This is a genomic window from Catenuloplanes sp. NPDC051500, assembly GCF_044454585.1.
GTDB lineage: Bacteria > Actinomycetota > Actinomycetes > Mycobacteriales > Micromonosporaceae > Catenuloplanes.
Genome location: NZ_JBITDX010000005.1, coordinates 243,020 through 331,468, shown reverse-complemented (window position 1 = coordinate 331,468; position 88,449 = coordinate 243,020). Strand labels below are relative to the sequence as shown.

Sequence of the window (88,449 nt, the reverse complement as noted above, 5' to 3'; positions counted from 1 at the left end):
TGGGGGGGGGGGGGGCGGGTGTGGTTCCGGGCATGGGGGGGGGCCCCCCCCCCTTGTGGGGTCTTAATTATACCCCCCCCCCCCCCCCCCGGGGGCCCCCCCCCCCCCCCGCTTCTGTATGGGTCTTCTAGGTCGCGTCGAAGTCGAACGTGGCCGGCTTGTTGGCCGGAGTGGCGGCGGCCGGGGCGGCAGGCGCGGCCGCGGGAGCCGGAGTGGACGCCGGACGGCGCGGGTCGACGGCGGTGGCGACGTCCTTGAACTCGTCGTTGATGCCGGACACGTCGCGCTTCACGGAGTCGACCAGGCCCTGGATCGGGTTGCGCAGCGCGGCCTCGTCCTCCTCGCTGAGCAGATGCTTGCGAATGAAGGCCTTCGGGTGCAGGTCCTCGAGCTGGATGTCGGTGCCGAGCTCGCGGCTGAGGTCGCTCGTCGCGTCCCGCGCCATGGTGCGCAGATTGCGGATCAGGCGCAGACCGTCCTGGATGACCTGCGGCAGGCGGTCACCGAAGATCAGCAGGGCGAGCAGAATCAGCGCCCCGATTTCCCACCAGTTGAGGTTCTCGAACACAGTGCCCCTCCTACGACCATCCTTGGCAAGAGTACGCACGTGCCGGGGACATTGGCAGGGGCCCGGCAGATCGTTACTGGGCGTCTGCGGCCAAGGTCACCGATGCGGTCCGGACCGTCGAACCGCGACGGTACTCCACCGTGACGACCGAGCCGGGCGCGTACTTACGGACCAGCGCTACCAGGTCGATCGCGTCGGTCAGCGGGTGGTTGTCCAGCCGGGTGACCACGTCGCCGGCGAGCAGGCCCGCGGCGGAGGCCGGGCCGTTCGCCTGCACGGTGCCAAGCCGCACGCCGCCGGTCAGCCCGTTCGGCGCGTTGCCGACTTCGGCGCCGATCACGGTCCGGCGCGCCTTGCCGGTCGCGATGATCTCCTGGCTGACGCGTTTCGCCTGGTTGATCGGGATGGCGAAGGCGATGCCGATGTTGCCGGCCATCTCCTGGTTCCCGGCCACCGACTTGATCACCGCGTTCACGCCGACCACCCGCCCGGCCGCGTCGACAAGCGGGCCGCCGGAGTTGCCCTGGTTGACTGCCGCGTCGGTCTGGATGGCCGCGTAGTAGCGCACCTGGCCGCTCTGGTCCGACTGGATCGGGCGGTCGAGCGCGCTGACGATGCCCTGCGTGACAGTGCCGCTCAGCGCCAGCGGCGAGCCGAACGCAAGCAGCGGGTCACCGACCGCCACCGAGTCGGAGTCGCCCAACTCGACCGGGACCAGGCCGTCCCGGTCCACGCGCAGCACCGCGAGGTCCGACTCCGGGTCCTGGCCGACAAGTGTGGCAGGCGTCGCGGAGCCGTCCGCGAAGACCACTGACATCGCGTTCCCGGCCGCGCCCTCCACCACGTGATGGTTGGTGATCAGATAGCCGTCCTGGCTGACCACGAAGCCGGACCCGATGCCGCCCTGCGGGCCGCCGATCCGGACCGTGACCACGCTTGGGCTCACCCGTTCCGCCACGCCGGCCAGCGACTCGGGCGGGCGCACCGCGGCGGACGGCGCGGGGAACCCGCCGGGCGACGCGCTGTAGCCGCCGGTGCCACGCAGCACGAACGTGGCGCCGAGCGCGCCGCCGACCACGCCGGCCAGCAGCGCGCTGACCAGGCTGAGCAGCACGACGGGACGCCACACCCGGTCACGGGGCGCGTCCGGGTCGGTGACCGGCTCGGGGTCGCCGTCGGTGGCCGGCTCGGCGGGCAGCACGACAGCAGCAGGCGTATACGGGTTCCGCCAGGGGTCGGACATGGCGTCGGACCACCACGCGGAACCGGGCGGGGCCGTCGTGCCGTGTGCGCCCGGCTGGGGCGGAATCCCGCCGTAGGTCACGTTCGTGTGCCTCCGCATCTCGCCGGAATTCGCGCCGGCGTCACCCGTCCAGGATTACACGGATCCCGCCAGGCTCCACCCTTCCACATCCGCGAAAGCGGGGGCCTGCGGATCGGCCGGCGACGCCCGTCACAGCGGACCCGGTGGAGGCCGGTCCCGCGAGCGGCAGACATCAGCGGGAATGAGTGTCACACGGCCGGCGACCGGGGCTCGTCATGCCTGCCGGAGGTCCCCGCCTTACGCTCATACGCACGCGGGCCTTAGGAGGTGCGTCATCGCCACGGTCGCCAGATCGGCTGACACCCCCGGTGGGCAGGCCATGCAGTTCAGCGAGGGGTACGTCCCGGAGGACCTGATCCTGCAGACCGCGCGCAGCCTGGCGCACGAGGTCGGGCTCGGCGCGGTCACGCCCGGGGCCGGGGCCGCGCTGCGCCTGCTCGCCGCCGCCGGGAACGCCAAGGCGGTGGTGGAGATCGGCACCGGCATCGGGGTCAGCGGACTCTGGCTGCTGCGTGGCATGCGCCGCGACGGCGTGCTGACCACGATCGACGTGGAGAGCGAGTACCAGCGGATCGCCCGGCGGATCTTCGTGGAGAGCGGCTTCCCGTCCGGCCGGACCCGGATCATCACCGGCCGGGCGCTTGACGTGCTGCCCCGGCTCGCGGACGGCGTCTACGACCTGGTGTTCGTGGACGCCGACGTGGCCGAGTACGCGGCCTGCACGTCCGCGGCGCTGCGGCTGCTCCGGCCGGGCGGTGTGCTGGCGGTCCACAACGCGCTGGCCGGCGGGCGGATCGGCGACCCGGCCGCCCGCGACCTGGCCACCATCACGATCCGCGAGCTGGTCAAGGCGGTCCGGGAATCGGAGGACTGGGTGCCCGCGCTGCTCCCGGTCGGCGCGGGCCTGCTCTCCGCCGTCAAGCGAGCGTCGTGAGGTAACGCACAAGCGTGCGCACACCCCAGCCGGTCGCGCCCTTGGCCAGCACCCCGTCCACCCCGTCCGACCAGGACGGCGGGGACATGTCCAGGTGCACCCAGCGGTCCCGGAGGTCGCCGGTGAACTCGCGCAGGTACAGCGCGGCCGAGATCGTCCCGACCGCGGTCGGCGCGCTGTAGAGGTCCGCGATGTCGCTGCGCAGGCCGTCCGCGTACTCGTCGGCGAGCGGCATCCGCCAGGTGCGCTCACCCGCCGCCTCGGCCGCGTCCGCGATCGCCTTCGCAAGCGCGTCGTCCGGGCTGAACAGTGCGGCCATCGTCTTGCCCAGCGCCACAGCTGCCGCGCCGGTAAGCGTGGCGAGGTCGATCAGCTGGTCGGGCGCGAGCCGGTCCACCGCGTACGCCATCGCGTCCGCAAGCACCAGCCGCCCCTCGGCGTCGCTGTTCGTGGTCTCGCTTGTCAGGCCGCCGTAGTGGCGGATCACGTCGCCGGGGCGGAACGCGGAGCCGCTCACCATGTTCTCGGCGAGCGGGGCCAGCGCGGTCACCCTGACCGGCAGCCGCAGCGCCGCCGCCGCGTGCACCGCCATGATCACGGCCGCGGCGCCGCCCATGTCCTTGCGCATCAGCTTCATGAACGGGACCGGCTTGATCGAGATGCCGCCGGTGTCGAACGTGATGCCCTTGCCGACCAGCACGACGTGCGTGGTCGCGCCCTCCGGGCTCCACGCCGCCTCGACCAGCCGCGGCCCGTTCACCGAGCCGCCGCCGACCGCGAGCACGCCGCCGAAGCCCTGCTCGCGCAGCCACGCCTCGTCGCGGACCGTGATCTCCGCGCGGCCGCCGACGCCGTCCAGGCCGGGCTTGCCACCAGCGGAGGCCATCTCGCCCGCCAGCCAGGCCGGGCTCTTCACCGACGACGGCGTGTTGGTCCAGTCGCGGGCCAGGCTCGTCGCGGCCGCCACCACCGAAGCAGTGGTCAGCTCCGCGGCGAAGTCGCCACCCGCCGCAAGCGCGATCTCGGCCGGCTCCGGGCCCGCCTCGTCGAACCCGGCCGGCACGGTGAACCGGTAGGCGCCGAGGTGCAGGCCCTCCGCCAGGCCGCGCACCGCATCGCCTGTCACACCAGCCGGCAGCAGCACTGTCGCGGCCGGTGCCTTGCCCAGCGCGCGGGTCACCGCCGCCCCGGCCGCACGCCAGCCCGCCTCGTCCGCGTCACCGATCCCCACGAAAATCAATGTCCCGGGGGTACGGGATGGCCGCGGCAGAACCGCAGTGGTCCCCGCCGCACCGGTCGCCTCGGACTCGGCCAGGAACGCGGTCGCCTCCGCGCTCACCTCGGCCGGAAGCGCGGTGCCGACCTCCACCAGCTCGGCGGCGGGACCATCCTCGGCGGGCTCGGCCACCGGGCGGACCGGCAGCACCACCACGCCGGTCAGATCCGGCTCGGAGACCAGGCGGACGTTCGGCATGCTCTTCTCACATTCCACGCGTCATGCGGTCGACCACCGCGATCAACAGTGGTCGTGGCAGCAAAGACCCGCCGGTACGGGATCCCGTACCGGCGGGTGCGAAAACAATCAGCCGGCGGCGGCCTTCAGCGCGTCGCCGAGCGCATTTGCCTCGTCCGGGGTCATCTCGACGACGAGCCGCCCACCACCCTCCAGTGGAACCCGCATGACGATCCCCCGGCCTTCCTTGGTGACCTCCAGCGGACCGTCGCCCGTCCGCGGCTTCATCGCCGCCATGTTGTCTCCCCTCAGACCTACACCAGGGTCAATGGGTTGCCCCACAGCCACTTCCCATCACCGCCGGCACGCACAGCCCGCGCCGGCGACGGCCCGGCTGACCGGACGGCCCATTGCCCGTCCCGCGTCACCCGTTTGCGGGCTGGTTTCCCATCTGACCGGCCCAGCCCGCGCTGCCGACCAACGATTTTCCCTGATGAACGCCTCAAGACCCAAACCGAGGCTGCAGACTTATGACAGTCTCTAGCTTATACGTTTTTTGGCTGTCACAATGTGCGGTCATGCAGGCACGGTCTGCCCTCTTCGACCTCTATGGGGACCATCTCCGCGCCCGAGGTGGACGCGCCCCCATCGCCGCCCTGGTCAGACTGCTCGCTCCCCTCGAGATCGCCGCGCCCGCCGTGCGTACCGCCGTGTCACGCATGGTGCGGCAGGGTTGGCTGCATCCGCTCCGGCTCGCCTCCGGCCCCGGGTACCTGCTGACCCCGAAAGCCGTGCGCCGCCTGGACGACGCCGCGGTCCGGATCTACCGCACCAACCGCCCCGCGTGGGACGGGCACTTCGACTTGATCATCTTACGGCTTCCGGTCCACCGGCGGGACCGGCAGCGGCTCGCCGACACGCTCACCTACCTTGGTTACGGCGCACTCGACGAGCAGACCTGGGTGGCGCCCCGCCCAGGAGAGGACGTGGATCGCCTGATCACCGAGGCCGGCGTGAGCTACGAGCGGTTCAGTTCCACGCACAGCGGCGGCACCGCCGGGGCCAGCTCGCTCGTGCGCCGGGCCTGGGACCTGGGCGAGATAGGCAGGGCCTACGAACGGTTCGTCACCGACCTGACGCCTGTGGTCTCCGGGGTGACCTCGCGAAGCGACGACCTGGAGGCGTACGCGGCCCGGTTCCAACTCGTCCACTCCTGGCGCCAGTTCCTGTTCCGCGACCCGCAACTGCCACCGTCGCTGCTCCCGGACGGGTGGCCCGGAACGTCCGCTGCCACCTTCTTCGACCGACACGCGTCCCGGCTACGCCCCGCGGCAGACCGGTACGTCGAGCATTGTCTTGCGCAGTCCGGACGCGGCCCGGCTTGACCCCGGCCCGCACGCTGGACCCGCTCCATCCACCACAGAAAGGCCCGCGCATCGTGACCGAACCGTTGCTGATCGAGCGCTCCGAAGGCGTCCTCACCCTCGTCCTGAACCGTCCCGAGTCGATGAACTCACTGGACGTGGCACTGAAGGAGGCGCTGCGGGACACCCTCCAGGAGATCGAGACGGACCGGAGCGTCCGCGCCGTCGTGCTCACCGGCGCCGGCCGGGCCTTCTGCGTCGGCCAGGACCTGCGGGAGCACGTCGCCACGCTTGACACCCGCGGCGCCGACCCGCTCTCCACGGTCCGCGCCCACTACAACCCGATCGCCCAGCGCCTGGCGAACCTGCCCAAGCCCGTGATCGCCGCCGTCCGCGGTACCGCCGCCGGCGCCGGCGCCTCCCTGGCGATGCTTGCCGACTTCCGGATCGGCGGCCCCGCCACCACCTTCCTGATGGCCTTCGCGAACGTCGGCCTGGCCGGCGACACCGGCATCTCCTGGTCGCTCCCGCGCATCGTCGGCCACGCCAAGGCCGTCGAGCTGCTGCTCCTCGCCGAGCCGCTGCCCGCCGCCGAGGCGTACAAACTCGGCATGCTCACCCGCCTGACCGACACCGACGACCAGGTCCTGCCGGTCGCCCAGGAACTGGCCGCACGACTCGCCGCCGGCCCGACCGTCGCCTACGCCGCGATCAAACGCGAACTCTCCGTGGGTACGGCCGGCACGCTCTCGGACGCGCTCGCCGCCGAGGCCCAGGCCCAGGCGATCACCGGCGGTACGACCGACCATCGCAACGCCACCACCGCCTTCGTCAACAAAGAGAAGCCAATCTTCGAAGGCCGCTAGCCCTCTCCCGCCGCCTGACTCACTCCGCCTGGCTCAGTCCGCCTGGCTCAGTCCGCTGAGCACGCCACTGAAGCGGCCCGCTGAGCACACCCCCACCGAGCGCCCAGCCACCAGGCGAACTGACGTCGGGTGCGCTGGGCCGCCTCTTCCGGTGGCCAGCGGCAGAAGCCAACGCCGGCGGCCCTCAGCGCGGCGGCAACGCCAGCTGCCAACGCGCTAGTGGCCAACGCCGACAGCCAACGCGGGCGGCCAACGCCGGCAGCGAACGCGGGCGTCACGCCCCCTGGCCGTTCAGCGCGGCCACGCGGATGGAGACGTCCTCGGTCGGCTGAGCGACGGCCTTGGGCGGTTCAGGCTGCCAGGCGCCCTCCTGCCGGAGCCTGCCAGTTGTCTTCCTGCCGGGACGCTGGGGCACGCCTGCCGGCCGGGTTGGCGTCCGCCTTATCGCCAGGGCGGCGGCCGGCCGGCCGATCAAATCATGATCAAGTAAAGGAATCCGTCCGGCCCCCGAGTCTCTCTCCGGCCGCCTTTGCTCTGCTTACATGGGGGCAAATTTGCGCAGCACCAGCACCCAGGCGCGGCTCCAGACACGTCGGCCGCCAATAGGTAAGCAGAGCAAAGCCTGGGGAAACGGGGGCCACGAGCCCTGGTTTTATGATCTTGATTGAGACCACGACTGAGCTTCGGCTCAGCATCCGAGAGGCTGGGCAGACGGCCGCGGACGCGGGACGGACGGCAGCGAACTCAGACTCTTCGGCATAGGCCCAAAACGGTGGACACAGGCCCAGGGCGTCGGGCGTCGAGCCCAGAAACGGCCGCCGGGGCCGGAGATAGGCCGGCTCAGGGCCGATGGGCCCGGCCTTCGGGCGGGGGGCGCCGCCGGTTCGGGGAGGGTCAGTCCTCGTCCTCTTCCTCGGGGTCGAGGTTGGTCTCCTCGCCGAGGACGAAGGCCTGCATCGCCAGTTCGTCGCCGGCCGGGGAGACGAAGGCGGGGAGTTCGGCCGGGCCGAGGTCACGCACGTAGGACCAGAAGAGGCGGACGGCCTCGGCCTGGGTGGTGGCCTCGATCGGGAGGTCGACGCTGACCAGCCAGGTACGACGGTCGAGCGGCGGGCCGAAGCGGCCGACCAGGGAGGCGAACTCGTCCGGGGTGAGCCGGGTGGCCGGGCCCTCGATGCTCAGCGCGCCGGCGGGCTGCGGGTGGTCGAAGGCGCGGCGGGAGTAGACGACCTGGCGGGCGTGCGCGCCGGCGGCCGGCAGTCCGCCGATGTGGCCGACGGCGACCGCGCGGGGCTTCGGCTCGTCGGTGAGAAGCACGACCTCGTCGCCGAGCTCCGGGTGTGCGGACGCGGGAGTCTCGGCGAGCACGTCGGTGAGTTCCACGAAGTCGTGGTGGTAGAGCCGCTCCTGCTTCAGCCGCTCGTCCGGAAGCACAATCGCCCATTGCTGCACCATGGGCCCATCTCATCACGGCCCCGTGCGGCGGGAGCCGAGACCCCGGGGACACGGGGCGGGCGTCACCACGAGACGTGCGGGAGGCCTACAGCTCGACGTGGCAGCCGCGGAGGTGATCGTTGACCATGCCGGTCGCCTGCATCAACGCGTACGCGGTGGTGGGGCCGACGAAGCGGAAGCCGCGCTTCTTCAGCTCCATCGCCATCGCCGTCGACTCGGGGGTGATCGCCGGCACCTCGGCGAACGTGGCGGGGCGCGGGCGCGGCGGCGGGGCGAACGACCAGAGCAACGCGGAGAGGCCGTCCGGCAGGTCGAGGGCGGCGCGCGCGTTCGCCAGGGCGGCCTCGACCTTCAGGCGGTTGCGGACGATGCCGGCGTCGGCCATCAGGCGCGCCTCGTCGGCGGGGCCGAACTCGGCGACGCGTGCGATCGAGAAGCCGGCGAACGCGGTGCGGAACGCGGGACGCTTACGCAGGATGGTCAGCCAGGACAGCCCGGACTGGAACGCCTCAAGCGTCAGACGCTCGTAGAGCGCGTCGTCGCCGCGGACCGGACGGCCCCACTCGCCGTCGTGGTAGACGGCGTAATCGGGCGTGCTGGCGCCCCACATGCAGCGGGCGAGGCCGTCCTCGCCCACGACCAGGTCAGACATCCGGCAACCATAAGCGGGGGGTACGACAGGGACTCAGGGGAGGCGGCCGCTCTCGACCATCGTGGCGAACCGCTTCAGCGCCTGGGTGAGGCTGACCTTGGAGCCGGGCCAGAGCAGTGGCCAGGCGATCTTGCCGGCGGCGCCTGCGGGCAGGTGGAACCACTCGTGCCAGACCACCTGGGTGCTGCCGTTCTCCATCGGGGTGCAGCGCAGCACGCCTGGGCCCCGGAGCAGCCTGCCGCAGTGGACCACCCGGACCTCGTAGGGCGCGTCCACCCGGACGACGCGCATCTCGTCCTTGAGGACGGCGGGGCCGATCGCGGTGACGGCCTCGACCAGGCTGCCCTCGCCGCCGTCGCCCTCGACCACGCGGACCTTGGTGAACGGGATCCACTCGCCCTGCTTGGTCCAGGCGGTGAACGCGGCGAAGACCGTGGCGGCGGGCGCTTTGACGATCACGGTCGCGGTCACTTCACCGGTGCCGGGGGTGGCGGCCTCCCGGAGGTTTTCGGCCGGGTCGGGCTGGGTCATGCCTTCACCGTAGAGTCGGTCGCCACCGGCTCGTCGGCCTTTGCGTCAACCTCGGGCTCTGAGGGCGTACCGTCGGATTTGTCGTTGTTTTCGGATGGTGACACAGAAGGCACAGGCGACACAGCGGACTCGGGCGCGGCCGGGGCCAACGCCTCCTCCCGCGCCTTGCGGAGCGCGTCCGCGTCCTCGAGACGGCCGTCACGCAATGCGGACACCTCGGCCTCGAGCACGCCGATCAGCTCCTCCTTGTACCCGATGTCGTAGGCGGCACGGCGGAGCGCCTGGTCCACCTGGGCCATCCGGTATCCCCGCAGCGCGGTGTCGAATCGGACGTCGGCGATGTCGGCCTCCAGCAGCGGGCGGCTGCCGGGCAGCGGCACGGCACGCCCGTCCGGCTCCGCCGTCGACAACGCGGGATCGCCGCCGCTGACCAGGACCGTGACTCCGAAGATGATCGCCGCGACGACGAGCGCCGTGATGAGAGTGATGAACAGACCCATAGCGGCGATCGTGGCACGACGAACTGATCATGGCGAGACCGCCACCCCGTGCGTCAACTCCAGCGGAGGACGTTCTTGCGCCAGGCGTAGAGGATGCCAAGTGCCAGAACGGCGACAAAAACGGCCATTTCCACCACCGTGGCGGCGCCGAAACCGGGCCGGTCGAAGACCACCGCCCACGGAAACAGGAAGACGCTCTCCACCGCGAAGAGCACGTAGAGGTACGCGTAGACGTAGTAGCGGATCTGCGCCTGCGCCCAGTCGCCGCCGACCGGGTCGAGACCGCACTCGTACGGCTCGCGTTTGCCGAACGGATCGGCCGGCGCGGACGGGCGGAGCAGCCTGTTCGCCCCGAACGCGGCCACGAAGAAGAGCAAGCCGGCAAGCAGCAGCAGGCCGAGCGTGGCGTAGGAGCCCAGATATCCCTCCACGCCCGCCGAGCCTAATCGCTCGGCGGCCGGCGCACACGCACCAGCTCGGTGCCGAAGCCGGTCACGTCGCGGGCCGCCCGGCCGGGCACGGTGCATACCGGTCGATGGCCTGCTCGGCGGCACCCAGGGCCGGCGGATTCACTCACCTCGACATCGGAGGGGTTTCCGCCCTCGTCAACGCAGTTGCCGCCACGCTGGGTCATCGCCGCGACAGCCGATCGTCGCGGAAGCGACGTAGGCTCTGGTGTGGTGTGGCCTCGCCCACATCGGCTCCTGAAAGTCCGGACCCACACGGTCCGGGGCTTTGCGCGATCGAAGGGCTTTGCGGCGATCGAAGGGTGGGTCAATGAGCAAGCAGGTGCGCCGGCTGGATCGGGTGGTCATCCGCTTCGCGGGAGACTCCGGTGACGGCATGCAGCTCACCGGAGACCGGTTCACGTCGGAGACGGCGCAGCTGGGCAACGACATCTCCACGCTCCCCAACTTCCCCGCCGAGATCAGGGCGCCGGCCGGCACGCTGCCGGGCGTCTCAAGCTTCCAGGTCCACTTCGCCGACTACGACATCCTGACCCCGGGCGACGCACCTGACGTGCTTGTCGCGATGAACCCCGCCGCCCTGAAAGCGAACCTGGCGGACCTGCCCGCCGGCGCCGAGATCATCGTCAACACGGACGAGTTCAGCACACGCAGCCTTACCAAGGTGGGGTACGCGGCGAATCCGCTTGACGACGGCTCGCTCGGCCGGTTCGCGGTGCATCCGGTGGCACTCACCTCGATGACAGTGGCCGCGCTGGCCGGCACCGGCGTGTCGAAGAAGGACGCCGAACGGGCCAAGAACATGTTCGCGCTCGGGCTGCTCAGCTGGATGTACTCCCGGCCGTTCGAGTCCACGCTGCGGTTCCTGGAGCGCAAGTTCGCCGCCCGGCCGGAGCTGGTCGCGGCGAACCAGGCCGCGTTCCGCGCCGGGTGGAACTTCGGCGAGACGACCGAGGACTTCGCGGTGCGGTACGAGATCGGTCCCGCGCCGATGGCCGCCGGGACGTACCGCAACATCACCGGCAATGCGGCGCTCGCGCTCGGCCTGGTGGCCGCGGGCGTACGGGCGAAACTGCCGGTGTTCCTCGGGGCGTACCCGATCACCCCGGCGTCGGACATCCTGCACGAGCTGTCCAAGCACAAGCGGTTCGGCATCACCACCATGCAGGCCGAGGACGAGATCGCGGCGATCGGCGCCGCGCTGGGCGCCTCCTACGGCGGCGCGCTCGGCGTCACCACCACAAGCGGTCCCGGCGTGGCCCTCAAGGGCGAGACGATCTCGCTGGCAGTGGCCCTGGAGCTGCCGCTGGTCATCGTGGACGTACAGCGGGCCGGCCCGTCGACAGGCATGCCGACCAAGACCGAGCAGGCCGACCTGAACATGGCGCTGTTCGGCCGGCACGGCGAGGCACCGGTCGCGGTGGTCGCGCCGCAGTCCCCGTCGGACTGCTTCCACGCCGCGATCGAGGCGGCCCGGATCGCGCTCACCTACCGGACGCCGGTGATCCTGCTGTCCGACAACTACGTGGCGAACGGGTCGGAGCCGTGGCTGCTGCCGTCCGTCGAGTCGCTGCCGGACCTGACCGTGGAGTTCGCCTCCGCGGCCAACGCGCCGGACGGCCGCTTCCTGCCGTACCTGCGGGATCCGGAGACGATGGCCCGGCCGTGGGCGGTCCCGGGCACGCCCGGCCTGGAGCACCGGATCGGCGGGCTGGAGAAGGCGGACAAGACCGGCGACATCTCGTACGACCCGGCCAACCACGACCTGATGGTGCGGACCCGGGCGCAGCGCATCGAGTCCATCCCGGTGCCGGACCTGAACGTCGACGACCCGGACGGCGACGCCCGCGTGCTCGTACTGGGCTGGGGCTCGACGTACGGGCCGATCGGGGCGGCCTGCCGGGCACTGCGGCAGCGCGGCCTGACGATCGCGCAGGCGCACCTGCGGCACCTGCATCCGATGCCTGCCGACCTGGGCGACGTCCTCGCCCGCTACGACCGCGTGGTCATCCCGGAGATGAACCTGGGGCAGCTGCACCACGTGATCCGCGGCCGGTTCCTGATCGACGCGATCCCGTTCAACAAGGTCAACGGCCTTCCGTTCACGGCCGGCGAGCTGGAGTCCATGCTGGAGGACGTGGTGAAGAATGGTTGAGCTGCTCAAACTCACCGCGAAAGACTTCAAGTCCGACCAGGAGGTCCGCTGGTGCCCCGGCTGCGGTGACTACGCGATCCTCGCCGCCGTGCAGGGCTTCATGCCGGAGCTGAACATCCCGCGCGAGCGGATCGTCTTCATCTCCGGCATCGGCTGCTCGTCCCGCTTCCCGTACTACATGAACACGTACGGCCTGCACTCGATCCACGGCCGCGCCCCCGCGATCGCGACCGGCCTGGCCGCCAGCCGCCCCGACCTGTCCATCTGGGTGGTGACCGGCGACGGCGACGCGCTCTCCATCGGCGGCAACCACCTGATCCACGCACTGCGCCGCAACGTCAACGTGAAGATCCTGCTCTTCAACAACCGGATCTACGGGCTGACCAAGGGCCAGTACTCGCCGACCTCCGAGCTCGGCAAGATCACCAAGTCGACGCCTGTCGGCTCCGCGGACGCACCGTTCAACCCGCTGTCGCTGGCACTCGGCGCGGAGGCCGGCTTCGTGGCCCGCACCATCGACTCGGACCGCAAGCACCTGCAGTCAGTGCTCCGGGCCGCCGCCGCGCACCGGGGCTCCGCCTTCGTGGAGATCTACCAGAACTGCAACATCTTCAACGACGGAGCCTTCGAAACCCTCAAGGATGCAGGTACGCGTGACGACTACCTGATCCGGCTTGAGCACGGGCAGCCGATCACGTTCGGCGACTCGTGCGTGACCCACCCGCCCGGCGGCTTCGGCCTCTCGGTGCGGCCCACCGCATCCGCGGACCCCGGCGAGATCGTGGTGCACGATCAGACCGTGACGGATCCGGCGTACGCGTTCGCGCTGTCCCGCCTGCCCGCCCTCGACCTGCGGAACACCCCGATCGGCGTATTCCGTGCCGTCACCCGGCCGACCTACGACGAGGTGCTCCAGCAGCAGGTGGCGGACGCGCGGGCCGCATCCACCGGCACCCCTGAGGAGCAGCTGGCCGGGCTGCTGCACGCCGGCGACACCTGGACGATCTGACGCGTGTGGGGCCTCCTCGGAGGCCCCACACGTCGATCACCGCTCAGGCCGCGTTGGCTTCGGCCTTCAGCCCTTGCGCCTTCAACGTCGCCGCCTCGTCCAGATCGGACTGCTTGACCGCGGACACCGACCCGAAGACCGACACGGCCTGGTAGTAGACCCACGCCAGGCTCTGGCAGGCCGGGCGGGTCGCGGACGAGTAGGTGGCGCACTTGCGCTTCAGGTCCTCGTAGAACGCGGAGTCGAGCCGGCTCTTGTTCGCGGAGAACGTGCCGGCCGCCTTGTAGTTCCGGTACCCGAAGTCGTGCCGGTAACAGGAGAGCGTGAAGTCGAACCCGAGCGGATTGTCCGGGCTCGACGAGCAGTAGTCGGTCGACCAGTCGAACCCGTACTCGGCCCAGGCGCCCTGATTCTGCCGCGCCGAGTTCCAGGTGTTGAAGCTGGCCGCGCTGGTCTGCGTGAAGCTCGCCAGTGTCGCGGCCTTCTGCTGCGGCGTCACGGCCGCCGCGGCGGGACTCGCGATCGCCAGCACGGCCAGCAGCGCCACCAGGACGGTGCCGGCCCTCGTGAGGATGGGGAATCGAGCCGAGAGCGGAGGGAACATGGGGGCTCCTGAGCGGTAGGCCCGCGGGGTGACGCGGGGCGTCCGGCATCTCCGCCCCGGCAGCCCACCGGCTGGTTACCGGCGAGTCACCCAAGCGGGTCCTCAGTCTGCGCGAATCGTCTGACTTCAATAGAAGTGCCGGACTGAATTTTTCGCAGAGGCCGTGAAAACAACCGTCGATCCCCGCCCTCCGACGCTCTTTCCTGCCACCACCCTCACCCCCACTCACCGCCACCAGCCCTCCTGAACCGAACCCATGAAATCACTCAGAGTAATTTCACGCCCACCCCAAACCAGCCCTCTCCTTCCAGCCTTTGCTCTGCTTACATGCCCTGCGCTGGCGCGAAGGAGTCGATGCCGGGGTCCGTTTTGGATGGATTCGCCGCTAGGTAAGCAGAGCAAAGGTTGGCGGGAGGTGGCGCCTGAGGCGGGGAATAGATGGCGAAGCACCGCGAAGTACGGGAAATGCAGAATTCGGACACGTCAAGCGTTCGAGTCGTCACGCTCTGCAATGCCGAGTGATCGAGGTCGCGCTGGAGTCGCCGGGGACATGCACGGTGGTGGGGCGCTGGGGGCCGCGGTGAGCGCGTGGCAGGCCGTTAGGAGGCCCCAGGGGTGCGGGAGCAGCGGCGGGGCCGGCTCCGGAGCGACGTGCGGAGCGCCAGCGGAGCCCGGCGCGGAGGTTTGCCCGCGGGAGCGTGCGGGCCGGGCCACCGCGGGTGTGGGAAGAGGACGTTGATTGTGGGTTTCAGGGGCGGCGGCCGGGGGGCAGCTCGATGGTGCGGGTGTCGAGGGTGAGGAGGCGGCCGGCGTCGAGGAAGCGGCCGTCGGAGCTGAGGTCGGGGTGTTCGATGGCGAGGGCTGCGGCGGCGGCCTCGGGGAGGGAGAGGTCGTTGCCCTCGGCGTAGGCGCGGTCGAAGGCGGTGTCGCCGATGACGGCGCGGACGAACTGCTGGTGTTCGGTCCAGTAGTTGGCGAAGATGCCGGGCGTGCTGCGCAGTGAGGAGCGCATGGCGGCGGTGGCGCCGAAGAGGCGGGCGGCGTTGACCGGGTCGCCGCCCATGGCGCAGCGGACGGCCATCGCGTTGATCGTGTCGGTGGCGCGGCGGTGGAAGCCGTGGCCCATCCGGGAGCGGAGCGCGACGACCAGGTGTTCGTGGGCGGCGACCAGATCGCCGCGGCCGAGCGCGATCATGCCGAGGAGCATGTCGACGCCGCGGCGGCCGCGTTCGAGCGGGCGGCCGGCCTCGACGTTGCGGGCGGCGCCGAGCAGTTCGGCGGCCTCGTCGAGCGCGCCACGGCGCCAGAGCAGCTCGGCGAGGCTGTAGATGGCGTAGAGCGCGTCGCCGGGCACACCGTTGGCGGTGGCCCACTCGATGATCTCGCAGACCTGGCGCTCGGCCTCGGCGTACTGGCCCTGGAAGATCAGCGGGCCGCCGCGGGTGGAGAGCACCCGGACGAGCAGGCCGGGGTCGCCGGAGCGGCGGGCGTGCAGTTCGGCCCGCTGGGCGAAGCGCTGCTCCTCCGCGGACTCGCCGTCGGCACCGGCGTGCAGGGAGTGCATGTGGTAGGCCAGGGCGAGTTCGGCGTCGGGGATGTGCTCGCCGGTCTCGGCCATCCTGCCGTACATCCGGAACAGCCAGAGGCGGCCCTCACGGGCGAGTCCGCGCTCGCGCCACCACTGGTCGAGACCCTGGGCCAGGTGCAGGCCGGAGCGGGCGCTGCCGCCGGTGGAGGTCCAGCGCAGCGCGGCGCGGACCTCGTCGGCGAGCGGGTCGAGCGCGTAGAGCGACAGCGTGATCGGCAGGCCGGCCTGGTCGAGGTGGGCGCGCTGGAGGGCCTGCATGGACCAGTCGACGTGCTGGTCGCGGGCGAAGTTCTCCTCGCCGGCGTCGGCCAGGCGGCGGGCGCCGTAGGCCTTGATCGGGTCGAGGATGCGGTAGAGCGTGCCGGACGCGTGCGGCTCGACCTGGACCATCGACTTGTCGACGAGCACGGCAAGCGGGTCGAGCGGGTCGTCCTTGAGCACCCACTCGACGGTGGGCAGGTCGACCGGGCCGGCGAAGACGGACAGCCAGCGCAGCAGGCGGGCGGCGCGCGGGCCGAGCGTCCGGTACGACCAGGTGACCGTGGCCTGCATGGTCTGGTTGCGGGAGGCGGCGGACGCGGCGCGGGCCGCCGGGCCGATCGCGACCGTGGCGTCGGTGTCGCCGGAGCCGGCGTCGAGCACTCCGAGCAGGTCGTCGAGGCGTTCCGCGAGCTGGCTTGCGGAGAGGAGGCGCAGGCGGGCGGCAGCCAGTTCGATCGCGAGCGGCAGGCCGTTGAGGCGTCCGGCCACGCGGGCCAGGTGGGTGACCTCGGCAGGGCTGGGGGCGCGGCCGCCGCGGGCCAGGGACGTGCGGTCCATCAGCAGCGCGACCGCGTCGGAGGGGGCGCCGCCGGGGCCCGGCTGCACGGACAGCGGCGGTATCCGCCAGACGACCTCGCCGGCCACCCGGAACGGCTCCCTGCTGGTGGCCAGCACCTTCGCCCCGGTGCCGCCGGTCAGCAGCGAGGCGATCACCTCGGCGGCCGCGGCGAGCTGGGCGTCGCCGGTGTCCAGGACGAGCAGCATGCGGCGGCCGGCGGCGGACTCGACGAGCGTGTCGAGGATCGGGCGGCCCGGTTCGGGGCGCAGGCCGAGCACGGCCGCGACCGCGAACGCGACCAGCCCGGAGTCGGTGACCGGGGCGACGTCGACGTACCAGACGCCGTCCGGGAAGCGCTCGACCAGGCCGCCGGCGGTCTCCACCGCGAGCCGGCTCTTGCCCGCGCCGCCCGGGCCGACCACCGTGACCAGGCGATGCGTTTCGATGAGCGTGGCCAGTTCGATGCACTCCGCGCCGCGGCCGACGAACGTGGTCGCCTGGTGCGGCAGGTTGTGCGCGGCCGCCTCGGTGCGCGGGCGCGGGAAGTCGGTCTCCAGGCCGGGCGCGGCCAGCTGGAACAGGCGCTCGCGCCCGTCGAAGCCGCGCAGCCGGTGCAGGCCCAGGTCGACCATGGCGGTGTCGTGCGGTATCGCCGCGGCGAGGCGGGCGGTCGCGGCCGAGCAGAGCACCTGGCCGCCGTGCGCGGCCGCGGCGACCCGGGCCGCGCGGTGCACCTCGGGGCTCGCGTACTCCCGGCCGATCGGCGTGGCGTAGCCGCTGTGCAGGCCCATCCGCACCTTGGGCGCGACGCCGCCGGGGGCGGGCCAGTGGTGTGCCGCAAGTGCGCGCTGGGCCGTCAGGCAGGCGGTGACCGCGTCGGACGCGTCGGCGAACGCGACGAAGAAGGAGTCACCCTCGGTGAACAGCTCGATGCCGTTGTGTGCCGTGATGATCTCGCGAAGCAGCCGCCGATGCTCTTCGAGCACCGGGCGATATCCGCCGCCGAGCATCTGGGCCAACCGGGTTGAACCCTCGATGTCGGTGAACAAGAACGTCACCAGGCCGCTTGGCAGGTGATCCATTGCCGGCACGCGTGGAACCTCCGCCCCCTGGAAGTCGCGAATCATGCTGCCGTACCTGTCGGACCAGGTACATCCTCGAAACGGATGGCCCCGGCTCCCCCAAGGTAGTAGCCGCGGGTGAGGTCAACGAGCCGCCGTTTCGGCCGCACCGGGGTCATCCGGGCGACTACGGCTGGGCTAACGAGAACGACCGGGGCCGGTTGTGGCACGACAGGTCAGAGCTCACACCCATCCGGATGATCATCCGAAAGGCCCATCCGCACGTGTTTGAACCTCCGTTGATTACGGTTATATAGGCCCTTTATAGCCCTAACCGCAACCGCAGGCCCCACCGCAGCAGCCGCCGCCCCCGGACCGCACCGGAGCAGCCCCGCCGCGTCCGGTGACCGCGACGGTGGAGAGCAATTTCACCGTGTCGTCGTGCCCGTCCGGACACGCCGCAGGCGCGCCGGCCTCGGTCATCGGCCGGTTGACCTCGAAGGTTGCGCCGCAGGCACGGCAGCGGAAGTCGTAGCGTGGCATGAGGAGAGGGTACGGCGGCGCGCGCCGGTTCCGGCAGCCACGCGGACATGGGTAATGTTCGGACCGTGATGGACGGGGACGGCCGGCCGGAGTCAGTGATGCCGAATATGGACAGTCCGAGCAAGGAACCATCATCCTCAGCAGAGGCTACATCTGCGGCAAATCCGACAAATCCGGATAAGCGCACCGGTCCCGGACCTCGGTCCTGGGGCGTCGCAAGCGACTCGATAGAGCAACCGGAACCTTCCCCCGAAAAAGCCCCAAAACACAGCAAATCCCTTGAGGGTACGACCGGCGGCGCGGCACGGGTTTCGCGCGAGGGAGACGCCGCCCGGCGCGGGAGCGGCACCTCGGTGATCGAGGTCGACTCACCCGACAGCGGGATGAACGAGGGCGTACCCGGCGTCCGGAAGGCGGCAGGTCCGGCCGGCGCGGCGCAGCCCTCGACTCCGGCCGGCACGGGCAGGGCCTCCGAGCCGGAGGTGGGCGCCAAGACCGGCATGCCCGCGCCGGTGGTGGCCGCCGGGACCGGCGTGCCGACACCGGTCGTCGGTGCCACGTCAGATGTGCCCGCGCCGGCAGCAGGCCCGGCGGCACCGGAGGTGGGCACCCACGCCGGCGTACCCGGACCCGTCGGGGCGCACGCGGCGGCGAAGCCTGACAGGCCCGTGGAACCGGCCCTGAAAGCTGACGAGGCCGGGTCCGGAACGACCGCGGCGACGACGAAGCCCCCGATCTCGGACAACGCCCGCACGCCCGGCGACCTGGCCGCCACCAAAACCGACCTGCCCCCGGTCAAGGACGCCGGAAAGGCCGGCGACGGCGCTCCAGCCGTCAGCGCCGCCTACGGCCTGGCCCGGCTCACCCGCCGCCGGCTACGCCCGCCCGGCACCCCCCGCCACGCGGCCGTCCCGCTCAACCCGATGCTGCGCCGCCTCCCCGCCGTACACGGGATGGCGCAGCGCTCGCTCGACGGTGCCGCCGCCTGGCGTCGCAGCCGGTGGGGCCGCCTGACCCTGCCCGGACTGCTGCTGCTCGTGCTGCTCGTCGCCGCGGGCGCCACCGGTGGCTACCTGGTCCCGGCCGTCGCCGGCTCCAGGACGGCCGCGCAGCCGCCGCCCAGCACCGAGCCCACCCCCGGCCCGATCGACCCGACCGCGGCCGCGCCCGGCCCGGAGTTCCCGGTGCCGCCGCTGGTAACAGGCCTGCCGACGCTGCCGGGGGATCCGGCCGGGGGCGTCACACCGACCGCGCCGGTGGCGGGCGTACGTCCCGCGGACGCGCTCGCCGGCTGGGCACAGCAGGTGAGCGCGAAGTCAGGCATCCCGCCGGTGGCGATGCAGGCCTACGGGTACGCGGAGTGGGTGGTCGGCCAGCGCCTGCCGAACTGCCACCTGAACTGGACGACGCTTGCCGCGATCGGCAAGGTCGAGTCCAACCACGGCCGGGCGAACGGCGCGACGCTGCTCCCGGACGGCGAGTCGAACCCGCCGATCCAGGGACTGCCGCTGGACGGCCAGGGCGACCGCAAGCTGATCCCGGACACGGAGCAGGGGCGGCTGGACGGCGACACCACCTACGACCGGGCGATCGGCTCGATGCAGTTCATCCCGACGACCTGGGCGATCTGGAAGGCCGACGCGGACAACGACGGTGTCAGCGACCCGAACGACATCGATGATGCGGCGCTCGCGGCCGGTAACTATCTGTGTGCGAACGGGAAGGACCTGGCGACCACGGAAGATTGGTGGAACGCGATCCTGACCTACAACAACGTGGAGCCCTACGCGCAGTCGGTGTACGAGGCGGCGAACGACTTCGGCATCCGTAGTCGCACGTAGAGTGACGACATACGCACATTGGAGGAGCGGAGGCTTCCGTGCGGCGGGCGATCACGGCAAGCTGTAGGCGTGACAGTGCGCGAGTGGGACCCCCGGACGGCGCCGGACAGCGAGCTCCAGTCCCTGCTGGAGACGCTTAACGCGGTGCTCGCGGCCGACCTTCCGGACGACCCGCCGTGGCGGAACGACCATCTCCGGCCCTACCTGACCGAGACCATGCCGAGCGAGCGCCGCGTCTCCTGGGTCTCCCAGGAGACTGACGGCAGCCTGTCCGGCATGGTCAACGTGCTGCTCCTGGGCGGCATCGGCGTGCTCGAGGTGCTCGTCCACCCGGGCATGCGCCGGACCGGCCTGGCCCGCCGCCTGGTCGCCACGGCCGTCCGCCGCCTGTTCGCCGAGGGCTTCTCCTCGGTCGGCGTGGAGGTGGTCGGCGACACCCCGGCGATCGCGTTCTTCGAGTCGCTCGGCTTCGAGCGGGAGTACGTCGAGACCCGCAGCGTGCTCCGGCTGTCCACGATGGACTGGCTTGCGCTCGGCGAGATGGCGCGCGGCATCGCGGCCGGCTACCGCGTGGAGTACTTTCCGGGCGGCCCGCCGGACGACATGCTTGAGGCGTACGCGATGGCCAAGGCGGAGCTGCGCGACAACGACAGCGGCGACCTGGAACTGCGCCCCAGCTCGTACGATGCCCGCCGCCTGCGGGAGAGCCTGAACACGCTGCACCGCCGCGGCATGACGCCGCACATCGTGCTGGCCGTGCACGAGAAGTCCGGCGCGGTCGCGGGCCTGACCGAGGTGGTCGTCCCGGCGCAGCACCCGACGCGCGCGGACCAGTACGACACGATCGTCGTGCAGGACCACCGGGGGTACGGCATCGACCGGGCGATCAAGGCGCGCATGCTGTTCGAGCTGCGGTCGGCCGAACCACGCCTGACCGAGGTGCAGACGTGGAACGCACAGTCCAACGAGTCCATGCTCAAGGTCAATGCGGAGCTCGGTTTCCAGCCCGACCGCGAGTGGTGCGAATACGGGGCCGATGTGGGCGAACTGGTGCATCGCCTGGAGGGCATCTGACCTGCGAATCCAAGAATTAACAGGGAGTATCACCAATCGATGGACGCCTGCCGGTGCCACGCCTTAACGTGCGTTGGTTCTGATCGTCCCGCCCTGGAGGATTCATGCGCCCTCGACTCTGGCGCGCCACACTGGCCGGTACGGTCACCGCCGTCGCGGCGGTAGGCCTCGTACCCGGTGTGGCGACCGCCGCGCCGCCCGACCTGCTCATCTCGGAATACCTCGAAGGCAGCAGCAACAACAAGGCCGTCGAGATCTACAACGGTACGGGCGCGGCGGTGGATCTCTCCGCATACTCGCTCCGGTTCTACTTCAACGGCGCGACCTCGTTCACAAGCGTGCCGCTGACCGGCTCGGTCGTGGACGGGGACGTGTTCGTGCTAGCCCACGCGTCCGCCAACGCGGCGATCCTGGCCGCCGCAGACCAGACGTCGAGCGCGAGCTTCTACAACGGCGACGACGCGATCGTGCTGGCCAAGGGCACCACAGTGGTCGACTCGCTGGGCCAGGCCGGCGTGGACCCGGGCACCGAGTGGGGCGCCGGCCTGACCAGCACGGCCGACAACACGCTGCGCCGGCTCCCGTCCGTGACCGCGGGCGACACCACGATCGACGACGCGTTCGACCCGGCGGCACAGTGGGCCGGCTTCGCCACGGACACCGTGGACGGGCTGGGGTTCCACGTGGCCGACGGCGGCGGGCCGGTGGACGTACCCCCGGTGCTGTCCTGTGCTCCGATCTCGACCGTGGTCGGCACGGCCGGCAGCGGCACGGTCACCGCGGCCGACGCGGACGACGTGATCACGGACCTGGCCGTCGCCTCCGCCACGCCGGGTATCTCCCGCACCGCGTTCACGCCGGCGACCGCGGTGGGCGGCACCGCGTCCGCCACGATCGGCGTGACCGCGGACGTACCGGCCGGCACCTACCCGGTCACGGTCACCGCGACCGACGCCGAGGGCGGCGCCACGACCTGCACGGTGAGTGTGACGGTCGCCGAGGTGCTGACCGTGGGTGAGGTGCAGGGCGCCACGCCGGACTCCGGCAACGCGCGCGACCACCGCTCGCCGCTGGCCCCGGCCTCCGGGAACGGCAGCAGCGCGAGCTACCACGTCGTGCAGGGCGTGATCACGCAGCTCGCCCAGGCCCGGACCGCGGCCGGCGCCACCACCTACGGCTTCTTCCTGCAGAGCCGGCTGGGCGCGACCGACGACGACCCGGACAGCGCGGACGGGATCTTCGTCTTCATGAGCACGTTCACCTCGCTCGTCGGCGGCTACGTGCCGGTGCCCGGCGACGAGGTCGTGCTGCGCGCCCGCGTCTCCGAGTACTACAACTACACGCAGCTCAGCGGCGCCTCGCTGGTCCGCACGGTCGCGTCCGGCCTGCAGGTGGACACCGTGGTGGCCACGACCGACGCGCGCCCGCCTGCGGACCTGGCCGTCGCGGACCGCTACTGGGAGCGGCACGAGGGCGAGCGCATGCGCGTCCGGTCCGGGTCCAGGACTGTCAGCGGACGCAACGTGTTTCCGTCGACGGCCGACTCCGAGGTGTGGCTGCTCGACCGGGACGACCCGATCCTCGCGCGCAACGACCAGTACGCGCGCCGGGTCTTCCGGGACGCGCACCCGCTTGACGACGTGCCCGCCGAGCTGTTCGACAACGGCAACGGCAGCCGCATCCTGATCGCGAGCATGGGCGTGAAGGCGGCCGCGAACGACAGCACCGCGCTGCTTCCCGGCGCCACGACGTTCGACACGCTCACCCGCGACGCCGTCGGGGGCCTCTACTACACGTTCGAGAAGTACGCCGTGCAGGCCGAGGCCGCCTCGTTCTCGGCCGGCGCCGACCCGTCGAGGAACAACCCGCCGAAGCCCGCCGACCGCGGTGCCGAGCTGGCGATCTCGTCGTACAACGTGGAGAACCTCTACGACTTCCGCGACGACCCGTTCGACGGCTGCGACTTCACCGGCAACACCGGCTGTGCGGGCGTGTCACCGCCGTTCGACTACGTGCCGGCCAGCCAGGCGGAGTACGACACCCAGCTCGCCAACCTCGCCGACCAGATCACCAAGGACCTGCACTCGCCGGACCTGATCCTTGTCGAGGAGGCCGAGGACCAGGACATCTGCACGGTGGCCGCCGGTCAACTGGTCTGCGGCACGACGAACAACGCGGACGGCGCCCCGGACACGCTCCAGGAGCTGGCGCTTACCGTCTCCAGGGCCGGCGGCCCCGCCTATGCCACCGCCTACGACCGGAACGGCGCGGACGCGCGCGGCATCACCGCCGCGTTCCTCTACCGCACGGACCGGCTGTCGCTGGCCCCTGCTGCCGCGGGCGACCCGGTGCTCGGCGCGTCCCCCGCTGTCAGGTACCGCAGCGCGGGCCTGGCGACCAACACGGACGTGCAGAACCCGAAGACGCTCAACGCCGTGCTTCCCGCGGACGTGGACACGACCACCGGCATCGACGGCACGAACGTCTTCACCCGCGCCCCGCAGGTCGGCAGGTTCACCGTCAGGGCCGCGCCCGGCTCGTCCGACACGTACACACTGTGGGCCGTGGCGAACCACTACTCGTCAGGTCCCGACTCCCGGGTGGGCCAGCGCCGGGAACAGGCCGCCTACGGTGCCGCGATCGTGGACGCGATCGAGGCCTCGGACGCCCAAGCCAAGGTCATCTACGGCGGTGACCTGAACGTGTTCCCGCGCCCCGACGATCCGATCGCCACCGCCGCGAACCCGGTCCCGTCCGACCAGCTCGGCCCGCTCTACGAGTCCGGCCTGCACAACCTCTACGACGACCTGCTGGCCGACGCGCCTTCGTCCGCCTACTCGTACTCGTACGAGGGCCAGACCCAGACGCTTGACCATCTGTTCGTGAACGACGCGCTCTACGCCGACCTGATCGAGATGCGCGCCGCCCACATCAACGCGGACTGGTCCGCCGAGGACGAGGCGAACGGCTCCCGGGGCAGCAGCGACCACGACCCGCAGGTCGCCCGCTTCCACACCCGCCCGTCGCTGACGGTCGCGGACGCCCAGATCGCCGAGGGCAACAGCAGCACCCGCCCGCTGACGTTCACGGTGTCGCTGTCCCGCGCCACCAACAAGCCGGTCGTCGTCTGCGCCACCACGCTGGGCATCACCGCCTCGGCCGGATCGGACTACAGCCCTCTGATCCGGTGCGCCACCATCGCCGCCGGCCAGACCAGCACCACCTTCCCGGTGTCGGTCAACGGCGACCGCAAGAAGGAGTCCGACGAGAAGCTCACGCTGCTCGTCGCCGGCATCCCCGGCCTCCGCCAGGCCGACCCGATCGCGATCGGCACCATCCTCAACGACGACTGACATCACCGAACAACGCGTACGCACGAGGCCCGTCACCCACCCTGGTGGCGGGCCTCTCCACATCACCGTCCTCCACCCAGACCGTGCACAACGGCGGCGGCGGATCATTGCGGTACTTCGCCACCCGCACCTCCCACTGACTTCGCCTGCGCTGCCGTTCCCTCAGCTCACGGGACCGGTGAAACGTCTCCGGCGGCCGTGCCAGCCCGTACTGGTCCCCCCACCAGTCCCCCGCCCGCGGATCAAGGATCGTCGACAGATGTGCCGGATACCGCCGCTCGGCACCGTCATACGTCTCATCCCAGACGCTCATCGGCTGCACGATGTGCCCCTCCGGATCGACCACCACCAGATGCAGCCCTGCCACCGCCAGAATCCGCTGCAGCAACGCCACGCTCGGCGCCAGCCCTTCCGTCTCCACCCTCGCCACCGCCGCCGGCGACACCTCCGCCTCCCGCGCCAGATCCCGCTGACTCATGTCCGACATCCGCCGCGCCCGCCGCACCAACCCCGCAATCGGAAACCCCTCCACCACCCCGCCCACCACGCCGCCGTACCCCGCCGCCCGCCGCTTCCTCTTGGCCTTCTCCCTCGTCATGCCCAGCACCTTCCCCCTCACCCCCACCTCCCCGCCACCCCTCCCATCCACCCTCCGTCACTCTCAGTAACACCCCTCACCCGCCCCCTCTCCCCCACCCCACCCACCTTTGCTCTGCTTACCTCGGCTGCGCTTCGCACAAAAGCCGCGGTACGGACGGGTCGCCGTAGGCGCTCGACCAGGTAAGCAGAGCAAAGGTTGGCGGGAGGGTAGGTGGGGGCGAGAAGGTGCGATTACTCGTAGTCACGAAAGCGGTTTAATCGGTCGCGATAAATGGGCGCACGAACGGTCACACAAGGAGTGTGGGAACGGAGACGGCGGGCGAGCGGCACTGGCGGGAGCAGCGCAGGCCACGATCATGAGAGGCCACCGCCGGCTGGAGGCACCGCCGGCTGGAGGCACCGCCGGCTGGAGGCACCGCCGGCTGGAGGCACCGCCGGCTGGAGGCACCGCCGGCTAAGAGCTCTATCCAGGGGACGTCGGCTCGGGCTCAGCGCGGCGACAACGGGGTTTCGGAGCAGCGCCGGTAGCAGAGGTCTCCGACGACAGACATTGCCGACGAAGGACTTCGCCGACGGCGGCGCCGGTGAGTCGGCGGTGGAACGGGGCGTCCGGAGAGCCGTTGATCGGCTGGTCGAGGGCGGATGCGGTGCCGACGGGAGAGGCGCGGCAGCGTTTGGTGGGGCGATCGCCAGGGCTGCCGGGAAGCCACAGCAGAACAGCGGCGAGGCCGTGCGTGGGAAGGCGGGCGAATCGCGGGGACGCCCGGGTTGACGTTTCGAGGCGCGGCGGGATGCGGAGCAGTGTCAGGCTGCACGGGCGGTGCGGGCGTCGGGCGGTGACAGACGGTGGGAGGGGCGAGGGCTCGCCGGGAAGCGCTGGGTGCCTGGTCGGTGGAGGTGCGGGCGCGTGGCGTACCCAGGCGTCGTGAAGTGATGTGGTGGGGGTGTGGTGCCGGCTGTGGGCGGGGCGGCAGGGAGGGAGGGTGCACGAATGTGGGGACGGGGTGGGTGGGGATTGTCCCCACATTCGGGGGGTCAGTAGCGGTGGCGGAGGAGGGTGGCGGCCTCGACGGCCCAGTAGGTAAGGATCATCTGGGCGCCGGCGCGGTGGATCGAGGTGAGGGTTTCGAGGATTGCGGCCTCGCGGTTGATCCAGCCGTTGGCGGCGGCGGCTTCGACGATCGCGTACTCGCCGCTGATCTGGTAGGCGGCCACCGGCACGTCCACCGCGTCCGAGACCCGGGTGAGCACGTCGAGGTAGGGCAGCGCGGGCTTGACCATGACCATGTCGGCGCCCTCGGCCACGTCCAGCGCGACCTCGCGCAGCGACTCGCGCAGGTTGGCGGGGTTCTGCTGGTAGGTGCGGCGGTCGCCCTCGAGGGCGGACTCGACGGCCTCGCGGAACGGGCCGTAGAAGGACGACGCGTACTTCACGGCGTAGGCGAGAATCGCGCGGTCGGAGTAGCCGGCGGCGTCCAAGGCCTTACGGATCACGCCGACCTGGCCGTCCATCATCCCGGACGGGGCGAGCACGCCAGCGCCGGCGGCGGCCTGGGCCACGGCCAGCTCCGCGTACGCCGCCAGGGTGGCGTCGTTGTCCACCGTGCCGTCCGCGGCCAGCAGACCGCAGTGGCCGTGCGAGGTGAACTCGTCGAGGCAGACGTCGCTCATGATGACGGTGGCGTCGCCGACCTCGGAGTACACGTCGCGCAGTGCCACGTTGAGTACGCCGTCCGGGTCGATGCCCGCGGAGCCGGTCTCGTCCCGGGTCTCCGGCACGCCGAAGAGCATCACGCCGCCGACGCCCGCCTGTACGGCCTCGACAACTGCCTTGCGCAGCGAGTCGCGGGAGTGCTGGACCACGCCGGGCATCGAGGTGATCGGCCGCGGCGCGGTGAGACCCTCCTTGACGAACATCGGCAGGATCAGCTGGGCCGGCGCCACCCGGGTCTCCTCGACCATCCGGCGCAGGGCCGGGGTACGACGGAGACGCCGGGGGCGGACGTCGGGGAACGACATGGTCTCTCAGCCTTCCTTGGCGTCGAGTGTCAGCGGAAACGGAGTGCGGTCGGGCCCTGCACCTTCGAGCCGCGGCGCTGCTTGGCCGGCATCGCGGCCAGCTTCTCGCGCAGTTCGACGGCGTACCCGGCGAGCGCCTCCACCAGGTCCGGGACCGAGGCGTGCGGCGGCTGGACGTCGACCCGCAGGCCGAACTCCGTCGCGGTCTCCGCGGTCTTCGGGCCGATCACCGCGACCACGGTGCGCTGGTGCGGCTTTCCGGCGATGCCGACCAGGTTACGGACGGTGGAGGACGAGGTGAAGAGCACCGCGTCGAAGCCGCCGGACTTGATCGCGTCGCGGATGTCGGCGGGCGGCGGGGCGGCCCGGACGGTCCGGTACGCGGTCACGTCGTCGACCTCCCAGCCGCGCTCGACAAGTCCGGCGGCGAGCGTCTCGGTCGCGATGTCGGCGCGCGGGAGCAGCACCCGGCCCACCGGGTCGAGGATCTCGTCGTGCGGGGAGAACTCGGCCAGCAGGCCCTCGGAGGACTGCTCGCCGGCGGGGATCATCTCGGGCTGGATGCCGAACGCGCGCACCGCTTCGGCCGTGGCCTCGCCGATGCAGGCGATCTTGACACCGCCGAAGTGGCGGGCGTCCAGGCCGTGCTCGCCGAACTTCTCCCAGACCGCGCGGACCGCGTTCACCGAGGTGAAGACGACCCAGGCGTACCGGCCGTCGACCAGGCCCTTGATCGCGCGCTCCATCTGGGCGGGCGTGCGCGGCGGCTCGACCGCGATGGTCGGCACCTCGCACGGGATCGCGCCGTAGGCCCGCAGCCGCGCGCTCATCACGCCGGCCTGCTCCTTGGTACGCGGGACGAGCACCTTCCAGCCGTACAGCGGGCGGTTCTCCCACCAGCTCAGCTTGTCGCGCTCGGCGACGCCGGTGCCGAGCGTGAGCACCACCCGGCCGGTGAAGCCGAGCGCTGCCGCGACGAAAGAGTCGACGGACGAGGTGGTGGTGTGCTGGGTGTCGCCGGTGCCGTCGCCGGTCACGCCGACAGGTGTGGTGCCGTCGACGCCGCCGGCGAGCAGGCCGTCCCGGACCGCCGCGAGGTCTCCCGCGTCGACGGCGAGCGAGATCGAGCCGCGGCCGAGCGCGGCGGCGAGCGCCTCGAAGTCAAGCGTGGCGACGTCGTCGATGTCGCCGGTGGTGCGCACGCCGGGCAGCGGAACGCCGGCGTAGGTGGCGACGCCGGCCGCCTGGCCGATGCCGGGAACGACCTCGAAGTGCGCGGCGGTACGCGCGACCGCCTGCACCGCCTCGACCACGGTGTCGTGGCCGAACGGGTCGCCGGCGACCAGGTGCACGGCGTGCAGTCCGGAGCGGGCGGCGGAGAGCAGCACCTTCGCCACGTCCCCGGGGGCGCCTTCGGCGGGCGTGAACTGGGCGTCCTCGCCGGCCTGCGCCTTCAATGCCTCGATGAGCGTTTCCGGCAGGCCCCGGTCGTAGATCACCTGGTCCGCGTCGACGACGGCGTCGTGCGCACGACGGGTCAGCAGGCCTGGATCGCCGGGGCCGGCCCCGACGAACGCGATGTGGCCTACGGCTTTACGGGTGCGGGTCATTGCGTGCTCCCAGTTACATGTGCTTCCGCGGTCCGCGGTGAGGCATTCGGAGTCGTGCCATTCGGGGGCTGGGCAGGGTTCCGGGGCTCGGCCCCGGACGGGCTCAGCGGGGCGGCCGACCAGAGCCCGGCGGCGCCCGCGTCCAGCAGGTCGGCGGCGAGCGCCTTGCCGATCTCGACGGCGTCGGCCGGGCGGCCGGTTCGGGACAGCCGCACGTCGTGTGTGCCGTCCGTGGCGATCACGGCGCCGCGCAGGTAGATCTCGTCGCCGTCGTCGCCCTCCGCGAGTTCCGCGTACGCGCCGACCGGTGCGCTGCAGCCGGCTTCGAGCGTGGCGAGCAGCGACCGCTCGGCCGCGACCACCGCCCGGGTGGCCGGGTCGTCGAGCGCGGTGAGCAGGTCGACCATCTCGGCGTCGTCGGCCCGGCACTCGACGGCGAGCGCGCCCTGTGCGGGTGCGGGCAGCATCAGCATCGGGTCGAGCGTCTCGGCGATCTCGCCGGTGCGGCCGAGCCGGGCCAGGCCGGCCCGGGCCAGCACGACCGCGTCCAGGTCCGCGTGCGGGCCGACCACCCGGGAGATCCGGGTGTCGATGTTGCCGCGGATCGGGACCACGTCGAACTGCAGGCCGAGCGCGTTGAGCTGGGCGATGCGGCGCAGCGCGCCGGTGCCGATCCGGGCTCCGGGGGGAAGCTCGGTCAGCCGGAGGCCGCCGCGGGCGATCAGCGCGTCGCGCGGGTCCTCACGGGGTGGCACGGCCGCGATGTGCAGCCCGGGTGCCGGCGCGGTCGGCAGGTCCTTGTAGCTGTGCACCGCGAAGTCGATGTCCTTGGCCGACAGCGCGTCGCGCAGCGCGGAGACGAACACGCCGACGCCGAGCGTCTGCACCGGCGCGGCGGAGGTGTCCCCGCTGGTCACGATGCGGATCAGTTCGACCGGGCGGCCGGTGGCCTCGGTGAGCGCGTCGGCGACGCGCTGGGACTGGGCGAGCGCGAGCGCGCTGCCCCGGGTGCCCAGGCGCAGGGGGGCCTGCCGGGCGCTCGCGGGCGTGCCGGACCCGGCGCTCTGGCGCTGGGAGATGGTCACGCTTCCCCTCCGATCTCGGGTACGGCGTCGGCGTGGGTCGCCTGCGGGATGTCCAGGTCGAAGAGTTCGCGCAGCAGCGCCGCGTACTGGTCTCCGCCGGGGGTCTGCGCGAGCTGCCGGACCCGGACCGTCGGCGAGTGCAGCAGTTGCTGGACGACGCGGTGCATCGTCCGGGCGACGTCCGCCCGCTGGTCGTCGGTGAATTCCGGGCGGCGCTGGTTGAGGCGGCGCAGCTCCGCGGTGAGCACGTCGTCCGCGCGGCCGCGCAGGGCCGCGACGGTAGGCGCCACGTCCTTGCCGCGCAGCCAGCCGAGGAAGCTCTCCACCTCGCTCGCGACGATGTTCCCGACCGCGATCGTGTCCGCGGAGGCGGGGTGGTCGCGCCGGGCTTCGGCGAGCCGGTCGATGTCGAGGACGACCACGCCGGGCAGGTCGGCCGCGTCCGGTGCGACGTCGCGGGGGAGCGCGAGGTCGAGCACGACGAGCGGGTCCCGGCCGGCCCGGGCGGTGGACACCTCGGCGAGCAGTTCGCGGGTGAGTACCGGCGACGGGGAGGCGGTGGCGGTGACGACGAGGTCGGCGTCGCGCAGTGCGGCGGTGATGTCCGGGTAGTCGACGGACCGTGCGCCGTACGCCTCGGCCAGCCGTGCGGCCCGTTGCGCGTTGCGGTTGGTGACGTGAAGCGTGCCGACGCCGGCCCGGCTGAGCGTGGCGACGGAGAGCGCGCCCATCGCGCCCGCGCCGATGACGAGCGCGGGGCGGCCGTCCAGCCCGCCGGGCAGGTGCTCGGCGGCGACCTCGAGCGCGGCGGTGACCACGCTCTGGCCGGCCCGGTCGATGCCGGTCTCCGAGTGCGCGCGCTTGCCGACCCGCAGGCCCTGCTGCATCAGCTCGTGGAGCAGGCGGCCGGCCGTGTCCGCCTCGGTGGCCGAGTGGTAGGCGTCGCGCAGTTGGCCGAGGATCTGCGGCTCGCCGATGACCATGGAGTCGAGGCCGGCCGCGACCTTGAAGGTGTGCTCCACGGCGTCGCCGTCGAAGTGCACGTAGAGGTGGCTGGCCAGCTCGGTGGGGACGTCGAAGCCGGCGTGCCCGGCCAGGACGGTGCAGATGTCGCCGAGGCCGCCGTGGAACCCGGAGACCGCCGCGTAGATCTCGACCCGGTTGCAGGTGGAGAGCACGACGGCCTCGCCCACGTACGGCTGGGCGAGGAGCCGCTGGAGCATGCCGGGCAGGTCCGCGGGCGCGATCACGAGCCGCTCCAGCACCGAGACCGGGCTGGTGCGGTACGAGGCGCCGACGACGAGGAGTTTCACGATCCGACCGCCTCCGCAGCGTCGGTGGAATGGTGTGAACCCGTCCCGGTCAGGCCGCCGGGCAGGGCGGTGAGTGCGGCCACGCCGGCCGCGCTCGACTTCCGGTGCTGGTGGAAGGAGAGGATCTGCAGCTCGATGGCGAGGTCCACCTTCCGGACGTCGACGCCCACCGGCACGCTGAGCACGCAGGGGGCGAAGTTGAGGATGCCGGTGACCCCGGCGGCGACCAGCAGGTCAGCTACGCTCTGGGCGCCGTCGGCGGGGGTGGCGATGACGCCGATCGCGATCGGGTCCTCCGCGGCGACAAGCGGGAGTTCGTCGAGGTGCCGGACGACCAGGCCGTGGATGCGCTGGCCGACGAGTTCCGCGTCGACATCGAAGAGCGCGGCGATGCGGAAGCCCCGGCTGGCGAACCCGGCGTATCCGGCGAGGGCGTGGCCGAGGTTGCCGAGTCCGACAAGGACGACGGAGCGGCGCTGGTTGAGGCCGAGCACGTACTCGATCTGGTCGACGAGCAGTGCCACGTCGTAGCCGACGCCGCGGGTGCCGTACGACCCGAGGTGGGAGAGGTCCTTGCGGAGCTTGGCCGAGTTGACGCCGGCCGCGGCGGCGAGTTCCTCGCTGGAGACGGTCTCGTGCCCTGCTTCGGCCAGGTTGTGCAGCGCGCGCAGGTATTCCGGCAGCCGGGCGACCGTGGCCTCGGGGAGGTCCGGCAGCGCGGGGACGGCGCCGTTGTGCCCGGGCGTGCCCGGCGGGGGGTGCTGGCTCATGTGACTCCGTGCCGACGTCGCGATCCTCGACCGATCCCGCGGATCAGTCGTTGTGGAAGCCCCTCGACACCCGCCGTTACCGGCTGCCCTGACGGGGCGTGTAGAGCTAACAATGTAGGCGCTTGTGAAGGCGTGCACAAATCGCGATCTTGACCCAAGCAGTGGACAACCGGCCGCCGTCCATGCTAACGAATTCATCGGGCTTCGTCGGTTCACCGAAGCCCTCCGTCTCCACCGAGGCGTGCCGTGCGATCGGCCCCTCGCGCTCCCACACATCAGTATGCGCCAAATGGCTTTTATGCTGCAAATAACGCGTAAGCGCACCATGGGACGGTAGGGAGAGCCCTACTACGAAGAGGCTGGCGCACGGGATCGGATACGTTCCCGTGGAGGGCATAGCGTTTTCGTCATGACCACGCTCCCCGCCGAATCGGAGACCGCGTCCCCGACCCCGATGCGGCAATTGCTGATCGATTCCGGATACGTCCTGATCGGTCTCCCCCTCGGGCTGATCGGCTTCATCCTGACTCTCGTCACCGTCACGCTCGGTGTCGGACTGGCGGTCACGGTGATCGGGCTGCCGATCATCGCGGGCGGCCTGCTGATCGCACGCGGACTTGCGGACCTGGAACGGCTGCGGCTGCCGGGCGTGCTTCATTCGTCCTATCTCCGGCCGTCGTACCGGCGGGCCAAGGAGGGCGGCGGGCTGTGGCACAAGGTGTTCGCCCCGATCCTTGACGCCCAGTCCTGGCTCGACTTCGCGCATGCACTGCTGATGCTGCCCATCTCGATCATCTCGTTCGCGTTCACCGTGGTCTGGTGGGCCGGCTCGCTCGCCGGCATGTCGTACTGGATGTGGGACTGGACGCTGCCCTACGAGTCGGACAACACCGACCTGCCCGAACTGCTCGGGCTGCCGGACAGCAGCGGCTCCCGGATCGCGGTCTACACCGCGCTCGGCATCTTCTTCGTGGCCACGCTGCCGCTCGTGGTCCGCGGCGCCGCGCTGCTGCGCGCGAACACCAGCAGGGCACTGCTCAACAGCGTGGCCGAGATCCAGACCCGGATCACCACGCTGGAGGGGCAGCGGCGGGCCGCGGTCTCCGCGGAGGCGCACGCGCTGCGCCGGCTGGAGCGTGACATCCACGACGGCCCGCAGCAGCGCCTGGTCCGGCTCGCCATGGACCTGGGCCGCGCGCAGCAGCAGATGGAGACGGACCCGGCAGCGGCGAAGGCCACGCTCGACGAGGCGCTTACGCACACCGTGGACACGCTCAACGAGTTGCGCGCACTGTCCCGCGGGATCGCGCCGCCGGTGCTCGCGGACCGCGGGCTGCCGAGCGCACTTGCGGCGCTTGCCGGGCGCTCATCCGTACCCGTGGAGCTGGCGGTTGATTCTGAATTGGGTACGCCCGGCGGGCGGCTGGACCCGGCGGTGGAGAACGCGGCCTACTTCGTGACGGCCGAGGCGCTGACAAACGTGAACAAGCACAGCAACGCCACCGAATGCTGGCTTACCGTGGCGCATGCGGCCGGCCGGGTGGGCATCTCGGTGCTCGACAACGGCGCCGGCGGCGCGCATGTGGCAAAGGGGCACGGGCTGGCCGGGCTGGCCGACCGGGTGCAGGCCGCCGGCGGCACGCTTCGCATCGACAGCCCGATGGGCGGCCCGACGGAGCTGCGGGTCGACCTGCCGTGCTAGACACGGATCCATGCGGGTCGTGATCGCCGAAGATGCGGTGCTGTTGCGGGAAGGTCTCATCCGGCTGCTGTCGGAGCACGGGCACGAGGTGGTCGCGGCCGTGGACAACGGCCCGGCGCTTGTCGAGGCGGTCGTCGCGCACCGGCCGGACGTCTCGATCGTCGACGTGCGGATGCCGCCGTCGCACACTGACGAAGGGCTGCGGGCCGCCGTCCAGGCCCGGTCGCTGGTGCCGGGCACGCCGATCCTGGTGCTGTCCCAGTACGTCGAGGTCTCCTACGCGGACGATCTGCTGGCGGACCGGGTCGGCGCGATCGGCTACCTGCTCAAGGACCGGGTGGCAGCGATCGCGGACTTCCTGGACGGGGTCGGCCGGGTCGCGAACGGCGGCACCGTGCTGGACCCGGAGGTGGTCGCCCAGCTGTTCGCGCGCCGCCGCCGGGACGACCCGCTGCGCGGGCTGACGCCGCGGGAGCGGGAGGTGCTCGGGCTGATGGCCGAGGGCCGGTCGAACACCGCGATCGCCCGGAAGCTTGTGGTGAGCGACGGCGCTGTCGAGAAGCACGTGCGCAACATCTTCACCAAGCTGCAGCTGCCGCCGGACGAGGAGCAGCACCGCCGGGTGCTGGCGGTGCTGACGTACCTCGGCGGCTAGACCTCTAGAGCGTTTTGGCGATCCGCACGGCCTCGGAGAGTGTGTCCGCGACCGGGAGGCCTGACGCGCGGAGCCGCTCCGGGTCGGTGAAGCCGCCGGTGTAGAGCACCACGGCGCCGCCGACCGAGTGTGCGGCGTCCGCGTCGTCGAGCGAGTCGCCGATCAGCACCGTGTCCGCACCGTCCACGCCGAGTTCGGCCAGGTGGCGGGCGAGGTAGGTGGCCTTGAGGTCGCCGCCGACAGTGCCGGGCAGGCCGTCGACGCGGCGGAAGTGCGCGGTCAGGCCGTACCGCTCGATGGCCGGGACCAGCTCGCAGTGGAACCACATGGATAGCAGCGACTGGTCAGCGCCCCAGTCGCGCATCGCGTCCGCCGCGTCCTCGGCAAGCGCGACTGAGGTCAGGCCGTCCCGGTACGCGTCGTGGAAGATGCCGTCGAGCACGCCGAACTCGTCGGTGTCGACGGCCCGGCCCAGCACTGTCGCGTAGTACTCAGCGATCGGGCGGCGGAAGGTGCGACGGTGCTCGTCCGGCGTGACCGCGGGGCCGGCGACGCTTGCGAACGCCGCATTGGTCGCCGCGACGACAAGTTGCAGATCGTTGAGGAGCGTGCCGTTCCAGTCCCAGACGAGGTGTGTGCGAGTGCCCATCGAGGCACTGTAACGGTCAGCGGGGCTGTGCCAGATCGGCCAGAAGGCGCTGTTCCTCGACCCGCCAGTAGCCGTGCTCCCGGCCGTCAAGCAGGATGACGGGGACCCGTTCGCCGTACTCCCGCTCCAGCTCAGGGTCGCTCTCGACGTCGATCACCAGGTACCGGTCGCCGGTCGCGGCGACCACCCGGTCGATCGACTCCCGGGCGGTGTCGCACAGGTGGCAACCGGTACGGGTGATGAGCGTCAGTCTGGGTTCCGAGTCGGCCTTCACGACGGAAGAGTAAGCGCCTGGCGTGACCCCCGGTGGACACCGACGACGGCGTGTCGCCGTGCAAGTGCGCTTGGGCGTGTCGGGGAATCGCCCCAGGTAAGCGCCTAGTCACCACACGTATCGTTTCGCATGACGCACACGGTGTGCGACACCAAAGTGCGGTTTCCGCGAAATACTCCAGCTCTATGTAACGGACTCCACACGTGTGGGTGAGGCAGGCCCTATCATCTCAAAGGGTCGACTCACCCCTTTTGTTATGAGTTGACACCCCTCACCCCGAGGAGGCCGTTGTGCCCGATCTTGCACCGCAACTGCACCTCACGGGTGCCTGTCCGCTCCTGGCTCGCCGACCCCCCTTACCCGCCGGATGCGCCGACATGCCCTCAGTAAGAGGCTGCGCGGAGGAGGCCCAGTGACGTACGCGAACGGGTTTGTCTTTTCGGCGCAACACGCGCTCAACGACGGCCTCCACCAGCTCCGTGACTCAGTTAAGGAAATGACCGTCCTGATTCGCGCGGAAAGCAGCGGCAGCGAACGCACCCGTAACCGCCCGCCGAACCAGGCGCCCAACCAGGCCCCGCCCCGCACCGGCGCGCCCACCAACGGCGCCCGGGTCGGTGCGAAGGTCAAGCCGGCCCCGCCGGAGCAGCGCACCACCGACACCGCGCCGCTCCCGGTCACCGGCGGCGCGCCCACCCCGCCGGAGGCCCCGCAGCGCCCGGCCCGGCCGGACCCGTCCGACGCGGCCGCCGAGGTGTGGGGGCTGGTCGAGCGGGCCCAGGCCGGCGAGTCTGCGGCGTTCGGGCTGATCTACGACAGGTATGTGGACACCGTCTTCCGCTTCATCTACTTCCGGGTCGGCAACCGGCAGCTCGCCGAGGACCTGACGTCGGACACGTTCCTGCGCGCGCTCAAGCGGATCGGCAGCTTCACCTGGCAGGGCCGCGACCTCGGCGCCTGGCTCGTCACCATCGCCCGCAACCTGGTCGCCGACCACTTCAAGTCCGGCCGGTACCGGCTTGAGGTGACCACCGGCGACGTGCTCGACGCGGACCGCGAGGACCGCGGGCCGGAGGGCAGCCCGGAAGCGGCTGTCGTCGACCACATCACCAACGTGGCACTGCTCACCGCCGTCAAGCAGCTCAACCCGGAGCAGCAGGAGTGCATCGTGCTCCGCTTCCTCCAGGGGTTCTCGGTGGCGGAGACCGCGCAGGCGATGGGGAAGAACGAGGGTGCGATCAAGGCGCTGCAGTACCGGGCGGTCCGCACCCTGGCCCGGCTCCTGCCGGACGGCTTCCAACCGTGACCCGTTCCCTCGGAGCCGTCCCGTAACCGGGCGTGCCCGTTGCCCGTTTGTACCGATGCGACCCATGGTGGTTCTGGCATTTTCCCGCATCGCGGTCGCCCTGGCCGGCACCTTCGCCGTCCGGGTTCCCGCGACGACTGAAGGGGGGTGCCCCGGTGAGAAACGTCATCTTCGATCGTCGCCGTGCCGAACGCTTCGCCCAGCTCCTGGACGAAGCGAACGGAGGTCCCCGCCACCACGGCCGCTCACGTACGGACGACCAGCTCGCTGAGCTGGTGGCGCTCGGCCACGGGCTCAACGGCGTCACGCCGGGCGCCGAGATCGACGCCGATTTCCGGACCGGGCTCCGGGCCATGCTGGTGGCGACCGCCGAACGCGAGGGCATCGGCCACGAGGCCGAGGCCGCCGACGCGCGTACCCCGGTGGCACGTCTGCTGCAGGCCGGTACCGCGGCGGACGCGGCCGGACGCCGGCTGCGTGCCCGCGGCGCCGTCGTGGTCGGCGTGATCGCCGGCGCGGTCGCGCTGTCCGGCATGTCCGCCGCCAGCTCGGACGCGAATCCGGGCGACGCGCTGTACAGCGTCAAGCGGCAGACCGAGAAGGCCCAGCTGGCGCTCGCCGGGTCGGACGAGGACAAGGGACGGCTCTTCCTCGAGTTCGCGTCCGTCCGGCTGCGCGAGGCGCACGCCGTCACCGGCGACACCGGCGGGTTCGCGGACGTGCTCCGCGACATGGACGCGGACACCCGCGAGGGCATGAAGCTGCTCTCCGGCGCCGCGACCAGGGAACGCAGCGGCGCGCCGCTGGAGCCGGTCGACCCGTTCGTCATCGGCCAGCGGCGCCAGATCGGCGGCTTCCTCGACACGCTCTCCGGTGCGAACCGGGACCGCGCGCTCGACTCACTGATCCTGCTCGACTCCGTTGACAAGCGCTCCCGCGCGGTGGTCAACGGGCTGGCCTGCCCGGCACGCGAGGCGCTGCCGCAGACCGACGCGCTCGGCCCGCTGCCGAACGTGTGCGGTGGCGAGGAGGACGACCCGGTCGGCTCGGCCGTGCGCGGCGGCAACAACGCGCGGGCCCAGGACCAGGTCGCCGACCGGCAGCCGGACGGCGGCGCGCCCGTCACCGGCACCCCGACCGGTCCGGATGCGACAGTTCCGGCGGCCACCGCCACACCGTCCCCGCCGGCCGGCGGCGCCTCCCCGGCCGCCGATGCCGTGCCGTTCACCAATGAAAAGCCGCAGCCGGCACCGCCCGCCACCCCGGCACCGAGCCCCACGCCCGACGGCGGCAGCGTGATCGACAACCTGCTCGGCGGCCTGCTCGGCGGCTGACAGCCAGGTGAGAACGCATGCGGGCCGCCCGACCATCTGGTCGGGCGGCCCGCCGCGTAGTTCACCCCCGGGATCCGCGCACTCCGCTTCGCGCGGCGGCTACGCTCGCGTGAGCTATCGCGTCGATGGTGGAGGGAAGGGAGATCCGGTGCCCCGCATGCGCAAGGTGACCGTGAGCACGGACGCGCAAGGTCACACCGCGGGCTGGGTCTCGACCGACCTGGAGGCGGCGCTCATCGCGCAGCCGGATCCGGGCGCGGCTGCCTTCTTCGATCTGGACAACACGCTGATGCAGGGCGCGTCGCTGTACTGGTTCGCCCGCGGCCTCGCCGCCCGCCGGTACTTCACCGCCCGCGACGTCGCCCGTTTCGCCTGGCAGCAGGCGCGTTTCCGGCTGGTCAGCGAGCACCACGGGCACATCACCGGCGCGCGGGACGTGGCGCTGGCGTTCTTCCGCGGCTGGAAGATCGACGAGGTCGAGCGCCTCGCCGAGGAGATCTTCGACGAGCTGATGGCGGTCCGGATCTGGCCGGGCACGCACGCGCTCGCCCAGACCCACCTGAAGGACGGCCAGCGCGTCTGGCTGGTCACCGCCGCCCCGATCGAGATAGGACGGGTGATCGCGCAACGCCTCGGGCTGACCGGCGCGATCGGCACTGTGGCGGAGGTGTCCGACGGCGCCTACACCGGGCGCCTCGTCGGCGACCTGATGCACGGCGCGGCGAAAGCTGTCGCGGTGCAGCAGCTGGCCGATGTCGAGAGCCTGGACCTGCGGCGGTGCACGGCGTACAGCGACTCGGCCAACGACCTCCCGATGCTGACCTGTGTGGGCAGTGCGGTGGCGATCAACCCGGACGCCGGGTTGCGCCGGGCCGCCCGGGCCAACGGCTGGCAGATCCGCGACTTCCGCACCGCGCGTAAAGCGGCCAGGGTGATGGTGCCGGTCGCGATCGCCACCGGCGTGCTCCTCGGCGCCGCGCTTACCGTGGCCATCCGGCGCCGGGCGGGCCGGTGACGATGGGCGACCTGCTTCGCCGGTGCGGTCTCCGGGAGATCGGCCTGGCGGTCGCGCTGATCTCCAGCCTGGTGCTGATCGTGCTGCCGAACAACGCGGACCGCGCACAGAACCAGGTGCAGACCGGCCCGCTCGGGCCGGCCGAGGCCTGGCCGGACGTGCCGATCGGCGAACTCCCCGGCAACCTGCCGGACGGTCCCGCGTTCGCCCCGGCGTACTTCCTCGACCCGTCCACCGCGATCGGCACCGCGCCCAGCCCGGACGGCACCGCCGTACGACTGGTGCGCCTGGCCGGCGGCGGGGCACCGCGCGAGTTGCGCCGGCTGTCCTACTCCGGCTCACCGCAGTTCGGCGGCTTCACCACGAACGGCGCCGAGCTGGCCTGGGCCGAGTCCGTGTCCGGGGACGACAACGTCACCCGCACCGAGATGTGGGCGATGGCGCTGCCGGACGGCACGCCCCGGCGGATCACCGCCGACACCGGCGACGTGGTCTTCTTCAACTCCGAGTTCGACATGCTGATCGCGGACGGCGCGCTGTACTGGGCCGAGGTCGCGCCCACCACCGAGCCGGCCACGCTGATCCGGTCCGTCCCGCTGGCCGGCGGCGCGGTCACCACCGGCACCGAGGACGGTGCCTGGGCGATGGCCGCGTACCCGTGGCTGGTCAGTGCGGAGAGCGGTCAGGCCGCGCTGCCCCGGCTGCGGGACTGGCGCAACCACCGCGAGCTGACCGTCCCCGCCACCGGCACCGAGCTGCTGACCTGCGGCAGCGCGTGGTGCCGGGTGCTTGTCGTCTCCGCGGGCGGCCCGGCCCGGACCGACCTGATGCGACCCGACGGCTCCGACCGGCGCCGGATGGCCGGCGGCGCCGCGATGGCGGCGGTGACCGACGTGGCGGTGCTCGACCGGTTCGAGGTGCTCACCGAGGCCGGGCCGGACACGACCCCGGCCAGCAGCCAGATCCTCTACGTGTACGACCTCGCGAAGCAGCAGACCATCCGGGTCGCGGACGGCGTCGGCATGATCCAGACCCGCAACGGCGTGCTCTGGTGGTCCACCGGCGCCGACACCGCGCTCGTCTGGCACACGCTGTCGCTGCGCGCGGTCAGCTGACCAGCGGCCGCACCTCCCGCGCGACGAACCTGACGAACTCCTCAGGCGACGGTTCGTCAGTGGTCGGCTGCAGCACGACAGTGTCCGCGCCGGCGTCCACCCAGCGCCGGATCCCCGCCGCCACCGCCGCCGCGTCGCCGCTCACCGAGATGTCCTCGAGCGGCTGCGTCATCCCCCACTCCGCAGCCCACCTGGCCAGCCGTTCCGCGTGACCGTCGCCGCTCGCCGTCGGCAGATACACCGCGAGCTGGTGTGCCGGGTCCCGGCCCGCCGCGGCCCGGCCCTCCTCCACAAGCTCCTTCGCCCGGCGCGTCTCCTCCGGCGTGGTCCCACCGGCCAGGATCGTCACGTCCCCGACCTCGCCGCAGAGTCGCAGCGACCGCGGCCCCGACGCCCCGACCAGCAGCGGAAGCGGGCTCTGCGGCTTCCAGTGCAGCTCGACGCCGTCAAGCTTCACGTACCGCCCGTCGGTTGTCACCTTCTCGCCGTCCAGCAGCGCGCGCATCGCCACCGCGTACTCCCGCATCAACGTGACAGGCGACTCGGCCCGCGCGCCCACCTGCCCCATCCAGTCCTGCACGCCGTGCCCGATGCCGACAAGCGCCCGCCCGGGGAACATCCGCTCCAGGTTCGCCGCCTCCATCGCGGTCAACGCCACGTTCCGCAGCGGCACCGGCAGCAGTCCGACCACCACGCGCAACCGCTCGGTCCAGGCCAGCGCCGCCGCAGCGCTCGCGATCCCGCTCTCGAAGAAGCAGTCCTCCCAGAGCCACAGCTCCTCCAGCCCCGCCTCATCCGCGGCCCGCGCCACCCCACGCAGCCGCTCCGGCTCCCACTGCGGCACGAAGACCGCCCCAAGCGTCGTCATCCCCCCATCCTGCCCAGGACCTATGACGTTCCGTCAATGAAGACCAAGCTTTTCCCACACCCGCCGAGCGCAGGTGCCGCATGCTCCCGCGGGCCAACCTCGCGTCGGGCTCCGCTGGCGCTCCGCACGTCGCTCGGAGCCGGTGCCGCGATCGCAAGACCACACCCCGACCGCCTCATGATCGTCCCCGCAGCCGCCCCACCCCCGTACCGCCGGGCTTTGCTCTGCTTACCTAGCGGCGAATCGCCTGCTAAGCCCCACCACCGAACGCTCGGTGCGAACACCGAAATATCGCGTTAATGCGCCCGCGCACCCCTAGGTAAGCAGAGCAAAGGCCGGCGGGAAGTGTGCCTGGAGAGGCGGAAAGGTGATCTTGCTGGCCGCCCGGGCGAGCGCTGTGGGTTGGAGGCTGTATCGAATGGGGGCGCGCTACCGCGAGGCGCGGACCGGGGATCGCCTGAGTGCGTCGGCCTGCGGGAGTCGGGGCGGCGCGATCGTGCCCGGGCGCTCTCTTACCGGCGTTGTGCGTGGGTGTTCGTGATGGGTGGCCGGCGCCACGGCTGGGGCTCGCTGTGGCGCGGCGCCCGCCTCGATACACGTAACGGCTAGAGGCCGAAGGGGTCGGGGCGGGACTTCAGCAGGGTGTGCAGGGTGTGCTGGATGGTCTCCCGGACCTGGTCTGCGAGGTTGTAGACGACGAGGGGGTCGTCGGCCTGATCCATCAGGTGTGCGGTGGGGATCGGGGGGCAGAACTGGATCAGCCACTTGCTCGGCAGCGGCACCATGCCCAGCGGGCCGAGCAGCGGGAACGTCGGGGTGACCGGGAAGTACGGGAGGCCGAGCAGACGGGCGACCGGCTTCAGGTCGGCCAGCATGGGATAGGACTCCTCGGCGCCGACGATGGCGACCGGAACGATCGGCGCGCCGGTGCGCAGCGCGGCGGCGACGAAACCGCCGCGGCCGAAGCGCTGCAGCTTGTAGCGCTGGGAGTAGTGCTTGCCGATGCCCTTGAAACCCTCAGGAAAGACACCTACCACCTCGCCGGTACGCAGCAGCCGCTCCGCGTCCGGGTTGCAGGCGACGGTGGCGCCGGACTTGCGGGCCAGCTCGGAGACGACCGGCATGCGGAAGATCAGGTCGGCGCCGAGCAGGCGCAGGTGGCGGTCCTGCGGGTGCTGGTCGCGGAGCGCGACGGAGAGCATCAGCGCGTCCAGTGCGATCGTGCCGGAGTGGTTGCCGACCAGCAGCGCTCCGCCCTCGGCGGGGACGTGGTCGACATCAAGCACCTCGGTGCGGAACCACTCGCGGTAGAGCGGCTTGAGCATCGGATGGAAGATCTGGTCGGTCAGCTCGGCGTCGAACCCAAACTCGTCGACGTCGTACTGGCCGGAGAGCCGGCGGCGCAGAAAGGACAGCGCACCGGCCACCCGCTGGTCCCACACGTCTCCGACGATGTCACCCACGCCGTCGTCGCCGGGCGCTTCCGCGGGAGAATCCGCGCCGGAAGTGTGCGTCTCGCGGGCGGCCTCAGCGTCAGCCTGCCCTACGACACGGGCCTCACCTGCAACGGCGATCTCGTCTACGACGGGCGCCTCATCTGCGACGGCGATCCCATCTGCGACGGCGATCTCGTCTACGACGGCTGCCTCGTCTGCGACGGGCGCCTCGTCTGCGACGTGGTCCTCGCCTGCGACGTGGTCCTCGCCTGCGGTAGAGACCGTGGCGTCGGTTCCGCCCATGGAGGAGGCGTCCCGGCCGGCGGCAGGCTCGCCCGTGGTGGCGCCTGCGGGGAACCCGTTCTGCGTGGGTACGGACGGGTGGCGCCCGTTGCTGCGGCGTGGCATCGGGGCCGGGTCGTGCGGACGGAACTCCGTGCCGGGAAGGAAATCTCCGCGGTCGCTCATGACATCGCCTCCCGGCGGGCGGCGCGGACCCGGCGGATCGAGTCCAGGATCGACTGCTCGGCGGTGGCCAGGCGCTCCGGGGCGACCAGCGCGCCGCCGAGGTGGGCCTGGATGAAGTCGTCGAATGCGGCCGCGGTGGACCGGGGCGTGAAGCCGAACTCCTGGATCAGCCGAGTGGTGTCGACGACCCGGCCGTGCACGAACAGGTCGATCTGGTCCAGGCCGCTCTGGCCGATGCCGGCGACCCGAGCGGCCGAGAGCGCGCCGGCCAGGCCCGGCTCGGGGAGCGGCACCGCGATGCGGCCGGCCCGGCGGATCGCCTGGGAGAGGGCGAGCACGCCCTCGCCGGCCACGTTGAACGTGCCGGGATGGTCCTCGACGACGGACCTGTGCAGCACCTCGAGCGCGTCGTCCACGTGCACGAACTGCAGCCGCGCGTCGCGGCCGAGGACGGTCGGGACGAACGGCTGGGAGAAGTAGCGGGTGAGTGACGTGTCCGCGCGGAAGCCGATCAGCGGCGCGAAGCGGAGCACGGTGCCGACCACGTCCGGACGACGGCGGCGGAAGCCCCGCAGGTAGCCCTCGATGTCGAGGATGTCACGGGCGAAACCGCCGCGGGGGACCTCACGCGGCTCGGTGTCCTCGGTGAAGACGGCCGGGTCGCGGAAGGACGCGCCGTAGGCGGCGGTCGACGACCGCATCACCAACTTGCGCAGCCGTGGTGCCTGCTGACAGGCCGCGAGCAGCTGCATGGCGCCGATGACGTTGTGTTCCTTCATCGCACCGCGGCCGCCCTGAATGACGTCCGGCGAGCTGGTGATCGCGAGGTGGACGACGGCCTCGACGCCGAGGTCCGCGAGGACCGACCCGGCGGACCGGAGGTCGACGCGCACCAGTTCCACATCGCGGAGCGTGTCGGCCAGCGCGGCGGGCGGATCAGCCGGGTCGAGCCCGATGACCTGCCCGATGCGCGGGTCGGCGGCGAGGCGCGCGGCCACATGCGCGCCGAGGAACCGGCTGACCCCGGTGACCACGACGGTCCCCGGCGAATCACTCACGAGCGCCTCCGTGGCCGCATGGTAAGACCCTGGCCGCATGGTAAACCCGGGCAGGCAATCCCCTGCGCCGGGCCCTCGGCAGAGGGGCCCGGCGCGACGTGGGATTACTTGCCGAGACGGCGACGCTGGACGCGGGTCTTGCGCAGCAGCTTGCGGTGCTTCTTCTTGGCCATACGCTTGCGGCGCTTCTTGACCACCGAGCCCATACGACAGCCCCTTCAATCGTTGTTGTTGCGATCCTGCGGGCTCGGCAGGTCACGGGGCGTGACGCCGGGCACCGACGAGACAGTGGACCGGAACGCCCGCGGGCGCGTCAAGCACCGGGCTTCAGCGGCCGGGCACCGGCGCGAGCCAGCGAGGAGTGAGTCCGAATCCTTGTCCAGGGTACCCGTGCACGACTGGGCGACAAACGCGACCCTGCCGGTCAGGCCGACTCGGAGAACGCGCCACGCAGATATTCGTGGACCGCGTGCTCCGGAACCCGGAACGAGCGGCCCACCCGGACGGCGGTCAGCTCGTTGCTGTGCACGAGCCGGTAGACCGTCATCTTGGACACCCGCATCAGCGTGGCGACCTCGGCAACGGTGAGGAAACGGACCTCCGGCAGCCGGCCCTCGGCGTTGGATGCTCCGGCCATGCGCTCACAACCCATCGACCCCGAGCGCGCACCCCCACCGGGCAACGCGCGTGTAATTAGTACGGTAACGGGACGGCTGTTAACGGCGCGAGACCTTCTGAAAACTCACGGTGATCACGTCAAGCCGACACGCCGGAGATAACGGACTATATGCGATTATTGTCCGGCTCGGGTTATTCGCTCCGGAGCGCCACTACCGGATCGAGGCGGCCGGCCCGCTGTGCCGGTGCCACGCCGAAGACGATGCCGACCGCGGCGGACACCCCAAACGCCAGCGCCAGCGACCACCAGGTGATCGAGGCCGGCACCGGGGACAGCGCACCGACAAGCAGCGCCGAGCCCACGCCCAGGCCCATGCCGAGCACGCCGCCCACAGTGGTCAGCAGCACCGCCTCAAGCAGGAACTGCAACCCGATGTCGCGCGGCCGGGCGCCCACCGCCTTGCGCAGGCCGATCTCCCGGGTCCGCTCCCGGACCGAGACCAGCATGATGTTGGAGACTCCGACGCCGCCGACAAGCAGCGAGATCCCGGCGATCGCGGCAAGCACGCCGGTCAGCACGCCCAGGATGTCGCCGAGCACGCCCAGGATCTGCTCCTGGGTGACCGCGCTGAACTCGGTGTCGGGATGCCGCCGCTCCAACTCCGCGACCACCCGGGTACGCAGGTCGTCGATCCGCTCCCGGTCCGGCGCCTTGATCGCCAGGCCGTCGATCCGGTCCACGCCGAGCAGCCGCTGCGCCGCGCTCAGTGGGATGTGGATCTCGTCGTCCCGGTCCACGCCCAGGCTCTGCCCCAGCGGCGCGAACAGGCCGGAGACCCGGAACCGGACGCCCGCGATCGTCACCTGCTGCCCTATCGGGTCCCGGTCCGGGAACAGCGCCTGCGCCACGGTGGCGCCGAGCACCGCCACCCGGCGGCCGGTCCGCACGTCCGACTCGGTGAAGTAGCGGCCGCGGCCCACCGGGCGGTCGAACACCTCCGGCGTGCTGGCCAGCACGCCCTGCACAGTGGTGAACCGCTCGCGCGCGCCGGCCCGGACCGTCTCACCGGACGCGATCGTGGCGGTCACCCGCCGCGGGTCGCCGACCACCTCCGCCACCGCCTCCGCGTCCCGCAGCGACAGGCGGGAGGCCGAGGGTGCGGAGCCGAACTCGAGCCGGCCCGGGACCACGAGCATCAGGTTCGAGCCGAGGCCCTCGACCTGCGCCTCGACCTCGTTCTTCGCCCCGGTGCCGATCGCCACCAGGACCACCACCGCGCCGACCCCGATGATCACGCCGAGCATGGTGAGCGCGCTGCGCAGCCGGTTCGCCCGGAGCGCGTCCAGGGCCACCCGCCAGGCTTCGGCTAGCCTCACGCCGTACCCCCGGAAGGGTCTGATCGTGAACTGTCCGAGGCGACCAGGCCGTCGCGCATCGCGATCTGGCGGTGGGCGCGGGCGGCCACCTCACGGTCGTGGGTGACAAGCACGACCGCCACGCCGGACTCCGCGTTCAGCTCCTCAAGCAGGCGGAGCACCGACTCGCCGGTGACGCTGTCCAGGTTGCCGGTCGGCTCGTCCGCGAGCAGCACGGACGGGTTGGTGACAAGCGCGCGGGCGATCGCGACGCGCTGCTGCTCGCCGCCGGACATCTGGTTCGGCCGGTGGGTCAGGCGGTGGCCGAGGCCGACGCGCTCGAGCATCTCCGCCGCGGCCGCGCGCCGTTTCCGGGCGCCGAGTCCGCGGTAGACGAGCGGCAGCGCGACGTTCTCCACCGCGGAGGTACGCGGCAGCAGGTGGAACGCCTGGAACACGAAGCCGATCACCTCGTTGCGCAGCCGGGCCAGTTCGGCCGGGGAGAGGCCCGCGACGTCCCGCCCGTCCAGGCGCAGCCGCCCGCTCGTCGGCCGGTCCAGGCCGCCGAGCAGGTGCATCAGCGTGCTCTTGCCGGAGCCGGACGGCCCGACGATCGCCAGGTAGTCGCCGCGCTGCACGGTCAGGCTCACCTCGCGCAGCGCCTGCACCGAGAAACCCTCCAGCCGGTACGTCCGGGCCACCCGCTCGGCCTCGACCGCCGGGGTCACGGGACCCGCTGGCCGTCGGTCACCCGGTCAGTGCCGCGGACCACGATTGTCTGACCCGCGCGGAGGCCGGTCACGATCTGCACCGCGTCCTGCCCCTGCACGCCGACTGACACGTCCACCCGCTCGGCGCGACCGCCGTCGACCACCCAGACCGCCTCGCCGCCCGACTCGGTGGAGAAGACCGCGGCGGCCGGCACTGTCACCGTCTCCGCGGCCTCGCGCACCCGCAGGTGGGCGACAGCGCTCATGCCCGGCCTCGGTGCCGGGGCGGCGCCTCCGCCGGGCAGTGTGCCGCCGCCGAGCGTGATCCGCACCCGGTACGACACGCCGCCCCGCGCGGACTCGGTGGGCAGCAGGTCGACCGAGGCCACCGTGCCGGGGTAGCGCGCGCCGGTCGCGGCGTCCAACTCCACGTCCGCGACCGCGCCCTCCGCCACCAGCAGCACGTCCGTCTCGTCGACCTCCGCGGTCACGCCCAGCTCGGACACGTCCACGACGGTGAGCACCACGGTCCCGGCCCCGACGTAGCCGCCGACCGGAACGGCCGGGTCCACGCCCGCGGGCGGTCCGGTGCCGCCGGGCAGCGACACGCCGGGTGCGCCCTGAAGCAGGTCGGTGAGGTCGGCCGGGGCCTGCGCGCTCGCGCCGCCGAACTGGACCACGCCGGCGATCGGCGTGCGCAGCGTGAGCGCCTCGACGGTGCCCTCGGCCAGCGCATACGCCTGCTCGGCCTGGAGCCGTTGCGCGGTGGAGAGCGCGCCGAGCGCGGACCCGAGGCCTGCGACGCCGTCCTGCACGGCCCGGGTCGCGTCCGCCACCGCGGCGGAGGCGGCGTCGTACCTGTGCTTCGCTGCCTCCACCTCGTGCAGCAGCGTGGTGCGGACCGCCTGGTCGGCGACCTGTGCCGCGGCCGTGCGGGCGGCCCGGAACGATTCCGCCGCGGCCGCGTCCGTCTCCCGCTGTGCCTGCCCGAGGCCGCTTCCGGACGCACCGCCGGAGTAGCCGGTCCGCGCGGCCGCGTCGAGGGTGCGCGCGGCGGAGTCCAGCCGGGCGGCCGCCTCCGGGGAGTCGATCACGGCGAGGATCTGGCCGGGCCGGACCTGGTCGCCGGGGCGGACAAGCAGCTCCTTCAGCGTGCCTGCGGATGCGGCGGTGAGCGTCGCCGCGGACCGGGCGGTCACCGTGGCCGGCGCGTCGACGATCTCGGCGACCGCGCCCAGCCGCACCTCGCCGACGTCCACGCCGGACGGCTCGTCCTCGCAGGACGCCGCCGTCAACCCGGCCGTCATCAGGACGGCGGCCAGGAGGGCGACGGGGCGGCGGCGCGCGGTCATCGTGTCAGGCGACCCTCTTCAGGTAGTCGAGGCAGTCCCGGTTCACATCGTCCCAATCCTTGCCCAGGGTGGCCGGGGCCGCATCTTTCAGCGGCGTCCCGTTCCGCACGACCGCATCGAAGAACGCGAGCATCGCGGGTTCGCCGAACCGCTCGGCGATCCGGCGGACCGCGTAGTAGCCGACGCCGTACCGCGCCGCGACCTGCCAGTCCTCGGTGTCCGCGTCAGGTGGCGGGACCACCACGCCGGACGCCATGTCCACCTCGTCAACGTAGCGGGCGACGAGGTCGGCCTCCTCGTACTCGGCGATCGGCACGCCGGACTCGTCCACGTAGTCGGCAATGCCCTCGATCATCCACCAGAAGTCGGAGTCGTCCGAGTAGTCGGCCGCGCGCAACGTCGCCACGTGCGCCAGCTCGTGCCGGAGCGTGTCGTCGACGTAGTCCTCGGGCATCTCGCTGAGGTTGAGCACCACCTCGAGGCGGGCCTCCCCGGTCGGGACCGCGTAGCCGGCGGCCCACTCCAGGTCCTCGCCGCCGTACCAGCGCTGCCACTCCTTGCCGTCCGCCATGAAGATCCGGTAGCGGTCCACCGGGCCGGCGTCGCCGCGCACGTACCGGTCCGCGAGCAGCGCCGCGGCCTCGGCCTGTTTCTGCAGCTCGGGGAGGCGCTTCGCGTACTTCGGGCTGACCCCGACGACGGTACGCGCGCCGACCGCCACGGTCAGGTCGGTGACCTCCCACGGGCGGGGGCCGTTCTCCTCGGACTTTGACGCGTCGAACGCGACCATCCGCACGCCGTCCGACGGCGTCTCGATCCAGCGAGTCTCCGCGCGCAGGCCGTCGGTGACACACCCGGAGACCACGAAGCAGTGCTGCAGATCGACCCGGGCCAGCCACTCCTCGCGCCCGCCCATGCCGGTCACCGGCGTGGGCGCGCCGATCAGCTTCTCCACCCAGCCGGTCACCTGCATCGCGCGCAACGCCTGGAAGCGGCGGCTCAGATCGCGGCCCAGGTCGGTGTTGCCCGCCGCCAGCGGGGCCAGGAAGCCGGGCTCGTCGCCGGCCAGCAGTGCCGCGGCCTGGGCCTGCAACGACGAGTCGATCTGGGATCGGATCCACGGGACGCGCTCGGACGACATCGCGTCAGCGGCCGGGCTGGCCGGCGGCGTCGACACGGCCGGGACGGCGCCGGCATCGGCCGCGCCGATCAGCGCGGGGTAGGAGGCGACCGCGGCGCCGGCCAGGATGGTGACGACCACTGCGGCGGCCGCGATGACCCCACCGCGTCGCTTCCTCGGCGCCGGGGGTGCCGGCCACGGGGGCGGGTAGGCGCCGTACGGCGGTGGATACGGGCCGTACTGCGGGGGCGGGAAGTAGGCCGGGGGCAGGTTCTCCACCATGGGCGGACGCGCCTGCGCCGGGATACCGCCATAGGGGTACGGCTGTGCGGGCGCGCCGCCGTGGAACTGCTGCGGCGGCCCGGGCTGCGACGGAATCCGCGGCGGCCCCGGCTGCGCCGGAATGGGGTTGTACACCACGACGGCGTCGTACACCGGAACCGGCGGCACCGGCCCCGGCGAATATGCTGACTCAGAGTCACCGTCAGGCGGGTTCACGAGCGCAGCCTAGAACCGGCTGTCACGCGCCGGGGATAGGCCTTTTGGCTCGAATCGTGTGATTACCGCCGATAGATCGGTTCCTGTCGAGATCACCGTCGGTTGGTGAGCGACCGCCCGAGAAACGCCGCGTTCGCCGGTCGCTCGGCCAGCCGGCGCGCCAGATACCCGTACCAGTGGGGGCCGTAGGGAAGGTAGATCCGCACTGTGTAGCCCTCGGCCGCCAGCCGGCTCTGCTCCGCCGGCCGCACCCCGTGCAGCATCTGGAACTCGAAGTCGCCCGCCACCCGGTCGAACCACCGCGCCCGGTCCTCAGCGATCGCGATCAGGCGCGCGTCGTGGGTGGCGACCATCGGATAGGACGGGCCGGAGAGCAGCGCGTTCAGACAGCGAACGAAGGATTTGTCCACGTCGAGCGCGGTCTGCCAGGCCACCGACTCCGGCTCCGGGTAGGCGCCCTTGCACAGCCGCACCCGCGACCCCGCGAACGACAGCTCCCGGCAGTCCGCCTCGGTGCGGCGCAGGTAGGCCTGCAGCGCCACGCCTGTGGACGGGTAGTCGCCACGCAGCTTCTCCAGCGTGTCGATCACCGTGTCCGTGGCGGTGTGCTCCTCCATGTCAAGCGTGACGGTGGTCCCCGCGTCCGCCGCGGCCGCGCACACGTCGCGGGCCAGCTCACGGGCCAGCTGCTCGTCGACGGACCGGCCAAGCGCGGACAGCTTCACGCTCACCTCGGCGGACTCGGCCAGCCCGGCCTCGGAGATCCGGCGCAGCAGCAGCCGGTACTCGTCCCGCGTCGCCTGGGCCTGCTCCTCCGTGGTCGTCTCCGGCCCGAGGTACTCGACAGTCGTGGAGAGACCGTCGGCGGCCAGCTCCGCGGCGACCCGGACCGCGTCCGCCCCGGCCTCACCAGCGATGAAGCGGCGGGCGATGTCGCGGCTGAACGGGGCCTTCGAGAGCAGGCTCTCCAATCGGGCGGAACGGGAGGCGGCGAGAATTGCCGAACGGAGCATACGGCGAGCGTATACGCCCCGCCCTTACGGACGACCGACGTAGTCGAACGAATCGTCTACGGTTGTCGGGTGAACTTCGATGCGTACGCCCGCACCGCGGTCGACCTCGTCAACGCGCAGCTCGCGACCGTCGACGACCTGCGGGGTCTCTTCACGGACGAGAACGCGTACATGCGGGACGAGGTCGCCGAGCGGGACCTCGCCGCCTTCCGCCGCGCACAGAAGCGGCTGCGTGAGGTCTTCGACTCCGGCGCGGCCGGGCGTGACCCCGAAACCGTCGCCGAGCTGAACGCGCTGCTTGAGGCGTTCCCGGTCCAGCCGCGCATCTCCGGGCACGACGCCGCCGACTGGCACATGCACGTGACCAGCCGCGGCGCGTCCGTCAGCGCGGAGTACCTGGCCGGAGCGGTCTGGGGCCTCGCGGTCTGGCTCTGCGAGTACGGCAGCTCCCGGTTCGGCATCTGCGCGGACGAGCGCTGCGGCAACGTCTACCTGGACACCTCGTCCAACTGCTGCCGCCGCTTCTGCTCCGAGCGCTGCGCCACCCGCTCGCATGTGGCCGCCCACCGCGCCCGCAAGCGCGCCGCCTCCGCGGAGCCGGCCTCATCGGAGACCCCGCAGCTCACCCACGTCTGAAAAGTTCAAGACCCACAATCAAGGTCTGGATTTTCCCGCTTCCGCGGTGGTCCGGCCCCGCGTGCTCCCGCGGGCCGGCTGATCCGTGGGTGGTCGCGACAAACCCGCACGGGGTTTGATCGTGCGGCCACGGATGCCGTGGCCCGCGGGAGCACGCGGGACCCGGGCCCACGGGACGGGGTGAATCCGGCTCTTGGTCCGGCTTTTAATGGCTGGTCAGTACGCCGAGGTGCTGGCGGGCGAAGCGCAGCGACTCGGCCAGGTCGGCCTCGCGCTCGGCGCGGCTTGAGGACTTGCGGGTCGCCACCTCGAGCGCCACCGAGCCGCGGAAGCCGTTCTTGGACAGTGCGGCCAGGACCTCGGCGCAGGGCATGTTGCCGCGGCCGGGGACCAGGTGCTCGTCGCGGCCCTCGCCGGTGCCGTCACCCAGGTGCAGGTGGGCCAGCTTGTCGCCCATCGCCTCGGCCATCGCGATCGGGTCGGTGCGGGCGGCGGAGCAGTGCGAGATGTCGAGCGTGTACGCGTCGTAGCCGGTCTCGACCGGGTTCCACCCCGGGACGTAGGGCACGAAGTCACGGCCGGCCATCTTCACCGGATACATGTTCTCCACCGAGAACGACAGGCCCGGGTGCTTGAGCGTCATCTTGTGCAGACCCTCCTGGAAACGCTTCGCGTAGTCGCGCTGCCAGGTGAAGGGCGGGTGGACCACCACGTTCGGCGCGCCGAGCTTCTCAGCCAGGATCGCGGCGCGGCGCAGGCGCTCCCACGGGTCGGGGCTCCACACCCGCTGCGTCACCAGCAGGCAGGGGGCGTGGACGGACATCACCGGAACGCCGTAGTGCGCCGCCAGGCCCTGCAGGGCGCCCGCGTCCTGGCTCACCACGTCCGTCCACACCATCACCTCGACGCCGTCGAAGCCGAGGTGGGCGGCCATCTGAAACGCGGCCGCGGTCGGCTCCGGAAAGACGGAGGAGCTGGACAGAAGAACTGGCACTCGCTCGGTCACGCCATTCAGCGTAACGCGCATCGGCGCGCCCGCCCGGCGAAGTGTCACCCGTCCCTCGGCCGGTCACCCGCTTGTCGCACTGCTGAATCGCAGGTCGGGGCGTACTGTGGTCGGGTGGCAAGCCGGACACAGCTTCACGTACTGGTCGAAGACCCCCGTTCCACCGAGACCGACCTCGACTTCCCGCGCGAGTGGATCGAGTTCGCCGACCCGGCAGACCCGAAGCACATCATCCGTGCGGACCTGACCTGGTTGCTGTCCCGCTGGACCTGCGTCTTCGGCAAGGCCTGCCATGGCATCGTGCCTGGCCGCGCGCAGGACGGCTGCTGCTCACACGGCGCGTTCTTCACCGACAAGGACGACGAGGACCGGCTGCGGACCGCCGCCAAGCGCCTCACGCCGCAGACCTGGCAGCACTACCGGCGCGGCTTCAAGAACTACACCGAGCTGGACACGCTCGACGGCGACGCACCCGCCCGGCGTACCGCCACCCAGGGCGAGGGCGCCCCCTGCGTCTTCCTCAACGACCCGGACTTCCCGGCCGGCGGCGGCTGCGCGCTGCACGCCCAGGCCCTCCGCGACGGCGTCCACCCGCTCGAATACAAGCCGGACGTGTGCTGGCAGCTCCCGGTCCGCCGCGCCCAGGACTGGGTCAAGCGCCCCGACGACACCAAGGTCCTGGTCTCCACGATCACCGAGTTCGACCGCCGCGGCTGGGGCGAGGGCGGCCACGACCTGCACTGGTGGTGCACCTCCTCCCCCGACGCCCACGTCGGCACGGACGCCATGTTCCGCTCATACGAGCCGGAACTGGTCGCCCTGATCGGCAAGAACGCCTACACCCGCCTCGCCGAACTCTGCACGGCCCGCCTCAAAACCGGCCTGATCGCAGTCCACCCGGCAACCGCCGCAGCCGCAGCGGCGACAACCCGGGGCGGCCGCGAGCCGGCCACCCCGCCGCAGGCCTGATAAAAGCCGCGGGCAAGGCGATAGCATCACACAGGTGAATTCGGCTGACTCACGGAACCGCGTCGTCGAACTGTTCCATGAGCTGTGCGGTCTTGCCCGAGAAACCGGGTGGGTCGAGTTCAAGGAGAACAACGACACCCCAGAGAGGATCGGGGAGTACGTCTCCGCGCTGTCAAACTCGGCAGCGCTGGACAACCGTCCTCGCGGGTACCTGATCTGGGGTGTGAGGGATGGCGATCATGCGGTGGTCGGAACCACTTTCGATCCCACTGCCGCCAAGGTCGGAAACGAGGATTATCACAACTGGTTGCTGCGCGGACTCGACCCGCAGATCCACTTCTCCTTCCACTCATTGACAATCAATGATCGGCAGGTGGTGCTGCTGGAGATCGATGCGGCCGCGCACCGACCGGTCAGTTTCAAAGTCGTAGAGTACGTACGGGTCGGCTCGTACAAGAAACGTCTTCGTGACCACCCCGACCATGCACGCCGTCTTTGGTCCACGTTCGCCCGTACGCCCTTCGAGCGTGGTGTCGCAGCCAATCATCTGACCGACGACGAGGTCCTGCGGCTGTTCGACTACCCGGCCTACTTCCACCTGTTGAACGTGCCACTTCCGGAGACCCGCACGGGGGTCATGCAAGCGCTTGCCGCGGACGACATGGTGCTCCCCGAACCTGCGGGGCGCTGGAGCATCACCAACCTCGGCGCCTGTCTCTTCGGGAAACGCATCACGGCGTTCCCCACGTTGCGCAGGAAGGCGGCGCGGGTCATTCAGTACCGCGGGATCAGCCGTATCGAAACGATCAAAGAACACGTCGTTGACCATGGATACGCGAGCGGCTTCGAGTCCTTGCTCGACCACATAAACGGGCTGCTGCCGTCGAACGAGATCATCGGGCAGGCTCTTCGTCAGACCGTGAAGATGTACCCGGCTCTGGCGGTGCGGGAGCTCGTCGCCAACGCCTTGATCCATCAGGACTTCTCCATTACCGGCGCGGGCCCGATGATGGAGATCTTCGACGACCGTATCGAGATCACCAATCCGGGTCTACCGCTGATCGATCCCGGACGCTTCGTCGATAGCCCGCCGCGTTCTCGCAATGAGCAGATCGCGGCAGTCACCCGGCGGGTCGGCATCTGCGAAGAACGTGGAAGCGGCTGGGACAAGATCGGATTCGAGATCGAGCTTCACCAGTTACCGGCACCATTGATCGAGGTGGTCGGCGACCACGTGCGGATCACACTGTTCAGCTATCGCGAGCTGCGCAAGATGAACCGCGAGGATCGCGTACGCGCCCTCTACCTGCACGCTTGCCTACGCTACGTAACGAGACAGCGGGCCACGAACACATCGGTCCGCGAGCGGTTCGGGATCGAGGCGCGCAACAGCGCCAAGGCATCCCGGCTGATCAAGGAGGCGGTCGACGACGGCTACATCGCTCCACGGGATGCCACGGCATCCCGCAAGTTGATGGAGTACGTCCCCTTTTGGGCCGCGCCTCGGAGTGAGTCAACGAGCCCTGAAGGTTCTTGACACTTAAGTGTCAAAGTAGGGCTTGAGCGACACCAGCAGTACCTCTGAACAGGCAAAACTCTATTTGATGGGTGTTTGATGGTTCAGCGAGTGACGAAGGCGCGCCGGTAGTCACGTGGGGGACGCCGCGGCGGCGGACGAACTGTTCGCGGAGGGCGGTGCCGAAGCCGCTGCGGCGGGCGACCTCCTCGACGGGGAGGTCGCGGAGTTCCAGAAGTTCCTCGGCGTGGTGCAGGCGCTGGGCGAGGCGGTGCGCAGTGCCATGCCCGCAGTGTGGCAGGGAAATTGCGGTGGTGGTCATTTCTGCCACTGTTTCCGGGCGCCCGGCGGCGCGACGCTTGAGGCAGACGACAGAAGGGAACGACATGTTCGCCATCGACTGCCCGCAGCACCGCTCACGTGTGCTGGTGAGCGAGCGCCGGATCCGCACCATCCGCAACACCGAGCGGGGCATCCTGCTCGACGTCGAGTGCTGGTGCGGCCGGCATGTGACGCTCCGGACCGGCCGGCAGGAGACTGCCGGCCGGACCCGGATGGCGCTGGCCGAGTGACGGCCTACGGCTCGAACTTGTAGCCGAGACCGCGGACCGTGACGATGTAGCGCGGCGCGGAGGGCTCCGGCTCGACCTTGGACCGGAGACGCTTGACGTGCACGTCGAGCGTCTTGGTGTCACCGACGTAGTCGGCGCCCCAGACGCGGTCGATCAGCTGCCCGCGGGTGAGGACCCGGCCCGCGTTGCGCAGCAGCAGTTCGAGCAGCTCGAACTCCTTCAGCGGCAGCTGGACGGCAGCGCCGTCGACGGTGACCACGTGGCGCTCGACGTCCATCCGGACCGGGCCGGCGGCAAGCGTGGGGGTGCTGTCCTCGATCGCGTCCGCGATGTTGCGGCGGAGCACGGCGCGGATGCGGGCGACCAGTTCGCGCGGCGAGTACGGCTTGGTGACGTAGTCGTCGGCGCCGATCTCGAGGCCGACCACCTTGTCGATCTCGCTGTCCCGTGCGGTGACCATGATGATCGGCACGTGCGAGCGCTGACGCAGCTGGCGGCAGACCTCGGTGCCGGACATCTCGGGGAGGTTGAGGTCGAGGAGGACGATGTCCGCGCCGGTGCGGTCGAACTCGGTCAGCGCCGAGACCCCGGTCTCAGCGACCGAGACCTCGAACCCCTCCTTGCGGAGCATGTAGGAGAGCGCGTCGGAGAACGATTCCTCGTCCTCGACGACCAGCACACGGGCCACCAGTTACTTCCTTTCCTATGTCCGACGTGCTCGTGCGGGGCAGGTCAAGACTGCCCGAGCACGGCCGGACCGGACTCGATCTCAACCGACGTGGTTAGCGGCATACCGTCCGCAAGCGGTCGGGCAGGAAGCCGCAGAGTGAACGTCGACCCCTGTCCCAGTGTGCTCGTCACGTCCACGCGACCACCGTGGTTGGTCGCGATGTGCTTGACGATCGCCAGGCCGAGCCCCGTACCGCCGGTGGAACGGGACCGCGCCTGGTCGGCCCGGTAGAAGCGTTCGAAGACGCGCTCGATGTCGCCGCCGCCGATGCCGATGCCCTGGTCGGTGACGACGATCTGCACGTTCTCCCCGTCGGAGCTGATCGCGACCGTGACAGTGGTGTCCTCCGGGGAGTACGCGATCGCGTTCTCCACCAGGTTCGTCACCGCGGTGGCGACCTGGCTGTCGTTGCCGTAGACCATGAGCCCGCCCCCGCCGGTCACGGAGACCTCGATCGATTTCGCCGAGGCGGCGGTGCGGGTGCGGTCGATCGTCTCCGCGACCACCCAGTCCACGGAGACCGGCTCAAGCGTGGGCAGCGGTTCCGCCCCCTGCAGCCGGCTCAGTTCCAGCAGCTCGCTTACCAGCCGGCCCATCCGCAGCGACTCGTGGTGGATACGTTCCGCGAAGCGGCGCGCGGCGGCGACGTCCTCGGCCGGGTCCGGCGAGCTGCCGGCGGTGATCGGGTCGGTGGCGTCGAGCAGCGCCTCGGAGAGCAGTTGAAGCGCGCCGATCGGGGTCTTCAGCTCGTGGCTGACGTTCGCCACGAAGTCGCGGCGGACCCGGTCGACCCGGTGTGACTCGGTGACGTCCGCGGCTTCGACCGCCACGAACCCGCCGCCGAGCGCGACCGCCCGCAGGTGCACGCCGAGCGGTGCCTGGGGTCCGCCCTCGCGGCCCCGGCGCAGGTCCAGCTCCACCTCGCGGCGTACGCCGGTGCGGCGGACCTGACCCGCGAGGGTACGCAGAATCGGGTGCGCCGCGATCGTCCCCGGACCGGCGCCCGCGCGCAGCAGGCCCATGGCCCGTGCCGCCGGGTTGACAAGCACTGGTGTGTCCTCGGCATCAAGCACCACCACGCCGACCCGCAGCGAGTCGAGGCTCTTCCGCCCGAGACCGGACATCGGAGCCTGATCCTTCTTGCCTATCGCCGGCCTCCCATCGATTCGGACCGCGGTGGGCTCAAGCGCCACCTCGCGGCCCCGTGCCCATCGGGCACGCCCGAAGAGGAGCCCGACGAGCACGCCGAGGACCAGCCCGACCACAGTCGCGCCGGCCACGCCTGACTCCACCGCCCACCTCACGCCAGCGATGTTAGGGGGATTGTTTACCTGGCACCTTCGCCAAAAGGGTCAAAGCGGGCGCGAGTTTCGTAATGTTCAACTCTCGGCTCGGCGTCGTTCATCGCAGTTCACCGTCGGGCCGCCCTCGCGACCTACGGTAACCCCGCATACACAGCTAACGAGGACGTGATCATGCGCGTTGAATTTCAGGCAGACCTGAGGGAGGTCAGCCGGCTGCTGGTCGAGCTGGCCGAGGGCGCGCGGGTGGCGATGCGCCGCGCGACGACCGCGCTGCTTGCCGCGGACCGGGCCGCCGGCGAGGCGGTCATCGCCCAGGACGCCGACCTGGACGAGCTGTACCGGCAGGTCGAGGAGAAGGTCGCCGACATCCTGGCCCGGCAGGCGCCGGTCGCCTCCGACCTGCGGCTGCTGATCACCGCGCTGCACATCGCGGCGGACCTGGAGCGGATGGGCGATCTGGCCGACCACGTGGCCAAGACCGCGCTGCGCCGGCACCCGTCGCCCGCGGTCCCGGCCGAGCTGCGCGGCGTCTTCAAGGAGATGGCGAACGTGGCGGACGCGATCGCCGGCAAGGTGGCGACGGTGCTCGCCGAGCCGGACGCGAAGCTCGCGGCCGAGCTCGAGACGGACGACGACGTCATGGACGACCTGCACCGCGAGCTGTTCAAGGTGCTGCTCGGCGACGACTGGCCGTACGGTGCGGAGACCGCTATCGACGGCGCGCTGCTCGGCCGCTTCTACGAGCGCTTCGCCGACCACGCGGTCAACTCCGGCCGCCGGGTCATCTACCTGCTCACCGGCGAGACCGTGACCGACGGGTCCGTCGCCAACGGCTGAGTCTGAGCACAGAAAAAGGGGGCCCACCCGGGCCCCCTTTTCCGCGTGCGGACTACTTGCCCTGGTTGGCCACCGCGGCGGCGGCCTCCTTGGCGGCCTCCGGGTCCAGGTAGGCGCCGCCGGCCACTGTCGGCCGCAGGTTCGCGTCCAGGTCGTAGCGCAGCGGGATGCCGGTCGGGATGTTCAGCTTCGCGATCGCGTCGTCGGAGATCTGCTCCAGGTGCTTGACGAGCGCGCGCAGCGAGTTGCCGTGCGCGGTGACCAGCACGGTCCGCCCGGCCAGCAGGTCCGGCACGATGTTGTCGTACCAGTACGGCAGCATGCGGTGGACGACGTCCTTGAGGCACTCGGTGCGCGGCGCCAGCTCCGGCGGGAGCGTGGCGTACCGCGCGTCGCCGACCTGCGACCACTCGTCGCCGTCCTCGATCGGCGGCGGGGGCGTGTCGTATGAGCGGCGCCAGAGCATGAACTGCTCCTCGCCGTACGCGTCGAGCGTCTCCTTCTTGTTCTTGCCCTGCAGCGCGCCGTAGTGGCGCTCGTTGAGCCGCCACGAGCGGCGCACCGGGATCCAGTGCCGGTCGGCCGCGTGCAGCGCCAGCTCGGATGTCCGGATCGCGCGGCGCAGCACGCTTGTGTGCACCACCTCGGGCAGCAGGCCGTGCTCCTTGAGCAGCTCGCCGCCGCGCCGTGCCTCGGCCTCTCCCTTGGCGTTCAGGTCGACGTCGACCCAGCCGGTGAAGAGATTCTTGGCGTTCCACTCGCTCTCGCCGTGCCGCAAGAGCACAAGGGTCCCCACAGTCATGGGCTCAGCTTATTCCGCGTGACCGGGCCAGCCCGCACAGACTAGGTTGTAAGCGGTAATACCGTGATCAGGCATTACACAAATCAAGATCTTTCGGGGGTACGACGTGCGCGCGTGGTTGTCGGAAACGGCCGGAGGACTGCCGAAAACGTTCTGGTACCTCTGGACCGGAAACCTGATCAACCGCATGGGCGGCTTCGTCGTCGTCTTCCTGGCCATCTACCTGACCACCGCCCGCGGCCTCTCCGAGAGCCAGGCCGGCCTTATCCTCGGCCTCTACGGCGCGGGCGCCGCGGCCGGCACGATGATCGGCGGCACCGCGGCCGACAGGTTCGGCCGACGCCCCACGCTGCTTGTCGCGCACCTCGGCGCGGTCGCCATGATGATCAACCTGGCGTTCGCGCGCGAGATCGTGGTGATCGCCGTGGGCACCGCGCTGCTCGGGCTGTTCGCCGAGGCGGCCCGCCCGGCGTTCGCCGCGATGCTTGTCGACGTGGTGGAGCCGAAGGACCGGCTGCGGGCGTTCACGCTCAACTACTGGGCGATCAACCTCGGGTTCGCGTCGTCAGCGATCCTGGCCGGGTTCGCCGCCCAGTTCAGCTACATGCTGCTCTTCCTTGTCGACGCCGGGACGATCCTGATCACCGCGACGATCGTGTTCCTGCGCGTGCCGGAGAGCCACCCGGGCGTGCGCGTGGTCCAGGCCGGCGCGGCCGTACCCCGTACCCGCGGCGGTCTGGGGGTGTTGTTGCGTGACCGGGTGTTCCTGGTCTACGTCGCGCTGAACCTGCTGATCGCCGTGGTGTTCATGCAGCACCTGTCCACGTTGCCGATCGCGATGACCGCGGACGGGCTGTCCGCGTCCACCTACGGCCTGGTGATCGCGCTCAACGGCGTGCTGATCGTGTTCGGCCAGCTCTTCGTGCCAAAGCTGATCAAGGGTCGCGACCACTCGCGGAGCCTTGCGGTGGCCTCGGTCGTGGTCGGCGTCGGCTTCGGTCTCACGGCGGTCGCGCACCTCGCGCCGCTGTACGCGCTCACCGTGGTGATCTGGACGCTCGGCGAGATGATCCAGGCGCCGTCCAACTCCGCGCTGATGGCCGAGCTGTCCCCGGTCGCGCTGCGCGGCCGATACCAGGGCGCGTCCTCGCTGTCCTGGGCCGGCGCGTCCGCGATCGCGCCGATCGCCGGCGGCTTCGTCCAGGAGCACGCGGGCCATGCCGTGCTCTGGCTGGCCTGCGGCGCGATCGGCCTGCTCGTCGCGGCCGGGCACCTGCTGGCCCGCCCGTCCCGGATCCGGCGGATCGCCGAGGTGGCGGCCGCGGAAGAGCAGATGATCACGCCGGCAGTACGGTAAGGATCCCGGGAGCTGGCCGCGCCCACGCTGCGCGGTCGCTACCAGGCGGTCTTCTATCTGACGTTCCCGGCCGCCGCGTTCCTGACGCCGGCCGCGGGCGGGTTCTCGCTCGAGCACCTGGGCGACGCGCACTGGGTGATCGCCGGCGCGGCCGGGGTGGTCACCGCGGGCCTGCACCTGTGGGCCGGCCCGTTCCGGGAGCGTCACCTGGCCGCGCTCCGGCTGCGTCCGGAACCGGACACCGTTCGACGATGATCAATGCAACTATCGATGGTCATGACGATACGGTTCGCACCACTGCACTCGGCCGTGGCGGCGCTCGTCCTGGCCGCGGCGGTCCTCACTCCCGGAACGGCGACGGCGACGGCAGCGGCGACGGCAGCGGCGGCGCCCGCGCTCCGCTGGGCCGGCTGCGCCGAGGAGGAGCTGCTCGGCTACGACTGCGCCACCTATGAGGTGCCGCTTGACCACGACCGCCCGCACGGCACGACCACCACGATCGCGCTGGCCCGGCGGCCCGCCGCCGATCCGGCCCGGCGGATCGGCACGCTCTTCGTTAACCCAGGCGGCCCGGGCGGGCCCGGCCGGGGCATGGTCACGGTGGCGGACCGGTACCTGCCGCCGGACGTGCTGGCCCGGTTCGACGTGGTCGGCTTCGACCCACGCGGGATCGGGGCCAGCGACCCGCTGCAGTGCTTCGCCACCGACGAGGAGGCGATCGCGCTGCTGGAGCGGATGACCGGGGTGCCGCTGACCGCGGCGGAGATCTCCTCGACGCTGCGGGCGAACTACGAGTACACCGAGGCGTGCACACGGAACGCCGGGCCGCTGCTGCAGCACATGAGCACGCTCAACGTGGCCAAGGATCTGGACCTGCTGCGCCGCGCGGCCGGCGACGACCGGCTCACCTACCTCGGCTTCTCCTACGGCACGCTCGTCGGTGCCACCTACGTCAACCTGTTCCCGCAGCGGGTGCGGGCGGTGATCCTGGACGGCAACGTGGACCCGGACCAGCGCACCAACCACCGGCTGGCCAACAAGTTCGACCGGGCGGGCGGCTTCGAGATCGCGCTTGGCGGCTTCCTGAGCGCGTGCGACGCGGCCGGGCCGGACTGCGCGTTCTCCGGCGGCGCGCGCCGAAAGTTCGACGCGATCAGGGAACGGCTGCGGCAAGGGCCGGCGGAGCTGCCGGAGTTCGGGACCGTGACAATCGACGCGCTTACCGGCTTCATCAGCAGCGTGCTCTACGACGTGCGGTCGTTCCCGGACGCCGCGGCCACGCTGCAACTTCTCCACGATGGACTCTTCGGGCCGGCGTCGCGCGCCGCGGGCGTACCCCCGGCGGCTCTTGAGTCTTTGCCGCCGCGCGGCGGGTCGGTGGACGCCTACGGGTTCAACGGGAACGACGCGTTCTTCGCCGTGAACTGCGCGGACGCGCCGCTGCCCCGGAATCCCGCGCTGTATCCCGGGTTCGCCGCGGCGTTCGAGGCGGCCCATCGGACGTTCGGGCGGGCGGAGGCGTTCAGCGAGGCCGGGTGCGCGAACTGGCCGCGGACCGTCGAGCGGTACGCCGGGCCGTGGAACCGCCGCACGTCACAGACCGTGCTGGTGGTGAACCCGACGTTCGATCCGGCCACCCGGTACGACTTCGCGGTCCGGATGACGCGCGAGCTGGGCAACGCGCGACTGCTCACGATGGACGGCTACGGCCACACAAGCAGTGACAGCGCGTGCGTGTCCGGCTGGTACGCGCGGTATCTCGTCGGCGGGGTGCTGCCACCGGCCGGTACCAGGTGCGCGCAGGACGTGGCGCCCTTCCCGGCGACGGCGTAGGGCGTAGACCGGGGCGACGGGCGATTCCCCACCCGCCGCCCCCGGCTCCCCCCACACCGTGAGCCGCCTCGAACAGTAGTTCGGTTGCTGATCTTGGACAACGTACGCACGATCACATGCGGTGACGCGTCAGGACGAGGGGAACAGGTGCGTGAAGGCCTGCAGGTTCGCAAGCGACTCGCCGCGCTTGACCCGCCACTCCCACTCGCGCCGGATCGACGAGCCGAAACCGATCTCCAGCATGGTGTCGAACGACTCGTCCGCATAGGTCAGCACGGAGCCGAGCAGCCGGTCCAACTCGTCCTCGTCCAGGCCGGCCAGCGCGACCCGCCCGGTCAGATAGACGTCGCCGGCGCCGTCGATCGAGAAGCCGACGCCGTAGAGGCGGGCGTTGCGGCGCAGCAGCCAGGCCCAGAGCGCCTCCGCGTTCTCGTCCGGGCGGCGCATCACGAACGCCTCGATCCGCAGCGAGTGCTCGCCCACGATGAGGTTGCAGACGGTCTTGAGCTTGTGCGTGCCGGGCAGCGTCACCGCGTACGAGCGGTCGCCGGTCGGCTCGCACGGCAGCTCCCGCTCCGCACAGACGTCCTCGATCAGTCGCGCGACGTCCGTCATCGTGCCCCTCCGTAGGCTCCGGCCAGCTCCGCGGTGATCCGCCGGCGGTGCGCGGCCACCGCACCACGGTAGACGTCCAGCAGACCTGCCGCAGTGCGCTCCCAGGAGAACTGGCGGGCGTGCTGCACCGCACCCCGGGACAGCACGGCCAGCCGGCCCGGCTCGTCAAGCAGGCCGCCGAGCACGCGCGCCCAGTCGGCCGGGACGTGCCCGTCGATCAGCGCGCCGCTCACCCCGTCGCGGACCGCGCGGCTGAGGCCGCCCACGTTCGCCGCGACCACCGGGGTGCCGCAGGCCTGGGCCTCCAACGCGACCAGGCCGAACGACTCGCTGTAGGACGGCACCGCGACCAGGTCGGCGGCCCGGTAGACCGCGGGCAGACCGGCGCCGGCCTGCGGCGGCAGGAAGCGCACCGAGTCCGCGATGCCGAGCCGGTGGGCCAGCTCGATCAGCGCGGTCGGCCGGTCCAGGCCGCTGCCGCTCGGGCCGCCGCAGATCACCACGGTCAGGCCGTCCCGCGACTCCAGCTCCGCGGCCGCACGCAGCAGCACGTCCGGCGCCTTCAGCGGCTGGATCCGGCCGACGAACGTGACGATCTTCCCGCGTTCGGGCAGGCCGAGGAGGCGGCGGGCGGCGAGCCGGTCCGCGTCCGCACGGCCGGGCGGGGCGGGGCGGAACCGGTCCAGATCCACGCCCGGCTCGACAACTGCCACCCGGGACGGGTCCGCGCCGTACAGCCGGATCAGGTCGTCGGCCTCGGCCCCGGTGTTCGCCACCAGCCGGTCGGACTCGGCGACCACCTGCTCCTCGCCGATCACCCGCGCCTTCGGCTCCGGGCGGTCACCGGCTGCGAGCTGCGCGTTCTTCACCTTGGCGAGTGTGTGCGCGGAGTGCACGAGCGGCACGCCCCAGCGGTCCTTGGCGAGCCAGCCGACCTGGCCGGAGAGCCAGTAGTGCGAGTGGATCAGGTCGTAGTAGCCGGGCGCACGGGCCGCCTCGGCGCGCTGCACGCCGTGCGTGAACGCGCAGAGCTGGGCCGGCAGCTCCTCCTTTGCCAGACCCTCGAACGGGCCGGCGATCACGTGCCTGACCAGCACTCCGGGGCTCATCTCGACCACCGGCGGCAGCCCGCCACGGGTGGCCCGGGTGAAGATCTCCACCTCGACGCCCAGCTCGGCCAGCCGGCGGGCGACCTCCACGATATAGACGTTCATGCCTCCCGCATCACCGCTGCCCGGCTGGTCAAGCGGGGAGGTATGCACGGAGAGCGTCGCTATCCGCCGGGGTGTTGGCCAGGCCGTTCGTTGCCGAGCCACTGCCACGATCGCCTCCAGCGGATCAATTGTTGCGATTTTTGCGCCACGGTTTCCAACCACGGCGCAACGACCCATCTTCCCCGCAGATTTTCGTCAGGTAGGCACTGGAGGACCGTGCACGTGACCCAACTCATTCCCCACCGCGGCGCCGGCGCAACTGGCGGTCGCCCTCGAATGCGGCAGGATCGGGGGCGTGAGCGATACGCCTAACCCCATCGCCGTCGTCACCGGCGCTTCCAGCGGCATCGGCGCGGCCTCGGCCCGCCGCCTCGCGGCAGACGGTTTCCATGTCATTGCGGCCGCCCGGCGCGCGGACCGGCTCTCCGGCCTGGTCGCGGAGATCGAGGCGGCCGGCGGGTCGGCCACCGCGGTCACCCTCGACGTCACCGACGACGCTTCGGTGACGGCGCTGGCCGGTGCCGTGGGCGGGCCGGTCGCGCTGCTCGTCAACAACGCCGGCGGCGCCTACGGGCTGGACCCGGTGGAGAGCGGCACGGTCGCGGACTGGCAGCTGATGTACGACGTGAACGTGCTCGGCACGCTCCGCGTCACCCAGGCGCTGCTCCCGGCGCTGGAGTCCTCCGGTGCGGGCACGATCGTGGTGATCGGCTCCACCGCGGCGTTCACGCCGTACGAGGGCGGTGGCGGGTACGCCGCGGCCAAGCACGCGCAGACCGCGCTGACCGGCACGCTCCGCCTGGAACTGAACGGCCGCCCGATCCGGGTCGTCGAGATCGACCCCGGCATGGTCAGGACGGAGGGGTTCGCGCTGACCCGCTTCGACGGCGACGCCGCGCGCGCCGAGGCGGTCTACAAGGGGGTGGACGAGCCGCTGGTGGCCGAGGACATCGCGGACTGCGTGTCCTGGGTCGCCACCCGCCCGCACCACGTCAACATCGACCGGCTCGTGGTCCGGCCGCTGGCCCAGGCCGCGCAGCACAAGGTGCACCGGACGTCGTAATGCTGCGGGCGCAGGGGGTCGTCACCCGCGGGACCACCAATCCGAACCGGCTGCGCCGGGTGGACCACTGGATCGCTGACCAGCTCGGCGACCTGCTGCGGAGCGCCGCGGACCCGCTGGTCGCCGACCTCGGCTACGGCGCCACCCCGGTCACCGCGGTGGAGCTGCGCGCCCGGCTGGCCCGGCGGGTGCGCCCGGACGCCCGGGTGATCGGCCTGGAGATCGACCCGGCCCGGGTGGCCGCCGCCCGCCCGGCCGCGGACCCGCCGTGGCTTGACTTCCGGCGCGGCGGCTTCGAGCTGGCCGGCCTGCGCCCGGTCGTGGTGCGCGCGTTCAACGTGCTGCGCCAGTACCCGGAGGCCGAGGTCGGGGCCGCCTGGGACCTGATCGTCTCCCGGCTCGCGCCCGGCGGCGTGCTTGTCGAGGGCACCTGCGACGAGCTCGGCCGGCTGGCGACCTGGGTGTGCCTGGACGCGGGCGGGCCGCGCACGCTCACCCTCGCCGCCCGCCTGGCGAACCTGGACACCCCGGCCACGCTCGCGGAACGGCTGCCGAAGGCGCTGATCCACCACAACGTGCCGGGCAGCGGCGTCCACGCGCTGCTCAAGGTGCTGGACGACGGCTGGCGGGACGCGGCGCCGCTCGCGGTCTTCGGCCCCCGGCAGCGCTGGGCGCACGCGGCACGGGCCGTCAAGGACGCGGGCTGGCCGGTCCGGGACGGCCCCCGCCGCTGGCGCCTGGGCGAGTTGACCGTCGGGTGGGAATCGGTTGCCGTGCGGTAGCGAAATCTCTCAAGACCGCGGGGGTACGGCCGATCGGCCCCTCGTGAGCGCGAACCTGAGGCTTGCCGCCGTCATCATCGTGCGCGACGAGGCCGAGTTGCTGGCCCGCTGCCTGGCATCGCTGCGGGACGTGGTGGACGAGATCCACGTGCACGACACCGGCTCCACCGACGGCAGTCCCGAGATCGCGATGAAGGCCGGCGCGATCCTCTCCACGAGCCTGTGGAACGACCACTTCGCCGAGGTCCGGAACGCGGCGCTGCACGGCTGGACTGCGGACTGGGTGCTCTCCATCGACGCGGACGACCAGGTGCATACGGACCTGCCCCGGTTGCGCGAGGTGCTTGCGACCATGCCGCAGGACGCGGCCAGCCTGGAGATCGACAACGAGCGGCAGGGCGACCCGTTCACGTACCGGACCGTGCGGCTCTTCCGGCCCGCCCGGACCCAATGGGTGGGCCGGGTGCACGAGCAGGTCACCGCGCGGGAGGGCACGCTTCGCGTCACCGACCTGCCGCGCGACATCATCCACCTCACGCACACCGGCTACGACACGGCCGAGCTGCGCGAGGCGAAGGCGCTTCGCAACATGATCCTGGGCCGGATGGAGCTGGACGATCTGGCCGTCGATCCGGCCGGCAACCGCGGGCAGATCGCCCAGACGCTGCTCGACCTGGGCCGCAGCTGCATCGGCGCGGCCCACAAGCAGGACGCGGTGGACACGCTCGAGATGCTGCGCGACCTGTTCCCCGGGACGCGGGAGCGGTTGCAGGGCACCGACCACCTGGCCCAGCTGATGCTGGCCGAGGGCCTGGACGAGGTAGCGCTTGTGCTTGTCGAGGACATGCGGGCGTCCGGCGCGGAGTCGACGTACTGCGACTGGCTTGCCGCGCAGGCGCTGGCCCAGCTCGGCGACGTGGACGAGGCGGCCCGGCTGCTCGGCAACATCGGCCGGATCGTGGACACGGCCGGTCGCCGGCACAACGCGTCCTCGCTGACCGAGATGAAGAAGCTTGTCGCTTCGCTGCAGGCCACGCTCGTGACTGCCTAGACACTTATCGATATCGGGTCTACGGCAGGGTGAACCAGAAACGGCTGCCGCCGCCGTCGTTCGCGTCCACGCCGATCTCGCCGCCGTGCCGCTCCACGATCCGCTGGCAGATCGCCAGGCCGAGTCCGGTGCCGGGCCGGTCCGCGCCGTTCGGGGAGCGGTGGAACGCCTCGAACACCCGGGCCCGCTCCGCGTTCGGCACGCCGATGCCGTGGTCCGCGACCTCGATCCGGGTCCGCGCGCCGGCCGGGACGGAGACGATCTCGACGTCCGGCGCGGCGCCGGGGCGGGTGTACTTGACCGCGTTCCCGACCAGGTTCTCAAGCACGTGCCGCAGCATGCGGGGATCGGCCATCACGGTCGGCAGCGGGCCGATCCGTACCGTGGCATGGTCTGCGGCGATCTCCGCGGCCATCGCCCTCAGGTCGACCGGGCGCGGTTCCAGCGGTGCGGCGTCCGCGGTGGCGTAGGTCAGCAGGTCGTCGACAAGCCGGTTCATCCGGCCCAGGCCGCGTTCGATCGCCTGCCAGTCCGCCGGGTCCGGCTCGCCCGGGCCGCGCAGCAGCTCCACGTGCCCGGCCACCGAGGCCAGCGGCGACTTCAGGTCGTGCCCGGTCATCGCCAGGAACCCGCGCAGCTCGTCCTCGGTGCGGCGCAGCTGCCGCTCGGTCTCCTCACGCCGGCTGATGTCCGCCTGCAGCGCCGCGGTCGCGGTGGCGACCCGGGCCAGCGCGTGCCCGCGGGACAGGCCGAGGATCAGGACGATGCCCACCACAAGCGCGGTGATCAGCGTGCCGGCCACCGCGGACGCCGGGACCAGGTAGGGCGCCTCGCCCTCGGCAAGCGTCCCGGCCGGCTTGACGGTGAGCTGCCAGGTCCGTTGCGCGACCCCGACCGCCACGGTACGGGTGAGCGCCGCGTCCGACTCCTCCTCGCCGGCCGGCCAGCGCGCCACAGGTGTGCGCAGACCCTCCGCGGAGGAGTCGAGCAGCTCCACCTCGATCATGCTCAGCGCGCCGTTGCGCATCGCCGCGGCCAGGAACGTGCCGCCGCGCAGGCCCATCACCGCCCAGCCGCTGATCCGGTCCGCGGTCGGCCGGTAGAACGGCACGGCCAGCACGAATGACAGCTGACGCCGGTCCGCGGGCAGGTTCTCGTCCCGGGCCAGCACGTAGGTGCGGCTGACCGCGACAGCGTTCGTGTTCGCCGAGTGCCGGAGCGCCTCCACAAGTTCGGTGCGCTTCGCCAGGTCCGGGCCCACCATCGGCGGCCGGCCGTCGAACTCGCGGCTGAGCACGGCGAACACGTGCTCCCGCTCGCCCTGGTCGGGGCGCAGCGTAAGCGAGGTGGCGCCGTGTCCGCGCCAGTACGCCTCGGTGGCCGGTACGTCCGCGGAGTCCGCGGCGACAAGGACTGAGACCGCGGTGACCGCGGGCAGCCGCTGGACGGTGACGGCCGCGCTGATCCGGGCGTAGTCGTCGGCGGTCAGATCGGTCTGCGCGCCGATCGCGGCGGCGAGGTCGGTGAGCGCGTCGACGTACCGGGCGGCCTCGGCGGCCACACCGGCCCGGACCAGGTCAACCCGGCGGTCGAGCGCCTGGCGCTGATTGCGTTCGGCCAGGCCGTCCAGCGCGCCGCAGAGCGACACGGTGGCGAGGAGACCGAGCGCGGCGACGCCGGCGGCGAGCGCGGGGACGCTTCGCTGCAATCTCGGCATTTCATCAGGTTATGCAACAGAACGGGCCGCCCGGAGAGAATCCGGACGGCCCGTGCGGGGTTACCTGAGCGAGACGTTGAAGTACGGGTCGGCCGCGATCTTCTTGAACGCGGCGAGCGCGGACGCGCTGCTGGAGACGCTGATGTTGCGGTCACCGGCGTCGTCGGCCGGGGTGTCGAAGTAGACGAGCGCCTTGACCGCCGGACGCGCCTTGAGCTGCGCCAGGACGGTGTCGAAGACCGCACCCTTGTCCGCGGTACGCGTCAGGCTCTGGTAGACGCCCCACTCCGCGACCATGACCGGCTTGCCCGGGTGCTTCGTGGTCGCCCAGTCGTAGAAGCCGAGGTTCGTGCCGCGCACCGGGCCACGGTCCAGCAGGTCGTCGAAGTCGCCGTGGTGGTAGCCCTTGTCCGCGTTCAGGTACGAGTCCAGGCCGATCCAGTCGATGACGTCGTCGCCCGGGTACAGGTCCGGGAACCAGGACTTGGCGAGGAACGTCTCGTTGCCCATGTACGCGATGACGTTCACCGCGTTGGTGACGCCGTTCTTGCGCAGCCGCTGGATCACGTGCCGGTACATGGCGGCGTAGTCCTTGGCCTGCATGCCGGAGCCGGCCTTCTCGTTGACGTCGTTCTCCGGCTCGTGGTGCAGCGCCAGGAAGAACTGGTCGGAGAAGTTCGCCTTCACGTACGCGGACCAGTTGTCGATGCGCGCGTCCTGCTTGCCCGCGGCCACGGCGGCCCAGGTGGTGCCGTGCGCGACCTTCCAGTTCAGCAGCAGCGTGCGCGGGTGCGCCGCGTCCTTGGTCATGGCGATCTCGGCCTTGGTGGGGAACTTCTCGTTGCCCTTGTGGTACGTGTGGTAGATCGCCGCGGTACGGCCGGTGGTGGCCTCCCACTGCTTGAGCGCGGTGTCCCGCGGCGTGGTGGTGAAGCCGCCGGCCGCCGCGCCCCACAGCACGCCGCAGGTCGGAACCAGCTTCGCGCCGGTCTTGCAGCCGGTCGCGGGGGTGGCAGTGCCCGGCACGGTCAGCTGCAGAACCGGGCGGAGCGCCGCGGTGCCGTGCTCGGAGGAGACGATGCGGGTGGCAGCGGTGGTGGAGCTGGAGGTCACCGCGAACGCGTACTTGCCGGCCGCCTTGACCTGCGCGCCGAGGTCGAGGACGACCTCCTTCTGACCGGCGGCCAGCTTCGCGGAGACAGTCACGGCGCCGGACTTCGGGGCGTTGGCGGCGGTAAGCGTGCTCTCGGCCCAGTTGGTGGGCACGCCGGCGACGGTGAGCGTGGTGCCGGCGGCCACGTTCTCAAGCGCGAGCTTCAGCGTGGCGCGGGTGGCGGCCTTCGTGGTGGTGAACTTGAGGAACGAGACAGTGCGGTCACCGGCGGCCGCACCGGCGGTCAGCTTCGTCTCGGAGCCGGTGATCAGGCCCTTACGCGCGGAGGACGTGTAGGCGTCGTCCGAGGCGGAGACCGACAGCTGCGTCGTGGTGGCCGGGGCCGCCTGCGCGGGGGTGCCCGCGTAGCCGCCGATCACCAGAGAGCTCGCCAGCAGCGTCCCGAAGATGCCATAAGTCCTGCGCAAAGTATCCCCTTCCGTGTGGCGTCACTCCCCGTGAGGAGCGGCCGTACCGCCTGACAGGAATAAGATTCGGCTGCGCCCGTAGCAGGTACCGGACCCGGAAAGGTGCGTGCCGGTTGCGCATCCGACCCGCCCGATTTATGGGAGAATTTGGGGATCAGGGGTTTTTCCGCTGGATCCGGAGACGCCGTGCAGGACTGGTCCACCGATCACGCGCAAGGGCTGCTAGAGGCGGCCCCGGACGCGATCGTCGTGGTGACCGAGGACGGCCTGATCACGCTGATCAACGCGCAGGCGCAGCGCCTCTTCGGGTACCGGCGGCAGGAGCTGATCGGCCGGCACATCGAGATCCTGGTTCCGGAGTCCGCCCGCCACGACCACCCCCGGCACCGGCAGGAGTACGTGCACGCGGCCCGGCCCCGGCCGATGGGCGCCGGGGCGGAGCTGGCGGCGCGGCGCAAGGACGGCTCCGAGTTCCCGGCCGAGATCTCGCTCAGCGCGATCCGTACCCCCGAAGGCCTTTTGATCGCCGCGGCGATCCGGGACGCGACCGGGCGCAGGCACGCCGCGGAGGCCCAGGCCCGGCTCGCCTCGATCGTGCTGTCGTCCCAGGACGCGATCGTCGGCCAGACCATCGACGGCGTCATCACCAGCTGGAACCCATCCGCGGAAAGGATCTACGGGTACGGCGCGGACGAGGCGATCGGCCGCTCGATCATCATGCTGATCCCGCCGGACCGGGTCGACGAGACGCGCGACCTGATGCGCCGGGTGGCCGGCGGTGAACGCGTCGACAGGTTCCGCACCCGCCGGGTCCGCAAGGACGGCACCGAGATCGCGATGGGCATCAACTTCTCGCCGATCATCGACGACAAGGACACCATCGTCGGCATCGCCAGCATCTCCCGCGACCTCAGCGGCGAGGAGCTGGCCGAGGCCGAGCGGGAGCGGCTGATCGCGCTTGCCGAGCGGGAGAGGATCGAGGCCCGGCTGCAGCAGTCACAGCGGCTGGAGAGCCTCGGGCAGCTGGCCGGCGGCGTCGCGCACGACTTCAACAACCTGCTCGCAGTGGTGCTCAACTACATCGCGTTCATCGCGGAGGAGGTCGGCGACGCCGCCGCCGAGGACGCGCCCCGCTGGGACCCGGTGCTCAAGGACATCAACCAGATCCAGCGCGCGGCCGAGCGCGCCATCTCCCTCACCCACCAGCTGCTCGCGTTCGGCCGCCGCGAGGTGGTCAAGCCGCGCGTGCTCAACCTCAACACTGTGGTGCGCGAGGTGGAGTCGCTGCTCCAGCGCACGATCGGCGAGCACGTGCGCCTGGAGACGTCGCTCAGCGAGGAGCTGTGGCCGATCCGCGCCGACCCCGGCCAGCTCACCCAGGTGCTTGTCAACCTCGCAGTCAACGCGCGCGACGCGATGCCGGGCGGCGGCAGCCTCACCATCGGCACCGACAACGTCACGGTGGACGAGAGCTACCTGGCGGGACGGCCCGGCCTGCAACCCGGGACCTACGTGCGCCTGCAGGTGAGCGACACCGGCGGCGGCATGCCGAAGGACGTGGCGGACCGCGCGTTCGAGCCGTTCTTCACCACCAAGCCCAAGGGCGAGGCGACCGGGCTCGGCCTGTCCACCGTCTACGGGACCATCACCCAGACCGGCGGCCAGCTCAGCATCTACTCCGAGCTGGGCGTCGGCACCACGATCAGCGCGCTCGTCCCGGCCAGCGACGAGTCCGTGCCGGTCGAGGAGCGGCCCGCCGAACCGGACGCGGGCGCGGCGGGCAACGGCGAGACCGTGCTCGTCGTCGAGGACGAGGACGCGATGCGTGAGGTCACCGAGCGCATCCTGACCCGCAACGGGTACCGGGTGATGACCGCGCCGGGCGGCGACCACGCGCTCGAGGTGGCCCGCAGCCACGACGGCGCCATCCACCTGCTGCTCAGCGACGTGATCATGCCCAAGATGCTCGGCAAGGAGGTCGCGGACCGGGTGACGGCGCTGCGCCCGGACACCCGGGTGCTCTTCATGTCCGGCTACGCCCGCCCGGTCCTCACCGAGAACGGCACGCTCGGCGACGACGTCACGCTCGTCTCCAAGCCCTTCTCCGAACGCGGCCTGCTCCAGGCCGTCCGCTCCGTCCTCGACCAGTGATCGCCCCGCCCCCCCTTTGCTCTGCTTACATAAACAAATCACCCGAAATCCATCGCCTGCTATGCCCCTTTTAGACCTAGTAAGCAGAGCAAAGCGGGTGGGGAAGTACATATTCGTTGCACTTTGCAATGCTTTAAAGGGCTTCGAGTGCAAAAACAACGTCCAGATACTTTTCCCGCTTTCGCGGTGGTCCGGCCCGCTTGCTCCCGCGGGCAAACCGGAGCGCCGGGCTCCGCTGGCGCTCCGCACGCCGCTCCGGAGCCGGCCCCGCCGTGGTCCGGAAAACCCGCGAGACTGCCGGACGACCTCGGCGGTCAGGCGGCCCGGGCGGTCAGGCGGCCTCGCCGGTCAGGCGACCCGACCGGTCAGGCGGCCTCGACGGTCAGGCCACCTGGGCGGCCAGGCGGCCGCGAAAGCCAGGCGGCCGCGGCGGTCAGGCAGCCTCGACGGTCAGGCGACCGACCGGTCAGGCGGCCTCGACGGTCAGGATGAAGAGCGCGCCGTGCGGCTCGACCGGCTCGTAGCGGACAGTGCCGCCGTTCGCCTCGGCCAGGTGGCGGACGATGAACAGACCCAGGCCCGCGCCGCGCATGAAACGGTCGAAAAGGGTGGAGACCAGCTTGTCCGGGACGCCGGGGCCGTGGTCGCTGATCTCGATGATCAGCTGGTCGCCCTCGCGCCGGGCGGAGAGCGCGATCGGCGCACGGCCGTACTTCACGGCGTTGCCGAGCATGTTCACAAGCATCTGCCACATGTGCCCGCGGTCGGCCAGCGCGGCGAGATCCGGATGCACGTCGACCTGCACCGGTGGCGCGGTCGGCGGCAGGTTGCTGATCGCGGACTCGGCCACGTCCAGGACCGGCACCGGGGTACGCCGCGCGGTGACCTTGCCGGCATCCAGGCGGAACAGCAGCGTCAGATCGTTCATCATGCCGATCAGCCGCCGGGTGTTCTTGTCGATCTTGGTGCTGAGCTCGAGCCGGATGTCGTCCTCCAGGTCGTTCCAGTCCACCGTGAGCAGCTCGGCCAGGCTGGCGATCGAACTGAGCGGCTGGGCCAGCTCGTGCGACACCATCGACATCAGGTCTGACTTGAACTCGACCGCGCGCTCCAGCCGCTCGTTCGCCTCGATCAACTCCACGTTCGCGGTCTCGGTCTCGGCCGCGTGCGCGGCCACCGCGTCCTCCTCGCGCTTCCGCCCGGTGATGTCGACGTAGGTGACCACGTAGGCACGCGGGCGTCCGCCAGGCCCGGGCAGCGGCGCCATCGATGCCAGGACCGGCACGTTCTCGCCGTTCACCCGGCGCAGCACCGAGTCACCGCCGGTGCGCCCGGAACCCTCCGGGGGCGGATCCCACGGGTACGGCGGGAGCTGGCCGATCGCCTCGCCCGGGGTACGGCCGGTCAGCTCGCACCAGTGCCGGTTGACGTCAAGGACCCGGTGGTCCCGGTCGAGCACCAGCACGCCCTCGTTGATCGACTGCAGCAGCGTCTCGGTGAACTCCCGCCGCTCCTGCAACGCGTCCACAAGCTGCTGCTGCACCCGGTCGGAGACGTTCAGCTCGCGTACCAGCCGGGCCAGCACCACAAGCAGCGCGAGCGTGCCGAGCATCGCGGCGCCGGTGATCGCGGTCGCCGGCCGGTCCACACCCGCGTAGACGGCCGCGGTCGCCAGCAGGCCCGCCACCACCGGGAACAGCACCAGGGCGAACGCCAGGCGGCGGCCGACCGACGCGCCACGGCTGGTGCCGGAGAGCGCGGCGAGCGGGCCGCGCTGCGGGCGGGCGACGAGCAGGCCGAGGCAGAGCGCGAGCACGGCGAGCGCGGTGACCGGCGACATGACCGTGCCGGGCCCGGTGCCCTCCCGGTAGGCCTGCCCGAAGATCTGTGCCACAAGCGCGACCACGGCGATCGTGGCGGCGCCGAGTCCGAGCAGGTCGGCCGCGCCCGCCGCCTCCGCACCGAGGCCGCGCCGGTCAGCCGAGCGCCGGTCCGCGCCGGCTCGGCGGTCCCCACCACGCCGATCGCCACCGGCCCGGCGGGTGTCGCCCGCGGTGCCGCTGAGGATCGTGGGCGGTTCGGCGTCGGGGGCCGGGGTCGTACGCGGCGCGCGGGGCCGGGACCTGCGGTCGAGCGTGGCGAGCGCGAGCCCGACGAGGATCAGGGTGAGCGCGGTGGTGGTCGAGGTACGGCCGGGCGGCTCGTCGCGGATGCCGAGGAAGCTCAGCGCGGTCGCGCCCAGGCGCCCGGGCCCGAACAGCCGGGTGACAAGCGCGGTGACACCGGCCAGCGCGGTGACCAGGCCGAGCCCGCGGCCGACAAGCCGGGCCTGTGGGCGCACGTCGCTCGGGGCCAGCGCGACCAGCCCACAGCCGGCGGCGGCAAGCGCGACCGCGACGAGTGGCGCGGGGGTGCCCGGCCCGAAGAGCGCGCCGGCCGAGGTGCCGTCCCCCCAGGTGAGCAGCGTGACCATGCCGAGGGAGGCGACGGCGACGCCGGCACCGATAGCGAACGCGCCATGGAGTCGGCGCCCGTACTGCGGGATATCCACCGCCGAAAGCTCCTCATAAACGGACCAAAGGAGCCTATCAGGCAATTTGCCGCCGCCTACGGAAAACGCACCGAGCCCGGTCGGGCTCGGTGCGCTGGTGAGGTCGGTGGGCGGCTTACACGGTGCGGCTCGATCCGGACCAGACGAACCCGGCCTCGATCGAGACGCTGTTCGCGGTCTTGGCGATCTCGCCGGCCAGCCGGTTCGCGTGGTGGCCGCAGAACGAGAGCTCGCCGCCCCCGGAGAGGCGCACGCCCAGCTTCGCGGCCGCCCCGCAGCTGTCGCACAGCTCGGTGACGGTGTTGACGACTTCCACCTGAGTGGGGTTCAGCAGTGCGTTCATGGCGTTGGCCTCCTTGGTCGGTCGAACGATGCGTCGGCGCGGCCTTGTGGCCCGGACGAGGTCAACATCGGTCTCCGCTCCCCCCGTTTTAGCGCGGTACCCGCCTCCTAACCAACTCGCTACCCCCGGCAACCGCATTCGGGGGGTGCAATTGCGACGCACGCCACACCTTGTCCTTATACCCCCAGGTCAACGGCGCGAAAGACATACCCGTGCGGGGTCTTGCTTTTGTCCTTTACCCGCGCTACCGGAGCGCAACCCCGAGAGTCCCCGGCCGAGACCGCGGCCGCCGAATCTTATGGAGGTCGGCGGCCAGACGGGCTCCGGCAGAGGAAAGGGAGTTCATGACCGCCTTCCACCGCTCCGGCCGGCGTACCGCCGGTCTCGCCATCGCCTCCGCCACCGCCGCCGCGTTCGTCGCCCTGACCGGTGTGGGTGTGGCCCACGCCGCCCCGGCCACCGCCGCCGTCCTGCAGGACGGCGCGCCCGGCGCGATCAAGGACAGCTACATCGTGGTCCTGCGCGACTCGGCGGCCACCGGACGGTCCGCGAACACCGCGGGCGACCTGGCGAAGCGTTACGGCGGCACGGTCCGCAACTCGTTCACCTCGGCCGTCCGCGGCTTCTCCACCGAGATGTCCCGGTCCGCCGCACGGCGCCTCGCGGCCGACCCCGCGGTCAAGTACGTCGAGCAGGACCGCCGGGTCACGATCAGCGGCACGCAGACCAACCCGACCTGGGGCCTGGACCGCATCGACCAGCGCAACCTGCCGCTCAACTCGGCCTACTCCTCCCCCACCGCCTCGAACGTGACCGCGTACGTGCTTGACACCGGCGTACGGATCGCGCACAAGGACTTCGGCGGGCGCGCCCGGCACGGCTGGGACTTCGTCGACAACGACGCGGTCGCGGACGACTGCCAGGGTCACGGCACGCACGTCGCCGGCACGGTCGGGGGCGCCACCTACGGCGTCGCCAAGGACGTCAAGCTGGTCTCCGTCCGGGTCCTGGACTGCAACGGCAGCGGCAGCTACTCGCAGATCATCGCGGGTGTCGACTGGGTCACCCGGAACGCGGTGAAGCCGGCCGTGGCGAACATGAGCCTCGGCGGCTCCGCCTCGGCCGCGCTTGACGACGCGGTGCTGCGCTCGATCAACTCCGGTGTGACCTACGTGCTGGCCGCCGGCAACGAGAACAAGGACGCCTGCGCGTCCTCGCCGGCGCGACTCCCGGCCGCGATCACGGTCGGCGCCTCGGACGCCAACGACGCCCGCGCGTCGTTCTCCAACTACGGCACCTGCCTGGACCTCTTCGCGCCTGGCGTGAAGATCACCTCGGACGCCCGGTCCGGCGACACCGCCACCGCCACGATGAGCGGCACCTCGATGGCGTCGCCGCACGTGGCCGGCGCGGCCGCGCTGGTCCTGGCCTCGAACCCGCAGGCCACGCCGCAGCAGGTGCGGGACGCGCTGGTCACCGGCGCCACCCCCGGCAAGGTCACAGGTGTCAACGGCTCGCCGAACCGCCTGCTCTACACCGGCGAGGCCGGCACGCCGCTGGCCGTCACGCCGGTCTCCACCACCCCGGCGGCCGCGAACTGCAACCGGTTCGAATCGCTGACCGACGTGGCGCTGCCCGCGACCTCGAAGCTGGCGATCGCGAACTGCGGCGCGGCCGGCGCCACCGCCTCGAAGCAGAGCAGCGTGCAGGTGACCGTGCGCCAGGCCGTCCGCGGCGATCTGCGGCTCCAGCTCACCTCGCCGAACGGCAAGATCTGGAACCTGAGGATGCCGGCCGGCGCCGGTGACCTGCTCGCCACCTGGAACATCGACGGTTCGACAGCGCTGAAGAACGGCGCCTGGACGCTTACCGTCAAGGACGCGACCGGCCGGGCCGGCGTGCTCGACTCCTGGACCCTGACCGTCTGACCGATCTGCCCGCGGTAAGCCCCGTCGTCCCTTCCCGGGACGGCGGGGCTTTGCCGTTCCCCAGATAAACCAAAAAAACGGATATAACCTTATTATTCGTACGGTCGGAGGAGGGGTGCGATGTTGACGCTGGACCCGGAATCGCGGCCCACGGTGCTTGTCGTCGACGACGAGGTCGACCTCCGCGACATCATGCGCCGAATGCTTGAGCGCCGCGGATTCACCGCGCTCACCGCCGGCGACGCCCGGACCGCGATCGACACCTGCCGTGACCACGACGGCGACATCGACCTGCTGGTGACGGACCTCAGCATGCCCGAGGCCTCCGGGCGCGAGGTAGCGGAGCAGGCACTCGTGCTCCGCCCCGGCCTGCGCGTCATCTACGTCTCCGGGCTGCCCAAAGAGGTGGCCGTGGACAAGGGCATGGTCGGCGAGGACGCCCGGCTGCTCCAGAAGCCGTTCACCACAAGCGCGCTGATCGACGCGGTGAACGACGCCCTCCGCGGCGACGCCCCCGGCACCCCGCCCGCAGCCCCCGGCACCCCGCCCGCAGCCCCCGGCACCTCGCCCGCAGCCCCCGGCACCCCGCCCGCACCGCCTGTGGACGGCACGGCCCTCCCCGCGGGCCCGCCCGGCCTGTCCGACGACCCGCGCAAGGCGGACACCGTCCAGGACAAAGGCCGGCACGACGGCGCAGCCACCCGGGACGAGCGCCGGCACGGGAACGAGGACGCCAGTGGCGAGGGCCGGCACGAGGGCGCGCTCCAGAGCGCGCGCCGAGACGCGGTCGACGTCAGGCCTCGGCACAGCGCCGAGTAGCGCGCCTCCTTCTTGCGACGGACACCGGGCCTTGTGTCATGAAATATCGGAAATAAGAGCCCAATCCTCTCCGCGGTCGATCCGGGCATCCCGACACGATCAGCGAACCGGACCACTGCCGGTCTCGCTGGGCAACGCCAGGTCAGCCGCCCAGCGCCCGGCGACACCCCCACCAAGACAAACGACGCCGCCACCCGCCTTAGAGATCATTCAGTGGAACGAAAAGCATGGTCATCGGCGAAGTAGATCTACCTTTCGTACCACTGAATGATCCTTAAGGCGACGGCGAGATTGAGTGTGGTCCGAAACCCGCGGGAGCACGCGGATGGATCCAGCTCGCGCACTGATCTGATGGTGGGGCCGGCCCGGACCGGGCGATCCCGTCGCGATCGAGGCGGCTTGCGAGGCCGGGCTGCGGTAACGCGGGACAGACGGGAGCCACGTCGTGAGATGTGGGCGCTTGAAGCGGATTAATCGTTACCGCTCGGCAGAGTGCACCGAAGCTGCCCGGCGGCGTGTCAACCGAGGCCCGCGCGCGACTCGCCCACGCGACAACCGGCAAGGCAAGAGCTCGCCCCCACGCGGCAGCCGCGCCCGCGGCCGGGCGCAGCGTCGCAGACGGCGGCGAGGCAGGCCCGCGGCCCCACGCGGCAGCCGGCACGACAGGACCAGCCAGCGTCGCGCAAAACAGGACGAATCATCGACCTGCGGTCTAGGTAAGCAGAGCAAATGCGGGCGGGGAAAACGCGGAAGCCCCAGCCCGAGAAGGGGCCGGGGCTTCCGCGTAGGAGCGCGTCAGGTCCTGCTGTTGCCGTGCTTGTCGTTCCGGGGGATGCGCTCGGTGTCGGTGTCCGTCGCGGCCAGGTCGATCGTGGAGTCGGTGCTCACACCGCCGATGCCGCCCACGCCTTCGCCGGCACGCCGGGTGCCGCCGGTGACCGCTGCCGTCGCGGTGGACGCCCCGGTGTTCGCGCCGGCCGAGGCCGTGGCGCCGGTGTCCTCGTCGACGGTCTCCTCGGGTGCGGCGGCGCCGATCCGGCCGGCCGGCTGGGTGATCGGCTCGGAGCGCCGGTTGCGCATCAGCGCGGGGCTTGGCGAGAACGTCCCCTGGTTGCCGCGTGAGGCGGTGGCGCGGTCGCCCATGCCGGAGCCGGGACCGAGTGTGGGCCGGGTCAGGCTGTCGGAGAGCGTGCCGGCGGTGGTGATGCCCGGTTCGTTCTCGCCGTAGGTCTTGTTCAGGCCCACGTTCATGCCGGCGTTCGTGCCGGCCCGGCCCATTGTGGTGGCCAGCGGGATCCCGGACGCCTGGTGCGGGCTGAACCCGGCGTTCTCCATGAGCCGCTTGAAGCTTGTGAGGTCCGCCTTGAGACGGCGGCTCAGCGAGTCCTGGGCGTGCCGGTCGCTGGGCATCAGCGCGGCCACGTCCGCGTCCATCTGCGCGACGATCTGGGTGCGCTCGGCGGTCATCGGCCGGAGCGTGATGACCTCGGAGAACGCGGGCCCGTTCGTGGCGCGCCAGGCGACCAGCTCGTCCGGGCGGCACTCGGTGATCTGCGCGTCGAACTCGCGTCGCTCACCGTCCAGATCCATGATCCAGTGGGTCTTGGTGCTGGACAGCTGGGTGACTTCCTGGACCCCGCTCATGAACTGCGAATAGTTCTCGAAGTGCGACAACTGCTCGTAGACCGCATGCAGTGGCGCGCCCACCTCGATGGCCTGCTTCACCGTGCTCATCGATCCTCCAACGACTAGGAGATCTCCCGGCCCGGGCAGGGGGCCGGTTCACCCGAGCCTAGCCAGAAAAAGTGAGCAAAAGCCGCGAAAGCCAGAAAACGATCTACAGGCCGGCGACGTACTGCCAGCGTCCGACCTGGGCGGCATAACGGGCGTCGGAGGCGGCCGAAACCGTCACACCGGACTCGAGCAGGCGGCGCACAAGCGTCGCGGACGGAGTACGCCAGGCCTCGCTGACCTCGACCGTGGCGTGCGTGACGCGGCAGCCCTCGACCAGGTGGGTCAGCAGGTGCGCGTCGATCTCCTCCTCCACGATGCCGATCTGGTTGAGCAGGCTCAGCGGGCGGGAAAGGCGGGCCGGCGCATACCTGCTGGCCCGCTCGACACCGCGCACCGTCGCCTCGACCGCGCGCTCGATCACATCCGCGCGACGCACCGAACCGGCCGCCAGCAAGCCGCGGACCTGCTGCGGAGTCGCCGGGCCGGCCGCGAGCGGGAGGCGGCTCAGTGAGACCGTGATGGCATCCAGCCCACCCAGGTCCGGCGGCCAGGCCAGCCAGCCGTCCGCCCGGATGATCTCGATCTCCGCCGCGACCGAGAGCCGGATATCCGTGCGCTGCTGGGCGCGGCGGACCGAGTCGCCGTAGGCGGGCAACCAGGTGCTGTCCGGCCCGGCCTGATCCGCGAACGTCAGCGCCGTGAGGCCCGCCCGGTCCGCGGCCATCACGACCACGCCGACGCTGTCCCGCCCCGCGGAGAAGCCGGTGTGAACGTGCGCGTCAGCGCACAGGTCAAGCATCGGCGACGCCTCGACGGCGGCGGTGCGCTCTGCACTCACGGTGTGCTCCCTGCATCTCGCCCGGGGCGCCACTCACGCGGCGCCTTCGAGGGGCGACTCCCGCCCGAGATGACAATCGGCCCCGCACGGAGTGCCCGTGGGTATCACGCAGGTGCAGTCAGGTTTGTTCGGCTTGGGCTCTGTACTTATTCGCTCTACTTATGGTCGTCGCTTCGCTCCTCCAGGCTCGACGCCACGGCCTGCGGACGGCGGTGTCAGGCAGACGAAGAGCGTGTCTGACTGACACCGACGTTCCTCGGTCGTCCGCGCTCTGCTTATGGTCGTCGCTTCGCTCCTCCAGGCTCGACGCCACGGCCTGCGGACGGCGGTGTCAGGCAGACGAAAAGCGTGTCTGACTGACACCGACGTTCCTCGGTCGTCCGCGCCTCACGACGTGGTCGTTTTCCGCGCGGGTCGGGGGAAACTGCAGACTAAGAGCGAGCGGGTCGAGTGGGGCAGCCGGCGTCGAAAACACCTTGGGCGTCCGCGCCCCACGTGGGCGGTACAGCACCGCGGCCGTTCGGGGAAACCGCAGACGAAGAGCGAAGAGCACGCGCAAAACCCGGGGGTACGGCGTGGGCCGTACCCCCGGGTGGTGGGTGGGGTGGGGTTAGGAAATTTTGAAGCTGCTGACGAGGGCGCGGAGTTCTTCGGCGGTGCGGGCCACCTCTTGGCTGGCCTGGTTGGTTTGGTTGACGCCCTCCATCGAGTGGCCGCCGGCCTGGGAGACCTCGGAGATGCTGCCGGCGATGCGGCTGGCGCCGGCGGCGACCTCGGCGATGCTGCGGGACATCTCCTGGGTGGTGGCGGTCTGTTCCTCGACGGCGCTCGCGATTGTGGTCTGGTAGTCGTTGATCTTTGCGATGACCTCGCTGATCCGGTTGATCACCTCGACCGCGCTGCCGGTGTCCGACTGGATCGCGGCGACGCGGGACGAGATGTCCTCGGTGGCGCGGGCGGTCTCCTGGGCCAGGTCCTTGACCTCGGACGCCACGACCGCGAAGCCCTTTCCCGCGTCGCCGGCGCGCGCGGCCTCGATCGTCGCGTTCAGCGCAAGCAGGTTGGTCTGCTCCGCGATCGAGGTGATCAGCTTGATCACGTTGCCGATCTCGGCGCTTGACTCGCCGAGCCGCTCGATGCTCTGGGTGGCGAGCGCGGCCTCGCTGACGGCCTGCCCGGCGATCTGCGCGGCCTCGTTCGTGTTCTGCGAGATCTCCCGGATGGACAGGCCCATCTCCTCGCCGCCGGCCGCCACGGTCTGCACGTTGCGGGAGATCTCCTCGGCCTCGGCGGAGGCGGCGGAGGTCTGCCCATTGGTCTCCTCCGCCGCGTGGGCGATCTCGGCGCTCGTGGCGGAGAGTTCGGTGGCGGCGCCGGCAAGCGTGTTCGCGTTGGCGGCCATCGCCTCCATCGCCTGCCGCATCCGGTCCACCGCGTGGTCCAGGCCCTGGGCCATCCGGCCCAGCTCGTCGTGCGAGTCGATGCCGGTACGGACCGTCAGATCGCCGGTGGCAAGTGCGTCGACCACCTCGCCGACCCGGCGGACCGGCGCGAGGATCGACCGGACCAGGGGGATCGCGAAGCCGACAAGCGCGGCGATGCCGATCCCGGCGACAAGCAGCATCCACAGGCGGGCCGAGGCGGTGGTCGCCGCCATGTTGGCCTGTTCCTGTTCGATCGCGGCGTCGAGCTTTTCGTGGATCGCGCCGATCGCGTCGTCGACCACGTGGTTCTGGTCGGCGATCGAGTCGTACTGGTCGCGGACGCTGGCCGGGTCCTGCACCGCCCTGGTCACGAAGTCGACGCTGAAGTCGTTGAAGCCCTTGACGCTGTCCTCGAGCGCCTTGATGTCGTCGTCGATGTCGCCCGGCAGGCTGAACGCCTTCGCGGCGTCGAACGCCTCCAGAGCGGAATCCACGTCGTCTGCCACGTCCTGGGTGGTGTCGGCCCCGCCGAACGCGCGGTAGTCGTCCACCTTCAGCTCGCTCTCCCGGGTGTCCAGGTGGTTGAGCGCCGCCTTGGTCATGGCGAACGCGTACACCGTGTCGCCCTGATTGGCCAGCCTCCCCTGGGACCACATGCCGATGCCGGTGACGCAGGCCGCGACCACCACCCCGGAAACCACGATGACGGAGAGGCGCTTCCCGACTCCCACATCTGCCAGACCAGCCACAGGGACCTCCTAGACGAGGGCGGGCACCGAGGGTGCGGCTCCGCACACATGGGCCCGATCGGCGGTGTGGCGTCCGTCATGAGCCAATCAACCGCCTTCGTCGGCGAATCCGGCGGTTTAGAACGATTTCCCGGTGGCGGCGGCGGCTCACCACGGGTGTCGGCCGGGTGCGAACCGCCCGCAACCCGCCCGCACTTCCGGAGCACCGGACCGGCAGCCTGCGCGCTGGAGTCTCCTTCCGTGCCCTTACCGACCGGTGAGGGCGGGAGGAGGGGTCTTGCCCGCGAAACACCAGCCCGTCACGCGCCACCGCCGTCGCGCCTCGGCCGCCGTCATCGCCGGACTCGGACTGCTGGCCGGTGGCCTCGCCGCCGTGACCGCGAGCCCCGCTGAGGCGGCCGCCGCGGTGTCCGGCACGGTAAGCACCGGTGGGCTCGTGCTCAACGTGCGCAAGACGGCCCGGACCGGAGCCAAGCGGGTCACGACGCTCAAGGAGGGCGCCAAGGTCACGATCACCTGCCAGGTCAAGGGCAATCCCGTCACGGGTACGGTCCGGAGCACCGACGTCTGGGACCTGCTCACGAGCGGCGGCTACGTCTCCGACGCCTACATCAAGCGGCCGGCCACTCCGCTGCCGGTCTGTGACCCGCCGAAGCCGAAGGCGAGTCCGACCACGCCGCCGGCCGTGAACACCACCGCCTGGGTGCTGCCGGTGCCGGCCGTGATGAACAGCGGCTTCCGCACACCCGACCGCCCGGATCACAACGGGATGGACCTGGCGATCGCCCGGGAGACCCCGATCAAGGCCGCGCACGCCGGCGTGGTGATGCGCGCGTTCTGCAACGTGTCCATCGGCACCTGCGACACCGACGGCGGCCTGAACGTGATCGGCTGCGGCTGGTCGCTTGAGATCCGCGCCGACGACGGCGTCACCACCCGCTACTGCCACATGCTGCGCCGCCCGAGCGTGGTCCCGGGTCAGGTCGTGGCCGCGGGCGACCTGGTCGGGTTCGTCGGCACGTCCGGGCACTCCACCGGCCCGCACCTGCACTTCGAGATCCACACCGCGTACCCGGCGACGATCGAGAACGCGATCGACCCGTTCCCGTACCTGACGGAGAAGGGGGTCGCGGTCCGCTGATCCCCCGGGCACGGTGAAGGGCCGGCCGCCAGACGGCGACCGGCCCTTCACACGACGTCAGAGCTCAGTCCGGCTTGCGCAGCGCTCCGGCGAGCGCCTCCACCGCACTGTCCGCCGGGGATGCGGCCTCGCGGTTCACGGCCTGCAGCTCCCGGTAGATCTCCTCACGGTGCACCTGGACGGTGCGCGGGGCGCGGATTCCCAGCCGGATCACCTCGCCCCGCACCTCAAGCACGGTGATGACGATGTCGTCGCCGACCATCACGCTCTCTCCGGAGCGCCGAGTCAAAACGAGCATGCGACTTTCCCTCCATGGTGGGACGCATTGACGGCGGCGACTCAGCCTGCGACGGCGAGCTCCGCGCGTACCGGCAGGCCGGACCCGCTGAGCACAGTCTGCATGCCCTTGCGGTTGCCCCGGTCGATGACGATCGGGGCGAGCAGGTTCGCGGTGGCGTGTGCGGCAGTGTCGCCGGCCGTCACCACGAGCAGGACCAGCAGATCCTCCGGCCGTGGGGAGCCGAGCAACTCCGCGGCCTCGTCGTCGATCTCCGGCGCGTAGTCCGGGAAGAACGGCGCGGGCGGCATGACAAGGAAACGGAGCTCGGCGTTGTCCACCGCCCGGAGCGAGTAGAGGAGCCCGTTCTCGTCCAGCCGGACAAGGACGAACTGCCGGTTCTCCGGAAAACCGGGCATCGGTGAGATCAGGTCGATGACTGGCAGATCCAGCAGGTCTGCGTTCACATCGTGCTGCTCGATCGTTCGCGCGGTCATGGCTTCCCTCGGCCTTCTCAGTGGGTGTGAAGTCTGCGGCTAGCGCAGGAAATCCATCAGCGAGGGCTGGATCACCTTGGCGGTCGCCTGGAGCGCCGCCTGGTACGCCGTCTGCTGCAACTGCATCTGCATGATGGTGTTCGGCAGATCGATGTCCTCGATCTCCGAGAGCTGGCTCTTGACGTTGAGCAACCGGTCGTCGGCCGCGGTGCGGCTGGTCTCGATGCGGTTCGTTCGGGCACCGACGTCGGCACGATTTGTCTTGATCGTACCAATCGCGACGTCGAGATTCTGGAGATCGGAATCAAGACCGGAGGTGGATCCGCTGCGCAGGTTGGCCGAGATCGACTCCAGCACTGTGAAGAGCTGCGTGCTGGAACCGTTGGCACCGAAGATGTCCACGCCGCTCGCGTCCACCCGCACCTTGGAGGCGTCGCCGACCGTGCGCATCACGGCGCCGCTGTCGCCTGTGTACTGGCCGTTCGCGTCGAACGCGCGCTCACCTGTGGTGGTGCCGCCGAAGACCGGCCGGTCCAGGTATTTGGTGTTGGCCACGCCGATCAGCGACTTCCGCAGGTTGTCGACCTCGACCGCGATCGCCTCCCGGGCGTCGCCGGTGCTGGCCGTGCCGGCGGACATGCCCTGCAGCACCAGCTCGCGGACCTTCATGGTCTGGTTGCCGGCGCCCTCAAGCGCGGTGTCGATGACGCCGAGCCAGCCCAGCCCGTCCGAGGCGTTGCGGGAGAACTGCTGCACCGCACGGGACTCGCCGCGCAGTTGAAGCGCGGAGACGGTCCCGGTCGGCGAGTCGGACGGGCGGCTGAGCTGCTTGCCGCTGGAGAGCTGCTCCTGGATGTTGCCGACCCGGGTGAGGTTCCCCTGCAGGTTCGCCAGGACCCGGTTCGTGATCGCGCCGTCGGTGACCCGGATTTGCATCGCCATGGGCTGCTGCCTCTCTACGCGGCCATGCGGTTGATAAGCACGTCGAGCATCTCGTCGACCGCGGTGAGCACTCGGGACGCGGCCTCGTACCCACGCTGGTACGTGATCAGCTGGGTCATCTCCTCGTCCAGGTTGACGCCGGCGTAGGACTCCCGCGCCGCGTCCGTGTCCTGGGTGACCACCGACTGGATCGCGTGGCGGCGGTCGACCGACTGCGCCTCGACGCCGAGGTTGGCGATCAGCACCGCGTAGGTGTCGTCCGGGCCGCCGGGCGTGGTGGCCAGGTCGGCAAGCGCGTCCGCGTTCGCGGCGTCGTAGGTGCCGGCCGTCGAGGAGGCGGCCACGAAGGCGGGGTCGTCGAACGCCACCTTGATCGACTCGGCGGTGCTGCCGGAGAAGAAGTCCCGGCCGGAGCCGCCGTCCAGGCCGTACCCGGCGGCGTGGATCGTGTTGACAGTGGTGGCGAGCTTGGCGGCGACCGCGTCCAGCTGGCCGGAGTACTTCGGGATGGTGGTGGTAAGCGTGTCCTGGATCGCGCCCAGCGTGCCGCCGATCTGCGCCGGGGTGTTGGAGTCGGCCCAGCGCACTGTCACGCCGTTGCCGGCCGGGTCCGCGGTCTGGTTCTGCAGCCGGTCCGCGCCGGTCACCCGGATCTCCCGGGCGGTCACGCCCTGCACCAGGCCGGAGCCGCCGAGGTAGACCGCGGCCGTGCCGTCGGCCTGGATCGACGCGGTGGCGCCGGTCAGCTCGGAGAGCTTCATCAGCTGCAGGTCACGCTGGTCGGCCATCTCGTTGACCGGCAGGCCGGCCGCGGTGGCGCGCTGGATCGTGGTGTTCAGCTGGGCGATGTTCTTCGCCATCGTGTTCACCTCGGTGGCAAGCGCGTCCGCCTGGTCACGGTTGGCCTTCCACTGCGCGCCGAGGCTGTTGAAGGCCGCGTGGATGCCGTCGGTGACCGTGTTGCCCTGCTGGATGAGCGCGGTCCGGATCGCCGGGTCGTCGGGGTTGTTCGCCACGTCCGCGAACGTGCCCCACAGCTCGCTCATCTGGTGCTTCAGCGCGGTGTCGCTCGGCTCCGCGAACGTGTTCTCGATCGTGACGAACTGCGCCTTCTGGTTGTTCAGGTACGAGACGTTCGCCCGCTCCTCGCGCCCGCGCCCCTCCAGGAAGTCGTCCCGGGTACGGCGGATGTCGGAGATGGAGACGCCGTTGCCGACACCGTCCGACGTCGACCACATGGTCGGCGAGATGTTCCCGCTCGCGGACGTCATCTGCACCCGCTGGCGCGTGTATCCCTCGGTGTTCGCGTTCGCGATGTTCTGCCCGGTGACGTCCAGGGCGCGGCGCTGCGCGTAGAGCGAGCTGAGCGCGGTGGTGATGCCGGAGAACGTACTGCTCATCAGATCGCCTCATCCACTAGGCGGGCTCGGTGGCCGGCTGACACGGTCTGCCCCTTGGGGCCGTACGTTTCGACGGAACCGGCGATGATCATCATCGTTTCCCGCGCCGCACGCTGCCCGGCGGAGAGCAGATCGCGGTTGGTGGCGGCAAGACTGCTGATCTCGGCGGTCAGCGTCAGAAATGACTTACGGTGTTCATGGAGGAGGTCGCTCCACGGGATCGCCGCCGCATCCGCGATCTCACCGAGGCTGGCCTCGGCCGAGAGCCCGAGTTCGACCGCGGCGGCCTGGGCGTGGGCGGCGCGGATGACCTCGGTCTCGCGCATCTGCTCCAGGACCATCTCGACCTCGCGGGTCGCGTGCGCCAGCCAGCGGGACCGGCCGGAGGCGAGCAGCACCTGCTCCTCTTCGAGCTTGAAGAGGAGGAGCTCCATCAGCTCCCGGGTCCGCCACAGGACGCTGGACAGTTCGATCAAGCTCACGAGCGCCTCCGCCTGCCGGACGATGTCCTGTCCCTGTTCCCCTGTTCGTCCTTGCAGGTCGGCAGCCTGAGACCGGCCTTAAGAGGTTTCGACCTGAGGATTCCGGCCTCGATGCAACCAAATGGCAACCGTAAGTAACGGACACAGCACCCTCGGTAACAGAAGGTTTCTCTTGTTCACGGTGAACAGCCCGCTCAAGTGGGCCAACGCCTGAGGGGGAAACACATGACCGCCGTCGCCGTAGCCACCGCTGCGAATGTCGCTACCGCCCACGAGCAGGAACTTCTTATCCGGGAACACATCCCGCTCGTCGGCCACCTGGTCCGCGACATGCTGAGCCGGGTGCCCTCGCACGTCAATCGCGACGATCTGACCTCAGCCGGCCTCGCCGCGCTGGTCACGGCCGCCCGCGGGTTCGACCCGTCGCGCGGCATCCCGTTCGCCCGGTTCGCCGCCACCCGTGTCCGCGGGGCGCTCCTCGACGAGCTGCGGCACCTGGACTGGGCGTCCCGATCCGTGCGATCCAGGGCCCGCAAGACCGACACCGCCCGGCAGGAACTGACCGCCACGCTCGGCCGTACCCCGTCCCAGCAGGAACTGGCCGGGTTCCTCGGCATCGCGGTGGACGAGCTGAAGGAGGTGGAGGACGACGTACAGCGCGCGGTGGTGCTCAGCCTCCAAGGCTTCACCACAGGCGCGGCGGAGGACATGGTCACCGAGCGGACCGCCGGCCCGGAAGACCTGCTGCTGCACCGGGAGCGGATCGGCTACCTGCACGACGCGATCGCGGCGCTGCCGGACCGGCTCCGCACCGTGGTCAACGGCTACTTCATGCAGGAGCGGCCGATGGCGACAATCGCCGCGGAACTCGGCGTGACCGAGTCCCGCGTCTCCCAGCTGCGCGCGGAGGCGCTCACGCTGCTCCGGGACGGGCTCAACACGCACCTCGACCCGGAGCTGATGGAGCGCAAGGACAAGAAGGACGGGTGCGTGGCCCGCCGGCGCGCCTCCTACTACCAGGAGGTCGGCTCGCTGGGGAACCTGCACACCCGGCTCGCCTTCACCGATCAGCACGGCGTGCCGATCGCGATAGCCGCGTAGTTCGTCCTCAGACCGGTTCCGGCGTCGTCGATCCCGCATCGGCGGCGCCGGTCCCTACCCCGTCCCACGACGGCGGTCCCGGTAAGTCAGAAAACCTCTCGCGAAATCTCAAGAGCAGGGCCGATGCGCCGAATAGTCATGGCGTACGGCGCACGGATGCGCCGGACAAGGGCCCGATCTCAAGGAGGAAATTCTCATGGGTCTTCGTATCAACCAGAACATTGCCGCGCAGAACGCCTACCGGAACCTGTCGGTCACCGACGGGCAGATGGCGAAGTCGCTGGAGAAGCTGTCCAGTGGTTTCCGGATCAACCGGGCGGCTGACGACGCGGCTGGTCTGAGCATCAGCGAGGGCCTGCGCGCCCAGACCGGTGGCCTCAA

The 88,449-nt window shown here is 71.1% G+C and carries 78 protein-coding genes and 1 pseudogene (1 of these 79 running past the window's edge); 30 read left to right on the top strand and 49 right to left on the bottom strand.

The window, feature by feature from the left end:
* Window positions 1-127: 127 nt before the first annotated feature.
* Entirely contained in the window at window positions 128-568 is a 441-nt protein-coding gene (locus tag ACIA8K_RS13405) for a preprotein translocase subunit TatB (protein WP_396058345.1), read from the bottom strand.
* A 73-nt stretch (window positions 569-641) separates the two neighbouring features.
* Complete coding sequence (locus ACIA8K_RS13400; protein WP_396058343.1) at window positions 642-1,910, bottom strand: S1C family serine protease; 1,269 nt, start codon at window positions 1,908-1,910, stop codon at window positions 642-644.
* A gap of 301 nt (window positions 1,911-2,211) precedes the next feature.
* On the opposite strand from ACIA8K_RS13400, the gene ACIA8K_RS13395 reads away from it, so the two are divergent.
* Window positions 2,212-2,826 carry an O-methyltransferase gene (locus tag ACIA8K_RS13395; RefSeq protein ID WP_396058341.1) on the top strand — a complete coding sequence of 205 codons (615 nt, stop codon included), beginning with the start codon at window positions 2,212-2,214 and terminating at the stop codon, window positions 2,824-2,826.
* Here ACIA8K_RS13395 and ACIA8K_RS13390 read toward each other — a convergent pair.
* Entirely contained in the window at window positions 2,810-4,300 is a 1,491-nt protein-coding gene (locus ACIA8K_RS13390; protein ID WP_396058339.1) for a leucyl aminopeptidase family protein, read from the bottom strand. The two genes, ACIA8K_RS13395 and ACIA8K_RS13390, sit on opposite strands and share 17 nt — an antisense overlap.
* Before the next feature lie 108 nt (window positions 4,301-4,408).
* A complete protein-coding gene (locus ACIA8K_RS13385) occupies window positions 4,409-4,576 on the bottom strand; it encodes a DUF3117 domain-containing protein (protein ID WP_007455245.1) in 168 nt (55 codons plus the stop codon).
* 281 nt (window positions 4,577-4,857) lie between these two features.
* On the opposite strand from ACIA8K_RS13385, the gene ACIA8K_RS13380 reads away from it, so the two are divergent.
* A complete protein-coding gene (locus ACIA8K_RS13380; protein ID WP_396058333.1) occupies window positions 4,858-5,664 on the top strand; it encodes a PaaX family transcriptional regulator C-terminal domain-containing protein in 807 nt (268 codons plus the stop codon).
* A gap of 53 nt (window positions 5,665-5,717) precedes the next feature.
* On the top strand, window positions 5,718-6,509 hold the full coding sequence (locus ACIA8K_RS13375; protein WP_396058331.1) for an enoyl-CoA hydratase-related protein: 792 nt from the start codon (window positions 5,718-5,720) through the stop codon (window positions 6,507-6,509).
* Between the two features lie 894 nt (window positions 6,510-7,403).
* On the opposite strand, the gene ACIA8K_RS13370 is transcribed toward ACIA8K_RS13375, so the two are convergent.
* From ACIA8K_RS13370 to ndhC, 5 genes are all read right to left on the bottom strand, one after another.
* Complete coding sequence (locus tag ACIA8K_RS13370) at window positions 7,404-7,964, bottom strand: hypothetical protein (RefSeq protein WP_396058329.1); 561 nt, start codon at window positions 7,962-7,964, stop codon at window positions 7,404-7,406.
* Window positions 7,965-8,049: 85 nt separating this feature from the next.
* On the bottom strand, window positions 8,050-8,616 hold the full coding sequence (locus tag ACIA8K_RS13365; RefSeq protein WP_396058327.1) for a DNA-3-methyladenine glycosylase I: 567 nt from the start codon (window positions 8,614-8,616) through the stop codon (window positions 8,050-8,052).
* A gap of 33 nt (window positions 8,617-8,649) precedes the next feature.
* Entirely contained in the window at window positions 8,650-9,147 is a 498-nt protein-coding gene (locus ACIA8K_RS13360; protein ID WP_396058325.1) for an SRPBCC family protein, read from the bottom strand.
* Window positions 9,144-9,647, bottom strand: coding sequence for a DivIVA domain-containing protein (locus tag ACIA8K_RS13355; RefSeq protein WP_396058323.1), 504 nt, complete (start codon window positions 9,645-9,647; stop codon window positions 9,144-9,146). Before ACIA8K_RS13355 ends, ACIA8K_RS13360 begins: the two co-directional genes overlap by 4 nt.
* Before the next feature lie 53 nt (window positions 9,648-9,700).
* Window positions 9,701-10,078, bottom strand: a complete 378-nt coding sequence (gene ndhC, locus ACIA8K_RS13350; RefSeq protein WP_396058321.1) for an NADH-quinone oxidoreductase subunit A — start codon at window positions 10,076-10,078, stop codon at window positions 9,701-9,703.
* 346 nt (window positions 10,079-10,424) lie between these two features.
* Between ndhC and ACIA8K_RS13345 the strand changes: the two genes are divergently transcribed.
* Together ACIA8K_RS13345 and ACIA8K_RS13340 are read left to right on the top strand one after the other, a co-directional pair.
* Window positions 10,425-12,269, top strand: coding sequence for a 2-oxoacid:acceptor oxidoreductase subunit alpha (locus tag ACIA8K_RS13345; protein WP_396058319.1), 1,845 nt, complete (start codon window positions 10,425-10,427; stop codon window positions 12,267-12,269).
* Window positions 12,262-13,278, top strand: a complete 1,017-nt coding sequence (locus tag ACIA8K_RS13340) for a 2-oxoacid:ferredoxin oxidoreductase subunit beta (protein WP_396058317.1) — start codon at window positions 12,262-12,264, stop codon at window positions 13,276-13,278. Before ACIA8K_RS13345 ends, ACIA8K_RS13340 begins: the two co-directional genes overlap by 8 nt.
* Before the next feature lie 43 nt (window positions 13,279-13,321).
* On the opposite strand, the gene ACIA8K_RS13335 is transcribed toward ACIA8K_RS13340, so the two are convergent.
* The 3 genes from ACIA8K_RS13335 to ACIA8K_RS13325 form a co-directional block, all read right to left on the bottom strand.
* Entirely contained in the window at window positions 13,322-13,882 is a 561-nt protein-coding gene (locus ACIA8K_RS13335) for a phospholipase (protein ID WP_396058315.1), read from the bottom strand.
* 748 nt (window positions 13,883-14,630) lie between these two features.
* Window positions 14,631-17,417: an adenylate/guanylate cyclase domain-containing protein gene (locus tag ACIA8K_RS13330; protein ID WP_396058313.1), complete on the bottom strand. Its 2,787-nt coding sequence runs from the start codon at window positions 17,415-17,417 to the stop codon at window positions 14,631-14,633.
* Between the two features lie 264 nt (window positions 17,418-17,681).
* Entirely contained in the window at window positions 17,682-17,894 is a 213-nt protein-coding gene (locus ACIA8K_RS13325; RefSeq protein WP_396058311.1) for a zinc ribbon domain-containing protein, read from the bottom strand.
* Window positions 17,895-18,247: 353 nt separating this feature from the next.
* Here ACIA8K_RS13325 and ACIA8K_RS13320 point away from each other — a divergent pair, with 353 nt between their 5' ends.
* From ACIA8K_RS13320 to ACIA8K_RS13310, 3 genes are all read left to right on the top strand, one after another.
* Complete coding sequence (locus ACIA8K_RS13320; protein WP_396058309.1) at window positions 18,248-19,735, top strand: murein transglycosylase; 1,488 nt, start codon at window positions 18,248-18,250, stop codon at window positions 19,733-19,735.
* Between the two features lie 69 nt (window positions 19,736-19,804).
* The gene (locus ACIA8K_RS13315) at window positions 19,805-20,809 is read left to right on the top strand and encodes a GNAT family N-acetyltransferase (RefSeq protein ID WP_396058307.1); all 1,005 of its coding nucleotides are present in this window, start codon (window positions 19,805-19,807) and stop codon (window positions 20,807-20,809) included.
* 104 nt (window positions 20,810-20,913) lie between these two features.
* Window positions 20,914-24,162, top strand: coding sequence for a lamin tail domain-containing protein (locus ACIA8K_RS13310; protein ID WP_396058305.1), 3,249 nt, complete (start codon window positions 20,914-20,916; stop codon window positions 24,160-24,162).
* On the opposite strand, the gene ACIA8K_RS13305 is transcribed toward ACIA8K_RS13310, so the two are convergent.
* The 6 genes from ACIA8K_RS13305 to ACIA8K_RS13280 all read right to left on the bottom strand — a co-directional run bounded on the left by ACIA8K_RS13305 (window position 24,149) and on the right by ACIA8K_RS13280 (window position 31,559).
* Window positions 24,149-24,760 (bottom strand): helix-turn-helix transcriptional regulator, encoded by a 612-nt coding sequence (locus ACIA8K_RS13305; RefSeq protein ID WP_396058303.1) that lies wholly within the window; start codon window positions 24,758-24,760, stop codon window positions 24,149-24,151. The genes ACIA8K_RS13310 and ACIA8K_RS13305 overlap by 14 nt on opposite strands.
* Before the next feature lie 1,037 nt (window positions 24,761-25,797).
* Window positions 25,798-26,781 carry a porphobilinogen synthase gene (gene hemB, locus ACIA8K_RS13300; protein ID WP_396058301.1) on the bottom strand — a complete coding sequence of 328 codons (984 nt, stop codon included), beginning with the start codon at window positions 26,779-26,781 and terminating at the stop codon, window positions 25,798-25,800.
* Window positions 26,782-26,810: 29 nt separating this feature from the next.
* Window positions 26,811-28,391 (bottom strand): uroporphyrinogen-III synthase, encoded by a 1,581-nt coding sequence (locus ACIA8K_RS13295; RefSeq protein ID WP_396058299.1) that lies wholly within the window; start codon window positions 28,389-28,391, stop codon window positions 26,811-26,813.
* Entirely contained in the window at window positions 28,388-29,470 is a 1,083-nt protein-coding gene (gene hemC / locus ACIA8K_RS13290; RefSeq protein ID WP_396058527.1) for a hydroxymethylbilane synthase, read from the bottom strand. Before hemC ends, ACIA8K_RS13295 begins: the two co-directional genes overlap by 4 nt.
* Window positions 29,471-29,472: 2 nt before the next feature.
* Complete coding sequence (locus ACIA8K_RS13285) at window positions 29,473-30,789, bottom strand: glutamyl-tRNA reductase (protein ID WP_396058297.1); 1,317 nt, start codon at window positions 30,787-30,789, stop codon at window positions 29,473-29,475.
* Window positions 30,786-31,559 carry a redox-sensing transcriptional repressor Rex gene (locus ACIA8K_RS13280; protein WP_396058295.1) on the bottom strand — a complete coding sequence of 258 codons (774 nt, stop codon included), beginning with the start codon at window positions 31,557-31,559 and terminating at the stop codon, window positions 30,786-30,788. Before ACIA8K_RS13280 ends, ACIA8K_RS13285 begins: the two co-directional genes overlap by 4 nt.
* Before the next feature lie 409 nt (window positions 31,560-31,968).
* On the opposite strand from ACIA8K_RS13280, the gene ACIA8K_RS13275 reads away from it, so the two are divergent.
* Window positions 31,969-33,261, top strand: a complete 1,293-nt coding sequence (locus tag ACIA8K_RS13275) for a sensor histidine kinase (RefSeq protein ID WP_396058293.1) — start codon at window positions 31,969-31,971, stop codon at window positions 33,259-33,261.
* A gap of 10 nt (window positions 33,262-33,271) precedes the next feature.
* On the top strand, window positions 33,272-33,916 hold the full coding sequence (locus tag ACIA8K_RS13270; RefSeq protein ID WP_396058291.1) for a response regulator: 645 nt from the start codon (window positions 33,272-33,274) through the stop codon (window positions 33,914-33,916).
* A 4-nt stretch (window positions 33,917-33,920) separates the two neighbouring features.
* Here ACIA8K_RS13270 and ACIA8K_RS13265 read toward each other — a convergent pair whose 3' ends face one another.
* Together ACIA8K_RS13265 and ACIA8K_RS13260 are read right to left on the bottom strand one after the other, a co-directional pair.
* A complete protein-coding gene (locus ACIA8K_RS13265) occupies window positions 33,921-34,565 on the bottom strand; it encodes an HAD family hydrolase (protein WP_396058289.1) in 645 nt (214 codons plus the stop codon).
* A 16-nt stretch (window positions 34,566-34,581) separates the two neighbouring features.
* Complete coding sequence (locus tag ACIA8K_RS13260) at window positions 34,582-34,839, bottom strand: glutaredoxin family protein (protein WP_396058287.1); 258 nt, start codon at window positions 34,837-34,839, stop codon at window positions 34,582-34,584.
* Between the two features lie 496 nt (window positions 34,840-35,335).
* On the opposite strand from ACIA8K_RS13260, the gene ACIA8K_RS13255 reads away from it, so the two are divergent.
* The 4 genes and pseudogenes from ACIA8K_RS13255 (at window position 35,336) to ACIA8K_RS13240 (ending at window position 39,609) form a co-directional block, all read left to right on the top strand.
* Entirely contained in the window at window positions 35,336-36,145 is an 810-nt protein-coding gene (locus tag ACIA8K_RS13255) for an ECF subfamily RNA polymerase sigma factor, BldN family (protein ID WP_396058285.1), read from the top strand.
* A gap of 155 nt (window positions 36,146-36,300) precedes the next feature.
* Window positions 36,301-37,164: pseudogene (locus tag ACIA8K_RS13250) on the top strand (DUF5667 domain-containing protein); the annotation flags it as partial.
* A 472-nt stretch (window positions 37,165-37,636) separates the two neighbouring features.
* Entirely contained in the window at window positions 37,637-38,494 is an 858-nt protein-coding gene (locus tag ACIA8K_RS13245) for an HAD family hydrolase (protein ID WP_396058283.1), read from the top strand.
* Entirely contained in the window at window positions 38,491-39,609 is a 1,119-nt protein-coding gene (locus ACIA8K_RS13240) for a hypothetical protein (protein WP_396058281.1), read from the top strand. Before ACIA8K_RS13245 ends, ACIA8K_RS13240 begins: the two co-directional genes overlap by 4 nt.
* Here the strand turns inward: ACIA8K_RS13240 and ACIA8K_RS13235 are convergent.
* The 10 genes from ACIA8K_RS13235 to ACIA8K_RS13190 form a co-directional block, all read right to left on the bottom strand.
* Window positions 39,602-40,477 (bottom strand): LLM class flavin-dependent oxidoreductase, encoded by an 876-nt coding sequence (locus tag ACIA8K_RS13235; protein WP_396058279.1) that lies wholly within the window; start codon window positions 40,475-40,477, stop codon window positions 39,602-39,604. The two genes, ACIA8K_RS13240 and ACIA8K_RS13235, sit on opposite strands and share 8 nt — an antisense overlap.
* A gap of 605 nt (window positions 40,478-41,082) precedes the next feature.
* Complete coding sequence (locus ACIA8K_RS13230) at window positions 41,083-41,940, bottom strand: lysophospholipid acyltransferase family protein (protein WP_396058525.1); 858 nt, start codon at window positions 41,938-41,940, stop codon at window positions 41,083-41,085.
* A 437-nt stretch (window positions 41,941-42,377) separates the two neighbouring features.
* Window positions 42,378-43,478 carry an NAD-dependent epimerase/dehydratase family protein gene (locus tag ACIA8K_RS13225; protein ID WP_396058277.1) on the bottom strand — a complete coding sequence of 367 codons (1,101 nt, stop codon included), beginning with the start codon at window positions 43,476-43,478 and terminating at the stop codon, window positions 42,378-42,380.
* A 65-nt stretch (window positions 43,479-43,543) separates the two neighbouring features.
* A complete protein-coding gene (locus ACIA8K_RS13220) occupies window positions 43,544-43,645 on the bottom strand; it encodes a 30S ribosomal protein bS22 (protein ID WP_007465623.1) in 102 nt (33 codons plus the stop codon).
* Window positions 43,646-43,863: 218 nt separating this feature from the next.
* Window positions 43,864-44,076: a helix-turn-helix domain-containing protein gene (locus ACIA8K_RS13215; protein WP_310374976.1), complete on the bottom strand. Its 213-nt coding sequence runs from the start codon at window positions 44,074-44,076 to the stop codon at window positions 43,864-43,866.
* A gap of 173 nt (window positions 44,077-44,249) precedes the next feature.
* Complete coding sequence (locus ACIA8K_RS13210) at window positions 44,250-45,434, bottom strand: ABC transporter permease (RefSeq protein WP_396058274.1); 1,185 nt, start codon at window positions 45,432-45,434, stop codon at window positions 44,250-44,252.
* Entirely contained in the window at window positions 45,431-46,141 is a 711-nt protein-coding gene (locus ACIA8K_RS13205; RefSeq protein ID WP_396058272.1) for an ABC transporter ATP-binding protein, read from the bottom strand. Before ACIA8K_RS13205 ends, ACIA8K_RS13210 begins: the two co-directional genes overlap by 4 nt.
* Window positions 46,138-47,475, bottom strand: coding sequence for an efflux RND transporter periplasmic adaptor subunit (locus tag ACIA8K_RS13200; RefSeq protein ID WP_396058270.1), 1,338 nt, complete (start codon window positions 47,473-47,475; stop codon window positions 46,138-46,140). Before ACIA8K_RS13200 ends, ACIA8K_RS13205 begins: the two co-directional genes overlap by 4 nt.
* Before the next feature lie 4 nt (window positions 47,476-47,479).
* Complete coding sequence (locus ACIA8K_RS13195) at window positions 47,480-49,015, bottom strand: hypothetical protein (protein WP_396058268.1); 1,536 nt, start codon at window positions 49,013-49,015, stop codon at window positions 47,480-47,482.
* 170 nt (window positions 49,016-49,185) lie between these two features.
* Window positions 49,186-50,106, bottom strand: a complete 921-nt coding sequence (locus tag ACIA8K_RS13190) for a proline dehydrogenase family protein (RefSeq protein ID WP_396058266.1) — start codon at window positions 50,104-50,106, stop codon at window positions 49,186-49,188.
* 69 nt (window positions 50,107-50,175) lie between these two features.
* Between ACIA8K_RS13190 and ACIA8K_RS13185 the strand changes: the two genes are divergently transcribed.
* Window positions 50,176-50,742: a CGNR zinc finger domain-containing protein gene (locus tag ACIA8K_RS13185; RefSeq protein ID WP_396058264.1), complete on the top strand. Its 567-nt coding sequence runs from the start codon at window positions 50,176-50,178 to the stop codon at window positions 50,740-50,742.
* 205 nt (window positions 50,743-50,947) lie between these two features.
* Here ACIA8K_RS13185 and ACIA8K_RS13180 read toward each other — a convergent pair whose 3' ends face one another.
* Complete coding sequence (locus tag ACIA8K_RS13180; protein ID WP_396058262.1) at window positions 50,948-51,769, bottom strand: sugar phosphate isomerase/epimerase family protein; 822 nt, start codon at window positions 51,767-51,769, stop codon at window positions 50,948-50,950.
* Between the two features lie 93 nt (window positions 51,770-51,862).
* Between ACIA8K_RS13180 and ACIA8K_RS13175 the strand changes: the two genes are divergently transcribed.
* Window positions 51,863-52,717 (top strand): hypothetical protein, encoded by an 855-nt coding sequence (locus ACIA8K_RS13175; RefSeq protein WP_396058260.1) that lies wholly within the window; start codon window positions 51,863-51,865, stop codon window positions 52,715-52,717.
* A 34-nt stretch (window positions 52,718-52,751) separates the two neighbouring features.
* On the top strand, window positions 52,752-54,254 hold the full coding sequence (locus ACIA8K_RS13170; protein ID WP_396058258.1) for an ATP-binding protein: 1,503 nt from the start codon (window positions 52,752-52,754) through the stop codon (window positions 54,252-54,254).
* A 10-nt stretch (window positions 54,255-54,264) separates the two neighbouring features.
* Here the strand turns inward: ACIA8K_RS13170 and ACIA8K_RS13165 are convergent, their stop codons facing one another.
* Complete coding sequence (locus ACIA8K_RS13165; protein WP_396058256.1) at window positions 54,265-54,555, bottom strand: hypothetical protein; 291 nt, start codon at window positions 54,553-54,555, stop codon at window positions 54,265-54,267.
* Between the two features lie 64 nt (window positions 54,556-54,619).
* Between ACIA8K_RS13165 and ACIA8K_RS13160 the strand changes: the two genes are divergently transcribed.
* Window positions 54,620-54,805 carry a hypothetical protein gene (locus tag ACIA8K_RS13160; protein ID WP_396058254.1) on the top strand — a complete coding sequence of 62 codons (186 nt, stop codon included), beginning with the start codon at window positions 54,620-54,622 and terminating at the stop codon, window positions 54,803-54,805.
* A 4-nt stretch (window positions 54,806-54,809) separates the two neighbouring features.
* On the opposite strand, the gene ACIA8K_RS13155 is transcribed toward ACIA8K_RS13160, so the two are convergent.
* Window positions 54,810-55,493, bottom strand: coding sequence for a response regulator transcription factor (locus ACIA8K_RS13155; protein WP_396058252.1), 684 nt, complete (start codon window positions 55,491-55,493; stop codon window positions 54,810-54,812).
* Window positions 55,494-55,537: 44 nt separating this feature from the next.
* Window positions 55,538-56,839 carry a sensor histidine kinase gene (locus tag ACIA8K_RS13150; RefSeq protein WP_396058250.1) on the bottom strand — a complete coding sequence of 434 codons (1,302 nt, stop codon included), beginning with the start codon at window positions 56,837-56,839 and terminating at the stop codon, window positions 55,538-55,540.
* 171 nt (window positions 56,840-57,010) lie between these two features.
* On the opposite strand from ACIA8K_RS13150, the gene phoU reads away from it, so the two are divergent.
* Window positions 57,011-57,676: a phosphate signaling complex protein PhoU gene (phoU, locus tag ACIA8K_RS13145; protein WP_396058248.1), complete on the top strand. Its 666-nt coding sequence runs from the start codon at window positions 57,011-57,013 to the stop codon at window positions 57,674-57,676.
* A gap of 52 nt (window positions 57,677-57,728) precedes the next feature.
* Here phoU and ACIA8K_RS13140 read toward each other — a convergent pair whose 3' ends face one another.
* On the bottom strand, window positions 57,729-58,478 hold the full coding sequence (locus tag ACIA8K_RS13140; RefSeq protein WP_396058246.1) for a phosphoglyceromutase: 750 nt from the start codon (window positions 58,476-58,478) through the stop codon (window positions 57,729-57,731).
* Window positions 58,479-58,584: 106 nt separating this feature from the next.
* On the opposite strand from ACIA8K_RS13140, the gene ACIA8K_RS13135 reads away from it, so the two are divergent.
* Together ACIA8K_RS13135 and ACIA8K_RS13130 are read left to right on the top strand one after the other, a co-directional pair.
* Complete coding sequence (locus ACIA8K_RS13135) at window positions 58,585-59,835, top strand: MDR family MFS transporter (RefSeq protein WP_396058244.1); 1,251 nt, start codon at window positions 58,585-58,587, stop codon at window positions 59,833-59,835.
* Window positions 59,836-60,111: 276 nt separating this feature from the next.
* Window positions 60,112-61,668, top strand: coding sequence for an alpha/beta hydrolase (locus ACIA8K_RS13130; protein WP_396058242.1), 1,557 nt, complete (start codon window positions 60,112-60,114; stop codon window positions 61,666-61,668).
* 129 nt (window positions 61,669-61,797) lie between these two features.
* Here the strand turns inward: ACIA8K_RS13130 and ACIA8K_RS13125 are convergent, their stop codons facing one another.
* Together ACIA8K_RS13125 and mshA are read right to left on the bottom strand one after the other, a co-directional pair.
* Window positions 61,798-62,283 carry a YbjN domain-containing protein gene (locus ACIA8K_RS13125; RefSeq protein ID WP_396058240.1) on the bottom strand — a complete coding sequence of 162 codons (486 nt, stop codon included), beginning with the start codon at window positions 62,281-62,283 and terminating at the stop codon, window positions 61,798-61,800.
* A complete protein-coding gene (gene mshA / locus ACIA8K_RS13120; RefSeq protein ID WP_396058237.1) occupies window positions 62,280-63,674 on the bottom strand; it encodes a D-inositol-3-phosphate glycosyltransferase in 1,395 nt (464 codons plus the stop codon). Before mshA ends, ACIA8K_RS13125 begins: the two co-directional genes overlap by 4 nt.
* A gap of 118 nt (window positions 63,675-63,792) precedes the next feature.
* On the opposite strand from mshA, the gene ACIA8K_RS13115 reads away from it, so the two are divergent.
* The 3 genes from ACIA8K_RS13115 to ACIA8K_RS13105 are packed head-to-tail and all read left to right on the top strand — an operon-like array spanning window position 63,793 to window position 66,393.
* Window positions 63,793-64,560, top strand: a complete 768-nt coding sequence (locus tag ACIA8K_RS13115) for an SDR family oxidoreductase (protein WP_396058235.1) — start codon at window positions 63,793-63,795, stop codon at window positions 64,558-64,560.
* On the top strand, window positions 64,560-65,342 hold the full coding sequence (locus tag ACIA8K_RS13110; protein WP_396058232.1) for a class I SAM-dependent methyltransferase: 783 nt from the start codon (window positions 64,560-64,562) through the stop codon (window positions 65,340-65,342). The genes ACIA8K_RS13115 and ACIA8K_RS13110 overlap by 1 nt, the downstream gene beginning before the upstream one ends.
* Window positions 65,343-65,385: 43 nt before the next feature.
* The gene (locus tag ACIA8K_RS13105) at window positions 65,386-66,393 is read left to right on the top strand and encodes a glycosyltransferase family 2 protein (RefSeq protein WP_396058229.1); all 1,008 of its coding nucleotides are present in this window, start codon (window positions 65,386-65,388) and stop codon (window positions 66,391-66,393) included.
* A gap of 19 nt (window positions 66,394-66,412) precedes the next feature.
* Here ACIA8K_RS13105 and ACIA8K_RS13100 read toward each other — a convergent pair whose 3' ends face one another.
* Both ACIA8K_RS13100 and ACIA8K_RS13095 read right to left on the bottom strand, forming a co-directional pair.
* Complete coding sequence (locus tag ACIA8K_RS13100; RefSeq protein ID WP_396058226.1) at window positions 66,413-68,110, bottom strand: ATP-binding protein; 1,698 nt, start codon at window positions 68,108-68,110, stop codon at window positions 66,413-66,415.
* A gap of 60 nt (window positions 68,111-68,170) precedes the next feature.
* The gene (locus tag ACIA8K_RS13095) at window positions 68,171-69,691 is read right to left on the bottom strand and encodes a DNRLRE domain-containing protein (RefSeq protein ID WP_396058223.1); all 1,521 of its coding nucleotides are present in this window, start codon (window positions 69,689-69,691) and stop codon (window positions 68,171-68,173) included.
* Between the two features lie 186 nt (window positions 69,692-69,877).
* Here ACIA8K_RS13095 and ACIA8K_RS13090 point away from each other — a divergent pair, with 186 nt between their 5' ends.
* Window positions 69,878-71,842, top strand: a complete 1,965-nt coding sequence (locus tag ACIA8K_RS13090) for a PAS domain S-box protein (protein ID WP_396058221.1) — start codon at window positions 69,878-69,880, stop codon at window positions 71,840-71,842.
* A 466-nt stretch (window positions 71,843-72,308) separates the two neighbouring features.
* On the opposite strand, the gene ACIA8K_RS13085 is transcribed toward ACIA8K_RS13090, so the two are convergent.
* Window positions 72,309-74,393: an ATP-binding protein gene (locus ACIA8K_RS13085; RefSeq protein ID WP_396058218.1), complete on the bottom strand. Its 2,085-nt coding sequence runs from the start codon at window positions 74,391-74,393 to the stop codon at window positions 72,309-72,311.
* Between the two features lie 115 nt (window positions 74,394-74,508).
* Entirely contained in the window at window positions 74,509-74,736 is a 228-nt protein-coding gene (locus ACIA8K_RS13080; RefSeq protein WP_396058215.1) for a hypothetical protein, read from the bottom strand.
* Window positions 74,737-75,080: 344 nt separating this feature from the next.
* Between ACIA8K_RS13080 and ACIA8K_RS13075 the strand changes: the two genes are divergently transcribed.
* Both ACIA8K_RS13075 and ACIA8K_RS13070 read left to right on the top strand, forming a co-directional pair.
* Complete coding sequence (locus tag ACIA8K_RS13075) at window positions 75,081-76,664, top strand: S8 family serine peptidase (protein WP_396058212.1); 1,584 nt, start codon at window positions 75,081-75,083, stop codon at window positions 76,662-76,664.
* A gap of 120 nt (window positions 76,665-76,784) precedes the next feature.
* Window positions 76,785-77,483 carry a response regulator gene (locus ACIA8K_RS13070; RefSeq protein WP_396058209.1) on the top strand — a complete coding sequence of 233 codons (699 nt, stop codon included), beginning with the start codon at window positions 76,785-76,787 and terminating at the stop codon, window positions 77,481-77,483.
* A gap of 795 nt (window positions 77,484-78,278) precedes the next feature.
* On the opposite strand, the gene ACIA8K_RS13065 is transcribed toward ACIA8K_RS13070, so the two are convergent.
* The 3 genes from ACIA8K_RS13065 to ACIA8K_RS13055 form a co-directional block, all read right to left on the bottom strand.
* Window positions 78,279-79,217 carry an SRPBCC family protein gene (locus ACIA8K_RS13065; RefSeq protein WP_396058207.1) on the bottom strand — a complete coding sequence of 313 codons (939 nt, stop codon included), beginning with the start codon at window positions 79,215-79,217 and terminating at the stop codon, window positions 78,279-78,281.
* 103 nt (window positions 79,218-79,320) lie between these two features.
* Window positions 79,321-80,055, bottom strand: coding sequence for a hydrolase (locus ACIA8K_RS13060; RefSeq protein ID WP_396058205.1), 735 nt, complete (start codon window positions 80,053-80,055; stop codon window positions 79,321-79,323).
* A gap of 610 nt (window positions 80,056-80,665) precedes the next feature.
* Window positions 80,666-82,228, bottom strand: a complete 1,563-nt coding sequence (locus ACIA8K_RS13055; protein ID WP_396058202.1) for a methyl-accepting chemotaxis protein — start codon at window positions 82,226-82,228, stop codon at window positions 80,666-80,668.
* Window positions 82,229-82,505: 277 nt separating this feature from the next.
* On the opposite strand from ACIA8K_RS13055, the gene ACIA8K_RS13050 reads away from it, so the two are divergent.
* Window positions 82,506-83,369 carry a peptidoglycan DD-metalloendopeptidase family protein gene (locus ACIA8K_RS13050; protein ID WP_396058200.1) on the top strand — a complete coding sequence of 288 codons (864 nt, stop codon included), beginning with the start codon at window positions 82,506-82,508 and terminating at the stop codon, window positions 83,367-83,369.
* Between the two features lie 64 nt (window positions 83,370-83,433).
* Here ACIA8K_RS13050 and csrA read toward each other — a convergent pair whose 3' ends face one another.
* From csrA to flgN, 5 genes are read right to left on the bottom strand one after another with little or no spacing between them, the layout of a single operon-like run.
* Complete coding sequence (gene csrA, locus ACIA8K_RS13045; protein WP_396058197.1) at window positions 83,434-83,667, bottom strand: carbon storage regulator CsrA; 234 nt, start codon at window positions 83,665-83,667, stop codon at window positions 83,434-83,436.
* 41 nt (window positions 83,668-83,708) lie between these two features.
* A complete protein-coding gene (gene fliW, locus ACIA8K_RS13040) occupies window positions 83,709-84,143 on the bottom strand; it encodes a flagellar assembly protein FliW (RefSeq protein ID WP_396058195.1) in 435 nt (144 codons plus the stop codon).
* 39 nt (window positions 84,144-84,182) lie between these two features.
* A complete protein-coding gene (gene flgL, locus ACIA8K_RS13035; RefSeq protein WP_396058192.1) occupies window positions 84,183-85,085 on the bottom strand; it encodes a flagellar hook-associated protein FlgL in 903 nt (300 codons plus the stop codon).
* 14 nt (window positions 85,086-85,099) lie between these two features.
* Window positions 85,100-86,485 (bottom strand): flagellar hook-associated protein FlgK, encoded by a 1,386-nt coding sequence (gene flgK / locus ACIA8K_RS13030; protein ID WP_396058190.1) that lies wholly within the window; start codon window positions 86,483-86,485, stop codon window positions 85,100-85,102.
* Complete coding sequence (flgN, locus tag ACIA8K_RS13025; protein WP_396058188.1) at window positions 86,485-86,967, bottom strand: flagellar export chaperone FlgN; 483 nt, start codon at window positions 86,965-86,967, stop codon at window positions 86,485-86,487. The genes flgK and flgN overlap by 1 nt, the downstream gene beginning before the upstream one ends.
* Before the next feature lie 225 nt (window positions 86,968-87,192).
* Between flgN and ACIA8K_RS13020 the strand changes: the two genes are divergently transcribed.
* Together ACIA8K_RS13020 and ACIA8K_RS13015 are read left to right on the top strand one after the other, a co-directional pair.
* Window positions 87,193-88,068: a sigma-70 family RNA polymerase sigma factor gene (locus ACIA8K_RS13020; RefSeq protein WP_396058186.1), complete on the top strand. Its 876-nt coding sequence runs from the start codon at window positions 87,193-87,195 to the stop codon at window positions 88,066-88,068.
* Between the two features lie 196 nt (window positions 88,069-88,264).
* On the top strand, window positions 88,265-88,449 hold the start of the coding sequence (locus ACIA8K_RS13015; protein ID WP_396058184.1) for a flagellin. It continues 649 nt past the right edge of the window; only the first 185 of its 834 coding nucleotides appear in the window; it begins with the start codon at window positions 88,265-88,267; its stop codon lies beyond the right edge, outside the window.

What these genes read in the sequence shown, in the direction of transcription:
- mshA (WP_396058237.1), bottom strand. Translation starts at nt 63,674, where the DNA reads ATGGGTCGTTGCGCCGTGGTTGGAAACCGTGGCGCAAAAATCGCAACA.
- ACIA8K_RS13070 (WP_396058209.1), top strand. Translation starts at nt 76,785, where the DNA reads ATGTTGACGCTGGACCCGGAATCGCGGCCCACGGTGCTTGTCGTCGAC.
- ACIA8K_RS13100 (WP_396058226.1), bottom strand. Translation starts at nt 68,110, where the DNA reads ATGCCGAGATTGCAGCGAAGCGTCCCCGCGCTCGCCGCCGGCGTCGCC.
- ACIA8K_RS13065 (WP_396058207.1), bottom strand. Translation starts at nt 79,217, where the DNA reads ATGAGCACGGTGAAGCAGGCCATCGAGGTGGGCGCGCCACTGCATGCG.
- ACIA8K_RS13330 (WP_396058313.1), bottom strand. Translation starts at nt 17,417, where the DNA reads ATGATTCGCGACTTCCAGGGGGCGGAGGTTCCACGCGTGCCGGCAATG.
- ACIA8K_RS13200 (WP_396058270.1), bottom strand. Translation starts at nt 47,475, where the DNA reads ATGACCGCGCGCCGCCGCCCCGTCGCCCTCCTGGCCGCCGTCCTGATG.
- ACIA8K_RS13310 (WP_396058305.1), top strand. Translation starts at nt 20,914, where the DNA reads ATGCGCCCTCGACTCTGGCGCGCCACACTGGCCGGTACGGTCACCGCC.
- ACIA8K_RS13380 (WP_396058333.1), top strand. Translation starts at nt 4,858, where the DNA reads ATGCAGGCACGGTCTGCCCTCTTCGACCTCTATGGGGACCATCTCCGC.
- ACIA8K_RS13385 (WP_007455245.1), bottom strand. Translation starts at nt 4,576, where the DNA reads ATGGCGGCGATGAAGCCGCGGACGGGCGACGGTCCGCTGGAGGTCACC.
- fliW (WP_396058195.1), bottom strand. Translation starts at nt 84,143, where the DNA reads ATGACCGCGCGAACGATCGAGCAGCACGATGTGAACGCAGACCTGCTG.
- ACIA8K_RS13235 (WP_396058279.1), bottom strand. Translation starts at nt 40,477, where the DNA reads ATGACGACGCTTGGGGCGGTCTTCGTGCCGCAGTGGGAGCCGGAGCGG.
- ACIA8K_RS13395 (WP_396058341.1), top strand. Translation starts at nt 2,212, where the DNA reads ATGCAGTTCAGCGAGGGGTACGTCCCGGAGGACCTGATCCTGCAGACC.
- ACIA8K_RS13215 (WP_310374976.1), bottom strand. Translation starts at nt 44,076, where the DNA reads ATGGCCGGAGCATCCAACGCCGAGGGCCGGCTGCCGGAGGTCCGTTTC.
- ACIA8K_RS13370 (WP_396058329.1), bottom strand. Translation starts at nt 7,964, where the DNA reads ATGGTGCAGCAATGGGCGATTGTGCTTCCGGACGAGCGGCTGAAGCAG.
- ACIA8K_RS13340 (WP_396058317.1), top strand. Translation starts at nt 12,262, where the DNA reads ATGGTTGAGCTGCTCAAACTCACCGCGAAAGACTTCAAGTCCGACCAG.
- ACIA8K_RS13255 (WP_396058285.1), top strand. Translation starts at nt 35,336, where the DNA reads ATGACCGTCCTGATTCGCGCGGAAAGCAGCGGCAGCGAACGCACCCGT.
- ACIA8K_RS13355 (WP_396058323.1), bottom strand. Translation starts at nt 9,647, where the DNA reads ATGGGTCTGTTCATCACTCTCATCACGGCGCTCGTCGTCGCGGCGATC.
- ACIA8K_RS13270 (WP_396058291.1), top strand. Translation starts at nt 33,272, where the DNA reads ATGCGGGTCGTGATCGCCGAAGATGCGGTGCTGTTGCGGGAAGGTCTC.
- ACIA8K_RS13295 (WP_396058299.1), bottom strand. Translation starts at nt 28,391, where the DNA reads ATGACCCGCACCCGTAAAGCCGTAGGCCACATCGCGTTCGTCGGGGCC.
- ACIA8K_RS13365 (WP_396058327.1), bottom strand. Translation starts at nt 8,616, where the DNA reads ATGTCTGACCTGGTCGTGGGCGAGGACGGCCTCGCCCGCTGCATGTGG.
- ACIA8K_RS13325 (WP_396058311.1), bottom strand. Translation starts at nt 17,894, where the DNA reads ATGCCACGCTACGACTTCCGCTGCCGTGCCTGCGGCGCAACCTTCGAG.
- ACIA8K_RS13140 (WP_396058246.1), bottom strand. Translation starts at nt 58,478, where the DNA reads ATGACTGTGGGGACCCTTGTGCTCTTGCGGCACGGCGAGAGCGAGTGG.
- ACIA8K_RS13335 (WP_396058315.1), bottom strand. Translation starts at nt 13,882, where the DNA reads ATGTTCCCTCCGCTCTCGGCTCGATTCCCCATCCTCACGAGGGCCGGC.
- ACIA8K_RS13220 (WP_007465623.1), bottom strand. Translation starts at nt 43,645, where the DNA reads ATGGGCTCGGTGGTCAAGAAGCGCCGCAAGCGTATGGCCAAGAAGAAG.
- csrA (WP_396058197.1), bottom strand. Translation starts at nt 83,667, where the DNA reads ATGCTCGTTTTGACTCGGCGCTCCGGAGAGAGCGTGATGGTCGGCGAC.
- ACIA8K_RS13345 (WP_396058319.1), top strand. Translation starts at nt 10,425, where the DNA reads ATGAGCAAGCAGGTGCGCCGGCTGGATCGGGTGGTCATCCGCTTCGCG.
- ACIA8K_RS13280 (WP_396058295.1), bottom strand. Translation starts at nt 31,559, where the DNA reads ATGAGCCAGCACCCCCCGCCGGGCACGCCCGGGCACAACGGCGCCGTC.
- ACIA8K_RS13075 (WP_396058212.1), top strand. Translation starts at nt 75,081, where the DNA reads ATGACCGCCTTCCACCGCTCCGGCCGGCGTACCGCCGGTCTCGCCATC.
- ACIA8K_RS13110 (WP_396058232.1), top strand. Translation starts at nt 64,560, where the DNA reads ATGCTGCGGGCGCAGGGGGTCGTCACCCGCGGGACCACCAATCCGAAC.
- ACIA8K_RS13390 (WP_396058339.1), bottom strand. Translation starts at nt 4,300, where the DNA reads ATGCCGAACGTCCGCCTGGTCTCCGAGCCGGATCTGACCGGCGTGGTG.
- ACIA8K_RS13305 (WP_396058303.1), bottom strand. Translation starts at nt 24,760, where the DNA reads ATGACGAGGGAGAAGGCCAAGAGGAAGCGGCGGGCGGCGGGGTACGGC.
- ACIA8K_RS13400 (WP_396058343.1), bottom strand. Translation starts at nt 1,910, where the DNA reads ATGCGGAGGCACACGAACGTGACCTACGGCGGGATTCCGCCCCAGCCG.
- ACIA8K_RS13265 (WP_396058289.1), bottom strand. Translation starts at nt 34,565, where the DNA reads ATGGGCACTCGCACACACCTCGTCTGGGACTGGAACGGCACGCTCCTC.
- ACIA8K_RS13080 (WP_396058215.1), bottom strand. Translation starts at nt 74,736, where the DNA reads ATGAACGCACTGCTGAACCCCACTCAGGTGGAAGTCGTCAACACCGTC.
- flgL (WP_396058192.1), bottom strand. Translation starts at nt 85,085, where the DNA reads ATGGCGATGCAAATCCGGGTCACCGACGGCGCGATCACGAACCGGGTC.
- ACIA8K_RS13125 (WP_396058240.1), bottom strand. Translation starts at nt 62,283, where the DNA reads ATGACGGACGTCGCGCGACTGATCGAGGACGTCTGTGCGGAGCGGGAG.
- phoU (WP_396058248.1), top strand. Translation starts at nt 57,011, where the DNA reads ATGCGCGTTGAATTTCAGGCAGACCTGAGGGAGGTCAGCCGGCTGCTG.
- ACIA8K_RS13190 (WP_396058266.1), bottom strand. Translation starts at nt 50,106, where the DNA reads ATGCTCCGTTCGGCAATTCTCGCCGCCTCCCGTTCCGCCCGATTGGAG.
- hemB (WP_396058301.1), bottom strand. Translation starts at nt 26,781, where the DNA reads ATGTCGTTCCCCGACGTCCGCCCCCGGCGTCTCCGTCGTACCCCGGCC.
- ACIA8K_RS13360 (WP_396058325.1), bottom strand. Translation starts at nt 9,147, where the DNA reads ATGACCCAGCCCGACCCGGCCGAAAACCTCCGGGAGGCCGCCACCCCC.
- ACIA8K_RS13020 (WP_396058186.1), top strand. Translation starts at nt 87,193, where the DNA reads ATGACCGCCGTCGCCGTAGCCACCGCTGCGAATGTCGCTACCGCCCAC.
- ACIA8K_RS13130 (WP_396058242.1), top strand. Translation starts at nt 60,112, where the DNA reads ATGACGATACGGTTCGCACCACTGCACTCGGCCGTGGCGGCGCTCGTC.
- ACIA8K_RS13165 (WP_396058256.1), bottom strand. Translation starts at nt 54,555, where the DNA reads ATGACCACCACCGCAATTTCCCTGCCACACTGCGGGCATGGCACTGCG.
- ACIA8K_RS13180 (WP_396058262.1), bottom strand. Translation starts at nt 51,769, where the DNA reads ATGCGCGTTACGCTGAATGGCGTGACCGAGCGAGTGCCAGTTCTTCTG.
- ACIA8K_RS13160 (WP_396058254.1), top strand. Translation starts at nt 54,620, where the DNA reads ATGTTCGCCATCGACTGCCCGCAGCACCGCTCACGTGTGCTGGTGAGC.
- ACIA8K_RS13225 (WP_396058277.1), bottom strand. Translation starts at nt 43,478, where the DNA reads ATGCGGCCAGGGTCTTACCATGCGGCCACGGAGGCGCTCGTGAGTGAT.
- flgK (WP_396058190.1), bottom strand. Translation starts at nt 86,485, where the DNA reads ATGAGCAGTACGTTCTCCGGCATCACCACCGCGCTCAGCTCGCTCTAC.
- ACIA8K_RS13275 (WP_396058293.1), top strand. Translation starts at nt 31,969, where the DNA reads ATGACCACGCTCCCCGCCGAATCGGAGACCGCGTCCCCGACCCCGATG.
- ACIA8K_RS13245 (WP_396058283.1), top strand. Translation starts at nt 37,637, where the DNA reads ATGCGCAAGGTGACCGTGAGCACGGACGCGCAAGGTCACACCGCGGGC.